Genomic DNA, 112,945 nt, shown 5'->3' on the forward strand with positions numbered 1-112,945 from the left:
CGCCGCGTGGCGTGAGCTCGTCCGGGCCCAGTTGCGGCACGCCGGTGGGCTGCGGATCGACCACATCCTCGGCATGTTCCGGCTCTGGTGGGTGACCTCGGAGGAGAGCCCGACGCAGGGCACGTACGTGCGCTACGACCACGAGGCACTGATCGGCATCCTGGTCCTGGAGGCCGCACGGGCCGGTGTGATCGTCGTGGGGGAGGACCTCGGCACGGTCGAGCCGTGGGTCCGCGACTACCTCACCGAGCGCGGCGTACTCGGTACGTCGGTGCTCTGGTTCGAGCGGGACGCCGACGGCAAGCCGCTGGCCCCGGAGCGGTGGCGGGAGCTGTGCCTGGCCACGGTGACGACGCACGACCTCCCGCCCACGGCCGGCTACCTCGCTGGTGACCACGTCGAGCTGCGGGACCGGCTGGGCCTGCTGACGCGGCCGGTGGCCGAGGAGCTCGCTGTCGACGAGGCGGACCGCGACGCCTGGCTCGCAGCACTCCGCGACCGGCACCTGCTGTCCGGCCACGAGGGCGAGGTGGAGCGGATCGTCGAGGCGCTGCACCGGTACGTCGCACACACCCCGGCCAAGCTGATCGGGGTCGCCCTGGCCGACGCGGTCGGAGAGCGCAGGACCCAGAACCAGCCGGGCACCACCGACGAGTACCCGAACTGGCGGGTCCCGCTGGGTGGGCCGGACGGGTTGCCGGTGCTGATCGAGGACCTGCCCAACAACACCCGGCTGCGCCGCTTGGTCGGCGTACTGCGATAACTATCTGTCAGCTGACGCTCACGAGCTGTTGACAATAGATTTGAACGGTTGTTATCTATTGCCCACAAAGGCGCCTTCCTTTTTCCGTACCGCCCCCCTCTGAACGGAAACCCGAAGGAGTGTCCGCATGATGCGAGCACGCAAGAAGACCCTGGCCGGGATCGCCATCGGTGCGCTGGCGATGACCGGCCTGACCGCGATCCCCACGGCGTACGGCCACGGCTACACCACGTCCCCGACCAGCCGGGCCAAGCACTGCGCGGCCGGCACGGTCCAGAACTGCGGCAACATCCAGTGGGAGCCGCAGAGCACCGAAGGCCCCAAGGGCTTCCCGAACGGCGGGCCCGCCGACGGCAAGCTCTGCTCGGCCGGGATCGGCGCGTTCGACCAGCTGAACGACCAGCGGGGCGGGGCGTGGCCGACCACCCAGCTCAACTCCGGTTCGTTCTACACCTTCAACTGGACGCTGACCGCGGCCCACGCGACGACGGACTTCAAGTACTACATCACCAAGCAGGGCTGGAACCAGAACGCTCCGCTGACCCGGTCGGCGCTGGAGCTGGCGCCGTTCCTGACCGTCCCGTTCAACGGCGCCCGGCCGGGCTTCCAGGTCTCGCACTCCGGCCAGCTGCCGAACCGGACCGGACGGCACATGATCCTCGCCGTCTGGACCATCGCCGACACGGCCAACGCGTTCTACCAGTGCTCCGACGTCCGCTTCTGACGCACGGCGTTTGGTAACTAACTTTCCTGGGCAAGGCACTCCTTGAAACTGACCGCCCCACTGTTTCAAGGAGTGTCCCCATGAAAACGTCCGTACGCCGTGCGCTGGTGACCGCGGTCGCCCTCGTCGCCGGGCTCACGCCCGGTGTCGTCGCCGTCCAGCAGGCCGCCGCGGTCACCAAGCTCACCCACAGCCAGGCCACCAGCCGGTTCAGCGCGGCCGGTGTCACCTGGTCGTCCAGCGGCGGCTGCTCCAGCCGTACCAACCCGACCTGTACGTCGTTCGACCAGATCAACCTGGCGACCGTCCAGGGCACGATCACCCTCAAGCAGGCCAGCGGCTGCGCGGTCCGCGTCACCGGTGGCACCGAGACCGGCCACGCCAGCGGGACCTACAGCCACTGGAACGGCTACAAGGTCGACGTGGCGGTCAGCGGCTGCGTCGACGGCTACGTCAAGGGCACCTTCACCCGGATCGCCAACCGCGGCGACGGTGCTCCGCAGTGGCAGTCCGGCGCCGGCAACGTCTACGCCAACGAGGGCAACCACTGGGACATCACCTACCACAACTGCGGCGGCTGCTGACCCCCTGAACCCGGCTCCGGCTGTATTGCGTGCAGCCGGAGCCGGTCACCGCCTGACGAGGGTGATGGCCTAGGCTTCGAACCGTGACTCCTTTGCTCTCCGGCCACACCCTGCTGGTGTTCGTCGGCATCCCGGCGCTGGTGATCGCGGTGATCGCGCTGCTGGTCTTCGCGTCCTCGATCGCGCAGGGCCCGCGGTACCGCCCGGGCCTGTCCTGGTGGGCTCCGCCGGTGTGGATCAACGGCCCGGTGACGACCAAGCCGGACCCGGCCAACCTGCCCGAGCTCCCCGTCGGCAGCACCCCGACCGCGACCGCCCCGACCGGCGTCGCCCGTTCGACCGGAGGCGCAAGTGCCAGCTGGTGACGCTTTCACCCACGACCAGCTGCTCGACCTCGAGCGCGCCGTCCGGCACGCCGAGGCGGCGTCCGGCCTGCATTTCTCGGTGTACGTCGGCGGCGCCGACTCCGAGACCCGGCCGTTCGCCCTCGAGCTGCTGAACGAGCTGCCCGACCCGGACCGCACCGTGCTGGTGTACGTCGACCCGGCCGGTCGCCGGCTGGAGATCGTCACCGGCGCGACCGCGAAGCGGCAGCTGTCGGACCACTCGGCCGGACTGGCCGCGCTGACCATGCAGACGTCGTTCGCCACCGGCGACCTGACCGGCGGCCTGGTCACCGGCGTACAGCAGCTCGGTGACCACGCGCACCAGGCGCCGCTGCTGCACGCCAACGAGCCGCACCAGCAGTAATTCGGCTGCTGCCGGGGTCATGCTCCGGTAGAAAGATGTGGTGAGTTCTACGCGTCTCGAGCCGACCGAGATCCAGGCCGGCGACCTCCTGCTGCGACCGTTCAGGCTGTCCGACGAGCCGGGGGTCGCTGTCGCGCTGGCCGACCCGGGCATCCTGCGGTGGACGGCCGGCAACGCCGTCATCGCACTCCCGGCGGCCCAGCGCGCCAAGGCGTGGCTGGAGCCGCGGGTGCGGGCGTGGACGCTCGGCAACGCGGTCTTCGCCGTCGCCGACCTCGCGAGCGGCGAGCTGGTGGGCTCGGTGACGCTGCGGGACGTGCACCGGATCCCCGACCAGGCGCTGGCGGCGTACTGGGTGACACCGGCGGCTCGTGGGCGCCGGGTGGGCGCGCGGGCGCTGGACGCGGCGAGCCGGTGGGGGTTCGCGGGCGGCCTTGGACTGCACCGGATCTCGCTGGACCACGCTCTGGTCAACGAAGGCTCATGCCGCGTTGCCACGGCTGCCGGGTTCCAGCTGGAAGGCGTGATGCGGGACTACTACGTCGAGCCGTCCGGGCGACGCCACGACTCACACCTGCACGCCCGGCTCGCGACCGACCCGGGCCTGCAGGCTTAGTCCAGTGCTGCCGCCGGCTCGTACGTCGGGCAGGCGTTGTTCGGGTAGATCTTCTGGACCTTCGGGGAGATGCACGCGTTCATCGCGTTGACCGACGAGGTCGCCGGGCCCACGTACACGATCCAGGTGGCCGTGGTCGGCTGGCCGCCGTCCACGATGCCCGGGTACTGCCCGTCGGCCAGCATGGCCCGTGCCGGTACGCCGCCGGCGATCAGCCGGCCCGCCATGGTCTTGGCAGCCTGGTCGGCGGCCATGCCCGCGTCGGTCGGGTAGGTGTCGAGCACGGCGATCCACTGGCCCTTGTGGAACTTCGGTGACTCCGAACCGGTGTTCGGGGTCTTGCTGGCGGCCGTCGTCTTCACTGTCGCCGGCTTGGGAGCGGCCGGTTTGCGGTCCGCCTTCGCCGTACCGGGTGCGGCTGGGGCCGGCGGGTTCGACGGCTTGGCGGACGCGACGGTGGTGGTGTCCCGTCCGGTGTCGGTGCTGCCGCCGGCCTGGGGGTCCGGCGAGCCGCCGTTGCTGAGGATGAACGCGAACGCGCCGACCATCGCAGCACCGGCGACGACGGCCGCGCCGATGGCAGCGTGCGAGCGCTTCGGGCGACCGCCCTTGCCGCCGGTGGGCCGACGGCCCTTGCCGTTGTTGCCGCGGTCCCCGGACGAGCCGGTCGCGGTGGCGGGCGTGTGGTCCCGCGCGGCAGCCGCCGTACGGCGGTCGGCGGCGGGGCCGACCCGGGTGTCCCGGTTCGCCCGGCCGTGGGCGCTGTGGGCGCCGTCGGTCGGCGGGTAGTACGCGTAGTCGTCGGGAAGGTGCTCAACCCCGTACGACGTCGCGTGCGCCGCGGCGACGTGCCGCGACGGCTCGGTGTCGATCAGCTCGTCGAACGGCGCCGGAGCGATCCGGTCCGTCGGCGGCTGGGGTCGGTGCGGTGCTTCGGAGTGGGCGGGTTCGACAGCTTCTGCGGGCGTGAACGACGCACCCGCGGCAGCGGCCAGATCGGCAGCCGGACCCGACCAGAGGTCGGTGGGCGGATTCCGGTGGTCCAGTGATGTCACGGCAAAGGTCCTCCCCAAGTCCTTTCCGTCGGATTTTCCGGTTCAGCTTAAGCCTGAACCCACCGGTAAGTGAGTACTCCTCAGGTGCCAGAAATCTCCTTTCCTGCAAGGCGATCGCAGTCCGGAAGCACATCACTACGGTCCGCCGAGAATCAACCGTTTGAAAATCGTTTGAGTGGTTGGGGTGCTACTTTCCGGATTTCTCTCAGGTGCCGGAAGGAATGCCGTCGAGCTTCGGGGCCGGGCGGGTGTCGAGGGCGTCGTCGAGCCAGGCTTCGATGTCGACCTCGGCGTTGAGGATGTGGTGGACGTACGACGAGCGCTCGTGGGTGAGGACCTCGAGCTCCCAGACCGTCGGCGCGACGCCGGTCGGGGCCGGGCGGAGGTCGTCGACGGCGAGGCCGCTGAAGAGGCTGAGGCGGGAGCGGAAGTCCTTCGCCCAGGTCTGCACGACCAGCGAGATGCCTTCGTCGAACAGGTGCAGGACGGCGACGCCGAGGCCCAGGCCACCCATCGCGTCGTCGAACTCGAGCTGCCGGGTCGCGGTGGAGCGGGCGGCGGCGACCATCTCGTCGTCCCAGGAACGGCCGCGGGACGTCACGACGTACGGCTTGACCAGACGGTGCGGGTAGCGCCAGGGCATCAGCGGGGTGACCGGTCGCGGGCGGTACGCCTCGGCCAGTCCGGTCAGAGCAACTGCAGCTGCACCAGCAAGGGCGGGATCAGGGGAAGCCACCGAGACAGTCTCCTGCATCCGGCAGAAACGATCGACCCCGCCGACCAAACAGGCCGGCGGGGTCGTCGTGATAACTGAGGACTCAGCCCTCGGCGTCGCGGCGCTGGGCCGCCAGCGCGCGGACCAGGTCCGCCCGGGCCTCGCCGACGTAGCGCAGGGTCGGCGCGTCGATCGCCTCCGCCTCGCTGTCCAGCCAGCCCGTCAGCGCGTCCAGCGTCGACGACTCCGCCAGGTGGCGCGGCGACAGGTAGACCAGGACGTTCTCACCCATCGAGGAGCCGAGGCGCGTGTAGACGTCCTTGGCCGCAGACAGGTACTTGCCGACGTACGGCCGCAGCAGGTCCTCCTGCCCCGGCTGCTGGAAGCCGAGGATGGTCCGGAACTGCGTCTCGTTCGGGGTGTCCTCGGACTCCACAGCGATCTGCCAGGCCGCTTCCTTGGCCTCGGCGGTCGGCCGGGCGGCCCGGGCCTGCGCGGCCCGCTCCTGCCCGGTGATGGTGCTGTCGCGGGTCAGCTCGTCGTCGATCGCGTCGCCGTCGAGCCGGCCCAGCCGGGCCAGCGCGATGATCAGCGTCCACCGCAGGTCGGTGTCGACGACCAGTCCGTCCGGCAGGTCGTTGCCGTCGAGCCAGCCGGCCAGCCGGTCCGCGCCTTCGCCGGAGAAGACTCCGCCGATGTAGGCCCGGGCAAACGCCAGCTGGTGGTCGCTACCGGCACCAGCGTCGGCCAGCAGCTCGGCCAGCGCCTCCTCGTACTGCGCCCGCAGGGCAGCCCGGTTCTCCGGTACGGCGTAGTTGTTGATCGCCGTGGTCGCCTGCCCGAGCAGAGACCGTACGCCGGTCAGGTCCGTCTCGGCGCGGATCCCCTTGAGCACGATCCCGACGTACTGCGAGGCCGGCATCTCGGCGTCCCGCGTCATGTCCCAGGTGGCACCCCAGGCCAGCGCCCGCGGCAGCGACTCGGACAGCTGGTCGATCGACTCGACCAGGGTTGCCCGGGAGCGCTCGTCGAGCCGGATCTTGGCGTAGGTCAGGTCGTCGTCGTTCAGCAGCACGAGGTCCGGCTGCGTCGCGCCGACCAGCTCGGCCAGCTCGGTGCGCGCGCCGTCGATGTCGACCTCGAACCGCTCGGTGCGGACCAGCCCGGCGTCCGTACGGCGGTAGAGCCCGACCGCGAGCCGGTGCGGCCGAAGGACCGGGAAGTCCGCGGCGGCGGTCTGCTCGATCGCGAACGACGTGAACGCGCCGTTGCCGTCGACGGTGAAGTCCGCGCGCAGCGTGTTCACCCCGGCGGTCCGCAGCCAGCGCTCGGTCCAGTCGTCCAGGTCGCGCCCGGACGCCTTCTCCAGCGGCTTCAGCAGGTCGGCCAGCTCGGTGTTGCCGAAGGCGTGGTCGGCGAAGTACTCCTTGAGCGCCGCGATGAAGGTGTCCTCACCGACGAACGCGACCAGCTGCCGCAGCGTCGAGGCGCCCTTGGCGTAGGTGATGCCGTCGAAGTTCACCTCGACCGCGTGGAAGTCGACCATGTCGGCGGCGATCGGGTGCGTCGAGGGCAGCTGGTCCTGCCGGTACGCCCAGGTCTTGCGGGCGTTGCAGAACGTCGTCCACGCGTCGGCGTACTTGGTGGTCGCGGTCGCCTGCGCCCAGTGGCTGGCCCACTCGGCGAACGACTCGTTCAGCCACAGGTCGTCCCACCAGGTCATCGTGACCAGGTCGCCGAACCACATGTGCGCGAGCTCGTGCAGCACGGTGTTCGCGCGGCTCTCCAGCTCGGCGTGGGTGGTCCGGCTGCGGTAGATGTACTCGTCGCGGATGGTCACGCAGCCCGCGTTCTCCATCGCGCCCATGTTGTACTCCGGCACGAACGCCTGGTCGTACTTGCCGAACGGGTACGGCGTACCGAACGCGCGCTCGAACAGCTCGAAGCCCTGCTTGGTCACCTCGAACAGGTCCTCGGTGTCCAGGTGGTCGGCCAGCGACGGCCGGCACAGCAGCGACAGCGGGTACGTCCCGTTCGGGCCCTCGTAGGCGTCGGTGACGACGTGGTACGGACCGGCGACGACCGCCGTGATGTACGTCGACATCGGAACGGTCGGGGCGAACTCCCAGCGGGCCAGCTCCTCGCCGTTCTCACCCGTGTACGGCGTGGGCTCGGGGGTGGCCGCGTTGGAGATGACGACCCAGCGGGCCGGCGCGGAGACGGTGAAGGTGAACGGGGCCTTGAGGTCGGGCTGCTCGAACGTGGTGAAGACCCGGCGCGCGTCCGGGACCTCGAACTGGGTGTAGAGGTAGGTCTCCTTGTCGGCCGGGTCGACCGAGCGGTGCAGCCCTTCACCGGTGCGCGAGTAGATGCAGTCGGCGACCACGCGCAGCTCGTTGCGTTCCTGCAGCCCGTCCAGCTGGAGCCGGGCACCGTCGTACACGCTGCCCGGGTCGAGCGACCGGCCGTTCAGGGTGACCTCGTGCACGGCCGCCGCGATCAGGTCGGCGAACGTGCTGGCGCCGTCCTCGGCGCCGAAGGTGAGCGTCGTGATCGACTCGAAGGTCGGTGCGCCGTGCGCGGCCGTGCTCAGGTCGAGCTCGATCGCGTAGCTCACGTCACGGACCAGGCCGGCGCGGGTGCGCGCTTCGTCGCGCGTCAGGTTGGTTCCAGGCATATCGGCATCCTATGCACCTGACTGCGTGCGGCGGTGCGGGTTTCCCCGCGATCTGGGTAGGTTGAAACCACAGCGGTATGCAATTTCGTTCAATTTTGTATTATTGAGGCATGACTGCCCCCGCTGAATTCTGGTTCGACCCGGCCTGCCCGTGGGCCTGGATGACGTCTCGCTGGATGCTCGAGGTCGAGCAGGCCCGCGACGTGAAGACGACCTGGCACGTGATGAGCCTGTCCGTCCTGAACGAAGATCGCCAGGAGCACGACGCCGGCTGGCACCGCCGGCTCGGCATCGTCCGCGTCCTGATCGCCGCCGAGCAGGCCCACGGCAACGAGGTCCTCCTGCCGCTGTACACCGCGCTCGGTGAGCGGATCCACGTCCAGGGGCGCGGCACCACCGGCTCCGACGGCGACATCCTCGCCGAGGCGCTGGCCGAGGTCGGACTGCCGGCCACGCTGCTGGAGGCCGCCGACAGCGACAAGTACGACGACGCGCTGCGCAAGTCCCACAACGCCGGCATGGAACTGGTCGGCATGGAGGTCGGTACGCCGGTCATCGCCGTCGAGGGCGTCGCCTTCTTCGGCCCGGTCGTCACCCCCGCCCCGAAGGGCGAGGCGGCCGGCAAGCTCTGGGACGGCGTCCGCCTGGTCGCCGGCACCGACGGCTTCTTCGAGCTGAAGCGCACCCGCGACCGCAACCCGTCCTTCGAGTAATTCGGTTTCTCGTACAAGGGTTGAACGTTCGACTTCTGCGCGCGAAGGTTACCCACCAAGCATCTGTTGTCGATGGTTAGTGGGTTCCCTGTGCCTCCTCTGCGTGGTGAGCTGTCCGCGGTCCTGACGACGAGCTCGGTGGTGCCGACCGTTGGTGTCACCGTGCTCGACCGTGACACCGGGCAGGTCACCGAGCAGCTGAATCCGGACGCGCGGTTCCGGTCCGCCTCGGTGGTGAAGCTGCTGATCGTGCTCGACCTCCTGTGGGACCGCGGCCCGGCGTACGAGATCCCTGCCGAGGACAGCGCTCGGCTGGAGGTCATGCTGCGCAGCAGCGACGACGACGCGGCCAGCTACTACTGGGACGAGCTCGGCGGCGGCGCCATCGTCGACCGGATGGCCGAGCGGCTCGGTCTGACTCACACGACTCGGCCGCCGGCCACGCACCCGGGCTTCTGGGGGTACGTCGCGATCACGGCGGCCGACACCGTCCGGGTCTACCAGTACCTGCTGGACCAGGCCCCGGCGCCGGTCCGCGAGCTCGTGATGGGCCACCTGCACCAGCCGACCCGGTACGGGACCGACGGGTTCGACCAGTACTTCGGGATCGCGTCGGCCTTCACCGGCGACTTCAGCATCAAGCAGGGCTGGTCCGGCTTCCAGGGCTCGGGCCGTTCGCGTGAGACCAAGGCCGACCTCGACCTGACCAGCGAAGCGCTGCACACCACCGGCACGGTCGGACCGGGGGACCGGGTGATCGTTGCCGTCTACACGCTGCACCCGGTCGGTACGCCGTACGAGCAGGCCTACACGACCGTGACCGAGCTGGTCCGGGCGCTGGACATCCCCGGCGTCCCGGGCGACGAGTAGAGCTGCGAGACTCATGGCCATGCGAGTGCACATCGGCTCTGACCACGCCGGCTTCGAACTGAAGAACCACCTGGTGCAGCACCTGACGGCTGCTGGGCACGACGTCGTCGACCACGGCCCTGCCGTGTACGACGCGGTCGACGACTACCCGCCGTACTGTCTGCGGACGGCTGAGGCGGTGGTCCAGGACGACGGCAGCCTGGGCATCGTGATCGGTGGCTCCGGCAACGGCGAGCAGATCGCCGCGAACAAGGTGAAGGGGGTCCGGGCCGCGCTGGCCTGGAGCACCGAGACCGCCAAGCTCGGCCGCGAGCACAACAACGCGAACGTGATCAGCGTCGGCGCCCGGATGCACAGCACCGAGGAGTCGACCGGGTTCGTCGACACGTTCCTGGCCACCGACTACTCCGGCGAGCAGCGGCACACCCGCCGGATCGAGATGCTGGCCGGCTACGAGGAGACCGGCGAGCTGCCGCCGCTGCCGGAATCCTCCTGACCCTCGGTCCGTTGTTCCTGATGCGGCCGGTCCTCGCGCGGCCGGGACACGTCCCGGGCGCGCATCGACCGGCCGATCCCGATCACGGTAGGAGTCGGAGCACTCCGGCCCTTGCCCGAACCACCTGCTGACGTCGTCCCCATACGAGGAATCATGCCCGAAGGTCACACCCTGCACCGGCTGGCGAACGACGTCTGGGACGCGTTCGGCGGCCGGGTCGTCCGTGCGTCCAGCCCGCAGGGCCGGTTCGTCGACGGAGCCGCGCTGCTCGACGGACGGGTGCTGCGGCACACCGAAGCCCACGGCAAGCACTTCCTCGCCGAGTTCGACGGCGGCGGCTGGCTGCACATCCACCTCGGGCTGATCGGCAAGGTCGACTTCGGGACGGCGCCGATCCCAGAGCCGGTCGGTCAGGTCCGGCTGCGGCTGCAGAACGACGCGGCGTACGCCGACCTGCGCGGCGCGACGGTCTGCGAGGTGATGACGGACGGCGAACGCGAGGCGCTGATCGGGCGACTCGGCCCCGATCCGCTGCGCGACGACGCGGACCCCGACCTGGCCTGGAAGCGGATCCAGCGCAGCAAGCTGCCGATCGGCCAGCTGCTGATGGACCAGGAAGTGCTGAGCGGGGTCGGCAACGTCTACCGCGCCGAGGTGCTGTTCCGCGCCAAGCTGCACCCGATGACGCCGGGCCACCTGGTGAAGAAGCGCGAGTGGCAGGGCATGTGGTCCGACCTGCTCGAGCTGATGAAGTACGGCGTGGAGACGGGCCGCATCGACACCGTCGCCGAGGACCACACCCCGGAGGCGATGGGCCGTGACCCGCGCCAGGACGACCACGGCGGCGAGGTCTACGTGTACCGGCGTCAGGGGCAGCACTGCCACGTGTGCGACTCGGTGATCCGGACCGAACTCCTGGCCGGACGCAACCTCTTCTGGTGCCCCAAGTGTCAGCGCACGGGACTGACCCGGAAGCCACCCGTGCAGGCGCCGAAGAAGCCCAAGGTCAAGAAGCGGTGACGATCTGATGCGCGGACCGGTCGGTGCCGTTATCTTCGTTTCACCATGAGCGGTGGCGGTGGTTTCGCTGGCTTGCGTCGGGCCGGCCTGAGGGCTGCCCGGACGCTGGTCCGGCGCGCCCGGAAGTCCCATCCGCTGACCCTGATCCTGCTGCTCGGCGTCACGGTCGCGGTCAGCGCGCTGTCGCTGTTCCTGCCGTCATTGATACCCACCGCGGCGCTGACTATTCCTCTGCTGCTCGGCGGGTTGCTGCTGCGTTTCAAACCCCTGGTCGTGCTGACCTTCATCGCGTTGGTGCTCGGCTCGTACGTGATGTCCGAGCGCGCGGCCGGGCTGCCGAAGATCGGGTTCGTGGTGACGCTCGGCGTGGTCGGCTGGATCGTGCTGACCGGCGCGAAGGTGCGCAGCCGGCTCGGTGTCCAGGGCAGCCGGGGCGAGTCGATGCTGATCGAGCTGCGCGACATCCTGACCGCCCAGGGCGTGCTGCCGCGACTGCCGTCCGGGTGGCTGGCCGACGCGGCGATCCGGTCGGCCGGCGGGCAGTCGTTCTCGGGCGACTTCGTCGTCGCGGCGATGCGCGGCGACGATCACCTCGAGGTCGCGCTGGTCGATGTCTCCGGCAAGGGGATCGACGCCGGGACGCGGGCGCTGCTGCTGTCCGGTGCCTTCGGTGGCCTGCTCGGCGTCGTACCGGTCGAGGAGTTCCTTCCGGCCGCGAACCACTACGCGCGCCGGCAGAACTGGGACGACGACTTCGCGACCGTCGTGCACGTGGCGATCAACCTGGGCACCGGCGAGTTCGAGGTCCGTACGGCGGGGCATCCTCCGGCCATCCAGTTCGACGCGTGGTCCGGCCGCTGGACGACGAGGGATGCCGACGGGCCGTTGCTCGGCCTGGTCGAGACGCCGGAGTTCGTGGTGAACAAGGGCCAGCTGAAGCTCGGCGACGCGCTCTTCCTCTACAGCGACGGCATGGTCGAGACCCCGCGCCGCGACATCGGCCTCGGGACGGATCGCCTCGCCGGCCACGCCGAACGCCTGGTCGCGAAGGGCTTCGAGGGTGCCGCCGAGGAGCTGGTCGTCGAGATCGGCGGACCGGGTGACGACTCCGCGATCGTCGTGATCCACCGGCAGACCCACCCCTCCGAGGCCGTCGCCGAGAGCTGCCCGGGGGCCGGGCGCAACCAGTCCACGACACGTCGTCGTACGGCGATGCTCCGCACCCGGGCGATCTGAGTCCTTCGCCGTGTAGCGTGCTCCAGCGTGACGATTGAACCGACCTTGGACGGCATGAGCGCGTCGGACGTGACGTTCGAGGAACTGGTCGCGACGATGCCGGACTCCGTGCGGGAGGTCTTCCCGCCGGCGCGCTGGAAGCTCGGCAAGCTGTGGGCGCTGGAGCTGCGGACCGAGCCGGTCGAGGTCGCGGACCTGGTCTGGATCTTCGACCTGCCGCTGTGGCAGCTGAACGGCGAACGCTTCAAGGTCACCCCGCACCAGGTCGCCGAGACACCGATGAACTACCGCGACCACTACCAGCGGGTGATGGACGCCGACCTGGACTTCCCGATCCACCTGGTCGCGTACCGCGGGCGGCTCGTCGTACTGGACGGGATGCACCGGTTGCTGAAAGCCCACTTCCTGCGCCGCCGCTGGATCGAGGGCAAGATCCTGACCGCCGCGCAGCTGCAGGAGTGCGTCGGTCCTTAGTTCGCGGCCTTGATCACTCGGGTCAGATTGCTGTGCAGCGACTCGAGCTCTTTCAGTGTCATGCCGAGGCGGTCGATGATCGCCGGCGGGATCTTGAGCGCCTCCTCGCGCAGCGCACGACCGGTCGCGGTCAGCTCGACGGCGAGTGAGCGCTCGTCGCGCGGATCGCGGCCGCGGGTCAGGTAGCCCGCCGCCTCCAGCCGCTTGAGCAGCGGCGACAGCGTGCCGGGGTCGAGCTGCAGCAGGTTGCTGAGCTGCTTCACCGACAGCGGCGACTCCTCCCAGAGCGCGAGCATCACCAGGTACTGCGGGTGGGTGAGGCCCATCGGGTCCAGCAGCGGGCGGTACAGGGCGATCACGCTCCGGGACGCCACGGCGAGCGCGAAACAGACCTGACGGTCCAGCTGCAGCAGGTCGGCCTCTTCGGTCTGCGACACGGGTTTTCTCCTTCTTGCGGTCTGGTCTACACTAACACTTGGTACACAAACTATTGCCACACCAAGCATCAGGGAGTCTGTGATGAGCGCGAAGAACGAAGGGCTCAGCGTGTTCTACCGGATCCGGTGGCGGCTGACCTGGCTGCTGCTGCACGTGGCCGGCCCGGCGACCCTGCCGGACTCGCAGGATCCGCGCCGCCACATGGAGCGCCAGCGCGCCGCCAAGGTCGCCGCTGCCCGGAGGGCGCGTGAGACGAACGTCCGCTGACCTGGTCCGTGTGGTTGGCTGGGTGACATGTCATCCGAGAAGGAATACGCCCCCAGCGCGGCCGAGTGGGTCCGCAACGCCGTCGAGAAGATCGACGAGACCGGCTCGACCGAGGCGGCCGGCTTCAACGGCCTGAGCGTGGTGCTCATGACCATGATTGGCAACAAGTCCGGCAAGCTCCGCAAGGTTCCCGTGATGCGGGTCGAGCACGACGGCGTGTACGCCGCGGTCGCCTCGCTCGGCGGCGCCCCGAAGAACCCGGTCTGGTACTACAACCTCGAGGCCGACCCGAACGTCCAGGTCCAGGACGGCACCGAGACCGGGGAGTACGTCGCGCGCGAGATCGACGGCGAGGAGTACGACCTGTGGTGGAAGCGCTCGGTGGAGGCGTTCCCGACGTATGCCGAGTACCAGTTGAAGACCACCCGGAAGATCCCGGTCTTCCTCCTGGAGCCGAAGAACTAGTAGCTGAGCCAGACCATGCTGGACCCGGCGGCGATCTTCAGGACGCCGTCGGTGATCCAGAGGGTGCGGTAGGGGATCCCCGGGACGAGCAGTCCGAGTCCGGCGTTCAGGATGCAGAGCAGGCCGAGCAGCCCGCAGATCGGTCCGTGCGAGAACGCCAGGATCAGGAAGTGCACGCCGACCACCAGCAGGATCCACAGCCAGAACTCGCGTGAGGTCCGGTCCGGCACCTTGGCGACCACCAGGTTGACCAGGCCGACCTCGGCGACGACGCCGATGCCGAACGCGACGTACTGGTAGATCGCCGGGTAGCCGAGGCCCTCGAAGATCGTCTTGGTGATGCCGCCGATCATCATCACCAGTACGGCGAGAGCGGCGCCGGTGATCAGACCGGGCAGGAACCATCGCCGGCCGCCGATCCCACCGACCACCAGGCCGAGCCCGACCAGCACGAGCAGTGCCCCGCCACCCCGCATCAAGGGGAACGTCTTCGCCATCCCGGTAAAGTCCGTGATCAGATCCACCGCCGAAGGGTATGCGGTGAACGGTCTAGAGCCCCGCCTGTGAGACGCTGAAGCAGATTGTCCGACGCGTGGCGTCGACCGAGTTCTGGGAGTTCTGCTGACCACACACGACGCGGTGCGCGAACCTTTCGTCGGATCGACGCGGCTGCGGCTGGCAGGCCTGGCCTTGCACGCCTACACCGCGAGCGGCACCGTGCTGGCGCTGCTGATCGTGATCGCCGCCATCGACGGTGACGCCGTCCGGGCGCTGTGGCTGATGCTGGCCGCGCTGGTGATCGACGGGACCGACGGGATGCTGGCCCGGCGGCTGCGGGTCAAGGAGACCATCCCGTGGTTCGACGGCGCGATGCTGGACAACATCGTCGACTACCTGACCTACGCCTTCGCCCCGATCGTGCTGCTGTGGACCGGTGGGTACCTGCCGTCCGGCTCCTGGGGCGCGGTGCTCGCGGCACTGCCGTTGCTTGCGTCGAGCTACCAGTTCTGCCGCGTCGACGCGAAGACCGACGACCACTTCTTCCTCGGCTTCCCCAGCTACTGGAACGTCGTCGCCTTCTACGTGGTGATCCTCGGACTGACCCCGTTCGCGACCGGCGTGATCCTGGTGACGTGCTCGATCCTGGTCTTCGTCCCGGTGAAGTACGTCTACCCGTCGCGCACCAAGGTGTTCCGGTCGATGAACCTGCTGACCACCGCGATCTGGCTCGGTTCGTACGCCGTACTGCTGGCGCAGATGCCCGACCCGAACCCGGCCGTCGTCGCCCTGTCGCTGGCGTACCTGGTCTACTACGGCGGACTGAGTCTCTACCTGACCTTCTGGGCGCCGCGGCGCAAGGCAGCCTGAGTAGTGCTGCTCGGTCTGGGAGCCGCACTCGGGGCGGCCGTTCTGTTCGGCGTCGCCGCGATCCTGCAGGCGGTCGGCTCCCGCAAGGTGCCGACCGAGTCCGAGTTGGATCCGCGGCGGCTGGGCGCGTTCGTCGCCGCCTTGCTGCACCAGGGCCCGTTCCTGGCCGCGCTGGTGCTCAATCTGGCCGGCTTCGGGCTGCACTTCGTGGCCCTTCGGCTGCTGCCGCTCTACCTGGCCCAGGCGGGGATCGCGGCGAGCTTGGTCGTCACCGCCCTGCTCGCCACCCGCTGGATGGGCGACAAGCTGTCGGCGGTCGAGTGGGGCGCGGTGATCGCGGTCTGCGTCGGCCTCGGCGTCCTGGCCGTGTCGGCCGGTCATGCGGGGGAGAGCGCTCGGCATCACGGACTGACGATCGGCGTACTGGTCGGGCTGATCGTGATCATCGTGCTGGGCGCGGTCGCGAGCCGATCCGAGCATGCCAGTGCGACAGCGCTGCTGGGACTGCTCGCGGGGCTCGGGTACGCCGGGGTGGCGATCTCGGCCCGCCTGCTGGAGGACGGCTCGATCAGCGAACTGCTGCAGGGCTTCACGACGTACACGCTGCCGTTGAGTGGTGCGCTCGCGTTCATCCTGTACTCGCTGGCGCTGCAGCGCGGATCGGTGACGCTGGCGACGACGCCGATGATCGCGTTGCAGACGATCACACCGGCTGCTGTTGGCGTCTTCGTGCTAGATGACGCCGTACGGGCTGGGTGGGGCGTCGCTGCGGTTGGTGGGTTCGTCCTGACGGCGATCGGCGCGCTGGTCCTGGTCCGCTTCGAGTCGGTGAAGGACGCTAGCGAGACGGCCACTTCCACGGAGGCTCGTCCAGCAGGCCCTGACCCGCGATAGCGGTCTGGCCGAAGTCCTTCACGAGCTCGATCGTGCGGACGTCCTGGCCGCTGGCTTGAAGCGCGGCGAGGAACGGACGGGAGTGCGTCACCAGGATCACCTGGGTCTCCTTCGCCGCCGTGATGACGAGATTCGCCAACGCCGGCAGGAGATCCGGGTGCAGGCTGGTCTCGGGCTCGTTGAGGACGAGCAGTTCGGGCGGACGCGGAGTGAGCAGGGCTGCGACCCATAGCAGGTAGCGCAGGGTGCCGTCGGACAGCTCGGCGGCAGCTAGCGGCCTGAGGAGTCCGTGCTGCCGGAAGACAATCTCGAACCGGCCGGACCTGTTGCCGACCGCCACCGTGCTGCCGGGGAAGGCCTGCTCGATCGCTTGATTGAGCGCGTCCCGATCGCCGATCTGGTTGATCGTCTCCAGCGCTGCCGCAAGATCGGCGCCCTCGGCGTCGAGCACCGGCGTCCGCGTCCCGATCCGCGCCTGCCGCGCGGGCGCGTCGGTGTCGGTCCGCAGGTGGTCGTAGAACCGCCAGCCCCGGATGCGCTCCCGGACCGCCATCAGTTCCGGCGCGCGGTGCGGGTCGGCGTACTCGCTCAGCATGCTGTCGAACGACTGCAGCTGGTACCCGCCGTCGATCCACCCGCCGTTCTCGTCCCGGATTCGCACGCCGGCGTTCTTGCGGTCCACCAGCAACGACGCCGGCCGGAAGAACGGCCCCGCCCACAAGGCCTCCCGCTTGATCTCGGGATCCTGCCCGAACGGCCCACCCATCGTCGGCAGCCCGAAGTCCACGGCATACCCGTAGTCCTCCGACGCGAACCCCATCCGCAAACTCACCGGCCCGCCGCCCACCGTCCCCTGCACGGGATACTCACCCCGCCGTACGGCCTTCCCCAGTACATCCGGCCCGGCCCAGAGCGTGCTCTGCAGCCCGCCCTCCCGCGCCAATGCCGCCACCGCCCCATTCCGCGAAGCATCCGCCAGCAACCTGAGCGCGCGGTACAGGCTGGACTTCCCACTCCCGTTGGCCCCCGTCACCACATTCACCCGCCCCAACGGCACCACCACCCGCCGCAAGGACCGATAACTCTCCACCGCCAACGTCGTGAGCATGCCGCCACGCTACAAACGACCACCGACAAGCCTCTTCCCGTACGGCGTAAGGACGATGCCGTCATCGAAGGACTCCGCCGGCATCCGCACGTTCCGCACCAACTCCTGCGGCCTCGGTTGCCCCGCTTGCAGCGCCTTTTGGTAGTCGACGTACAGCCACCCGTCCGCAGACACGTAACACCCGACCCGCCCGTCCACCACCAGACTCGGCCGTCCGTAGGTTGCTTCGACCTCCTCGCGGCTCAGATCGCCCAGCCCCGCGCGAGCCGCGCCGGCGAGCGGCCGCCAGTCCACCGGCTCGACCTCCAGGTACCCGAGCCGGTGGAGGTAGTCGGCATACACCGAAGCCACTTCGGCGCCGTACCGCCCATCCCTCCCGAACAGCCGCCAGAACGGGCCAGGCACGCCCTCCGATCCGTAGCGCTGGCGATCTTCGTCGAGCATCGGCTGCGGATCACGCTCGTCCAGGAAACAAAGGTCTTCAACCAGCCGCCGAAGCAGCGTCTCGGCCTCCCCGCCCGAGCCGACCCACATCCCGGTGCGTTCGAGCATCAGCGGGATCTCGGCGAGCCACTTGTTCTTCAGGTCTGCTGCTGTGCGCATGTCAATGGCCCATCTGAGTCAGGTCGTGGAAGAGGCCAGACGGCCGACCACCAGTGCTGGCCGGGCGGGCTGGTGTGGTGGGCTGGCGCCTGCAGCCCACCGAGCGCGCCGCACGTGGGGGCCCTGAGCCGGGCCGGGCTGCGGTGCGCCGGATCGGGAGGACGCCGCCGGACAGGCTAGTCGGCAGGCGTCGGCGTGCGCATGCCAGGCGACCGCGTCGCCAGCCGAGAGAGCACGGCGTGGGAGACACGGCAACGCGCTCGTACGGCGAAGCCGATGGCCGAACAGGTGCCGGGCATCGACGCCGTCCTGGTCGGCCACGGGCACGAGGAGATCGCCGCTGCCGTCCGCGCCCCCAGCCCAGCACCGACCAGCCCGATCGTCGGCTCGTCGCGCGGCGACAGATCGGGGAGGCTCCGTTCAAGGCCGCGCTGGACGAGCGCCGGATCAACTCGGCGCTTAGCTTCCTGGAGTTCGCCGAGTTGGCAGATGGCCAACCGTGGCGTGGATCGCGCCGGTGGTCTCCGGGGCGATGTCGTCGACCAGGCGTTCGGCAGCGGCCTCGTTGAGACACGGCAGGATCAGATCGACATCGGCAGCGGACCCGAACGTCGTCTCGGCGTAGTTGACCAGCTGGGCTGGCCGACGCCCACCACTGATTAGGCCCCCAGTTGGCGGCGGCTCTGAGCGTGGTGGGTCAGTCATGTGCCCGGCTCGGGGAGGTTGGTCAGTGGCAGGCGTCGGCGTACGCATGTCAGCGGGCTGCTTGGGCGAGGTGGGTTAATCATGTGCCCGATCCCGGGGGAGGTTGGTCAGTGGTGGGTGTCGGCCTACGCATGTCAGCGGGCTGCCTGGGTGAGGTGGGTGAGGGTGGTTTGGAGGAGGGGTGAGTTCTGGGCGCCTTCGCGGACTGCGGCGAACAGGTGGCGCTGGGGGTGCGGCGGTCGGGTGGGGCGGATGACGACGGTGGGTGGGAGGTCCTGCTGGGCGAGCCGGGGGAACAGGGCTACGGCGTGGGTGCGCGCGACCAACTGGGTGACGGCGTGCCAGTCGTCGACTCGGTGGGTGATGCGGGGAGTGAACCCGGCGGCAGCGCAGGCGGTGGAGGTGATGGCGGCGCAGCAGCCGTTCGGCGTACCGGTGATCCAGAGGTCGTCGTCGAGCGCGCGGAGGTCGATCGACGATTCGCCGGCCAGCGGATGATCGGCCGGCAGGGCGACGTCGAGGATGTCGGGGCCGAGGTCGACGCGGTGATACCGCGGGTCGCGCGTCGCAGGCGAACCGTCGAAGCTGACAGCGAGCGCGAGGTCCACCCGCCCGGCATCGAGGAGATCGAACAGATCCGGCGGATCGAGCTGCCGCAGCGAGACCTGCAGATCGGGATAGTCGGCCCGCAGTGACGTCAGTACCGCGGGCAGCAGCCCGGCGCACGCAGTGGAGAACGCGCCGATCGTGAGCTCGCCGCGCAGCGTCTCGTCCCAGGTCTCCAGATCATGCCGAGCCTGCTCGAGCCGAGCGAACACGGCATCGGCGTGCTTCAGCAGCGCAGCCCCGCGATCGGTGAGCACGATCCGCCGCCCATCCCGCCGCGTCACCGGGAACCCGACGTCCTGCGCCAGCCCTGCAAGCTGCTGCGAGACCGCGGACGGCGTCAGGTGCAGCGCATCGGCGGTCGCCGTCACAGTCCCGCGCTCACGGAACTCCCGCAGTACGCGCAACCGCCGCAGATCGTCGATGAAGTCGGCCCTTAACGGTTTCATTCGCCAAGAGTAGATGGACTGAAAGGTCGATCGCCCTGCAGACTCGATCCGTGACCACACCACCAGTACGCCTCGGCATCATCGGCCTCGGCGCGATGGGCGCCCGAGTCCTCCAGATCGCCACCACCCACCCCGAGTACACCGTGGTCGCCGCCGCCGACCTCGACGCGTCGACCGTCAGCCGGTACGCCGAGCAACACCCGTCGATCCACTTCGCCACCACCCCCGCCGAGGTGATCGCGGCCGACGTCGACGCCGTCTACATCGCCACCCCACCCGCCACTCACGCCGCCTTGACCGAAGCAGCCTTCACCGCCGGCCACGCAGTCTTCTGCGAAAAGCCGTTGTCCATCAGCCTGGCCGACGGCCAACGCATGCTCGACGCGGCCACCACCTCAGGCAAGGCAGCAGCAGTCAACTTCGCCCTCTCCGACCGCCGCGCCACTTTGTACTTGGAGCACCTCCTACACCCCGACCGTGCGGACCGCCCCGCGCAAGCCGAAGAAGCCGGGCAAGCCGAAGGTGCCGCGCAGGCCGAGGATGCCGGGTACGCCGGAGATGCAGGGCAGACCGGAGGAGCCGGGCAAGCCGGAGGAGCAGGCGATGCGGCGGCTGCCACGCGGGTGGGGACCGCGTCGGCGTCGGCGACTGCCGACGGAGCCAGGCAGGCTGAGGATGCCGGGTCTGCTGCGGAAGCAGGGCGGGCGGGGCAGGGCGGCGGGCTTGGGGTGGGGGAGGTTCGGGCGGTGGAGATTCGGTTGGCGTTTCCTCAGTGGCCTCGGGCGTTTCAGGTGGGGGCTGGGTGGTTGGGGGAGCGGGCTCAGGGTGGGTTTGTTCGGGAGGTGTTCTCGCACTTCGCGTACCTGACTGATCGGCTGATCGGGCCGTTGACTCCGGTGGACCTTCACCTCGAGCATCGCGGACCGGGGAGTGAGGTTGCGGCGTTCGGGTTGTATCGGGCGGGCAACGTGCCGGTGCAGGTGAGCGGTGTGGTCGCGGGACCTACGGCGTACGAATGGATCGTGCGTGGGTCGGAGCGCTCGTACATGCTGCGCGACTGGCAGCATCTGTTTGTTGCTGAAGGCAATGAGTGGGAGCCGGTCGAGCTACCCGGCGAACGAGGCGGCGAGGAGACACGACTGTCGCTCTTCGCCGAGGCGGTGCGCGGGCATCACCCGGCCAACCTCGCCGACTTCGCGACGGCGTACCGCGTGCAGCAGGCAGTCGAGGCCTGGCACACCGCATGAGAGCCGTCGAGGTCAGCCGGTACGGCGGCCCCGAGGTCCTGCAGGTGGTCGACAAACCCGCGCCGACACTGCAGGAAGGTCAGGTCCGAGTCGCCGTCAAGGCGATCGGCGTCAATTACCTCGACGTCCAGGAGCGCACCGGCGCGTACCCGCGCGCCCTCCCGTACATCCCCGGCGACGAAGGCAGCGGCACGATCGTCGAGGTCGGCCCGGGAGCCGACCGGTCGATCGGCGAACGCGTCTGCTGGCAAGGCATCACGGGCTCGTACGCCGAGGAGCTCGCGATCCCCGCCGACCGGCTGATCGCCGTACCGGACCGCATCTCCGACGACCTCGCCGCGACCCTCCCGACCCAAGGACTCACTGCGCACTACCTCGCCACCGACGCGTACCAGATCGCCCCTGACGACGTGGTGGTGATCCTCGCAGGCGCCGGCGGAGTGGGCCTCCTCCTGACCCAGATCGCCAAACTCCAAGGCGCCCACGTCATCACCGCCGTCTCGACCCCCGAGAAGGCGCAGCTTTCCCAGAAGGCCGGCGCCGACCAGGTCGTCACCTACTCCGATCTCGCCGAGGCCGTCCACGACGAGACCGGCGCGGGACCTGCGGGCGCCGACGTGGTCTATGACAGCGTCGGGGCCTCCACCTTTGAGGACTCGCTGGCCTGTCTGGGTCGGCGCGGGACACTCGTGCTGTACGGGCAGTCGAGTGGGCCGGTACCGGCGTTCGATCTGATGAGGTTGCGGCACGGCTCCTTGACGGTGATCCGGCCGACTCTGCGCGACTACGTGGTTGGTGATGAACTGCAGAAGCGGGCAGCTGATCTGTTCGCGTGGGTCGACCACGGGCACGTCACGCCGCATCTCGGCGCGATCTACCCGTTCGACGAAGCAGTTCAGGCGCATGCCGATCTGGAGGCCCGCCGTACGACCGGCAAGCTACTACTCGTTCCCTGAAGGAACAGGGCCCCTCCCGCGAACGGAAGGGGCCCTGAGCAACAATCACTCGGTGCATCAGAAGATCAACGAGTTCTCCCAGGCCATCAGGCCGGGAAGTCCTCCCAGACCGTCAGGCCAGCGAGTCCTCCCAGGCCTGGTGCAGTCCGGCGTAGTGACCGCCGTGGGTGATCAGTGAGTCCGGCGTGCCGTCCTCGATGATCCTGCCGTGCTCGAGCACGATCACCCGGTCCGCGGTCTCCACCGTGGACAACCGGTGGGCGATCACGATCGCGGTGCGGTCGGCGAGGATCGTGCGCAGCGCGCGCTGGATCAGCCGCTCGCTGGGGATGTCGAGGCTGGAGGTCGCCTCGTCCAGGATCAGCACCGCGGGGTCGGCGAGGAACGCCCGGGCGAAGGCGACCAGCTGACGCTGACCGGCCGACAACCGGGAACCGCGCTTCTCCACCGCGGTCTCGTACCCGTTCGGCAGCCGCACGATGAAGTCGTGCGCGCCGATCACCTTGGCGGCTTCGACGATCTCGTCCATCGTCGCGTCCGGCTTGCCGAACCGGATGTTGTCGGCGACCGTGCCGGTGAACAGGAAGTTCTCCTGCGTCACCATCACCACCCGCTCGCGCAGGTCGTCCTCGGTGAGCTTGCGCAGGTCGAGCCCGTCGAGCAGCACCTGACCGCCGGTCGGGTCGTAGAAGCGCGCGACCAGCTTGGCGATCGTCGTCTTGCCCGCGCCCGTCGTACCGACCAGGGCAAGGGTCTGCCCGGCCGGGACATCGAGTTCGAGCCCGGGCAGCACGGCCACCCCGTCGACGTACGAGAACTTCACGTCCCGCAGCTCCAGGTGTCCCCGCGCCTTCTGGCCCGGCTTGGCCGGCTCCTTCGGCTCGGGCACGTCAGGAGTTTCGTTGAGTACGCCGGACAGCTTCTCCAGCGCCGCGCTCGCGGAAAGGAACGTGTTGTAGAACTGCGAGATGTCCTGCAGCGGCTCGAAGAACTGCCGCAGGTAGAGCAGGAACGCGGTCAGCACACCGACGGTGACGTGCCCGTGGTAGGCCTGCCAGCCGCCGTACGCGAGGATCGCGACGATGGTGATGTTGCCGACGCCCTTGATCGACGGCATGAAGATCGCGTTGATCCGGAACGACTCCAGGTTCGCCTCCCGGTAGCGGTCGTTCACCCCGTGGAAGATCTCCTCGTTGCGCGATTCGCGGCGGAACGCCTGGACCGCGCGGATCCCGGTCATCGACTCGACGAAGTGCACGATGACGAGCGCGACCGCTTCCCGGCTGCGCCGGTAGACCAGCTGCGACCGGCGCCGGAACCAGGTGGTGAGGAAGAACAGCACCGGGAACGACAGCAGCGCGAGCAGGCCGAGCTTGACGTCCAGCGTGAGCAGCAGGATCGCCGTACCGACCAGGGTCAGCAGTGCCGTCACCAGACCGTCGAACCCGGTCTCGAGCATCTCGTCGATGACGTCCACGTCGGACGTCAGTCGCGAGATCACCCGGCCCGAGGTGTACCGGTCGTGGAACGACGGGCTGAGCCGCTGGAAGTGGTCGAACACCCGCCGGCGCAGCCCGAGCAGGATGGTCTGGCCGAGCCGGCCGGATCGCATCAGGAACACCTGCCGGGCGAACGCCTGGATCAGCGCCGACGCCAGGACGGCGAACACGACCGTGAGCAGGGTCTGGTTGCCCTCGCCCGCCAGGATCGGCGGGATGCCCTTGTCGATGCCGAGGTGGACCAGGTACGGGACGGCGAGCCGCGCGGCGTTCTCCACCACGACGATCGCGACCAGGATCCAGATCAGCTTCTTGTACGGGCGGAGCAGCTCGCCGAGCAGCTTGCGGGACTGCTCCTTGAGGCGCACGGTCGTGGCCCGCGACAGCTCGTCGTCGCCCTGCTCGGCGTACCCGCGCCAGGACGCCTCCCGGTCGATGATCTGCTCCGGGCTCCGGTTCTCCTCCGGATCGGGGCGAGGCTGAGGTGGTTGCTGGGTCGTTGTCATGCGTGCACCTCCTCCTCTTCGGCCGCGAGCAGCTGCCGGTACGCCGGAACGGTGGCGAGCAGCTCGTGGTGAGTACCGACGTGGGTGATCGTGCCGTTCTCCAGCAGCGCGACCTGATCGGCGAGCATCACCGTCGACGCCCGGTGTGCCACCACGATGCCGGTGGTCGCGGAGAGCACGTTGCGCAGCGCTTCCTCGACCAGGGCCTCGGTGTGCACATCCAGCGCGGACAGCGTGTCGTCGAGCACCAGTACGGCGGGCTTGGCGAGCACCGCGCGCGCCAGGGCCAGTCGTTGCCGCTGACCACCGGACAGCGACATGCCCTGCTCGCCGACCCGGGTGTCGAGACCCCAGGGCAGGTCGTTGGCGAAGGTCGCCTGGGCGATCTCCAGGGCCTGCTGGACGTCGGCGTCCGTGGCGTCCGGGCGGCCGAGCGTGATGTTCTCGCGGACCGACATCGAGAACAGCGTCGGGTCGTCGAACGCCGACGCGACCGCGCTGCGCAGGGACTTCAGGTCGAGGTCCCTGACGTCGTGGCCGTCGATGGTGATCCGGCCGCCGGTCACGTCGTACAGCCGGGGAACCAGCGCGGTGAGCGTGGTCTTGCCCGACCCGGTGGCGCCGACCAGGGCCAGCGTCGTCCCGGGGGTGAGGTCGAGGTTGATGTCGTGCAGGACGTCGTCGGAGTCCGGCGAGAACCGGAAGCTGACGTTCTCGAACCGCAGGTGGCCCTGCGGGTTGTCGAGTTGTTCAGGCCCGGACTCGATCGTCGACTTGGTGTCGAGAATCTCGCTGATCCGGTCCGCCGACGTCATCGCTTCCTGCGCCATCGCGAGGATGGTGCCGAGCGACTCGACCGGCCAGATCAGCGACAGCATCAGCGTGATGAAGGCGACCAGCGTGCCCAGCGTGATCGCGTCCCGGCCGACCGCGAGCGCGCCGAGCAGCAGCACGATCACGAGGGTCAGGTTCGGGATCACTTCCAGGAAGGTCCAGAACCGCGACGCCAGCCGGACCTTCTCCACCGAGGTGCCGTAGAGCTTGACCGCGCCGTTGTCGAACTGGGCCTTGACGTGCTCGCGCCGGCCGAAGGCCTTGATCACCCGGAAGCCGAGGGCTGACTCCTCGATGCTGGTGGCCAGGTCGCCCTGCTGGTCCTGCACCCGGCGGGAGATCGCCAGGTACTTCTTCTCGAACTTCAGCGACACCACGATGATCGGTACGGCGGCGACGACGACCACGACGCCGAGCGGCCAGTACAGCCGCAGCAGCAGGATGGTGACGACGATCAGTTGCAGGATGTTGATCACCAGGAACAGCAGGCCGAAGCCCATGAACCGGCGGATCGTCGACAGGTCGACGGTCACCCGGGACAGCAGCTGACCGCTTTGCCAGCGGTTGTGGAACTCCATCGGCAGCGTCTGCAGCCGGACGTACAGGTCGTGCCGCAGGGTTGCCTCGAGGTCGCTGACGGCCCGGGACTGTGCCCAGCGGCGTGCCCAGACCAGCAGGACCTCGCTGATGCTGAGCCCGAGGGCGAGGAAGGCGAGCGGGAACAGCAGGTCGAGCTCGCGGCGGGTGACCGGACCGTCGATGATGGCCCGGGTGACGAGGGGAACGCTGAGGCTGACGCCGACACCGAGAACGGCCGTGGAGAACATGATCGCCAGGCGGTGCCGGTGGGGTCGGAGGTAGGGCCGTAACCGCCACAGGTTTCGGCTGCGGGCGGGGGCTCGGGTGGTAGGGGCTGCGATCGACGGCGCTTGGGCAGGGTGCTCTGAGGGCATCTGGAGGGGCGCACTTCCCAACATGCTCGGCCTGTGAATGGGATTGCTACCGGAAAACGGCGCGATTTCCAGTATCTCTCAGGGGTCAGCGCTTGTCCTCAGAATTCCATTCCCCGGTGATGTAACTGCTGCTACCTGCAATGACCGGGGCCCGGCACCGCGCGGTGACGGGGCTCACAGTCATTACGCTTCGTTATGGATTCGACCGGAGAAATGCGATCCCGTCGACGGCTGCCGGGGCTGTTGAGGTCGACACAACCCGCACTTCGCCGGTCCGGTACGCGGTGACCGGCAGGTAGGTGACCTTGCGGGTCTGCGTGGTCGCGGCGAGCGAGACCGAGGCGATCTTGACGCCCGCGTGGAACACGTCGACCGAGCCCTGACCTGGCCCGTTCAGCGTGATCAGGGCGATCCGAACACCCGACTCGCTGGTCTTGGTGAGCGCCGCGCCCTTGGCGTTGAGCGTCGACGTGGTGCCGAGGAACCCGAGCGTGCTGCTGCCGCGGGTGACCGAGCCGACCGAGGTCAGTGCCCGGTCGTCCTGCGGGTAGACCGAGCAGGTCTGCGGCGACCAGCCCGACATGTTCCCGATGACGTCCCGGGCCCGGACCTGGAAGCAGCGCTCGGAGCCGGCGTTCGCACCCCAGGCGACCGAGGTGTCCTGCAGGGTCGTCCAGGCCGCCGGGTAGACCCAGGCTCCGAGGGGCTGACCGGGCGCGGCGCCGCGGTAGGCGACGTCGTACGCGACCGGGTCGAGGTTGTCGGTGAACGAGTAGCTGTACGTCTGCGCCGGCGTCAGGATCACGCGATCGCCGGGCCGGCTGCTCACGTACGTCGGGGCGGTGCCGTCGGTCTCGCTGCAGTACGACGCGCTCCACGCGCTCAGGTTGAGCGCCTTGTCCCGGGAGCGGACCTGCCAGCAGGTGTCGATGCCCGGGTTCGCGGTCAGGCTGACCTCGGTGATCTTGATGCCCTGCCAGCCGGCGACCTCCCGCCAGGCCCCGTACGGCGAGGTCGGCGTCGGGCGCTGCTGGATCCGGACGTCGTAGCTCTCGACGCCGGTGGCCGGTTCGTGCGGGTCGTCGGCGGGGTCGGTGAAGGACCAGATGAAGGTTGCCGTCGTGAAGTCGCGGATCCGGTCGCCGGCGCTCGCCGTGGTGAGGACCGGGGGAGTCTGGTCGGTCCGCTGCTGCGGGTCGGGCTTCAGCCAGCCCAGCGTGATCACCCGCGGCCGGGCGGTCGGGTCGGCGTACGCGATCTTGGGCTGGCCGGCGCCGTCGGCGCGGAACGTTGCCTGCTGCAAGCGGCCCAGGACCGGGCCGTAGCGGCGCTGGCCGAGGGCGGCGTCGTTCAGGTCGGTGACCAGGAGTTCCTTGGCGGGTAGACCGTTCGCGTCCTCACCGTTCGCGAGCTGGGCGACGAAGCCGTTGCCGAGCTGGGCGTCGGCGGGGACGGTCAGGTTGCGCGGCGGCTCGGGGCCGGTGACGTCGATGACCTGGTTGCCGCCGGCGCAGCCTGTGAGCAGCGCCCAGCGGCCGTTGACGGCGTTCGGGCCGATCGTGCAGCCGCTGGCGACGGTGATGGTTTTGGTCGTGCCGGCGGTGACGTCCTGGCCTTGCAGGACGCCGGGCTCAGTGACCTTCCAGGCAGTGCTGCCCGCAAGCGCGAACGGTGCCGCGAGGTCGAGACGCTTGGCCTTGCTGGCGACGTCGTAGATCTCGCCGTTGTGGGCGACTAGTTTGCCGCCTTTACCAAGCAGGACGTCGTCAGCGGCGGGGAAGGTCAGCTCGCCGACCCGGGCTGTCGTGGCGTCGAAGGAGAGCAGAGACGTTCCTTCGAGCTGGAACGGTTTGCCGGTGTTGCTGCCGCCGGTCGCTGTCCAGGCCGTGCCGTTGTTGCTCGTCTCGTAGAGCGTGTGGGCGGGCTGTTGGTCGGAGGTGATCAGGCGAGCGCCCGACAGGCCGAGGTACTGGACCTGGGCGTTGAAGGCCGGCGTCGCCTTGACGGTCTGCAGCACTCCGTCAGTGCCGACCGACGCGACCTTGCTCTGAGCACTGACCAGTAACCGGCCGGTGGTCAGATCGGCCGCGTCGTGCACACCGGTGACGAACGGTCTGGTGACAGTGCTGGTTCCGCTGACCTTGATGAGCTCGCTGCCCAGGCGCACCGCGATGTCGTCGCCGAGCGGCAGGATCGGCTCGCCGTACGGGATCTGGATCGTGCCTGTCGTTGTTGTGGTGCGTTGCTTCCAGGCGAGGGAGCGGGTCGTCTCGGTGGCGGCGGTCTGCCAGATGACGCGGTTCGGGGTCAGTGCTGCCCAAGCTGGGTTGGCGGCGAGTGTGGTGACCGCGGTCGCCGCACCGGTCGCGACGTCGACGATCGCGACGCGTCCGGACATGCCGAGCAGGAGCGACGAGTCGTTGCTGTCCAGGATCGTTGGATCGCCGGCGGCGCCGGTGACGGTCTTCTCCGTGTTGTTCAGGGCTCTGAGCGAGATCGTGGATCCACGGCGGAGCAGCACGCCGCCGGCGTAGGTCCCCTCGTACACGGCATCTGCCGGGACGCTGACCTGGCTGCTCGCATCGGTCGCGAGATCGCGGAACGTCACCACGCCTGAGCCCACCTGGACGGCGTACTTGCCCAGCAACGCGGGCGCCTGGTCGGGTTGCTCGGGCGATCTGTCGATCGTCCGCGCGGTCGCGCCGTTGGTCGTGCTCTGGACCTCCCACGGCTCTGGGGCGAGATCGTTGGGCTGCGCGTACGACGTCACGTAGTACTGGCTCGTCACCGCGCGGAGCCTGTACGGCGGGTCGCTCACTGTGCGATTGCCGACGGCTTGGCCCTCGCCGAGGTGTGGCGGTGGCTCCGCGGCCATTACCCGGCCGGCACCCATCGGCAACAAGATCAGTGCGACCCCAGCCGCGACCAGTCGATGCTTTCTCACTCCAGGCCCCCTTACGAAGTTCGGCACGTTAATCGCTTTCTGCTGACAACGGAAGGATGCCGTGGGAACGATGCCATGCTCGGTGCCTGATTCTGCGCTGTGGAAAACCCGGTGACAGCACGGTCCGCACTGCGGGACCCTCGAGACTCCGAACCGCGCGAAAGGATCCGATGCAGGCTGCCGTCACCGTGACGCCGAAGCAGTTGCCCGAGGTGTTGCTGCACGTCGCTGTCGTCCGCCCGGTCTTCCTCTGGGGAGCACCCGGGATCGGCAAGTCCAGCCTGGTGCGCGCGTTCGCCGACTCGCTCGGACTCGAGTGCGTGACACTGCTCGGAACGCAGCTCGCGCCGGAGGACCTGATCGGCGTACCGCAGATCGTCGACGGCCGCAGCCGCTTCGCTCCGCCGATGAGCATCGCGCGGGACACGCCGTACTGCCTGTTCCTGGACGAGCTCAACGCGTCCTCGCCGGAGGTGCAGAAGGCGTTCTACTCGCTGATCCTGGACCGGCGGATCGGGGAGTACGAGCTGCCCGAAGGATCTGTCGTGATCGGCGCGGGGAACCGCGCGACCGACAACGCCCTGGCCCGGCCGATGGCGTCCGCGCTGCTGAACCGGCTCGTCCACGTCCACCTGCGGGCGTCCGCGAGCGACTGGCTGGCCTGGGCCGGCGGCGCGGGGATTCACCCGTGGGTGCTCGACTACCTGCGGAACCGGCCGGACCACCTGTGGACCGCGCCGCCGAAGACGGAGGAGCCGTTCTCCTCGCCGCGCAGTTGGCACATGCTGTCCGACGCGCTGCACTCGTACGGCGACGACATCGGCGACGAGATGCTGCGCGTGCTTGCCTTCGGCACCGTGACGGCGGCGCACGCGTCGGGGTTCCGGGCGTTCGTGAAGACGGTGCGGAACGCGTTCGGGCTGGAGGCGGTGCTCAAGGGCGAGGTCGGTTGGCCCAGTGCTCCTAGCGATCGCGACCTGCTCTACTTCCTGGCTGAGACCTTCCGTGCTCGGCTGGTGAAGGAGCTGCCGGCCGACAAGACGTCGGGAAGCGCTGCGTCGCGGCAGCTCGCCCATCGCGGCAAGGCGTTGCTGGTGGAGCTGGCGGAGATCTCGCTGGAGATCGCGCAGGTCGTGATCGCGTCGGACGACGACGGTCGTGCGGTGCTGCCCACGTGGTTCCTGGTCGAGGTCACCCGCGACCTTCCACGGCTCGTTGCGGCGCGGAACTGAGCCATGCCTCGGCGTCCCGCTCGGAAGGATCCCGCGCTCGAGGCCATCCTGGAGGGGTGGCAGCGGGTGTCCGCGCATCCGCTGTTCGCTGCGCTGGCCGGTGACACCCCGCGTCGCAGCGACACTGTTGCGGCCGACGGCTGGGCCACGGTCGGTACGTCGCGGGAGATCCTCGTTCACCGGACCCGACGGGCGACCGCGGACGAGTGGGCCTGGGTGTTCGCGCATCTGCTGATCCACCTAGGGCTGGATCATGCCTCGCCGAAGCGGCCGGCTCCTGATCACGCCGCCTCCGCGGCGTACGACGTGGCTGTGAACCGGTTCCTCCAGGCGCTGAAGCTCGGCCGCCCTGTCGTCGACCTGCCGGTGGTCCTGCCCGGGACGGACGAGGACGCGCTGGCCCGGCTGTGGCGTGCGAACGGCGTACCGGACGAGCACACGCGGTGCGGCGTCAACGGCAACCAGCCTGATGTGACGACCGCGCCCTGGACCGGTTGGGGGAAACCGCCTGACTGGCCTGAGCGCTTCGCTGTGGGGCTGTCTGCGGCTGCGACAGCGGCGGTGGATGTGGCGGGCGGCGTGCGCTCGACGCTGTCCGATTCGCGTGGGCGGGTGGACGACTGGACCGCCGCGCTGGGGTGGTTCGTTTCGTCGTACCCGCTGATGGGTGCGCTGGCCGCTTCGATGACGGTGGTCGCCGAAGTGGAGCTTGCGCGCAACTGGGACATCCGGGTGGCCGCGGTGAGTGCTGTGGCGGGGGAGATCTACGTGAACCCGCTGGCCGGGCTGACGCCAGGGGAGTGGCGGTTCGTGATGGCGCACGAGATGCTGCACGCCGCACTGCGCCACGGGGAACGCGTCGGCGGTCGCGATCCGTACCTGTGGAACGTCGCGGCCGACCTGGTCATCAACGGCTGGCTGCTGGAAATGGGTGTCGGCACGATGCCGGAGGGCGCGCTGTACGACGCCGAGCTCAAGGGACTGTCGGCGGAGGAGGTCTACGACCGCATCGCGCGCGACCTGCGCCGCTACCGCAAGCTGGCGACGCTCCGCGGCGTCGGGCTGGGCGACGTACTCGGTCAGCCGCTGCCGCATCCCGGTGAAGGCCGCCGCGCGGCTGGTCTGGACGACATCTACCGGCGGGCTCTGAGTACCGGGCTGGCGTACCACGACGAGTCGCGTGGGCTGCTGCCTGCTGGGCTGGTCGAGGAGATCCGCGCGCTGGAGCACCCGCCGCTGGAGTGGGACGCTCAGCTCGCGCGCTGGTTCGAGGAGCACGTCCCGTCCGCGCAGCCCACTCGCTCGTACGCCCGGGCGTCTCGGCGCCAGGCCAGTACGCCGGACATCCCGCGGCCCGGCTGGGTCCGTCCTGAGCGCCCGGAGCTGCTGCCGACGTACGGCGTGGTGCTGGACACCTCGGCGTCCATGGACACCCGGCTGCTCGGCAAGGCGCTGGGGGCCATCGCCTCCTACTCCCACGCCCGCGACGTGCCTGCTGCCCGGGTCGTCTACTGCGACGCGGCTCCGTACGACGCCGGCTACGTCCCCGTCGACGAGATCGCCGGGCGGGTCCAGCTTCGCGGTCGGGGCGGCACGGTTCTGCAGCCCGCGCTCAACCTGCTGGACCACGCGGACGACTTCCCGCGGGAGGCGCCCGTCCTGATCATCACCGACGCCGACTGCGACACGCTGCGGGTCCGGCGTACGCACGCGTACCTGATCCCGCCGGGGGCCACGCTGCCGTTCACTCCACGGGGTCCGGTCTTCCGGGTTCAGTAGCTGGTGCTCGTTGCTGCCAGCAACGAGCAGTTGCATCAATTGACATGGTCCGCTGGTCGTTCGACCGGCTGCTGCCGACGTACGCTCGCCGGATGCAGCAGTACGTCGGTGTCGTCGTCCGGTACGGCGACCGGATCGCTCTCGTCCGCGAGCAGTACGACACCTGGGACCGTGAGCACTGGAACCTGCCCAGCGGAGCCGTCGAGCCCGGTGAAGCGCCTCTCGCGGGCGCCGTACGGGAGCTCCGCGAGGAGACCGGCCTCCAGCTCCCGCCGTCCGCGTTCACCCAGGTCTGGACCACCACCGTCCACCACGACGACCAGCCGGTGAGTCAGGCCTTCAACTACGCGGCCACGACCGCTGAGTGGGCCTTCGCACCAGACGACCCGGACAACTCGGTCCTGGAAGCCCGCTGGTTCCCCATCGCGGATGCCATCACCCACCTGACGGCCCTCCCGTACCCGCCACTCAGCGTTCCCGCGGTCGCCTACCTGACCGATTCCACGCCGGCGGACTGGACCTTCACCCTCACCAACAACGCGTGGACGTATTAGTCGAGCCGGCGCCATCACCACCTGAGCGAAGGCGGACTCCGCGATGCCCGACAAGTTGCTCTGGTCAGGGGTTCTGCCTGATCTCGATCTGGCTCATCGCAGTGAGCTCTTCGCGTCGGGTGAGCTGCCGCCGTACGAGCTGGTCAGTACGGCGTTCGTGCTGCTGTTCGACAGCTCGTCGCGCGTGCTGCTCCGGTACGCCGATTTGCCGGCTCGTGGCGGGTGGGATTTGCCTGGCGGGCACATCTCGCCTGGCGAGACCCCGCACGAGGCCGCTGTCCGGGAGCTCCGCGAGGAGACAGGCTGGCGGCTCGACGAGTCCGCCCTCACGGTGCTCGGCTGGAACCGACTGCAGCTCCACGGGCCCAAGCCCGACGGCTTTCGGTACCCTCACCCGACTGGCTACATGGCCTACTTCAGCACCCGCCTCACCGAGCCTGGCCGTCCAACTACCCCCGAGCCCGACTCCGAATGCTCCGAAGCAGCCTGGCTGACCTCGGCCGAGATTCGCGTCCATTGCCGAGACCGCCGCTGGCTCCCGCTGCTGGACGTCGCAGAATGGCCGGCATGAGCCAGAGCGCCTCGCAAGCTGCGGCCTTCTTCGTCGAGGTCACTCGCACCGGGCGCCTCTGGACCGTCCGGGACGCCGGCGGCTACCCGGCGCCGATGGACGCTGAGGGTCGCCGGTCGGCACCGTTCTGGTCGAGTGAGGCCCGCGTACGCCGGGTGATCGCCAATGTCCCGGCGTACGCCTCCTTCGTCCCCGACGAGCTCACCCCACCGCCTGGCGCACCCGCTGGCTCCCCGGTCTTCAACGCGACGGCCTCCTCGTGGGCGTCAACTGGACCGGCCCACGCGCGACTGGCTACGACCTGACCCCGGACGAGGTATTCGCCCGTCTGGCAGCCGCAGGGTGACGAGTGCTGCGAGCCCTGCCGAGCAGCTCGGTGTTGACGCGATCTGGCGGCAGCACGGCGGGCTGTCCTGGTGCAGAAAGACCTAAGCGCTTGCCGACGCTCAGGGTCCCGGACTTCGTCCTGCGACCACCAGGCACGTTCGGCGTTACCTGCGAGGTAATCGACGATCCGCTAGTGCTCGGGCAGATTGGGACTATGACGATCTCGACCGAGGATGCCACTCGTGCTGCTGCCCAGAAGTTCCTCGAGTTGCGTCTTGCCGGTGACACCGAAGGGCTGACGGCGCTCTTCGCTGAGGACGTCGACTGGATGCTCGCCGACAACCCTGGGGTCCCGTGGATCAGGCCTCGCTCCACCGCTGCCGAGTGCGCTGCCCAGTCCCCCGAGCTGACCGAGCACACCGTGCCCGAGGACGCCCGTGCGTCGATCGACGCCTTACTTGTCGACGGCACCGACGCCGTCGTGACAGGCCATCTGTCCGGGACCGTCCGAGCCACGGGGAAGTCCTTCGCAGGCCCGTTCGCCCTCCGGCTGACCGTCGAGAACGGCCGGATCACCCGCCACCACCTGTACGAGAACAGCCTGTCGATTGCCGAAGCTTGCACTCCATGAATCCAGTCGGCCGAGCATCAAACCCGATCGCCCTCAGCCTTCTCGAATGCCACGATTGCCGCATGGACCCGAGGCCGCTGACAACCCGTGAGCGCGACGTACTGGCAGCGCTTCTCGCAGCCGACTTCCCCAGCGCTGCCCACCTCCGCAAGCAGGCCGCCGAGGTGCTCGTCGTCGGCGTGTGTGGCTGCGGTTGCCCGTCCATCGACTTCAACGCCGGCGGCGGCCTAGGGATGACCGTCCGCGTGAACGCCGGAGTGGCCGACTCGTACGACGGCCTGTTCCTCTACACCTTCCAGTACGCCGACCACGAGCTCCTCGGCGGCATCGAATGGGTCAGCGGAACCGACACCGATCCAGCCGAACTCCCGCACCCCTCCGCCCTGACCATCGAACCCGCCTGACCCGACATGGAGGCGGACGAAACGCATCGAGGAATCTCTCGCGAGAGCACGGAGCACCGGTGAACCCCACCCGGCACTTCGGTGTCTATGCGGTCTGGCGGCAGGAGGGGCGCGTCGTTCTGGTGCGGAAGACTCGCGGCCCGTACGACGGACTGCTGGATCTACCTGGTGGTTCCCCTGAGTCGGGGGAGACCGAGCTGGAAACGCTCGAGCGGGAGCTGCGTGAGGAGTGCGGAGTCGAACTGACCCGCGTGCTCGACAGCGTCGCGTTCGAGTTCCACGTGGGCCGCGACTCCTCCGGTCGGGCCGTCGACTTCACCCACACCGGTGTCATCTCGCGGGTGGAAGTGGCGGGCCCCGTCGTCCAGGACCTCGTCGCCGAGGACGTCCGCGGGGTCGTTCTCGTGGATGCGGACGACCCGCGCGACCAGGACGCGTTCTCACCGCTCGTCGTCGAAGCGCTCCGGCTCTTTCCCGAGCGCGCGTGAGCGTCGTACCGGCCATGCGAAAAGGCCCAGGTCAACCGACCTGGGCCTTTCCTTTGAGCGGGTGACGAGAATCGAACTCGCGTAGTCAGTTTGGAAGACTGGGGCTCTACCATTGAGCTACACCCGCGTGCACCCGGTCTCCCGGGTACGGACGTCATGATTTCACATCCGGGGGCGAGGCTCAAAACGGGTTGTCGGGAGCGGGTTGAACGACCCCGTTAGGCTCCAGAACAGGGGTGGGGGCGCGAGCATGCCTCCGCGTCCACTAGACTCGTTCGGTCACTGCGGGGCGTAGCGTAGTGGCTAGCGCGCCTGCTTTGGGAGCAGGAGACCGCAGGTTCGAGTCCTGTCGCCCCGACAAACCCCTGCAGCACCAGCGGTACGGCCTGTCCGGGCGTGCTGTGATCGTCATCGACCAAGGAGAACCGCCACCGTGAAGAGCACCGTCGAGTCCTTGAGCCCGACCAAGGTCAAGCTCATCGTCGAGGTGCCGTTCGAGGAGCTCAAGCCGAGCCTCGACGCGGCGTACAGGAGCATTGGCAGCCAGATCGTCGTCCCGGGCTTCCGCAAGGGCAAGATCCCGCCGCAGGTGATCGACCAGCGCGTGGGCCGCGGTCCGGTCCTCGAAGAGGCGATCAACGACGCGCTGCCGAAGCTGTACTCGCAGGCCGTCCAGGACAACCAGGTCAAGGCGATCGGTCGTCCCGAGGTCGACGTGACCGAGTTCAACGACAAGGAGAGCCTGCAGTTCTCCGCCGAGGTCGAGGTCCGTCCGGAGATCGAGCTGCCGGAGCTGACCGGTCTCGAGGCCTCCGTCGAGGACATCGCGATCTCCGACGAGGAGATCGACGAGCAGATCGAGTCGCTGCGTCAGCGGTTCGGTTCGCTGAACCCGGTCGAGCGCGCGGTCGCCGACAACGACTACATCACCCTCGACCTGTCGGCCACCAAGGACGGCGAGAAGATCGAGGAGGCGCAGGCCACCGGCCTGTCGTACCAGGTCGGTAGCGGTCAGCTGCTCGACGGCCTGGACGACGCGGTGCTCGGCCTGAGCGCCGGCGAGTCCAAGAGCTTCGTCACCCAGCTGGTCGGCGGCGCGCTCAAGGGCGAGGACGTCGACGTCGCCGTGACCGTCACCGCGGTCAAGGAGCAGGAGCTGCCGGAGTTCGACGACGACTTCGCCCAGACCGCGTCGGAGTTCGACACGGCCGACGAGCTGAAGGCCGACGTCCGGACCCGTCTGGAGAAGGGCAAGCGCCTCGAGCAGGCCGGCGACGCGCGCGACGCCGTACTCGAGAAGATCCTGACCCTCGTCGAGGTGCCGGTGCCGGACGGTCTGCTGACCGACGAGGTCGCCGCCCGCCGCGAGAACCTGGACCAGCAGCTCGGCTACTCCGGGATGACCTTCGAGCAGTTCCTCGAGGGCGAGGAGCAGACGTCGGAGGAGTTCGACGAGGACCTGAAGAAGCGCTCCGAGGACGCCATCAAGGCGCAGTTCGTCCTGGACCTGGTCGCCGAGCAGCAGGAGCTGAGCGTCAACGACCAGGAGCTGACCGAGCACATCGTCCGGCACGCGCAGCGTTCCGGCGTCAGCCCGGACCAGTTCGCCCAGCACGCCGTCGAGAACAACCTGGTCCCGAGCCTGGTGTCCGAGGTCGTCCGCGGCAAGGCGCTGGCCTACCTGGTCGAGAACGCCAAGGTCACCGACGCCTCCGGCAACGAGGTCGAGCTGAAGACGCTGCTCCCGGACGGCTCGTACGCCGACCCGGAGGCCGCTGAGGCTGACGTCACCGAGGCCGCCGCCGAGGAGACCCCGGCCGAGGAGCCTGCCAAGGCCTGAGTACGCCGCTGAGAACGCCCCGGATCCCGCTGAGGGTCCGGGGCGTTCTCGCGTTTAGAGGTCCAGCCGGTACTCCAGCATCAGCGGTTGCGGCGCGTACGCCGAGCGCTTGCTGCTCCCGGTCTCGAACCAGCCGTGCTTGGCGTAGAAGCGCCGAGCCCGATGGTTCTCCTCGAACACGTGCAGGTGTGCGCCCGGCCAGTCACCCCGCAGCGTGCCGATCACCGCGTCGTGCAGCTCCGACGCCAGCCCGGAGCCCCAGCTCGACACCGCGGTCCCGAAGTGCAGCAGTTCGTCGTACCGCGTCGCCGCGAACCCAGCCAGCCGGCCGTCCACGACCGCGACCCAGGCCTGGATCGCCGGATCCGCGATCTCCACAGCCCAGCGATCCCTGATCGACTCCCGCGGAAACGGGTACTCGGCCTGCGGAAAGACGGCCCCCAGCCCAAGGACCGCGCCCTCCTCTTGAACCACGAGCAGCTCGTCCAGATCGGATGCATCCATCGCTCGTAGCAGCATCCGCCCATGCTCTCCCAGCCCCAGGGGCACCATTCGCTCAGAGCAGACACGGTGCGCCGTGAGCGAACACCTGGCCACCGGCCTTAGCTCTGTCGCCCTCGCCCAGTAATGTCGGCTTCGTGAACGAGACATTTGCAGCCAGCCCCACCGCCGCGGGCGGCACCGGATCCGGCGGACTCGACGACCACATCTACCAGCGCCTGCTGAGCAACCGGATCATCTTCTTGGGGTCCGAGGTTCGCGACGACAACGCGAACGCGATCTGCGCTCAGATGCTGCTCCTCAACGCCGAGGACCCCAACAAGGACATCTGGCTGTACATCAACTCCCCCGGTGGTTCGGTGGACTCCGGCATGGCGATCTACGACACCATGCAGTGGATCTCCAACGACGTCGCCACCGTCGGGATGGGCCTGGCGGCCTCGATGGGCCAGTTCCTGCTCTGCGCCGGCGCGAAGGACAAGCGCTTCGCCCTGCCGCACGCGCGGATCATGATGCACCAGCCCTCCGGCGGTATGGGCGGAACGGCGTCCGACATCAAGATCCAGGCGCAGCAGTCGCTGCACATCAAGGCCCAGCTGTTCAAGCTGATCGCCGAGCACACCGGTCAGCCGCTGGAGCAGGTCGAGACCGACGCCGACCGCGACCGCTGGTTCACCGCGGACCAGGCGAAGGACTACGGCTTCATCGACCACGTCGTGGCCAGCGCTGCCCAGCTCACCAGCGGCAGCCCGAACTCCTGATCTCCCACTTCGTTCGTTAGGACTGGACACAGCATGAATTACTTCATCCCGCAGTGGGAGGAGCGCACGTCGTACGGCATGCGCCGGGTCGACCCCTACACCAAGCTGTTCGAGGAGCGCACGATCTTCCTCGGCACGCCGATCACCGACGAGATCGCGAACGCCGTGATGGCGCAGCTGCTGTGCCTGGAGTCGATGGACGCCGACCGCGACATCAGCATCTACATCAACTCCCCGGGCGGCTCGTTCACGGCGCTGACCGCGATCTACGACACCATCCGCTACATCAAGTCCGACGTCCAGACGGTCTGCCTCGGGCAGGCGGCCTCGGCCGCCGCCGTGCTGCTGGCCGCCGGTACGCCGGGCAAGCGGATGGCCCTGCCGAACAGCCGGATCATCATCCACCAGCCGGCCACCGAGGGCACCTACGGGCAGTCCAGCGACATCGAGATCCAGGCGAACGAGATCCTGCGCCTGCGCTCGCTGCTGGAGAAGATGCTCGCCGACGCCAGCGGCAAGGACATCGAGGAGGTGTCCCGCGACATCGAGCGGGACAAGTTCCTCACCGCCGCGCAGGCGGTGGAGTACGGCCTGATCGACTCCGTCCTGGAGTCGCGCAAGGCCCCGGTGCCGGTCGGCGCCTGATCAACCCTCGGCCCGCTGCCGATCCCGGTGCACCGCACGGGGATCGCGGCGGGCCTGCGGGTTCCGCCCGGCCGACGGCCGGAGGGACCCTAGAATCCGCCGGACGTCCCGTCAAGGGCCTCCCGTTCGCCACAGGCGTACTCGCGACGCTGTGGACAGGGCGGCGTAAGGGCCCGGGGCGGGGTACCGTCGGATCAAGGTCCGAGACGGCAACATCGCTCGGCCGGCCTCAGCTAGTGAGAGAAGGGATCTGTCCCGGTGGCACGCATAGGTGACGGCGGCGACCTGCTCAAGTGCTCGTTCTGCGGGAAGAGCCAGAAGCAGGTCAAGAAGCTCATCGCCGGTCCCGGCGTCTACATCTGCGACGAATGCATTGATCTCTGCAACGAGATCATCGAGGAGGAGCTGAACGAAGGCTCCGAGGTCGGTCTGACGGAGCTGCCCAAGCCCCGTGAGATCTACGACTTCCTCAACGCGTACGTCGTCGGACAGGACGTGGCGAAGAAGGCGCTCGCGGTAGCGGTGTACAACCACTACAAGCGGGTCCGTGACGGTCAGGGCGCCTCGAGCGCCGGCCGGCACGCCAAGGACGAGGCGGTCGAACTGGCCAAGTCCAACATCCTCCTGATCGGCCCGACCGGCTGCGGCAAGACCTACCTCGCGCAGACGCTCGCCCGGATGCTGAACGTCCCGTTCGCGATCGCGGACGCGACGGCGCTCACCGAGGCCGGGTACGTCGGCGAAGACGTCGAGAACATCCTGCTGAAGCTGATCCAGGCGGCCGACTACGACGTCAAGAAGGCCGAGACCGGGATCATCTACATCGACGAGGTCGACAAGATCGCTCGCAAGAGCGAGAACCCGTCGATCACGCGCGACGTCTCCGGTGAGGGCGTCCAGCAGGCGCTGCTGAAGATCCTGGAAGGCACCACCGCGAGTGTGCCGCCGCAGGGCGGACGCAAGCACCCGCACCAGGAGTTCATCCAGATCGACACCACCAACGTGCTGTTCATCGTCGGTGGGGCGTTCGCCGGCCTGGAGCACATGGTCGAGGCGCGGGTCGGCAAGAAGACCCTCGGCTTCAGCATGAGCAACGAGGTCGAGGCGCCGCGCGAAGCCGGTGGCTACGCCGACGTGATGCCCGAGGACCTGCTGAAGTTCGGCCTGATCCCCGAGTTCATCGGCCGGCTCCCGGTGATCACCACCGTGTCGCCGCTGGACCGCGACGCGCTGATCAAGATCCTGTCCGAGCCGAAGAACGCGCTGGTCAAGCAGTACCGGCGGCTGTTCGAGATCGACAACGTCGAGCTGGAGTTCAGCGAGGACGCGGTCGAGGCGATCGCCGACCAGGCCCTGCTGCGCGGTACTGGCGCTCGTGGTCTGCGCGCGATCATGGAAGAGGTCCTGCTCAACGTGATGTACGAGGTGCCGAGCCGCGAGGACGTCGCCAAGGTCGTCGTCACCGGCGAGGTCGTCCTGGAGAACGTCAACCCGACGCTGATCCCGCGCGACCAGATCGAGCGCAAGCGCGAGCGTCGCGAGAAGACCGCCTGAGTTTCTGTACTTCGGTGAGGAAGCCGGCCATCCGCTGACAGGCGGAGGGCCGGCTTCCTTCCGTTGGGGGACGCGTTCGGACGATGTCGGTTCCTAGCGTGGGCGGAGAACCGACCGTCGACCTGCTGGGGAGCTCCGATGCGCGCGACCGTGCGAAAACGCCCGACTGTCCGAAGCCTCGCCGCCGTCGCGGCGGCGACGGCGCTCGCCGTACCGGCGGGGGCGACGGCGCTTGCCGTACCAGCGGGGGCCGCCGTGGGGCCGAGTGCCGCAGGTGCTGCCCGCGCGGAGGCCGCCCGCCCCGGCGTACCGGCGATTGCGTGGGGGAGCTGTGGGGCCGATCCCGCGCTGGTGAAGTTCCAGTGTGCTTCGGTCGAGGTGCCGACGGACTACGACCGGCCGCGGGGCGCGACGACGACGATCGCGTTGACGCGGCTGCCCGCGTCCGGGGAGCGGATCGGATCGCTGTTCACGAACCCGGGCGGGCCTGGTGGGCCTGGGGTTTCGTTCGTGCAGCGGAACGCGCTGTCGACGTACTCGGCGGAGGTGCGCGCGAAGTTCGACATCATCGGGTTCGATCCGCGCGGGGTCGGGCAGTCGGATCCGGTGACGTGCTTCCCGACGGCGGCTGAGGAGAACGCCGCGGCGGCGGACGTGATCGCGTTCCCGATGAACCGTGCCGAGGTCCGGCAGCTGACGGCGGTCAACGCAAAGATCGGGCGCAGCTGCACGAAGACCTCGCCGGAGCGGTTCGCGCACTACTCGACGGCGAACGTTGCCCGCGACATGGATCTGCTCCGGCAGGCGGTCGGCGACGCGAAGCTGAACTACATCGGCTACTCGTACGGCTCGTACCTCGGGGCGACGTACGCGAAGCTGTTCCCCGACAACATCCGCGCGCTCGCGATCGACGGCGCATGGAACCCGTCGTCGTACTCAGGTTCGGTGCTGAACGACGCTCCGCTCGGCGTTCGGCTCGGACAGGCCAAGGGGGCCGCGGAGGTCTTCGCGCAGTTCAAGGCCGAGTGCCGTGCCGCTGGACCTGCGCAGTGTGCGCTGGCGAAGCTCGGTGATCCTGGCGTCGCCGCCGAGCGGGTGCTCGAGCGGTTGAAGACGAAGCCGGGCGAGCTGACGCTGCCGGACGGGACCAAGGTGACGATCACCTACCCGATGATGGTCGGCATCATCTTCAGCGGGCTGTACGAGCCGGCCGGTTGGCCTGACCTCGCGGCGATGCTGGCTCAGCTCGGTGGTGGTCAGAGAACGAGTGCATCCACCGCGAAACTCCTTGCGGACAAGGAAGAGTACGCCTCGATCGGCAGCAGCCTGCAGCCGTGCGTCGAGGCGCAGCAGACCGGGCGGCCGTTCGCGTACGAGGCGATGGCTGATGCCGCCGACAAGAAGTACCCGCACTTCGGCCGGCTGCGGACGTGGGTCAGTCAGACCTGCGAGTTCATTCCGATCCGGGACGCCGACGCCTTCCGCGGTCCGTGGACCAAGCTGAGGACGGACGCGCCGGTGCTGGTCATCGGGACCCGGCACGACCCGGCGACGCCGTACGAGGGCACACGCCCGTACGCCGACCTCTACCGCGACGCGCACCTGCTGACGATCAACGGTTGGGGCCACACCACGATCGGCAAGAGCGCGTGCGCCGACGCGGCGATCACGCAGTACCTGGTGAAGTTGCAGCGGCCGGCCGATGGCGCGACCTGTGTGCAGAACCGACGGCCGTTCGACATCCGCTAGGTGGATGCGGGTCTAAGCCTTTGGGGGGACGCGTGCGGACGGCTCCGTTGCCTAGCGTCGTGGCACGGGTGCCGCTCGCACCCGTCCACGAGTGAGGGAGAACCGTGCGAAGAACCACGAGGACCACTCTGACCCTGGCCGTCGTCGCCGCTGTGGCCGTGCCGGCGGCGCTCGCGCCCGCCGTTGCGGCACCCGCCTTCACTGGGGCTCCTGCCTCGGCCGGTGCGTCGGCGGTGGCGTCGGGCTCGGGAGCCGATGCGGAGCTCGTACGGCGTGAGGCGGCGAAGGCCGCGCGCGTCGCCGTACCGAAGATCGCGTGGAAGAGCTGCGGCACCGATCCGGCGCTGGCCAAGTTCCAGTGCGCGTCGGTCGAGGTGCCGACCGACTACGACCAGCCGCGCGGTGCGACGACCACGATCGCGTTGACCCGGCTCCCCGCGTCCGGCCAGAAGGTCGGGACGCTGTTCACCAACCCGGGTGGACCTGGCGGACCCGGCATCGGCTTCGTGCAGCAGGCGGCCGAGATCGCTTACACGCCGGAGGTCCGGGCGAAGTTCGACATCCTCGGCTTCGACCCGCGCGGGGTCGGCCAGTCCGACCCGGTCACCTGCTTCCCGACGGCCGCCGAGGAGAACGCCGCGTTCACCGGCATCGAGCCGTTCCCTGTTGGTGCTGCTCAGACCAAGGCCTACACGCGGGTGATGCTGCGCGCAGCTGTCGGCTGCCTGACCACGTCGCCGGACCGGCTGACGCATTACTCGACCGCGAACGTTGCCCGTGACATGGATCTGCTGCGGCGCGCGGTCGGCGACAGCAAGCTGAGCTACGCGGGGTACTCGTACGGGACGTACCTCGGCGCGACGTACGCCAAGCTCTTCCCGGGCAACGTGCGCGCGCTGGTACTCGACGGGACGCTCTCGCCTGAGTGGTACACCGGTTCCGATGGTGACCGGCGGCCGCTCGGCGTACGACTTCGGCAGGGTGAGGGATCAGCGGACACGTACAAGCAGTTCCTTGCCGAGTGCAAGAAGGCAGGTGCCGAGCGGTGCGCGCTGGCGGCATTGGGTGATCCGGCAACGGTTGCGGAGAAGCTGCTGCAGCGGCTGAAGACGGACCCGGCCGAGGTGCCGCTGCCGGACGGTACGACGATGACCGTCAGCTACCAGACCGCTCTGTTCCTGATCTTCCAGAACCTGTACTCGCCGGTGGTCTGGACGGACCTGGCTGCGACGCTGGCCGAGCTCGCCGCGCCTGCTCCTGCTGCTCGCTCTGCTGCGGCCGCATCCGTTGCTGGGGAGGTACTTGGTGAGTGGAACCGGCGGCAGGAGGAGTACAGCGGCCTCGGCGCCGGCCTCCAGCCGTGCATCGAGGCGCACCAGTCCGGGCGTCCGCTCGCATACTCGCAGTTCGCTGCCGACGCGAACCGTCGTGCCCCGCACTTCGGCGCCCTGCGCGCCTGGGTCGGCCTGGCCTGCGAGTTCATGCCGGTCCGCGACACGGACGCGTTCCTCGGCCCGTGGAACCTCTCGGTCAAGTCGCCGGTCCTGGTCTTCGGCACGCGCCACGACCCGGCGACGCCGTACCAGGCCACGCGGCCGTACGCCGACCTGTACCCGGACGCGCGGATGGTCACCGTCGAGGGCTACGGCCACGGGACGATCGGGATCAGCGCGTGCGCTGACCAGAAGATCACCGACTACCTGGTGCGCTTGAAGGCACCGGCGGACAACTCGACCTGCACGCAGGACTACAAGCCGTTCACTCCGCTCGCGAAGTCGCGCACAGGCGCTGCTGATGCGGCGCTGCAATTGGCGGCGTTCGGCTCTTAGCCCTCGCCTAGTGGAAAGCCGCCGGCCCCCAACTTGCGCGGGGACCGGCGGCTTTCTCGTTGTTTTCTTTACTTCATGGACGTGAAGGCTTCGTCGGACACCGGGCCGACGTCGTCGACACTCGCACCGTCGTTCGCTGCCTGCACGATCACGGTCAACGTGTTCGAGCCGCGGTAGCACTGCGTCGGCAACGTGTCGGTCGACGCGACGCACGTCGAAGCCCCGACCTGCTTCACCTGATCCGGCTTCGCGCCCGAGTCGCTGATCGTCTTGTCGATGTCCACTTTCCCGCGCAACGCGATCACGACGTACATCCGCTCGCCGTCCAGATCGCCGTACGCCTCGACGGTCGCCTGCTTCCCGTCGTTGATCCGGCTCAACGCCTCCCGCGTCTGATCCAGCTTCAACTGATCCCGCAGTTCCGGATCGGTAATCCGATCCAGCCCCGCCAGGGCGGTCGGGGGCGTGATGCCGCGCGCAGTGTTCAGTCGACTCATCGGGCCGAGCCCGCCGATGTACCCGAACAAGGCGAGTATCAGCAGGACGACCACGACCCCGCCAACAGTCACCCAGGGATTCCGCCGCCAAGACCGCTTAGGCCTGCCGCCAGGAGGCGTTTTCCCACCCCCCGGCCGCGGGTCAGGCCCACTGTCAACAACCTTCCCACCGGAGGCCGCGCCCGGACGAGCGTCAGCCTTCCCTGCGGAGGTCGCGCCCGGACCAGCAGCAGCCTTCGCTGCACCCGCCTTGCCGGTCGCCGCGCCTGCCCCGCCGGTCGTCGCCGCAGACTCCCGGCCCGCAGCCCTCGCCGCAGGCGCACCGTCAGCAGCCTTCGCGCTACCTGCGCCAGCAGCACCTGCCGCGGTACCTGCGCCTGCAGCACCTGCCGCGCTGCCTGCGCCAGCTACACCTGCCGCGCTGCCTGCGCCAGCTACACCTGCCGCGCTGCCTGCGCCAGCTACACCTGCCGCGCTACCCGCGCCAGCTACACCTGCCGCGCTACCCGCGCCAGCTACACCTGCCGCGCTACCTGCGCCAGCAGAACCTGCCGAGCCTCCTGCAGCACTGCCTGGACCGGTCGGGCCCGCTGTCCTGCCCGCGCCAGTGCCAGCCGCCGTACCAGCTGCACCTGCTGCGCTGCTCACACCAGTGCCAGTCGCCGTACTGGCTGCGCCCGCTGCACTGCGCGCGCCTGCCGCGGCGCCTGTGCCTGAAGCGCCAGCTGGGATGCCCGTACTGCCCGCGCCTGCCGTGCCGCCTGTACCAGCGGCACCCGCAGCGCTGCCAGAGCCGGCCGCGCCCGCTCCAACCCCGCCCGCCGCGCGGTCTGACCGAGCTGGCGTACCAGCGGCACCTACCGCGCTGCTCGTACCGCCTGCTCCAACCCCGCCCGCCGCGCGGTCTGATCGAGCTGGCGTACCAGCGGCTCCTGCCGCGGTGCTCGCAGCGCCGGCGCTTGCCGCGCTGCCCGTACCAGTGCCTGTCGCGCTGTCTGTACCGGCGGCGCCCGTCGTGCTGCTCGTACTAGGCGCGCCCGATCCAATGCCCGCGCCAGTGGTGCCTGCAGGGGTGCCCTTGCCGCCCGTGCCTGCCGCGCTGCCTCTATCAGCGGAGCCCGCCGCCGTGCCTGCACCAGCAGAGCTGGCCGCCGTGCCTGCACCAGCAGAGCTGGCCGCGGTGCCTGTGCCGGCGGACCTGGCCGCGGTGCCTACACCGGCGGAGCCGGCTGCCGTGCCTGCACCAGCCGTGCCTGCGGCGCCCGCGCCGGCTGCGCTACCCGTGCCGGCTGCGCTACCCGTGCGGGCCGCGCCTGTCGCGCTGTCTGTGCCAGCCGTGCGTCCGCCTGTGTCAGGCGTCGCAGCACTCGCCGTGGCGCTCGCGCCAGCCGTAGCTGCACCGGGTGCGCCCGGCTTCGCGCCTCCGTCGGCCGGAGGCGTTGCGCCGGGTCCACCGGCGAGCGTCGTGCCTGTGGAGTCCGTCGGCCCGGGGGAGGGTCGCGTCGTACGAGCATCCTGGGCGGAGGTCCTAGGAGCCGGTGCTGCCACGGGTGGTCGCCGTACGGCATCTGATGAGCCCGTAGGCGGCGTCGCCGCAGGTCCACCCGCAAGCGTCGTGCCGGCCGAACCAGCTGTCCCCGGCGTGCCCGGCGAAGCTGCATCAGGCGACGGCGCACCCTGCGAGGAGGCATCCCGCGACGGCGCACTTTGCGAGGACGCATCCCGCGACGGCGTATCCGTCGGAGACGTAGGAGCGGTCGGGGTCTCCGCAGCGGACCTGCTCGTCGCCGGGGCGGCCACAGGTGGGCGTCTGATGGCTGCTGTGTCGGAAGCACCTGCGGGTGGTGTTGCGCCGGGGCCGCCGGCGAGTGTCGTGCCCGGTGCACTCGCAGGAGGAGGCGCCGTGGGGGCGCCGGAGTCTGCGGGTGGTGTACGTGGGGTCGCGCCTGCACCAGCGGCCGAACTGCTGGGGCTTGCGGGAGGTGTGGCGGGTGTTCCGCTCGTACTAGCAATAGAACTTGCTGCGGGGCTGGTGGGGGGCTTGCTGGATGCCGCACTGGTCGAGCTCGACGCCGCCGACTGCCCGCCCGCGGCGGCAGAGGTGGAACTGCCGGCAGACGAGGTGTCCTTGGCGGAGGGAGCCGGCTGCTCAGCAGGCTTCGCGGCCTGCGGGCGGAGGGGAGTCTGCGCGGGCATCGGCGTCTGAGCAGGCATAGGGGTCTGCGCCGGCATGGGAGTCTGCCCGGCCCGCGAGCCAACAGACTTGCTCGCCGGAGTAGCCGGGCTCGCAGGGCCGGCGGGTGCCGACGGGGTCGCGGAGGAGCCGGCAGCCGACGTGGTCGCCGAGGAGTCCGTGGTGGGAGAGGGTGGAGTCGAGGCGGTGGGAGGGGCCGGTGCTGCGGCAACGCCGGAGGTGGCGCCGGTCGACGGGGTCGAAGGCGCAGAGGCGGGGGAGTCCGTGGACGGTGTCGCGCTGGACGACTGTGCGGGGGCCGCTGCAGGCGACGGCTTCGTGGAGTCTGTCGCGGAGGGCGCGGAGGGCGCGGAGGGCGCGGAGGGCGCGGAGGAGGTCGAGGACGCCGCTGCCTTGCGGGCGGCTGTGCTTCGACCTGAGGCGGTCTTGCGAGTCGTCGCGGGCTTCGCAGGCGCGGATTCCGCGGCGGGCGGCTTCGCAGTGGACTCCGCGGCAGACGGCTTGGCCGTCGCCCCCTTCGCGGGACCGTCGAACGGCAGCTCGGGCGACTCCGGCGCGGCCTTCTTCGCAGCCCTGGGCGTGGCCTTCGTCGCGCGCCGGCGGGGTGTCTTCTTCGGGGGCTGGTCCGCAGGGCCTGAGGCAGCCGGGGTGGGGGGCTGGTTCTCGTCGCTCACGGGTTGCTCCTTCGGACTGGCCTGGGGTCGGGCCGATGGTTCCACATCTGGGTGACTGGCTTCGCAGCGTAGTCGTTGGGGTGAAAGACGTGACGCCCGCCTCCGGGTGGGGAAGCGGGCGTCAGCGGCGTACGGGAACCTCTCAGAGCGTGGCGACGACCGTGACGGAGTCGGCGGTGTCCTCGGGGCTCCAGAGGATCTCGCCGGTGATCCGGCCGGCGGCGCGCAGGTCGTTCTCGGCGCGTTCGGCGAGGGTGAGGCGGGCGGCGGGGCCGGTGACCTCGGCCTTGGAGACCTCGGTCTTCATCGAGACCTGGGCCGTGGACTTGGCGCCGCGGATCCCGGCCAGGACCTCGGCGACCGCGTCCAGGACGGCCGGGTCCTGGTCGGCGACCGCGATGTCGACGTCGGCGACCGGCCAGCTCGACAGGTGGATCGAGCCCTCCTGCCACCAGGACCAGACCTCTTCGGTCGCGAACGGCAGGTACGGCGCGAGCAGGCGCAGCTGGACCGACAGGGCGACCGCGAGGGCCGCCTTGGCGGAGGCTGCCGGCGCTTCGCCCTGGCCGCCGTACGCGCGCTCCTTGACCAGCTCGACGTAGTCGTCGCAGAAGGTCCAGAAGAAGCGCTCGGTGACCTCGAGCGCGCCGGTGTAGTCGTACCGGTCGAAGGCGGCGGTCGCCTCGGCGACGGTCTGGCGCAGCTTGTGCAGCATCGCCAGGTCGACCGGCTCGGTGACGGCGGCGGCGTCGGCGGACGTCGCCCCGAAGCCGAGCACGAACTTCGACGCGTTCAGGACCTTGATCGCCAGCCGGCGGCCGACCTTCATCTGCGACTCGTCGAACGGCGAGTCCAGGCCCGGCCGGGCCATCGCCGCGCGCCAGCGGACGGCGTCGGAGCCGAACTTGTTCAGGATGTCGTCGGGCAGTGCCGCGTTGCCCTTGGACTTGCTGAACTTCTTGCGGTCCGGGTCGACGACGAAGCCGGAGATCATCGAGCGCTTCCACGGCAGGGTGCCGTTCTCGAACTGCGCGCGGACGACCCGGGAGAACAGCCAGGTCCGGATGATGTCGTGGGCGTGCGTGTTCAGGTCCATCGGGAAGGTGCGCGCGAACAGGTCCGCGTCGCGCTCCCAGCCGCAGACGATCTGCGGGGTCAGCGACGACGTCGCCCAGGTGTCCATCACGTCGGGGTCGGCCTGGAAGCCGCCCGGCTTGCCACGCTGGGACTCGTCGTACCCGGACGGGACCTGCGAGGTCGGGTCGATCGGCAACTGCTCCTCGCGGGGCAGCAGCGGGTGGTCGTAGTCCGGCTCGCCGTCCTGACCGATCGGGTACCAGACCGGGAACGGGACGCCGAAGAAGCGCTGACGGGAGATCAGCCAGTCGCCGTTCAGGCCCTCGACCCAGTTCTGGTAGCGGTGCCGCATGTGCTCCGGGACCCACTCCTCTTCCTTGCCGAGGTCGACGAACTCCTGCCGCAGGTCCTCGCTGCGGCCGCCGTTCGCGATGTACCACTGGCGGGTGGAGACGATCTCGAGCGGCTTGTCGCCCTTCTCGAAGAAGTTCGCCATCCGCTCAGTCTTCTTCGGCTCGCCGTCCAGATCGCCGCTGTCGCGCAGCTTCTGGACGATCAGCTCCCGCGCGCTAAAGGTGGTCTTGCCGGCCAGCTCCTCGTACACCGCGGAGCCGGTCAGCCACTCCGGGGTGTCGCGCAGGATGCGCCCGTCTCGGCCGATGACTGTGCGGACCGGAAGCTGCAGCTCACGCCACCACGTGATGTCGGTCTGGTCGCCGAACGTGCAGCACATCGCGATACCGGCGCCCTTGTCCATCTCGGCGTCCGGGTGCGCCAGGACCGGGATCTCGACATCGAACAGCGGCGAGCGAACCGTCGTACCGAACAGATTCTTGTAGCGGTCGTCGTCCGGGTGCGCAATCAGCGCGACACACGCCGGCAGCAGCTCCGGTCGCGTGGTCTCGATGTAGACCGGGCCATCAGCACCGTGGAACGAGATGCGGTGGTAGGCACCCGGATACGGCCGCGCTTCGAGCTCGGCCTGGGCGACCGCGGTCTGGAACGTGACGTCCCACAGCGTCGGCGCCTCGGACAGGTAGGCCTCGCCGCGCGCGTAGTTGCGCAGGAAGGCCCGCTGCGAGGTCCGGCGGGAGTCGTCGGAGATCGTGGTGTAGAGGTACGACCAGTCGACGCTCAGGCCGACCTGGCGCCACATCGCCTCGAATGCCTGCTCGTCGATGTGCGTCAGCTCGCCGCACAGCTCGACGAAGTTCTGCCGGCTGACCGGGATCTGCTTCTTCGGGTCCGGCTTCTCCGGCGGCTCGAAGGACGCGTCGTACGGCAGCGTCGGGTCGCAGCGGACGCCGTAGTAGTTCTGGACGCGACGCTCGGTCGGCAGGCCGTTGTCGTCCCAGCCGATCGGGTAGAAGACCTTCTTGCCGCGCATCCGCTGGAAGCGCGCGATCAGGTCGGTGTGGGTGTAGCTGAAGATGTGACCGACGTGCAGCTTGCCGGAGACGGTCGGCGGCGGGGTGTCGATGGAGTAGACGTCGGCCCGCTCGGCCGTCCGGTCGAACGCGTAGGTCTCCTGGTCGCGCCATACAGCGGCCCACTTCTCCTCGAGGCCTTCGAGGGTGGGCTTGTCGGGAACGCGGGAGATCTCGGTCATGCGCACAATCGTAGTGGTTGTCAAGGGATGCTCCGACCGGATATCCACAGCGCCCTAGACTGGGCTCCTGATGAGCGACCTCACGTACGCCGAAGTGTCGGCGAAACTCCAGGCCCGTTGGCCGGAGACCAAGATGGATCCCACGCTGGAGCGCGTCCAGCGGCTGACCGAGCTGCTCGGCGACCCGCAGAAGACCTACCCGGTCGTGCACCTGACCGGGACCAACGGCAAGACCTCGACCGCGCGGATGATCGACTCCCTGCTCCGCGAGGCGGGGCTGCGGACCGGCCGGTTCACCAGCCCGCACCTGGAGTCGGTCCGCGAGCGGATCACGCTGAACGGCGAGCCGATCAGCGAGCAGCAGTTCGTCGAGGCCTACACCGAGATCGCGCCGTACCTGGACGTGGTGGACTCCGAGCAGGAGCACCCGCTGTCGTTCTTCGAGGTGATCACCGCGATGGGGTTCGCGGTCTTCGCCGACGCTCCCGTCGACGTCGCGATCATCGAGGTCGGTCTGGGCGGCACGTGGGACGCGACCAACGTCGCCGACGGTGTCGTCTCGGTGATCACCCCGATCGCGGTCGACCACGCGCACATCCTCGGCACGGACCCGGTCACGATCGCCGGTGAGAAGTCCGGGATCATCAAGCCGGGCGGCACGGCGGTGATCGCGCAGCAGAGCCTCGACGTACTGGAGGTCCTGCAGCGCCGCGCCAACCAGGTCGGTGCGCAGGTCGCGCGCGAGGGCCTGGAGTTCGGCGTCACCAGCCGCACGGTCGCGGTCGGCGGGCAGCTGATCTCGATCAAGGGCCTGGCCGCGGAGTACGAGGAGATCTTCCTGCCGCTGCACGGCGAGTACCAGGCGCACAACGCCGCGACCGCGCTGGCCGCCGTCGAGGCGCTGCTGGGCGCGACCGAGCAGACCGAGGGCCGCGTCACCACCGAGGTGGTCCAGGCCGGTTTCGCCGAGACCACCTCGCCGGGCCGGATGGAGGTCGTCCGGACCGGGCCGACCGTCATCGTCGACGCCGCGCACAACCCGCACGGCGCCGAGGCGACCGCGGCGACGGTGTCCGAGGCGTTCGCCTTCAACCCGCTGATCGGCGTGATCGGCGTGATGAAGGACAAGGACGTGTACGGCGTGCTCGAGGCCTACGAGCCGATCATGGAGACGGTCGTCGTGACCCGGAACTCCTTCGACCGGTCGATGCCGGCCGAGGAGCTCGGGGAGATCGCCGCCGAGGTGTTCGGCGAGGACCGGGTCGTCGTCAAGCCGCGCCTGCTCGACGCGATCGACGAGGCGCTGCGGCTGGCCGAGCAGAACGCGATCGCCTTCGGCAGCGGCGGCGTCCTGATCACCGGCTCGGTGATCACCGCCGGTGAGGCCCGGACGCTGCTGGTCCGCAAGCCGAAGGAAGCCAACCGATGAGGTCGCTGGCGTCGATCGTGCTCGGCTTCGAGTCGATCGTGCTCGCGCTGGCGACGATCGTGATGATCTCGGTCGCCGACGTCGGCGCCGGTACGGCGCTGCCGCTGTGCCTGGGACTCGCGGTCCTGGCGATCGTCGCGGCCGGCCTGCTGCGCAACCGGGTCGGCTACGTGCTCGGCTGGGCGGTCCAGGTCGGTGCGGTCGGCCTCGGTTTCGTCGTACCGGTGATGTTCGTGCTCGGCCTGGCCTTCGCGGGCTTCTGGGTGATGGCGATCGTGCTCGGCCGCCGGATCGAAGAGGCCAAGGCCGCGCAGGCCCGGGCCGCCGGTTAGGCTCGGCGACCCGAGACTTTCGTAGCAGCCTTCGAGAAAGAGAAGAGTGACATGTCGCAGCGCACCCTCGTCCTGCTGAAGCCCGACACCGTACGCCGCGGCCTGGTCGGGGAGATCCTCGGCCGGTTCGAGGCCAAGGGGCTGTCGATCGTGGCGATGGAGCTGCGCACGATCGACGGCGAGACGGCCGACCAGCACTACGCCGAGCACGTCGAGCGGGACTTCTACCCGCCGCTGCGCACCTTCGTCACCAGCGGCCCGCTGGTCGCGCTGGTGCTCGAGGGCGACGAGGCGATCGAGGTCGTCCGCGCGCTGAACGGTGCCACCGACGGCCGCAAGGCCAACCCGGGCACGATCCGCGGCGACCACTCGCTGTCCAACCGCGAGAACCTGGTGCACGGCTCGGACTCCCCGGAGTCGGCCGAGCGCGAGATCAAGATCTGGTTCCCCGACCTGCCGTGAGCTAGCCCGTACGCCGGCCCGGCCCGGTGCGACCGCCCTCGTGGTCCGCACCGGGCCGGAGTCTTTCAGCGCAGCGCCGCCGCGACCTTGTCCCGGAAGGCCTTCGTCGCGAACGCGTGCCCCGGCGTGATCGACCGCTGCACGATCTGGAGCACCACCGTGTCGGCGCCCTTGATCGCCGCGATCAGTTCGGCCTCGCTGACGTGCCCGGTCCACAGGAACGTCCCGTCGGCGAACAGCGGTCGCAGGTTGCCCAGCGCGAAGTAGCTGAACGAGTCGCCGATGATCACCGACTTCCCGCCGACCAGTCCGGTCGCCGGCGTGGTCTTCCACCGCTCGACGCCGTACAGCACCTTTGTCGGGTCGTACGCCGCGAAGCCCGGCTGCGGCGTCACCGTCGTACCGGTCGACACCTGCAGCGACGGCGGCGTCTCGGTCCCGGTCAGCCCCAGCAGGACGTTCAGGTCGGCCGTCTTGGTCACCTGGTCCGGTGTGGTCCGCACCGGCGCGGTCACGCCCAGCTTCTTCGCCAGCTCCTGCGCGAACACCGCCGCACCCGCGCCTGACCAGTGCGAGTCGGTCTTCCAGTAGGTCTGGGACTTCGTCAGCTTCTCCCGAAGCCCCAGCCAGGCCGGATGCTCGAACGCATCAAGCGTCGCGTTCTGCGAGGCGATGCCGTCCAGCGCACACTGCCCTTCCGGTACGACAGCCGGCGGCTCCACCACCGACGACTTGTTCGGCCCAGCCGTGATGACGACCTTCCGCCCCGACCGCTCGATCACGTCGGCCAGCGCGGCCAGCCCGTCAAGGCCCTGCCGGAAGCCCGGCGTCTGCTTGCAGGCCTTGGTGAAGTCCTCACCGAGGAAGAGATAACCGTTAGGCCCCCGAACGACCTTCCCCGAAGCCGGCAGCTCTTGCAGGACGTGGAAATCGAACCACGACTTCCCCCGTACGGCGGTCGACCGCCCCGCCAGCCGGTCCGAGGCCCACGGCCCGACCGCGTCGAACGCGTCCCACCCGGCCGACGCCGCGGGCGGCGGCGCGATCGCGCGGTTGTCCACCGGCGCCTGCCGGAACCCCACGACGTACCCGAAGGCCGGTCCGAACACGAACACCAGCGCGACGACCCCTGCGACCACCTGACCTCGTCTCACCACATCCCCCTGTCAGAACTGGAAGTACAAGAACGGGCTGAACGTCCCGGCCACCGCCACGATCCCGGCGTACGGCGTGAGTACCAGCGCGACGGCCTTGATCGACCGGCGAGCCCAGACCGGCGCCTCCTGCAGCCCGTCGATCACCCGGCCGGTCACCCACGTTGCCGGGAGCAACACCGTCGCGAGCACCAGCACGAGCAGCGCGATCCGGTGCCCGGACAGCAGGACGGCGACGTCGGGCGCGAGCGTCCAATTCGTGGGGGTGACCATTGCCTGCAGCATCTTTCCGGCCGCCGGCAACGACTCGGCCCGGAACAGCACCCAGCCGAAAACGACCAGCAGGAAGGTGATCGCACGCCGTGGCGCGGCCCAGCGCTCGGACCGGCCGAGCCCGGTGGCCCGTTCGACGATCAGCAGCAGCCCGTGGAACGCGCCCCAGACCACGAACGTCCAGGCCGCGCCGTGCCACAGACCCGTGACCAGGAAGACGATGCTGAGATTGCGGTACGTGCGGAACGTCCCGCCGCGGTTGCCACCGAGCGGCACGTACAGGTAGTCGCGGAACCAGCGCGACAGCGACTGGTGCCAGCGGCGCCAGAAGTCGGTCACCGAGATCGCGGAGTACGGCCGGGCGAAGTTCTCCGGCAGTCGCAGGCCGAACATCATGCCGAGTCCGATCGCCATGTCGGAGTACCCGGAGAAGTCGAAGTAGATCTGGCCGGTGTACGCGAGCGCACCGATCCAGGCCGTCGCCGTCGACGGATCGCTGGTGGCGAAGGCCGCATCCGCCAGTGGTGCCAGGGAATCCGCGATCACGACCTTCTTGAACAGGCCCCAGGCGAACCGCGGGAATCCCTCGGCGAAATCGGCGAACCGGTCGCGCTGGGAGTTCCGGAGCTGGTCCGCGATCTCGTGGTAGCGCACGATCGGCCCGGCCACGAGCTGCGGGAACATCGCGATGTAGGTGACGAAGGTCAGCGGGTTGCGCATCGGCAGCCGGACGCCGCGGTAGACGTCGACGACGTACGACAGGTGGTGGAAGGTGAAGAAGCTGATCCCGATCGGCAGCGCCAGGCTGATGATCCGGGTGTCGCCGAGGCCGAGCCCCTGCGCGATCGAGTGTGCCGCGGTCGACGCGAATCCGGCGTACTTCCAGACGGCCAGTACGGCGAGGTCGGCGGCGACCGTCGCGACGACGACGGTCTTCCTGCGCCGCAGCGGCAGTGCCCCGATCGCCAACCCCGCGGTGTAGTTGACCGCGATCAGCGCGAGCAGGAGCAGCACGAACTCCTTCCCGCCGACCGCGTAGAAGCCGAGCGAGAAGACCGCGAGCACGCCGTTGCGGGCCCGGTGCGGCAGGATCCAGCTCGCCAGCAGCACCGCTGGCAGGAAGTACCAGAGGAAGAGTGGCGCGGCGAAGGACATGGCTGATCTCCCCCCAGGTCGGCAGCAGCTGCGGCACCGATAGATACGGGCGAGAGCTGCCGGAAGACGCCCTTACCTCCTAGATGCCTGGGGAGGGCGATTGGTTGTGCGCCTGGTTACGAGCTCAGCCTGGCGTGCAGGTCGTCGGCCGTGGGGTGGTCCAGGTCGGTCAGCAGCGTCAGGGCCGACTGCCACGAGCTGCGGGCGGCGGACCGGTCGCCGAGCTCCTGGTGGACGTCGCCGAGGTTCTGCAGCATGAGCGCCTGGTAGTAGAGGTCGTTCAGCTCGCGGTAGAGCGACAGGGCCTTGCGGTAGCAGGCGATGGCTTCGCCGTACGCCGTCTGGCAGCGGTAGGTGTAGCCGAGGTGGTCCCACGTGGCGGCCTCGCCGAGCTTGTGGTCGACCTGCTGGTAGAGCCTCTGGGCCTGGAGGCAGTACTGCAGCGCCAGCTCGTACTCGCCGAAGGTGTTGGCGTGCAGGAGACCCAGCGAGTTCAGCGCGAGCGCCTGGCCGGTCCGGTGACCGGCTGTCTTGAACAGATCGGACGCGACGAGGTCGTGCTCGTAGGACTCCTTCAGGCGGTCCTGCTGGGCCAGTACGAAGGCCAGCATGCGTTCGCACCACGCCTGGGCGACCGGATCGCCCTTGGCCAGGTCCAGTGCGCGCTCGGCCTCGGACTGCGCTTCGGGGAGTCGCTGCTGGCGAGCCAGGGCGTGGGCACGGTAGCGCCGGGCCATTACCTGGGCTGCCGCGTCGCCGGACCGCTCGCAGGCGTAGACCGCCGTACCCATCACGTCGACCCAGGTGCTCCACAGACCCCGGCGCTCCAGATAGCCGGTCATGGTCCTTGCCAGATGGGTGGCGTGCCCGTCGTAGCCACGGCGTACGGCGTGCTCCACAAGGGCGACGAGGTTCGGGCACTCCTGCTCGAACCAGTCGAACGCCTCCTGATAGCCGCCGAAGCTCAGCGCGTACGGCGTACCGGCGGGCTCCGGCAGCTCGTCGGGGTCGCGATGCGGGCGGAGCCACTGGTCGCCGGCGTCCGCCGTACGGAGGTAGTGGTCGAGCAGCCGGCGCAGTGGGGCGCGTTCCTCGGCGGCGAGCTCGGTCGCGTACGTGCGGAGCAGGTCGTGGGCCGAGTAGCGGCCGGGGGAGTGCTGGGTGAGGAGGTGGGCTCGCTCCAGCTCGTCCAGGGCAGGGGCGACGCGGTCGGGCGTCGTACCGGCTAGTGCGGCTGCGGCGTCGACGGAGAGGTCTGGGCCGGGATGGGCGCCGTAGAGCTTGAACACGTGCGCTGAGGTCGCCTTGACGAGCTGGTACGACCAGGAGAAGACCGCGCGGAGGTCCGTCGCCTCGTCCTCCCCGGCGAAGGCATCCAGTCCTTGCCTGGTACGCCGTAGGTCGGTGGCGACCGCTCCGAGCGACCAGGTCGGATGAGCGGCAGCGTGGGCCGCGACGAGCGACAGGGCGAGCGGGAGCCGGGCAGCCAGGTCGATGAGCTCCTCCACGGCTTCCGGCTCGGCCTGCAGACGGTCGCTGCCGACTGCGCCTTCCAGGAGGGCCGCGGCCTGGTCCCAGCCCATCAGGTCGAGGTTGACCGGTGCAGCGCCTTCCGTGGCGAGCAGACCGGGGAGGGCGTCACGGCTGGTCACTAGGACTCGGCAGGTGTTGCCGCCTGGCAGCAGCGGGCGGACCTGCGCGGCGCTGCGGGCGTTGTCGAGCACGATCAGCATCCGGCGGTCTTTGAGGAGAGTCCGGTAGAGCGCGGACTGGGCAGCCTCGCCGGCGGGGATGCGGCCGGGCATTGACTGCAGGGCGTCAAGGAAGCCGCGGATAGCGTCAGCAGGGTCGACCAGCTCGCCGGAGGGGTCGAAGCCGCGCAGGTTCACGTAGAGCTGGCCGTCCGGGAAGTCGGCGCGCTCGGCCCACTGGACGGCCAGGGCGGTTTTGCCGACCCCGGCTGTGCCCGAGATGACCGCGATCGAGCCGGTCGGGCTCAGCAGCACCCGGTCGAGCTGCTCCAGCTCCTGCTCGCGGCCGATGAAGGTGCGACCGACGGCTGGGAGCTGGCGTGGGACTGCCTGGTGGGTCGTGCGCGCCGCGGTGGCTCGGGCGTCTGTTGCGAGGACCGCCTGGTGGAGGCGGCGCAGCGCTGGACCCGGGTCGAGTCCAAGCTCGTCGGCCAGGTGTCTGGAGGCTTCGCTGTAGGTGGCCAGGGCGTCCGCCGGCTGGCCCGCCCGGATCTGGCTCTGCATGAGCAGGGCCCACAGGGACTCGCGCAGCGGGTAGCGCCGGGTCAGGCCGCGCAGCTCAGCGCCGACCTGATCCCCCTGCTCGAGCCGAGCGGCCAGGAGGAGCTCGGTCGCGTGCAGGCGCTCCTCGGTGAGGGCTGGGACGGCGTCACGGATCAGGGCACCCGCTGCCAGGCCCGCGAGCGGCTCACCACGCCACAGCTCGAGCGACTCGGTCAGGAGCCGCATCCGCTCGTCGGGGTCGGCAGTGCTCGTACTGGCCTCGACCAGGTCGCGGAAGCGGGTCAGGTCGATCTCGGCCGGGTCGACGGTGATCACATAGCCGGCTGCCTCGGTCCGGATGAGCGGGCGACCCAGCAGGGTCCGCAGGCGGGACATGTAGGTCTGCAGGGCCGCGCGCGGCCGGGCGGGGAGGTCCTCCTCCCACAGGGTGTCCATCAGCTCCTGGCCGGCGACCACCCGGTTGGGCTGCAGGAGCAGGGTCGCCAGCAGCACGCGGAGGCGGTTCGCGGCCAGCTCGATCCGCCGGCCGGAGTCGTCGAGGACCTCCACCGGACCGAGCAGCCGGAATTCCATTGCGCCATTGTGACCCCCGCACGGGCGTGAAAGCGCGAAGAAAGCGTCATGAATGCGCCAACCGGCATGCTCGCCGGGCGAGGAGTCTTCGGGACCCGGCCCGCGTGGCCGCCGTCGGAGCGCCTCGCCGCGCCTGTAGGGAGGAGCGCTCGCCCGTCAGGGGAGGGGCGAGATCTGGGGGCGCGTGGTGCCGCCGGTCGTTGCCGGCGGCACCACCCGGGCCCGCCGCGCGACGGGGCTTCGGGCCGCCGCACGGCGGGTGCCAGGACCGGCGTACCGGCGGGGTGTGCGTCGTTGTCCACAGGTGCGCCCCGCGTGCTGGCCAAGAGTGAGAGTGCGGATACCATGCGTGCTGGGCGGACGGAGTCGTGTCGGTCCCTGGGTGGCGCTTGGTCCGCGCTTAGCCTGAGAACCCGGGACCCGAGCGGCGGGAGGGGGCCTGCATGGCGAACAGCATGCTCGGCCGAGACATGGCGGTCGACCTCGGTACGGCGAACACCCTGGTGTACGTGCGGGGTCGTGGCGTCGTGCTGAACGAGCCGTCCGTGGTCGCGACCCGGACCGACGAACCGCGCGAGGCGGTCGCGTTCGGGCACGAGGCGAAGAAGATGATCGGCCGTACACCGGGCAACATCACCGCGATCCGGCCGCTCAAGGACGGCGTGATCGCCGACTTCGACGCCGCCGAGCAGATGCTGCGCTACTTCATCCAGCGCGTGCACCGCCGTCGGTACTTCGCCAAGCCGCGGATCGTGGTCTGCGTGCCGTCCGGGATCACCGCGGTCGAGCAGCGCGCCGTCCGCGACGCCGGCTACATGGCCGGTGCCCGCAAGGTCTACATCATCGAGGAGCCGATGGCCGCCGCGCTCGGCTCGAACCTCGAGGTCCGCGACGCCACCGGCAACATGGTGGTCGACATCGGCGGCGGCACCACGGAGGTCGCGGTCATCTCCTTCGGTGGCATCGTCACCAGCCAGTCGATCCGGGTGGCCGGCGACGCCATCGACAAGGCGGTCGTGAACTACTGCAAGAAGGAGTACTCGCTGATGCTCGGCGAGGCCACCTCCGAGCAGATCAAGATGACCATCGGTTCGGCCTTCCCGACCGCCGACGGCCCCGACTCCGAGATCCGCGGCCGGGACATGGTCTCCGGCCTGCCGCGCACGGTGAAGGTCTCCTCGGCCAGCATCCGGCAGGCGATCGAGGAGCCGATCACCGCGATCGTCGACGCGGTCAAGGCGACCCTGGACAAGACCCCGCCCGAGCTGGCCGGCGACATCGTCGACCGCGGCATCGTGCTGACCGGCGGCGGCGCGCTGCTCAAGGGCATGGACGAGCGGCTGCGGCACGAGACCGGCATCCCGATCCACGTCGCGGAGAACCCGCTGGACGCCGTCGTACTCGGCGCCGGCAAGTGCGTGGACAACATCGAGACCCTGAACCGCATCCTCGTCACCGACAACCGCCGCTGATCCTGGACCCATGCTCAAAGACCTCGGCACCCCCGCGAGAGGCCTGGTCCGTGCGGCCGGGCTGCCCCGCGAGATCCGCCGTCGCCGGACCGTGCTGGTCCTGGTGATCCTGGCCTCGCTGACCCTGATCGTGCTCGACGCGCGCCGATCGGCCGGTTCACCGGTCGATCCGCTGCGGCACGCCGCCGCGGCGGTGTTCGGCCCGCTCGAGTCCGGCGCGACGTCGGCCCGGCAGCCTGTGGACAACCTGCGCGACCGGTTCGCCGAAGTGGATACCTTGAAAGCAGAGAACGACAAACTCCAAGCGGAGAACGAGAAACTCACCGAGGAGCTGCGCACCACCGACTACGCCCGCAACCGCGCCGCCGAGCTGGACCGCCTGCTGAAGGTGGCCCCGAAGTACACGGTGACGCCGGCCAGGGTGATCGGGATCGGCAGTGCGCAGAGCTTCAACCACACAGTGACCATCGATGCCGGAACGGCGGACGGAGTGCGGCCGGACATGACAGTACTGAACGGGGACGGGCTGGTGGGCCGCGTCGTGCGGGCGACCGACGCGACCGCCACGGTGCTGCTCATCGGCGACCGCAACTCGACCGTCGGCGGCCGGCTGAACTCGACGCTCGCGCTGGGCTTCCTGTCCGGCCGGGGCGAGACGTCCGGCACGATGGACTACAAGCTGGTCGACCTGCGGGCCCGGCCGAAGGTCGGCGACCGGATCGTCACCTGGGGCTCGAAGGGCAACGCGCCGTACGTGCCGGGCGTCCCGATCGGCACGGTCACGACCGTCACGCCGAACCAGGGCACCCTCGGATCGACCGCGACGGTGAAGCCGTTCGTCGACCCGACCCGGATCGACACCGTCGGCGTGGTCACCGGTCCGCCGGCCCGGCCGCCGCGCGGCGCGGTCACGCCCGAGCAGGGGCGCTGACATGATTCCGCTCCGGATCGCGGTCGCCGCGCTGTTCCTGATGGTCGCCGTCACCGTGCAGACCTCGCTGCTGCCGCACATCGCGGTCGCCGGCGTCACCTGCGACCTGGTGATGATCGTCGTGGTCGGTCTCGCGCTCGCCCGCGGGCCGGAGTGGGGTGCGATCACCGGGTTCGCCGGTGGATTGATGCTCGACGTCGTCCCGCCCGCCGACCACACCGCCGGACGCTGGGCGCTCGCCCTCGCGGTCAGCGGGTACGTCGCAGGCCTGATCCGCCGCGAGACCTCGGCCGGACCGGTCGGTCCGGTCGGCGTCGCCGGGACGGTCGTGCTCGGCGCTGCGCTGTCGCTCCTGCTGTACTGCGCGACCGGTTCGCTGCTGCACGACCCGGCCGTCGACTGGAACGAGTTCGGCGTCCGCCTCGGCATCGCCGCCGGCTACGACGTGGTCGGCGCGATCGTCGTGATCCCCATAGTGCTGTGGGTGATGCGCCGGGTGCTGCCCGCGCGTGAACGCCGACGGGTCATGCCATGAGTTTCGACAGCTTCAACCCGGCGCCGCTCAAGGCGCGGATGCGTCTGTTCGTGATCGGCGTCCTGGTTTTCTCCTTGTTCTGCACGCTGTTCGGCCGCCTGTGGTACTTGCAGGTCATGGTCGGCGACAGCTACGCGAACGCCGCCGACAACAACCGCACCCGCGACGTGCTCACCCCGGCGCCGCGCGGCACGATCGTCGACGCCGCCGGCCGGACCCTGGTCGGCAATCGGGTCTCCCTGGTGATCTCGGTCGACCGGTCGGTGCTGGCGAAGCTGACCGAGAAGCAGCAGGAAAGCGTGCTCGGCCGGCTCGCGAAGGTGCTCGGCCAGAAGCAGGCCGACCTGACCGCCCGGACGAAGCTCTGTGGCGAGCCGGGCGCGTCCAAGCCGCCGGCCTGCTGGAACGGTTCGCCGTACCAGCCGATCCCAGTGGCGAAGGACGTCAGCGAGCAGGTCGCGATCGAGGTGATGGAGCGCCGCGAGGACTTCCCCGGCGTCGCCGCCGAGACGGCCGCGCTGCGCGCCTACCCGGCGCCGTACGGGGTGAACGCTGCACACATCCTCGGGTACCTGTCGCCGATCACCACCGAGGAGCTCGACAAGATCGACGCCGCCGGGCAGGACCCGGTGCCGCACCGGTCCGACCTGGTCGGCCGGGCCGGCGTCGAACGCACGTACGACGCGATGCTGCGCGGAGCGCCCGGGCTGAAGACGGTCAGCGTCGACGCCGTCGGGTACACGACCGGCACGGTGAAGCAGACCGCGCCCGTGCCCGGCTCGACGCTGGTGACGAGCATCGACGCGCGCGTCCAGGCCTCGGTCGAGAAGGAGCTGCGCGGCGCGATCATGACCGCGCGCAAGCAGTACGACAAGATCACCAAGCGGAACTACGTCGCCGACTCGGGCGCGGCCGTCGTGATGGACACCAAGACCGGTCACATCGTCGGCATGGCCAGCTACCCGTCGTACGACCCGGGCGTCTGGGTCGGCGGGATCTCGCAGCGCGAGCTCGACGCGCTGTACTCGCCGCAGTCCGGGACGCCGCTGCTGTCGCGGGCGCTGCAGGGTCAGCTCGCACCGGGGTCGACGTTCAAGCCGATCACGACGGCGGCCGCGCTGGGTGCCGGGTACAGCCAGAAGACCCGGCTGGACTGCTCGTCGTTCTTCGAGGTGGGCAACCGCCGGTTCAAGAACTACGAGTCCGCGTCGTACGGGATGATCGGCTTCGACCAGGCGCTCGCGCTGTCCTGCGACACCTTCTTCTACCGGATCGCCTACGCCCTGTGGCTCAAGGAGGGCGGCAACTCCGGCGACATCAACGCGCTCGACCCGCTGGTCGAGATGGCGAAGAAGTTCGGCCTCGGCAAGGCGACCGGGATCGACCTGCCCGGCGAGGCGTCCGGGCGGATCGCGGACCGCAAGTGGAAGAAGTCGTACTACGACGCGCAGAAGGACTACTACTGCAAGCTCGCCGATGCACCTCCCGCGGGGACCTCGTCGTTCCTCAAGCAGTTCTCCCGCGAGTTCTGCGCCGACGGGTACCGGTACCGCGCCGGTGACGCGGTGAACTTCGCGATCGGCCAGGGCGACACCACGCTGACGCCGATCCAGCTCGCGACGGTCTACTCGGCGCTGTCGAACGGCGGCATCCTCTGGGAGCCGCGGGTCGCGGCGAAGGTGATCGGCCCGAACGGCAAGGCCAAGGCGATCCCGAGCACGATCGCCGCCCGGCTGCCGGTCCCGGCCGCCAACCTGCGGTACATCGACAAGTCGCTGAAGGAGACCGTGCGCTCCGGGACGGCGGCCTGGAAGTTCAACGGCTTCCCGCTCGACCAGATCCCGGTCCGCGCCAAGACGGGTACGGCCGAGGTCTACGGCAAGCAGACGACCTCGTGGCTCGCGTCGTACACCGATCGGTACGCCGTGGTGATGATGATCAGCCAGGCCGGTACGGGCTCGGGCGCCTCCGGCGAGGCGGTCCGCCACATCTACGAAACGCTCTACAACATCAAGCCGGCCGCGCCGCCCGCTGCGAAGAAGACGCCATGAGCCTGCTGACGATGCGACCGGTCCGGTCGCGAGTGGACCGGCGGTCGGCGCTGTGGCAGGCCGACTGGGTGCTGGTGCTCGGCGTTCTCGCGCTCGCGTTCCTCGGCGGACTGCTCGTCTGGTCGGCTACGTACCAGCGGACCTCGTTGACCGACGGCCACCCGCAGGCCTATCTCTTCCGCCACGCCCTCAACTTTGCGATCGGCGCGGTCCTCGCCGTCGGTGCCGCGGTCACCGATCACCGCCGCCTGCGCATCCTCGCGCCACTGCTGTACGTCGCGTCGCTGCTCGGGCTGATCCTCGTGCTCGTGCCGGGCGTCGGTGCGGTGATCAACGGGTCGCGCTCGTGGATCGAGCTGCCGTGGATGTCGGTCCAGCCCAGCGAGTTCGCCAAGCTCGCGGTGATCGTCGGCATGGCGCTGCTGATCGCCGAGAAGGGCGAGACCAACCACCGCGAGAACGCCCGCACCATCGACGTCGCCCAGGCGATCGCGGTCGCCGCGATCCCGGTCCTCCTGGTCATGCTCCAGCCGGACCTGGGCACGGTCATGGTCCTCGGCTCCATCGTCTTCGGCATCATCGCCGTCTCAGGAGTCCCCAAGCGCTGGATGCTGGGCCTCGTCAGCGCCGCAGTCCTCATCGCGACCCTGGCCATTCAGTTCAACGTGCTGAAGGACTACCAGCTAGCCCGCTTCACCGCCTTCGCGGACCCCTCGCAGGACCCCCAAGGCATCGGCTACAACGTCAACCAGGCCCGCATCGCGATCGGCAACGGCGGCGTCTTCGGCCAAGGCCTGTTCCACGGTTCCCAGACCCAGAACGCCTTCGTCCCCGAACAACACACCGACTTCGTCTTCACCGTCGCCGGCGAAGAACTAGGTCTGATCGGCGCCGGCGCCATCATCGCCCTGTTCGCCCTCATCCTCTGGCGAGGCCTCCGCATCGCCGTCAACGCCCGCGACGCCTTCGACCGCCTCGTCGCCACCGGCATCGTCTGCTGGTTCGCCTTCCAGGCCTTCGAAAACATCGGCATGACCCTAGGCATCATGCCCGTCACCGGCCTCCCGCTGCCCTTCGTCTCCTACGGCGGCTCCTCAATGTTCGCCGGCCTGCTAGCCATCGGCCTCCTCCAGAACATCCACCTCCGCACCCACGAGGTCTGAGCCCGGCGTACCGACGCTGCGGACTGTGTGGGTTCCTTGCACGTTCCGTCGCCGTGGTGCCACTACCAGGTAGATCATCCGGACGTGTCCTCACACGCCCGGCGGCTACCGTGGTGGAAAGGCTCGAAAATGTCCAAGAAAACAACGGTGAGCGAGCGAGAACGCGAGAACTCGCCGAGGTTCGAAACGACTGTCAAAGGGGCAGTCACGCTGTTCGGAAGCATCACCGGCGGCGTCACTGCCGTCTACTTGGTGACGCTGTCGCTGGGGATCACCATTCTGGCGGTCGTCGCGGCGATTCTGGTTCTCTTGGTCCTTCGGCTGTTCCGGTAACCGCACAACGGTAGGGGCGCCCGGCCCGGACGATCACGCTCGAACAGCCGCCCCGCGGCCGCTGAAAGTAGGGGCCGCGGGGCGGCTGCCGTTGATCTACCCGGCGAGCGCAGCTCGTCGTGGATCACCCGCACCCGGCGGAAGGGCCGAGACGGTCTCGTCGAGCGCCAGCAGGCCGGCGCCGATCCAGCCCGCGTCGTTCCCCTGCCGAGACGCGACGATCTCCGGAACCGAACGGTGCTCCGACGCGAACAGGTGACGGGCGAAACTCGCCCTGGCCGGGTCCAGCAGAAGGTCACCCGCCTCGGCGACACCGCCACCGACGACGATCAGCTCGAAGTCGTACAGATTGACCAGCGACGCGATGCCGACTCCCAGCCATCCACCGATTCGCTGGAAGAGACCCAACGCGGTGGGATCACCTTGCCGCGCGGCGGCCAGCACCGTTTCGCCGGTCACCTGCTGAGGACCACCCGCGAGTGTGGCGAGTAGTCCGCTCGGTGAGTCTTCGGCGGCCTGCCTGCCGTAGCGTCCGAGCGCCGTACCGGAAGCCAGTGCTTCCAGGCAGCCGATGTTGCCGCAGCCGCACCGGTGGTCGCCCGCTGGATCGACCACCAGATGGCCTACCTCGGCGCCGATCCCGGTCTTGCCGCGATACAGCCGCCCGTCGAGAACGAATCCACCGCCGATCCCTGTCCCGACCGTGAGGAAGGCCATGTACGACGCGTTGCCGCCGAGCCGGGCCTCGGCCCAGGCCGCGGTGTTGGCGTCGTTGTCGATGGTGGTGGGCAGGCCGGTCGCAGCCGTGAGCAGGTCGCGGAGCGGGAGATCCCGGTACGCGTTGTTCGGAGCCCAGCGGATGTGGCCCGACGGCCAGTCGATCATGCCGGCCGCTCCGACACCGACGGCCGCGACGTCGGGATGCCGGGAACGCAGGTCCGCCACCGCCGCGACCAGAGCCGAAGCGGTGCCGTCGCGCTCGTTCGCGAGGCTGGCCACCGGACCCAAACGTTCCAGGACGTTGCCGTCGGCATCGATCACTCCGCCGGCGATCTTGGTTCCGCCGACATCGAGGCCGATGGCCTTCGGGGGCGCTGAGGGAATCTTGTGTGGATCGATCACGGGACAGGCTCCAACGTCGGTTCGAGCGGCACGGAGAAGTGCCGATGAAGGGCGGCCAACGCGACGCCGACGGCGCCACGATCGAACTCGATGGGCGCGGTGGTGATCGCGCATCCCCGAAGATGGTCGAAGGTGTAGTCGGGAAAGGTGCGGACTTCTTTCATGAACGCGAGCGCGGCCGGACCGGACTCCTCGATCACCATCGACTCGGGCCCGTAGATCACGACGTGGGTCGAGCCGAAGATCGTGAGCACCGAGGCCATCGCGCGGGCCACCGCGCCGCCCGCCTCGGAGAACGCCTCCAGCGCCTCGGGGACGTTCTGGTTCGCCAAGCCGACGGCCCACTCGAACGACGGAGCTTTGTCCCGCCCCAGCTTCTCCGCGACCACCGCCGGGATGGCCCGTCGGCCGGCTCTGCTCTCGACGTGTGATCCCCGGCCGCAGTCGCACTGGCGTCCGTCGGGACCGACAGTCAGGTGACCGATCTCGGCGGGGATCGGCAGCAGCTCGTTGTTCACCACCACGCCCGCCCCGATCCCGTGCCGGATCAGCATCAGGGCGAACGAGGCCGAGGTCTGCCCCACGCCGAGCTTCTGCTCGTACACGGCATGGGCGTGGGCGTCGTTCTCGAGCACGGTGATGCAGCCGGTGGCCTGCTGGATCAGGTCCGCCAGCGGAACCTCGTCCCACTCGTACGGCGGTTTGCGTTCGCCGTGGTCGTGCGGACTGTTGACGTAGTAGCGAACGACACCGAGCTCCGAGTCCACCGGACCGCCGAGCTCGACCCCGAGACACAGTCTCGGGTTGAGCAGATCGAAGTCCAGGGCTCCGGACACCATGTCCTTGGCCAGACTCGCGATCCCGGCGACGACGTCCTCGGGTTCCATGCCGAGCAGGTCCTTGCGGGCGGCGGCGATCTTCGTCCCCTCCTGATCGACGATGACACCGATCAGTTCGTGCGGGAGGATCTCGATCCCGATCCCGAAGAGCCCGAGATCGAGACGTTCGGCGCGCCGGTGGATCTGTTCGAGGACCTCGGCGGAAGCCTTGGCGACCGGCACCGGCCAGCGCCGGTCGTCCAGGCCGTTCACCTCTGGTCCGCTTCCCGGGGGCCGGCAGCCAACGTGAGCACCCGTCGGGTCAGCGTCAGCACCTCGTCGACATCCTCGGCGGCGACCTCACCGTGCAGCACGCCGGCCGCCTGTGGCGACGTCACGGCGTACCGGAGACGTTCGACCAGGGTGGTCCCGATGTCGTCCGACAACAGGTCCACGAGCTCGTCGCTCTCCAGAGTTCCCGCTCGCAGCCTCCAGCTTCGGTAGGCGTGCGGAAGGGACGCGACACACTGCAGCAGGAAGGCGGTGGTCCAGTCGTCGTGGACCGCCGGCTCGTCACAGACCCGGTTCACCGCGCTCGCGACGGTCTCCTGCGCGACCTCGTCCACGTCCTGGACCGTCAGCCCGAGCCCGGTGGCGTCGACGGCGACGACGAGCAGCAGCCACAGCCGGATCAGGCCGTACCCGTTGGCGGCGAGCTCGTTGATCGAACCGCCGTCGGCAGAGTCTGCCGACCACCGGTCGATCCGTCGGTGCACCTGCTTGAGCCGAACCCTCACCTCGTCGTCCTCCAGCTTGCCCTCCAGCTCGCGGTCGACCGAGGCCCGGAAGCTGTCGATCGATGCGGTGACCATCGCGCTCTGCGCGGCGGTCAGTTCGACGTCGTTCGGCTGGATCGGGTCCGCGGAGCCGGGAGCCTCACGCTCGTCCGACCGGTCGGCACCAGCGCCGACGAACTTGCTCTCCTTAGACATTCCAACCACCTTTCTCGAGACCGGCAGCCATTGCCTGCCGCGCTGTTCGGAGATTGCTGCGTACTGTCGCCGCCGGCTTGCTCAGGATCTCGGCGATCTCGGCGTTCGAATGACCGTCGATGCTGAGCGCCATGATCGTGCGCTGGACCCTGGGGAGCCGCTGCAGACAGCCACGGACCGCCTCGGTCAGCTCGCCGGCGTCGGGCGGCTGAACGGTCCGTTGCCGGGATGCCTGCTCCTCCCGCTGGGAGATCTTCCCGGCGCGGAGGCGCTTGCGGGTGTAGATCCGGATGGCGACCCGGCGCACCCAGGGAGCCGGCGTCCTCAACCTCTCGTAGTTGTGAGCCGCCAGGACCATCGCGTCCTGAACGGCGTCGCAGGCTTCCTCGTAGCGTGCGCCGGCCAGCATGACCGCGCGCACGCTCCGCTTGAAGTAGTCGACGAAGAAGTCGTCGAAGTCCTGCCGGTGTTCGTTGCCGACGCTGGGCGTCCCAGGGCTGGGGTCGTCGACGGAGGTCGCGGGATCGGCTTTCGGCTGCGCCACTCGTCAGGCTCCTTTGCACTTGTAGCGGCTCCCCAGGCACCTGGTAGAGGGCCGGAGAGCGCACAGCGTGCAAAGGCGGAACGAGAAACTTTCGGGATGGACCTGAGATCAGTCCAGTGACTCGGCGTCAGAGGGATGCAGGACGGGCACGGAATGCACTTCGATGGTGACGGTTCGTGAGCTTCAAGCCCAGACCTCAGCCGTACGGAAGGCGATCAGTGCCGGGGCGACTGCGTCCTGTTGGCCGGTGGTCAGTGGCGGCTGAACCACTTGCGGCGGGGTTGGGCGAAGGTGATGTCCAGTGAGCCGGTGAGGAAGGCGGTTGTGGTGACGACGGTGCCGGGGAGGGGGACGGGGGTGGTGGCAGGGAGGCAGAGGTCGGCTTGGAAGCCGGCGGTTTGGAGTCGGGCTACTACGAAGTCTTGGCCGGTGAGCATCGTGGTGCGGCGTTCGGCGTAGCGGACGGTGCCGTTGAGGAGGGCCAGGGGTTGTACGTCGTCGGTGGAGAGGCGGCTGGCGTCCGAGGTGGCGAAGGCTTCGGGGTTGGGGAAGAACTGGGCATCGGGGGCCAGGGCGACGATGTTGGCGGCGCCGGCGTGCTTGGCGTCGCCGAGGAGGGGGAGTTCCTCTAGTTCGATGGCCAGGCGGGTGACTGTGTCGCCGTTCTCCAGTACGTCGGCGACTGCGGCCTCGTCGCTCTCGCGGTGGATGTCGCTGAGCTGGACCACGCGCTCCCCGGCGTACGAGGGAGTGACTCGGGTGATGCCGCGTTTGCCGCGGGTCAGGAGTAGGCGCGCGCCGGACGGGTCTTGCCAGCGGAGGAGTTCGACGTCGTCGGGCCCCGCCCCGACCACAACAGCGTGCGGGCCGATTCGTTCGACCAGGTCGGCGAACGCTTCTGGGGAGTCCACGCCGAGTCCGAGGCAATCCAAGTTCGAAGCCATGGCGACGAGCCTCTCAGGCCGGATGCGACCGGGCCAGGACATTTGCTGCCGTCGCCCCGACCTTGCACGAACTGTCACACCGGCCGTCTGTTTCAGGCGTCGAAGGTCCGCCGGGAGGACTCGATGTGGGCGAGGTAGCGGTGCGTCCAGTCGCACATTCCGCTGACGATCTCGTGCAGCGCCTGGCCGGCTGGCGTCAGGGTGTACTCGACGCGGGGTGGAACGGTCGGGTACACGGTCCGCTCGACCAGGCCGTAGCGCTCGAGCATGCGCAGGTTCTGGGTGAGCATTTTGTGGCTGATGCCCTCGATCTCGTTGCGCAGCTCGCTGAAGCGCAGCGTGCGGTCGGCGAGCAGCTCGATGATCAGGAACGCCCACTTGTTCGCGATGTCGGAGAAGATCTCCCGCGCCAGCGAGTCCGCGCGGGTGAGATCCGCGTCCTCGGGCGAGCCGCTGTACTGCTTGGTCACCATCTGGTTCCCCGGTCACTCAAAAGTGCGTTCTTCCCTGGCCGTCCATACTCTCCTACGGTTTCTCAGTAACCACAAGAGACCACGAGAGGCGCGACCGATGACCGTCACCCTGATCAACCCTGCCGAACTGCCGCAGATCGACCTGTACCGGCAGGTGTCGGTCGCGACCGGCTCGAAGCTGGTGTTCGTCGCCGGCCAGGTCGCGTGGGGCGCTGACGGCGCCACGGTCGGCCAAGGTGACCTGGCCGCCCAGGTCGAGCAGGTCTACCTGAACCTCGCCAAAGCCCTCGCAGCCGCCGGCGCCACCTTCGACAACGTCGCGAAGCTGACCGCCTACCTGGTCGACTGGACGCCGGACAAGATGCCGGCGTTCCTCGAAGGCGCCGGCCGGGCTTTCGCGCGGCTCGGGGTCGACCCGGTCCCGCCGTTCACCGGCATCGGCGTCGCCGCCCTGGCCGCACCGGACCTGCTGGTCGAGATCGAAGCCGTCGCCGTCCTCGACTGAGCGGGTCAGCTCCGCGGCCGGTACGTCGCTCACGCCGTACGACGTCGGCGCCGCCGCCCGATCACGTGACGGCGACCACTTCTTCCCAGACCTGTCACGTCCGCAGGCACCTTCCTGTCTAACCAGGTGTACGCCGAACCCCCTTCCCGGCGTACACACAGGTACGTCGGTCCCCTCTGGCGTACCGTCCGCCGCCGGAGCTCGGCGGGCCGGGGCTCTGCCGGGGCGGCGGCGGTCCCGGTTCGACCGGTGGCGTGAGCGGTGGTGCCTCTCCTCAGCGTTGGGGGAGGGGCATCACCGTCGTCCGGCGGTGGTGCTCGAAGACGACCGAGCTGCGGATGTCGCCGATCTCCTGGCGCTTGGCCAGTTGCAGGACGAGGTCGCGGAGCGCCTGGGTGTCCTTCACCGCGACGTGGGCGAGGAAGTCCGAGGCGCCCGAGACCATGAACAGCTCCAGCGTCTGCGGCAGGCTCTGCACGTAGTCCTGGAACGCGGTCGCGACGGCCATCGCCTGCGGGCGGAGCTTGATCGAGATGATCGCCTGGGTCGACCGGTCGATCGCGTGCAGGTCGACCGCCGCGTGGTAGCCGCTGATCACCCCGCGGTCGCGCAGGCCGCGGATCCGCTCGAGGCAGGTCGACGGCGCGATGCCGAGCTCGGCGGCCATGTCGCGGTTGGTCCGGCGTGCGTCGTTCTGCAGGATCCGCAGCAGCGCCGTATCAAGTTCGTCCATGCCGACCAGTTTGCCCGAAGAGCCGAATTTCGTTCGGTTGGCCAGCGCGTACGGCGTACGGATGGCTAGCGTGCAGGCGGATCTGTTGAGCACGTGGAAGGAGCTCGCCCGATGCTGGCGAACAAAATGGTCGTGGTGATCGCCGCCGAGGCGCCGGTCGGCGTCGCGCTGAACACGGCAGCGTTGCTCGGAGTCGCGCTCGGGCACCACCACGAGGATGTCGTCGGGGCGCCGGTCGACGACGCGTCGGGAGCCGTGCACGAGGGGATGTGCGCGTACCCGATCCCGGTGCTGCGGGCGACGGGCGAGCAGTTGCGCGAGCTCCGCGACCAGGCGGCCGGGCGGGACGGCGTCACCGTGCACGACATGAACCAGGTCGCGCAGCGGTCGCGGACGTACGAGCAGTACACCGCGACGATCGGTGGGACGAAGGCGGAGGATCTGGAGTACTACGGCCTCGGTCTGTACGGCCAGCGCGCGGCAGTCGACTCGCTGACCGGCGCGCTGGGGCTCTACCGCTAGATCGAGGGGACGATCTCTCCGACGGGCACTCCACCGCCAAGGACGGGAACGTGGCGGAGGGCTGCAGCAGCACTAACATCGGCGCCGCACTTCTCCAGCAGGGTCAGCGCCAGCGCGGTGGTGGCGCGCGGGTTGCCGTCGATGACCTTGACCGCGACGGCGTGGCCGTCCGGGGTGGCCATGGCGATGACGCCTTCCGCGCCGCCCTTGGCCAGTACGCCGGGCAGCAGCTGCATCGTGTCGGAGTTGAGATGCCCATGCCCGCCGACGTACTCGGGGTACTCGCGCATCGCCTTGGCGACCTGGTGCTCCGCGGTCCCCGGAGCGGCGGTCGCGAGCAGGCTGAAGGAACGGGCGAGGCCGGACAACGGCATGCCGAGCAGGGGAGCGCCGCAGCCGTCGACGGTGACGATGCCGGTGGTTGCTCCGGTCAACCGTTCGATCTCGGCCTGGATGGTCTGCTGCACGGGGGAGGAAGGATCGAGGTACTTCTTCGGCTCGTCTGCCGCCATCAGCATGGCGGCGTGCTTGCCGGAGCAGTTCATCCGGACGGGCTCGGGGTCGATGCCTTCGGCAATCAAGCGGAAGCGGGTGGGCTCGTCCTCGGGGTGGTCGGGTGGGCACTGGAGGGCAGATCGGTCGAGGCCAGCGGCAGCGAGCATCTTGTCGACGAGTGCGACGTGCCGGTCTTCGCCGGTGTGGCTGCCTGCGGCGATGGCCGTCCCAGGACCGTCCAGTACGGCGCCCGCGACCAGCGTGCCGACCGCCTGCAGCGGCTTGGCCGTCGAGCGGGGCAGGATCACCGCATCGACATCGCCCGCGGCGAAGATCGGCGAACCCGACGGCGAGACCGCGACAGCCATCCCGAAGTGCCGGCTCTCGACGAAACCGCTGCGGACCACTGTGGCGAGCTCGACGACGCCATCCAACCCTGGAACACCCTTCGACATGTCGCGAAAGCTAGCACCGGCCCTAAGGTGACGAGCATGCGGCTCAACCACCAGACGACCGGCCCCGACGACGCGCCCGTAGTACTGCTGGCCTCGTCGCTCGGCACCAACCACGCGATGTGGGCGCCTCAGCTCGACGCCCTGTCCAAGAGTTTCCGGGTGGTCGCGTTCGACCACCGCGGCCACGGCGCGTCGGAGGCGCCGCCCGGCCCGTACACGATCGAGGACCTCGGCAGCGACGTCCTCGAGCTGCTCGACACGATCGGCGCCGAGCAGGCGTCGTACGTCGGTATCTCGCTCGGCGGCGCCGTCGGCCTCTGGCTCGCGCAGAACGCGCCCGACCGTTTCCACCGCTTCGCCCTGCTCTGCCCGCCGGTCAACCCTGCCGCGAACGCCCAGACCTGGACCGACCGCGCCGCGCAGGTCCGCAAGGAGGGCACCCAGGCGATCACCGAGGCGACCCTCGGCCGCTGGTTCCTCCCGCCGTACGCCGAAGCGCACGCCGAGGAGGTCGAGGTCGTCCGCCAGCAGCTCCTCAGTACGCCGGACGAGGGCTACGCCGCCTGCTGCGAAGCCCTCAGCACCCTCGACCTCACCCCGGGCCTCGCCGACATCACCGCCCCGGTCCTGATCATCACCGCTGAGCAGGACACCTCCATCCCACCGGAAACCGTCATCCCCCTCGCCCAGACCATCCCCGGCGCCCACCTGGAAATCCTCGACAACGCCGCCCACCTGGTCACCTACACCGACGCCGACCGCATCAACCCCCTCCTCCTCACCCACCTCAGTTGATCCGCTGCCTCCGGGCCGAGCGGGCCGGAGCCGGTGGATGCGGGTCCAGGGAGCACGCGGCGTTAGGCTGGTAGGCGCCCTGTCCTCGTACGGAAGTGTCCTGATGACTGTCGAGTCGTTGTTCCCCCGCCTGGAGCCGGTGTTGCCGGGTGTGCAGAAGCCGATCCAGTACGTCGGTGGTGAGCTGAACTCGGTCAGCAAGGACTGGGACGCCGTGACTGTGCGCTGGGCGCTGATGTACCCCGACGCCTACGAGGTCGCGCTGCCCAACCAAGGCGTGCAGATCCTGTACGAGGTGCTGAACGAGCGCGAGCACATCCTGGCGGAGCGGACCTACTCGGTCTGGCCGGACATGGAGGCCGTGATGCGGGAGCACCAGATCCCGCAGTTCACGCTCGACAGCCACCGGCCGGTGAAGGCGTTCGACGTGTTCGGGCTGTCGTTCTCGACCGAGCTCGGGTACACGAACATGCTGACCGCGCTCGACCTGGCCGGGATCCCGCTGTACGCCGTGGACCGGACCGAGGACGACCCGATCGTGCTGGCCGGCGGCCACGCCGCGTTCAACCCCGAACCGATCGCGGACTTCATCGACGCGGCGGTGCTCGGTGACGGCGAGGAGATCGTGCTCGCGATCTCCGAGGTGATCCGGGAGTGGAAGGACGAGGGCAAGCCCGGCGGCCGCGACGAGGTGCTGCTGCGGCTGGCGAAGTCCGGCGGCGTCTACATCCCCAAGTTCTTCACCGTCGAGTACCTGGCCGACGGCCGGATCCAGCGCGTCGCGCCGAACAAGCCAGGCGTTCCGTGGCGTACGGCGAAGCACACCGTGATGGACCTCGACGCCTGGCCGTACCCGAAGAAGCCGCTGGTCCCGCTGGCCGAGACCGTGCACGAGCGCTACTCCGTCGAGATCTTCCGCGGCTGCACGCGCGGCTGCCGGTTCTGCCAGGCCGGCATGATCACCCGCCCGGTCCGCGAGCGCAGCATCACCACGATCGGCGCCATGGTCGAGAACGGACTGAAGCAGTCCGGGTTCGAGGAGGTCGGGCTGCTCAGCCTGAGCTCGGCCGACCACAGTGAGATCGCCGAGGTGGCCAAGGGACTGGGCGACCAGTACGAGGGCAGCAACGTCTCGTTGTCGTTGCCTTCGACAAGGGTCGACGCGTTCAACATCACGCTGGCCAACGAGTTCTCCCGCAACGGCCGGCGCAGCGGTCTGACGTTCGCCCCCGAGGGCGGCTCGGACCGGATGCGCAAGGTCATCAACAAGATGGTCAGCGAGGAGGACCTGATCCGCACGGTTGCCGCGGCGTACAGCCACGGCTGGCGGCAGGTGAAGCTGTACTTCATGTGCGGTCTGCCGACCGAGACCGACGAGGACGTCCTGGCGATCGCGGACCTGGCCAAGCGCGTGATCGCGACCGGCCGCGAGGTCTCCGGGCGCAACGACATCCGCTGCACCGTCTCGATCGGCGGGTTCGTGCCGAAGCCGCACACCCCGTTCCAGTGGGCGTCGCAGCTCGGCGTCGAGGAGACCGACGCGCGGCTGGCGAAGCTCGGTGCCGCGATCCGGTCCGACCGCAAGTACGCGAAGGCGATCGGCTTCCGGTACCACGACGGCAAGCCCGGCATCATCGAAGGCCTGCTGTCCCGCGGCGACCGCCGCGTCGGCCGCATCATCGAGGCGGTCTGGCGCGACGGCGGCCGCTTCGACGGCTGGAGCGAGCACTTCTCGTACGAGCGCTGGCTGGACTGCGCCGACAAGGCGCTGGCCGACGAGCCGGTCGACCTGGCCTGGTTCACCACCCGCGAGCGCGAGTACGCCGAGGTGCTGCCCTGGGACCACCTGGACTCCGGTCTGGACCGCGACTGGCTCTGGGAGGACTGGCAGGACGCCCTCGAGGAGGACGGCGCGATCGAGGTCGAGGACTGCCGCTGGACCCCGTGCTTCGACTGCGGCGTCTGCCCGCAGATGGGCACCGAGATCCAGATCGGCCCCACGGGCAAGAAGCTCCTCCCGCTGTCAGTCGTCTGAACGGACCTTCACGTCCCCCTACGCCTTTCAAGTACCAACCCTCGATCGATGGTCGGTACTTGAAAGCTTGGCCGGGTCGCCGCCGTGAGCGCCTGTACGCCGTCAGCCGGCTGAGCCGACGGCGTACAGCGTTTCGCTGAGCGACTGCCCGGCGGCGCTGGCCAGGACGAGGCCGTCCATGGTCGTCGGATCGACGTACGGGTTGGGAATCCCCACGGTCTGCATCCCCGCAGCCGCCGCGGCGACGATGCCGTGCGGCGTGTCCTCGACAGCCAACGCCGCCTGCCCCGGCAGGCCAAGCCGCGACAGCGCGAGGTTGTAGACCGCCGGATCCGGCTTGTGCTCCTCGACCTCGTCACCAGTCGTCACGACGTCGAACAGCTCCAGCGCACCGACGCGTTCCAGATGCCCGACCACCCACGCCCGGGGCGAGCTGCTCGCAATCGCGACGCGAAGCCCCAACTCACTGGCCTCCAGCAACCAGTCGCGGATCCCCGGCCGGAAGTCCATCTCCGCGTGCATCCGATCGCGATGCGCCGTCCGCCGGGCATGGCTCGCGTCGCGATCGAAGTCGGGGACGAGCGCGGCCAGCCGCGCGTACCGGACCGTGCTGGTGTCCCCACCGTGCCCCGGCCAGAAGTCGTCCGCGAGGTCGAGCTCCAACCCGTGGTGCGCCCACTCGGCGACCCAGCTCTCGACCATCGTCGTCTCGGTGTCCATCAGCAGCCCGTCGAAGTCGAACACCACGGCCTCGACCTCGACACCGCCGAGCAGCCGCAGCCCGAGCCGGTGGATCTCGCGCGGAGTCAGCCCGCACGACGCGAGATAAGCCCGTACGCCGCCGTACCGCTGATCCACGTGGTCGAGCGCCGCGAGGATCGTCTCCGGCAGGGACCTCCACAAGACGCCTGCCGTCTCGCGCTCTCCATCGGGCAAAGAAGCAACCCGCTCCAGGATCCCCAGGTTCGCCTCGCTGACAGCGAAGTCCTCAGCGATCGTCTCCCGCGGCACGCCGGCCAGCTCCTGCAGCAACGCGACGAGCAGCCCGGTGCGGTCCTTGCCCGACTTGCAGTGCACCACCACGGCCGTGTCCAGCGGTACCGCGGCGATCGCGCGGTACGCCTGGAGGATCTGGCCGGTGTTCCGATCGAGGCTGCCGCGGTAGATGTCGGCCATCAGCGGCTCGTCCTCGGCGACCCGGCGCTTGTCCGCGACCGGGTCGATCCACGGGATCCGCTGGTACGACGGGTCGCCGTCGAGCGGGTGCGGCTCGATCATCTCCCAGTCCGAGCGCAGGTCGAGCACGAGACCCGCTTTCACCGCGTGGAACGCGGCCCAGCCCTCGTCGTCGAGCTGGTGCAGGGAGTCGGTCCGGACCAGCCCGGCGCGCGTCGTACCGCCGTACCGGGTGGGTAGGCCGGCCAGGTCGCGGGTGTTGAGGCATCCGTTCCAGCTAAGGTCCGTCACCCCGATTAGCTTATGACACCGCCTAGGGACTCGTACTCGCGCCAGCTGGTGCCGTCCCATGCCTTGTGATGCATCGCACGATCGGTCCCCACGACGAACACGTCGAGCAGACCGGGCCCGCGGGAGACCACCGAACCAGCTGGTCTCGGCCGCACGGCGATCGCCTCGATCTCGACCAGCCAACCCGCGAGCGCCGCGGCGTTCATCCGCAGGATCTCCTCGGCGAGCGGCCAGTTCAGCGTGCTCAACGTGTCGTTGGCCGAGTGGATGTTGCCGTTGGCGCTGTCCGCGCCCTCGATCGTCAGCAGCGCCGGCATCCCTCCGTTGATGAACGGGACGTGGTCGCTGGCGAACGGGTTGAACGAGGTTTCCACCTTCAGGCTCGTGTACGTCGCCGCGGCCGCGGTCAGATCGCTCATCTGCGTTGACGAGACGGCTGCGCCTTCGAGCAGGACGGTCGGCGTGGAGGTGTTCTTCGACGCGATCATGTCCATGTTGAGCACCGCCCGGACCCGCGCCCGCTCGGCAGGCGGCAGCGTGGCGACGTACTGCTTGCTGCCGTGCAGGCCCTGCTCCTCGCCGCCGAACAGGATCAGCCGTACGTCGTGTTGCCAGGTCCGCTTCGCTAGTACTCGCCCGAGCTCCAGTACGCCGGCTGAACCGCTGCCGTTGTCGTCGGCACCGGGTGCGGAGGACGCCGGGCCGCCGGCGTGGTTGATCGAGTCGAGGTGTGCGGTGATCAGCACGAGCCCGCGTGGGCCTGAGCCGGCGCCTTGTCGGTCGCCGATGAGGTTCTCCGAGTGGCCGGCACCAACGGTGATCGGCATCCGCGTCGTTGTGTAGCCGTGGGCAACCATCTTGGCGGCGGCGAAGTCGACCGCCTGGGTGAACGTGGCGCTGAGCGAGTGCCGGGTCGGCAGGTTCGCGAGCCAGGTGAGGTCGGCCTGGTACGCCGCGGGGGAGAGGTCGGCGAGCAGGTCGGCCGTGGTCCGCTCAACCCGTTGCGCCCCGAGGGGAGGGACGTCAACGACGACCCCGGGACGCAACGGTTCGACTCGCCAGTGGTGGTTGCTCCGCCGCCGAGGCTTGTCGGCAGCGGAGATCACCAACTGACGGCCGTGGTCGAGCAGGGGAACCACGTCCGGGTAGTCGTCCTGGAACGACCGCCCGACCTGCGTGACGAGCAGCAGCCCCGGCACGGTCCGCGAAGCCCGCCCGAGCCGCTGCGCGGCGGCACACCACAAGATCGTCCGATCACCGAACTGAGCCGCCCGCTGAGCATCCGCAGCTTCCACCGCCGGTACGACGAGATAACGCACGGGTGAGGTCGTCATGGTTCTCCTGCCGAGTCGATCCCGCCCGACGTGAACCGGGCGGGGTGGATGGGGGGAGGGGGAGGGTTGGCCGCCCCGAACGCCTGGCGCCTCCGGCGCCGGCGGAGCCCGTCCGGCTTACTGCCAAGCGAGTTCGAGGCGGTCGGCGGTTACGGTGACGACCAGGGCCGAGCCGGTGGCGCCGCGGGCTATGACGCCGGACGGTTCCCACTGGCCGAGGTGTTCCTCGGGGGCGTCGCCGCGGCCGATCAGGCGTTCGACGAAAGTGCCGTCGGGGCGGAACTCCACCCCCCGCCGGCCTCGGGCCGGCGGGAAGGCGAAGTCGTCGCGGCGGTAGACGGTGATCCCGTCGTGGTCCTCCTCGTAGGAGTGCGTCCACCGCCCGACCACGAGCTCGGGACTCAGGTCGGCACCACCTCTCCGATGGTTGCCTTGGGCATCATCGCCGGTGCGGCGCCCGGTGACGGCGCCGGCAGCGTGACCTTGAAGTCGCTGATGATCCCGCCGAGTGCCTCGTACCCGGTGGCCGACGGTCCCCAGGCGGTTCCGTCCCACCACTTGTGATAGAGCCCGCCGTCGGTCCCGACCACGAACACGTCCAGCCGGTCGCTGTCCCACGCCGTGACCCGCGGCTCGTCGACGCAGATCCCGCCGAGGTACTCGAAGCCCGACCACGTCGTACCGTCGTACCACTGGTGGTACAACGCCGAGTCGGTCCCGAGCACGAACACATCCAGCCGGTCCGGACCCCACGAGACCGCCGTCGGGGCGCTCGCGCAGATCCCGCCCAGCGACGCCCAGCCCGACCACGCCGTACCGTTCCAGGACTGGTGGTAGAGCGCCGAGTCGGTGCCGAGCACGAACAGGTCGAGCCGGTCCGGGCCCGACGAGACCACGGTCGGCGGGCTGGTGCAGATGCCGCCGAGGGACTCGAAGCCCGACCAGGCCGAGCCGTCCCACCACTTGTGCCAGACCGCGTTGTCGGTGCCGAGCACGAAGAGGTCGAGCCGGTCAGAACCCCACGAGACCACCTGCGGCGGGCTCATGCAGACGCCGCCGAGGTACTCGTAGCCGTTCCACGCCGAGCCGTCCCACCACTTGTGGTAGATCGCGCGGTCCGTGCCGAGCACGAACAGGTCGAGCCGGTCCGGTCCCCAGGTCGCGACTCGCGGCGGGCTCATGCAGATCCCACCGAGCGCCTCGTAGCCCGTGGCCGACGGCTGCCAGTTCGAGCCGTCCCACGCCTTGTGGTAGACGCCGTGGTCCGTTCCGAGGACGAACGCGTCCAGCCGGTCCGGTCCCCAGGACGCCACTTCCGGAGCACTCATGCAGACACCACCCATGTACTCGTACCCGCCGACCGACGGTCCCCAGGCCGATCCGTCCCACCACTTGTGGTACATCGCGCGGTCCGTGCCGAGCACGAACGCGTCCAGCCGGTCGCTGCTCCACGACACGACCGGTCCGGCCGGGACCGGTACACCGGACTCCTCCGACGTCGAGAAGAGGTCGGTCCGGACGGTGTCGAGACAGGCCTCCATCCGGGAGGCCTGGTCGTTGGTGAACATCACCATGCCGCGGTCGTCGGTGTAGTCCATGTAGTTCACCCACAGGTCGCCGTTCGGCCCGTTGCTGCAGGACAGCTTCGGGAACGCCGGTACGCCGAAGTTCGGGCCTCCCTGGTTCGGGGTGTCGGCGACCTCGTCGCTGCCGGAGCAGCCCGAGCCGTCGTCGCCCCAGATGTGGAACAGGTTCAGGTAGTGGCCGATCTCGTGCGTGGTGGTCCGGCCCAGGTCGAACGGCGCGGCCGCCGTACCGGTGGTGCCGAACCCGCTGTGCAGGATGACGACGCCGTCGGTCTCGGCCGGTCCGCCCGGGAACTGGGCGTAGCCGAGCAGGCCGCCGCCGAGCTGCGCGACCCAGACGTTCAGGTAGCGGTCGGTCGGCCACGGGTCGACGCCGCCGGTCGCGGAGGACTTGATCTGGTCGTCGTGCGTGAACGAGGTCTTGCTCGTCTGGGTCCGGGTGACGCCGGTGGTCGCGTTGCCGTCCGGGTCCTCGGTGGCGAGGAAGAACTCGATCCGCGAGTCGGCGACCAGCCCGGTGAACGGCGCCGGGACGACCGCGAGATCGGTATTGGCGGCGCGGAAGTCGCGGTTCAGTACGTCGATCTGGCTGTCGATCTGCGCCTGCGAGACGTTCTGCACGGCCGTGTTCCACACGACGTGGACGACGACCGGGATCTTCGCGACGCCGGCAAAACGGTGCTGGCGGGCCACGTACTGCGTCGTCGCGTTCTCCAGAGCCGACCGTGCGGCGGCGTACGCCGGGTCGCTGGACAGCAGCCGCCGGTGGACGTCCATCACCCCACAGTTGCGCCTGGCCGGCCGCTCGACGTCACCCCCGGAGCCGTTGGTGTCTCCGCCCGCTCCGGACGGTCCACCGGACATCCCACCCGGCATCCCGCCTCCGCCAGGCGCTCCCGCACTACCCGGGCCGGAGGCCCCAGGCATGCCGGAGCCGCTGCCGCCCGATCCGCCCGGCATCCCGCCCGCGCCGGAGGCGCTGGGCGTGGCGGGCGCGCCCATCCCACCCGATCCACTCGCGCCGGGCATGCTGATCCGCGGCGCCTCGGTGGTTCCGTTCGACTGTGGTTCGCCGGGCATGCCCGGCATCCCGTCGGGATCCGTACCGTGGATCTTGTCCGCTCTCCCGTTGGCCTTTCTCGGCATTGCTCCCCCTAGGTGCACAGGGGCGACGAGCAGGACGGAACCCGCGGCGACGCACCCCGAGTACGCACCGAACGGTCCCGGACCGAGACGCTTCCCAGATCCCCCAGACCCACGTTTCAGCTGAAGACGGACTCTTCCCGTCTTCCCCCACGAACAGGCTGCCCCCAAGCGACTGCTCGTTCTCACCATGCGACGGTACGTCCGTACAGTGCAAGACCTCAGCCCCTGGCAACCAGATTCACCGAAAACCCAGCAAACGTTGGAGAATTGCTTGAAACCTCAAGGGGGAGGCTCGATGCGCCGAGAACTGTCCGTCCCGTTCGAGACCCGCGGCGAACGCGGCCTGGCCAACGTCCGCGTGCTCGCCAACGACGACCCGTGGGCGTCGGGCCACCAGCTGATCGTGCCCGACCTCGACGCCGAGACGTTCCGCGGCTTCCCGATCTGTACGGCGACCTTGCGCTACCACGGCCAGGGCCTGAACGCGGTCATGGGCTGGATCCAGGTGGTCGCCCGCAGCTTCGACGGCTACACCACGGTCGACGTCCTGCCGTACTTCGCCGGCGCCGCGCCGTTCTCGTCGTACGGGCATCTGCCGACGTTCTTCGACGCTCCCGCCAACCCGGACCACCCGGACGGTGTCTGGACCGCGACCACGTTCCTGACCGTCGTCCCCGATGTGATCCGCACGCGTGAGGTCGTTCCGATCGCTGCCTTCACCTGGGGCTATCGGCTGGTCGGCGGTCATCCGTCGACCCTCGATCCGGAACGCCGGGACCACACGAACTGGTCCGGCCACCGCGCCGTGCTGGAACGCGACTACCCGGCGTGGACCTTCAGCTGAGCCGGTGGCAGGACAGGGAGAGGTTGGAGGGAGGAAGACTTGGAGTGACGGGGAGAAGTGGGCGGGGCTAGAGCTCCAACTCCAGGGCGACCCGGTGGTCGCTGGCGCGGAAGCCGAGCTTGGCGTTGACCGCGATCATCGGTGCGTTCTCCGGCGCGTTCCAGGTGTGCAGCACCGCCGGGTGATCCAGCTCCGCCTGCAGCGACCGCAGGTTCGGGATCTTCACCGCGATCCCCAGTCCCCGCCCCCGATGCTCCGGCCGGACGAACGTGTCGTACTGGTACAGCCGCTCCGGCACCGCCCGGTTCCCACCCATCTGCGTGTACGCCGCCAAGCGCCCGTCGGCATCGACCGCGACCGTCGTGTGGGTGAACCGCCCCTGCTCGACCCGTCGCGTCTCCCGCGCGATCAACCGCTCAGGCGTCCACACCTGGAGCTCCACCGATCGATCCCCGTGCGGCACGTCCCGGCTCATCACGGTGTACGCGTCGGCGAACTCGCCCAGCCACTCGTCCGGCGTCCGATCTCCCCACTGCACCAGCTCGTACCCCGGCACGACGCGATCGAGCGCGTCGACCACCGTGTCGTCCATCGGCAGCTCGATCACCTGGTGCAGCTCGGTGTGCTTCTGCACGAACCCGCGCGCCTCGGCGAACGCCGTACCGGAGCTGGTCCCGTCCGGCGAAGCGATCACCGAAGTGGTCAGCAGCGTCCGGCCGTCGGCCTTCGCCCGCGCCGCGACCTCGTCGAGCAACCGCGTCGCGACCCCCTGGCGACGAAACCGCGGATCGACCGCGATCTCGACGTCGATCGCGTGGGTGTTCTCGGTCAGCCACCAGTCCAGCCAGGCCATGCCGAGCCACGTGTCCCCGTCGACCAGGCCGAGCCCGTTCGAGCGTTCGTCGGGATCGTTGCCGGTGAACAGGCCGCGCGTCTCCTCCTGCCCGAGCCCGACCGGGAACTCCTGCTCGGCCCGGCGGACGTCGTCGCGGACCTTGAAGAACTTCTCGAACTCGACCGGGTCGTGCCCGTCCACCTCGACGATCTGCATGCCCAGACCCTAGGGCCCGTACGCCGTCGCCCGCGCGGCAATTTCCACCGGCCGCGAAACGTTCGCCGCCCGAGCCGGACATGTAGGGGGTGAAGCCCGACGACGAAGGAGCAGCGCGTGCGCAAACGACGATGGACGACCACCTTGCTGGCCACGGCTCTGGTGCTGACCCTGGTGCCGATCAGCCAGGCCTCCGCCGAGCAGCTCGACGAGACCGGCGCGAAGGACCGGACCGTCACCTTGATCACCGGCGACAAGGTCGTCCTCAAGGGCGGTGACCAGCTCTCCGTCGTACGGACCACCGGTCGCGAGAAGGTCGGCTTCGAGGTCCGCAAGACCGCCGACGAGTGGACCGTCATCCCGTCGGACGTCCGCGCCGCCGTCGAGTCCGGCAAGCTCGATCGCCGGCTGTTCGACCTCGCCCTGCTCCTGCGTGACGGGTACGACGACAACGCGCGCGCCGACATCCCGCTGATCGTCACCGGCGGCGCCGTGCAGTCCCGGCAGGCGACCAAAGCCCTGAAGTCCGGTACGGCGCTGTCGGTGCCGAAGGAAACCGCGGCGGCCCTCTTTCAACAACTCAGCCTCAAGGATCTCGGCCGCCAAAGCACCCGGAGCACCAGCACCAAGGTCTGGCTCGACGGCAAGCTGCGCCCGTCGCTCGACCACAGCGTCCCGCAGATCGGCGCCCCGGCCGCCTGGCAGGCCGGCTACACCGGCAAGGGCGTCACCGTCGCCGTACTCGACAGCGGCATCGACGCGACCCACCCGGACCTGACCGGTCAGGTCGTCGCGACCAAGAACTTCACCGCTGACCCGGCCGCCGACGCGGTCGGCCACGGTACGCACGTCGCCTCGACGATCGCGGGCAAGGGCGCCGACGGTTACAAGGGCGTCGCGCCGGACGCCAAGCTGCTCGACGGCAAGGTCTGCGACGACTTCGGCGGTTGCGCCGAGTCCGACGTCATGGCCGGCATCGACTGGGCCGTCGGGCAGAAGGCGAAGGTCGTCAACCTCAGCCTCGGCGGTTCGAGCGCTGAAGGTGGACCGCTCGACCAGGCCGTCGACCGCTGGTCCCGCGAGACCGGCACGCTCTTCGTCGTTGCTGCAGGCAACAATGGTCGCGAGGTCGAGTCACCCGGTACGGCGGCGTCGGCGCTGACCGTCGGCGCGGTCGACCGCGACGAGAACCTGGCGGACTTCTCCGCGCCCGGCCCGGTCAGCGGCGGCGCGATCAAGCCGGACGTGACCGCTCCCGGTGTCGGCATCGTCGCCGCGAAGTCCTCGGCGTCGCACCCGGAGGAGCCGGTCGGCGACAAGTACGCGCGGATGTCCGGTACGTCGATGGCGACCCCGCACGTGGCCGGAGCCGCGGCGCTGCTCGCGCAGCAGCACGCCGGCTGGAAGGCGGCCGAGCTGAAGGCCGCGCTCACGTCGACCGCGAAGGCGAATCCCGCGCTCACGCCGTACCAGCAAGGCTCTGGGCGCGTGGATGTCGCGCGGGCGGTCCAGCAGACGGTGGTCGCGACGACGTCGAGCGTTTCGTTCGGCACGGCGCAGTGGCCGCATGCGGACGACAAGCCGGTGAGCAAGGAGGTCGGCTTCAAGAACTTCGGCAGCGCGGCGGTCACTCTGGATCTCAAGGGCTCGCTGAAGAAGGGCGATGCAGCGGGCGTGCTGAAGCTGAGCGCCGATCGGCTGACCGTGCCGGCAGGTGGGACTGCGTCGGTGCAGGTCACGTCCGACACCACGCACACCGGTCCGGACGGGCTCTACACCGGCCAACTGACGGCGACCGTCGGGAGTCAGCAGGTTGCGGTCCCGCTGGTCGCCGACAAGGAGGTCGAGAGCTACGACGTCGCCGTCACCGTGCTCGGCGCGGACGGCAAGCCGGCGCCGGCCGATCGGACCTACGTCGGGTTCACGAACCTGGACACGCTCGAGTCCAGCGATCCCGGGCGCGTTGCCAAGGGCAAGTACGGCCTCGACGTCACGGCGTTCGGGCCGAACGGTGAGCACTACCGGATGATCCAGCCCGAGGTCACGATCAGCCGCGACGCCAAGCTGACCGTCGACCTGCGCAAGGCGAAGCCGGTCAAGCTCACCGTGCCGAGAGCCGATGCGGGCACGTTCGTCGTCTTCTTCGGGTACGAGCTGACGAACAAGGCGGGCGACAAGGCGCTGACGTTCAACTTCCAGCCCGAGGGCGAGAAGCTCTTCCTCGGCCGGATGGGCCGCCCGGCCTCCGGTGACCGGTTCCAGAGCTTCGTCGCGTCGTACGTCGGCAAGCTCGCCGCGGACGGCACGCTGACGGACACGCCGTACGTCTACGGGCTGGTCGACGTACGCCGCGGCCAGTTCTTCGACGGACTCCAGCGCCGGATCTTCACCGACCGCCAACTCGCCCACGTCGTTGCCCAGTACAAGGGTTCGGGGGAGTCGGACTGGGCGCTCGTCGGCCGTCGACCCGGCGTCGAGACCTTCCCGATCGCCGCGTCGATCAAGCTCCCGGGCAAGGTCGACCAGTACCTGGAGCCCCGGACCGACTGGCAGCAGATGCTCGGCGAGGTCCAGAACAAGCCCCGCCAGTACAAGGCCGGTACGACGACGTACGAGACCCTCACCACCCCACCTCACTCCCGCTGACCCCATTTGATGGGTTAACCCACGAGGTGCACCGTTGGACCATCGAAATTCAGTGGTCCAACGGTGCATTTGAGGGGTTAACCCATCAAATGCACTCGGGCCGGGGGAGGGGAGGGGGTTGTTGCTAGTGGTGAGGTCGCAGGGCCCGGTTGGCGGCGGGTTCTGCGATCTGGGCGCGGAAGGGGTGGGCGGGGTAGACGCCGAGCAGGCGGACCTCGACCGAGAAGAAGGCGAGCTCCTCCAGGGCGAGGGCGAGGTTCGGGTCCTCGGGGTGGCCCTCGACGTCGGCGTAGAACTGGGTGGCGAAGAACGTGCCGCCGAGCTGGTAGCTCTCCAGCTTGGTCATGTTGACGCCGTTGGTGGCGAACCCGCCGAGCGCCTTGTACAGCGCGGCCGACACGTTGCGGACCCGGTAGATGAAGCTGGTGATCACCGGGCCGGAGCCGACCGGCGGGACCTCCGGCTCGCGGGACAGGACCAGGAAGCGGGTCGTGTTGTGGTGCTCGTCCTCGACGTCCGAGGCGAGCACGTCCAGCCGGTACAGGCCGGCCGCGGCCCGCGGCGACAGCGCGGCGACGGTCGGGTCACCGAGCTCGGCGACCTCACGAGCGGCGCCCGCGGTGTCGTCGGCGACGACCGTCGACCAGCCGTGCTCGCGGATGATCTTGCGGCACTGCCCGAGCGCGTGGACGTGGCTGCGCACGGTGGTGATCGAGTCCAGCGTCGCGCCGGGCGCGGCCATCAGCTGGAAGTGGATCGGCAGGAAGTGCTCGCCGATGATGTGCAGCCCGGACTCCGGCAGCAGGTGGTGGATGTCGGCCACCCGCCCGGCGATCGAGTTGTCCACCGGGATCATCGCCAGCCCGGCACGCCCGGTGCTGACCGCCTCCAGCGCGTCCTCGAACGTGGTGCAGGGCAACTGCTCGCGCTCGGGGAACATCTCGGTGCACGCCATCGCCGAGTTGGCGCCTGGCTCACCCTGATAAGCGATCGGTCCGTCCACGATGTCCCAGGCTACGCCTAGCACATCTCAGTCTGCGGATCAGGTGTCCGACTTGCGGACCTTCTTCGGTGCGCCGGTGGTCGCCCGGCCCTCGAGCGTCTTGGCCTTGGTGGCGTACATGTCGACGTACTCCTGGCCGGACAGCTCCATGATCTTGTACATGATCTCGTCGGTGACCGCGCGCAGGATCAGCCGGTCGCCCTCCATCCCGTCGTACCGGGAGAAGTCCAGCGGTTCGCCGAACTTGACCGTCGGGGGCGCCAGGGACGCGACCACCTTGCCGGGCGGCGCGACCACGTCGGTGCCGATCACGCCGACCGGGATCACCGGGACCTTGGCCTCCAGAGCCAGCCGGGCGACGCCGGTGCGGCCCTTGTAGAGGCGGCCGTCGTGCGACCGGGTGCCCTCGGGGTAGATGCCGAACAGCTCGCCGCGCTCCAGCACCTTCATGCCGGCCCGGATCGCGCCTTCGGAGGCCGAGCCCCCGGAGCGGTCGATCGGGACCTGACCGGTGCCCTTGAAGAAGCCGCGCTGGAACCGGCCCTTGATCCCGGCGCCGGTGAAGTAGTCGGACTTCGCCACGAACGTGATCCGGCGGCGGACCGCCAGCGGCATGAAGATCCAGTCCGCGTACGACAGGTGGTTGCTGGCGATGATCGCCGCGCCCAGGTCCGGGATGTTCTCGGCGCCCTCGATCTTGGGCCGGAAGATCCGCTTGACCGGAGGACCGAGCACGACGTTCTTCAGGACCCAGTAGATGCCCTTGCCGTCACCGTCGCCAGTGTCGTCGACCTGCTGGTCGCGGTCCGGTTCGGGCCGCGGCGACTGTGCCGGTTGTGTCATCGATGTCCTCTCCTCACGATCCCCGAGCCCTCATGATGCCGTACGCCGAGTAAAGATGCGGTACGGCGGCGGCGCGCGGCAAACCGCTGACAAGAAGCCCCCATCGTTCGTAGGCTTCTCACGGCGGGCTCCGGACGAGCCGCACGGGGACGCCCAAGCAGGAGGGCCGCAGTTGTGAGGACTGGATTCAGGGCGCGCCGGCTGACGGCGGTGGTCGGGGTTGCCGCGGCGGTCTTCGCCGGCCTGCCACTCGCCGCCGCCGCGTCGGCCGAGGACAAGACCGACCTGGGCGTGCAGGCCGCGCCCGAGGCCAAGGTGGTGCCGCTCCAGGTCACCGGGCCCGCCGCGTCCCGCTTCAACCTGGTCGTGATGGGCGACGGCTACACCGCCGCCGAGCTGCCGAAGTTCCGGGAGCAGGTCGACAAGCACCTGAACATCCTGTGGAGCATCGAGCCGTTCAAGTCGTACCGGAACTACCTGAACGTCTACGCGATCGAGATCCCGTCGCCGCAGAGCGGCGTCGACTGCGATCCCGACCTGACCTCGCCGAAGGTCGACACCCCGCTGCAGATGGGCTTCTGGGGCGGCTGCAACGCGGCCAGCGTCCAGCGCCTGCTGACGGTCAGCTCGAGCGCCGCCGCGTCGTACGCGGACCTGGTCGGTGGGACCACCTCGACCAACCGGCAGATCCTTGCCATCGGCAACAGCGACACGTACGGCGGCGCCGGCGGCAGCTACGCGACCGCGTCCGGCGGCAACGCGCTGTCCGCGCTGATCACCCCGCACGAGCTCGGCCACTCGCTCGGCGGGCTGCAGGACGAGTACGACTACTACGCCCGCGGCGACCGCGGCGAGCCGTACGTCGGCCCGGAGCCCAGCTCGATCCACCACACGCTGCTGACCGAGCAGCAGATGCTGGCCGAGCAGAAGAAGTGGTGGCGCTGGCTCGGCGACGACAGCCTGAGCGGCGGCAAGATCGGGCGCTTCGAGGCCGGCCAGTACGCCGGGTCGGGGATCTGGCGGCCGAGCAAGCACTCGATGATGAAGGTGCTCGGGTACTACTTCGACCAGGTCTCCCGGGAGCGGATGACGCAGCGGATCTCGTCCCGCGCGACGCTCTTCCAGGCCAGTACGCCGGCCGGCACGGTCGCCGGCGACCAGGTCGTCTGGCTGCAGACCCTGCACCCGGCCAGCCACGAGCTCGACGTCACGTGGACGCTCGACGGCATCGAACTGGAGACCGACAACGCGCGGTTCCTGGATCTGGCGAACCTGGATCTCGCGGACGGCGCGCACACGCTGACCGCGAAGATCGTCGACCCGACCGACTTCGTGCGGGACCCCGCCGTACGGGCGTCGTCCGCGCTGACTGCGACGCGCACGTGGACGGTCGACACCACCAAATCTGTCGTTGGCTCCTCCGGTGATCACACTTTTACGACCTCTACTGCCACGGATCACCCGGTCAACGCCGACGAGGTCGTGTACGTCGAGACCACCCAGTCCGACACCGACCAGCCCGGCGTCAGCTGGCAGTTCGACGGCGAAGACGTGCCGAATCCGGGCAACGACCGCGACTTCGACCTGTCCGCGCTGCACCTGACCGGCCGGCACACGCTGACCGCGACCGTCGGCACGTCCACGCTGAGCTGGACCGTCGACGGCGTCCAGGCCGAGGTCGCCTCGACGCTGTCGAAGCCGCTGCTCACCGTGCAGAAGCCGACCGGCCCGGAGTACGTCTACAACGACGCGTTCACGATGAAGCTCGCCGCGACCGACGACAGCCCCGGGTACGTCGTGCCGGAGTTCCGCGTCGACGGCGACGGTTGGTACAACTACTACGGCTGGCCGACCGACGCGAACGCGCCGTTCAAGTTCACCGCCGAGGGCACCGAGATCGACCAGCTGGTCTACGGCAAGCTCGGCGTACCGCGGGTGGTGCCGTGGGACGACGTCCCGTCCGGCTACGGGCGGCACCAGGTCGAGTACCGCGCGATCGATGCCTCCGGCAACATCGGGATCGCGCAACGGTTTGCCGTCACGTTGTTGCGGCCGGCCCCTGCGTGCACGAGCACCATCACCGGCGTACGCAACGGCCCGCTGACGGTGTCGAGCGGCGTGACCTGCTTGAAGGGGGCAACGATCAACGGCCCGGTCAGCATCGGGGCCGGGGCCTCGTTGGTTGCCACGGACACCAAGATCTCGGGCCCGGTCCGCGGAGCTCGGGCAGCTCAGATCCACCTGCTCCGTACGACGGTCAACGGCCCGGTCTCGCTGGAGGCGATCACCGGCGCCGCGGTCGTCGTTGGCAGCACCGTCAGCGGTCCGGTCTCCGTGACGGGCGCGCGGACCGCTGAGCCCGTCGTACTGGCCGGCAACACGGTCAACGGTCCGCTCGCCTGCTCCGGCAACGCGGCGGCGCCGAGCAACCTGCAGGCGCCGAACAAGGTCGCCGGCCCACGCTCGGGGCAGTGCGCGACGCTCTGACGGAGTCGATCGCGTGGTCGGCCGGACCGTCGCGTTCGCCTCACGGCGAGCCCGCGCGGCCGGCCACATGACAGGTCCGTGGCAGCCCCGCACCGGTACGTTGCCGGTGCGGGGCTGACTGTCGGGCTTGGGAGGGCTGGATGAACGGACTACGGGTGGCATCGCTGATGGCGGCCACCATCACCACCGGGCTGGTCGCGGGCGTGTTCGGGATCTACGCGAACGCGATCATGCCGGGCCTGGCGACGACCGACGACAAAACCTTCGTCGGCGCCTTCCAGGCGATGGACCGGGCGATCATCAACCCGATCTTCCTTGGGCTCGGCTTCGTCGGGGCGCTGCTGCTCACGCTGCTGACCGGCGTACTGCACCTGAAGGAGAAGGCGTTCCCGTGGATCGCCGTCGCCTTCGTGCTCTACCTGATCACCGTCGTCGTCACGATCGCCGTGAACGTCCCGATGAACGACGCCCTCAAGGCTGCCGGCGACCCGAACACCATCGACGTCGCCGCCGCCCGGGCCGCCTTCGACGAGGCCCGCTGGCGCTCGTTCAACCTGCTCCGCGTCGCGCTCAACACCGTGGCCTTCGGCCTGCTCGCCTGGGCCCTCTACCTGAGCGGCCGGTCCGCGGCCCAGCCTTAACTGGAACGCACGTTCCAGATGGCCTAGGCTGGCCTGCATGGCGCGAGTCCGGGAGTTCGACACCACGGCCGCGGTGGAGGCGGCGATGGCCGCTTTCCGCCGGACCGGGTTCGCCGGGACCTCGATCCAGGACCTGGTCGACGCCACCGGCGTCGGGCGGGGTTCCCTGTACGCCGCCTTCGGCAGCAAGGAAGGGCTGTACCTGGCCGCCGTCGACCTCTACCGCGAGCAGTACGCCGTACCGCTGGCCGCACTGCTCGCCAGTGGCGCTCCGCCGCGCGAGCTGATCCGCGAGGTGATGATCGACGTGATCGACCACGTCCTCGGCGACGGTCAGCGGGAGGCCTGCCTGATCGTCAGCGGCGCGAGCGAGCGGGCGCGCCACGACCCGGCCGTCGCGGACCGGCTCAAGGAGACCATCCAGTCGCTGGAGAACGCGTTCTTCGAGCTGATCGTCCACGCACGGTCCTCCGGGGACCTCCCGGACGGGCGGCCGGCCCTGGATGTCGCCCGCTTCCTGGTGCTGACGCTGCAGGGCCTGCGGGTCGTCGGCGCGGTGACGCCGGACCGGGCCTCACTGACCGCGTCGGTCGAGCTGGCGCTCGGCGTACTGGACTGAACTTCTCGACATCCATTCCGTGGGTGACGAGTGCGCTGAATCTGGAATGAACGTTCAAGATAAGGATGAGTGGATGAGTCGAATCGGTGTCGGTGTGATCGGTGCGAGCCTGCGCGGCTGGGCGGCAATGAGCCATCTGCCCGCGCTGCGAGCGCTGGACAGCTACGAGCTCCGCGCGGTGAGTACGACGCGGCTGGAGTCCGCCGAAGCGACCGCGCGGGAGTACGGCGTACCGGCGGCGTACGACAACTACCAGGAGCTGATCGACGATCCCGGTGTGGAGCTGGTCGTGGTGACGGTCAAGGTGCCTGATCACCGGGAGCCGGCCGAGGCGGCGCTGGACGCGGGCAAGGCGCTGTTCGTCGAGTGGCCGCTCGGGGTGGATCTCGCGGAAGCCGAAGGACTCGCCAAGCTGGCCGAGGCCGCCGGCGTGCGGACGGTCATCGGTCTGCAGGGGCGTTGGGCGCCGGAGATCGCGTACCTGCGCGACCTCGTCAGTGACGGGTACGTCGGTCGAGTGCTCGGTACTTCACTGGTCGGATCGGCCGCCTTCTGGACGCCGGAATTCCAACAGGAGCAGGGATATCTCTTCGACAAGGCCAACGGCGCGACGCTGTTGACGGTGACCGGGCTGCACGCGCTCGACCTGCTGGAGCACACGCTCGGCGAGCTGACCGAGGTGTTCGCGCAGACGACCATCAATCACGGCGACCTCCGGCTGGCCGACGGTACGGCGGTCACGGCGCCCGACCAGGTCGCGCTGATCGGGAGGCTGGCGGGCGGCGCTCCCGTGTCGGTCTTCTACCGGGGTGGGATCTCCCGCGGCGACAACCTGCGCTGGGAGATCAACGGGACGGACGGGGACCTGGTGGTGACCGCGGCGCACGGCAATCTCCAGACCGCCGATCTCGTGCTGGAAGGAGCTCGCGGCGCCGACTCCGCGGTGAAGCGGCTCGAGGTGCCTGATCGCTACCTGCTGCCTGGTGCGCCGGCTGGTCCTGCGGGCAATCTCGTCCACCTCTACGCCGCTGTGGCGGAGGACATCAGGGCCGGGGTCGCGACCGTGCCCGGTCTCGGGCACGCCGTACGGCGTCACCGGCTGATCGAGGCGCTCGAAACGGCCGACCGGACCGGCGTACGGCAGCTTCTGGGGTGACCGCTGAGCGGTGAAATGTGAGCGGCGGGGCTCGGACTGCCAGAATGCGCGTGTGGCACCTGTTCAAGCTCCGCCGTCCCAGCAGCTCCCCGCGGTCCAGAAGTTGCGCGTGCGCTTCGCCAAGCGCGGACGCCTGCGCTTCACCTCGCACCGCGACTTCCAGCGCGCCTTCGAGCGGGCGGTCCGGCGCGCGGAGCTCCCGGTGGCGTTCTCGCACGGCTTCAGCCCGCACCCGAAGATCTCGTACGCCGGCGCCGCGCCGACCGGCGCGGCCTCCGAGGCGGAGTACTTGGAGATCTCGCTCACACACGAGCGCGAGCCGGACGTCGTACGGGCTGCCCTGGACGAGGCGCTCCCGACGGGGCTGGACGTGCTGGACGTGGTGACTGCCGCGGGTGGGTCGCTGGCCGAGCAGCTGGAGGCCAGCGAGTGGGAGATCGCGTTGCCGGGGGTGGATCCGGCCGACGCGACCGGCGCGGTGGAGGCGTTCCTCGCGCGCGAGGAAATTCTGGTCGAGCGCATGACCAAACGGGGACTTCGCTCGTTCGACTGTCGGGAGGCCGTTCTCCGACTCACCGTCGGTAGTGGAACGGCTTCGGTTGAGACGTGTGCGATACTGCAAGTGGTGTTACGGCACGGAACCCCGGCCGTGAGACCCGACGACGTTCTCGCCGGCGTGCTCGAAGTAGCGACGCTTCCGGTGACGGGCCCGGCTCTTCTGACCAGGCTCGCCCAGGGCCCGCTCATCGCGGCCTCCGGCACAGTGGACGATCCGCTCGCTCGTGACCGCGACGCCAACCAGGCGACCGCGACCGGCCAGGCGGTAGACCATGAGACGCACCACGCGGAGGGCGACGTCGCCGCTCCGACTGCGCCCTGAAGCGCGGGGGAGCGGGACCCAGCAGGCTTCCGCCGTGCCGGCCACCCGCCGGAAACGGCGAGACCGTGACCGCCCCCTGGGCGCGCCGGACCCGTGACAGGGGTCGCAGGATGCGCCGGAGGGCCTGAGGAGACCCGCACTGCATGCTCGACAACGAGCCCAACACCACTGAGGCCGACGACTCGGCCCCCACCCAGTCGGCCCGCAAGGCCGCCGCGAAGAAGACCGCCGCCAAGAAGGCGACGGCCAAGACCGCCACCACCCGCAAGCGCACGGTCAAGAAGACCGCCGCGCCCGCCGAGGTGAGCACCCAGTCCGACGCCGAGAGCGCCGACCCGGCCCCGGCTCCGGTGAAGAAGGCCGCCGCCCGCAAGACCGCCGCCAAGGCCCCCGCCAAGAAGGCGGCCGCCAAGCGCACGGTCAAGAAGGCCGCGGCAGCCCCCGCCGAGGACACCAGCACGTCCGACGCCGGCCCGGTCGTCGAAACCCCGGCCCCGGCGAAGAAGACCACCCGCCGCCGCACCACGAAGAAGGCCGCGGCCCCCCAGCCCGACCTCCTCACCCCCGACTCCCCGCTGACCGATGGCCCCGTAGCCGACGCGGTGGAAGAGGACGAGGAAGCCCTGGCTCTGGCCGAGGCCGAGGCTGCCCAGGCAGCCGCCGGCACCACCCAGGCCGGGTCCACCCAGGCCGGGTCCACCCAGGCCGGCACCACCCAGGCCGGGTCCACCCAGGCCGGGACCGGCCGCCGCGGCCGGTCCGCCCGCTCGGGCGAGACCACCTCTGCCCGATCGGGCAATGCTGCTTCGGGCACAACTGGCGCCGCAGCGGCCTCAGCCACAGGCGACGCTTCCGGCGCCGGCCAGGCCTCCCGCACCACCGCCGAGACGGCACCCAAGTCGGTCACCACCACCGGCACGTCTTACGTGACCGTCGGCGGCGGCACCCCCGCGGCGGCTGAAGAGCCTGCCGCCGAGGAAGCCCCCCAGCGCCGCAGCCGCCGTCGCGCTCCCGTCGCAGCCCCCCTGTTCCAGGCGCCCGTCGAGGTCGCCCCCCAGGCCGCCGCGACCAGCCCGGTCGAGGCCACGCCGGAGACGACCGAGACGACGACCCCGCGCAAGCGGACGCGTAGCCGCCGGGGTGCGGCTGCTGAGGTCGACGTACAGAACGGCGAGCAGCAGACCGACGTACCGGAGACCACGAACGAGACCGAGGAGCAGCCGACCACGCGTCGCCGTCGCTCCCGTCGTGGCGCGGCCGCCGAGGAGATCGCCGAGGCGACGACCGAGGCGACCGAGGACGTTGTCGACGATTCGGCCGATGACGATGGTGAAGAGGACGGCGAGGGCACCCGTCGTCGCCGTCGCCGCCGTGGAGGCCGTCGTCGCCGCAAGTCGGGCGAGGGCGCGGACGACAACGCCGACGACTCCTCCGACGAGGACGAGAACGACGACGAGCAGTCCGCCGAGGCCGACGCCGAGGACGACGGCGAGCAGTCCGACGACGAGGGCTCCGGCAGCTCGTCGCGCCGTCGCCGTCGCCGTCGTCGCCGCAAGGGCGAAGAGGGCGCCGGTGCGGCCGACGACCCGGACGAGACCGTCGTACGGGTTCGTGAGCCGCGCAGCAAGAACACCTCGAACGAGATCACCGCGGTCGAGGGCTCGACCCGCCTGGAGGCGAAGAAGCAGCGCCGCCGTGAGGGTCGCGCCGCCGGCCGTCGCCGCGCGCCGATCGTCAGCGAGGCCGAGTTCCTGGCCCGTCGCGAGTCGGTCGAGCGGGCGATGGTGATCCGTGCCCGCGGTGACCTGACCCAGATCGCGGTCTCCGAGGACAACGTCCTGGTCGAGCACTACGTCGCCCAGGAGGAGCAGGTCTCCCTGATCGGCAACGTGTACCTCGGCCGGGTGCAGAACGTGCTGCCCAGCATGGAGGCCGCGTTCATCGACATCGGCAAGGGCCGCAACGCGGTCCTGTACGCCGGTGAGGTCGACTGGGCCACGCTCGGCGGCGGCAACGGCCCGCGCAAGATCGAGTCGGTGCTGAAGTCCGGCCAGGCCGTCCTGGTCCAGGTGACCAAGGACCCGATCGGTCACAAGGGCGCCCGGCTCACCAACCAGATCAGCCTGCCCGGCCGGTACGTCGTGTACGTGCCGCGCGGCGGCAACGGCGGGATCAGCCGCAAGCTGCCCGACACCGAGCGCAACCGGCTCAAGACCATCCTCAAGGACATCGTCCCGGACGAGGCGGGCGTCATCGTCCGTACGGCGGCCGAGGGCGCGACCGAGGAGGAGCTGACCGCCGACGTCAGCCGCCTGCAGGCGTACTGGACCGAGATCGACAAGCTGTCGAAGTCGGGCCAGGCACCGCAGCTGCTGCACGGCGAGCCGGACCTGCTGATCCGCGTCGTCCGCGACCTGTTCACCGAGGACTTCACCAAGCTGGTGATCTCCGGTGACGACGCCTTCGACCAGGTCAGCGAGTACGTCTCGTCGGTCGCGCCGCACCTGGCCGACCGGGTCGAGAAGTGGACCGGCGACAACGACGTGTTCGCGAACTTCCGGATCGACGAGCAGATCAAGAAGGCGCTGGATCGCAAGGTCTGGCTGCCGTCGGGCGGCTCGCTGATCATCGACCGGACCGAGGCGATGACCGTCGTCGACGTCAACACCGGCAAGTTCACCGGCTCCGGGGGCAACCTCGAGGAGACGGTCACCAAGAACAACCTGGAAGCGGCCGAGGAGATCGTCCGCCAGCTGCGGCTGCGCGACATCGGCGGCATCATCGTGATCGACTTCATCGACATGGTGCTGGAGTCCAACCGCGACCTCGTACTGCGCCGGCTGGTGGAGTGCCTGGGCCGCGACCGGACCAAGCACCAGGTCGCCGAGGTGACCTCGCTGGGCCTGGTCCAGATGACCCGCAAGCGGATCGGTACCGGGCTGCTCGAGGCGTTCAGCGAGAACTGCGACCACTGCGGTGGACGCGGCCTGATCCTGCACGACGAGCCGAAGGAGTCCCGCCGCGGCGGGGGTCGCGGCCAGCAGCAGCCGGAGCAGAAGAACGGTCACGACCACGCGAAGGCGTCCGCTCCGGAAGGCGAGGGCCGCAAGAGCTCACGCCGCAACCGGGGCAAGGGCCGGCGCGACGACGAGCAGACCGAGACCGCCGAGGCGCCGCACAACGGCGACGCCGCGCAGCGCCTGGCCCAGATCGCCGCCGCCTCCGCAGCGTCGAACGGGCACGGGGACGAGGCTCCGGCCTCGGACGTCGAGGAGCGTCAGAGCGACGTACAGGATGCTGCTTCGGAGGCTCCGGCCGCCGAGGAGAACGGTTCCACGCGGACCCGTCGTCGCCGCAGCAGCCGGAGCCGGTCGAAGACGGCCGATTCCGACGCGGACAGCGCTCCGGAGCTCGTGACGACCGCTCCCTAGGCCGTTTTGAAGTTTGCGACGCTCGCGTAGTAAACTTCCCATTCGGTGCGCATCCTGCGTGCCTCCTTTGTGTGGGCCCCGGTGTGTTGGTTGTTGATGCAGCTCCGCCGGGGGCCCGGTAAGTCTTCCGAACAAACAGAGAGTGAGATCCACGGTGTACGCGATCGTGCGCAGTGGCGGCACCCAGCAGAAGGTCGCCGTCGGCGATGTCATCGAGATCGACAGCCTGACGGACCAGGTCGGCGACACGGTGTCGCTGCCCGCAGTCCTCGTCGTCGATGGCGACACCGTGACGACCGATGCCGCCGCTTTGTCCAAGGTGGCCGTGTCGGCCGAGGTCCTCGGCCGGAGCAAGGGCCCGAAGATCACCATCCTCAAGTACAAGAACAAGACCGGTTACCGCAAGCGCCAGGGGCACCGTCAGCACTACACCCAGGTCAAGGTCACCGCGATCGACGCGAAGAAGAAGTGAGCTGATCTAGACATGGCACACAAGAAGGGCGCGGCGTCCACCCGTAACGGGCGCGACTCGAACGCGCAGCGGCTCGGCGTGAAGCGGTTCGGCGGCCAGCTGGTCAACGCCGGCGAGATCATCGTCCGGCAGCGCGGCACGCACTTCCACCCGGGCTCGCTGGTCGGCCGGGGTGGCGACGACACGCTGTTCGCGCTGGCCGAGGGGCGGGTCGAGTTCGGCACCCGTCGCGGCCGTCGCGTCGTCAACATCGTCCCGGCCCCGGCGGAGTAACACCGCCACCCGGCACGTTTGCAAGCTCTGAGAAGGGCGGGTCGCGGAATACCGCGGCCCGTCCTTCTCGCTGTTCCAGGAGAACCCTCTCCGCACCCTGCAGGAAGTAGAGAACACCGATGGCGATTCCCAGCTTTGTCGACCGGGTCACGGTGCACGTCACCGGTGGCAACGGCGGAAACGGCTGCGCCTCGGTGCACCGGGAGAAGTTCAAGCCCCTCGGCGGCCCGGACGGCGGCAACGGCGGTGACGGCGGCAGCATCATCCTGCGCGTCGACCCCGACCAGACCACGCTGGTCGACTACCACCGCTCCAGCCACCGCTCGGCGACGAACGGTGCCCAGGGCAAGGGTGACCACCAGGCCGGCAGCAAGGGCGGCGACGTCGTCCTGCCGGTCCCGGACGGCACAGTGATCAGTACGCCGGAAGGCGAGATCCTCGCCGACCTGGTCGGCCCCGGCGCGGAGTTCGTCGCGGCCGCCGGCGGCAAGGGCGGCCTGGGCAACGCGGCGCTGGCCAGCTCGGCCCGCAAGGCTCCCGGTTTCGCACTGCTCGGTGAGGACGGCGAGGAGCGCACCGTCGTCCTCGAGCTCAAGGTCGTCGCCGACGTCGGCCTGGTCGGCTTCCCGAGCGCGGGCAAGTCGTCGCTGGTCGCCTCGATCAGCCGCGCCCGGCCGAAGATCGCCGACTACCCGTTCACCACCCTGATCCCGAACCTCGGCGTCGTCGTCGCGGGCGAGACCACGTTCACCGTGGCCGACGTACCCGGCCTGATCGAGGGCGCCAGCGAGGGCCGCGGGCTCGGGCACGACTTCCTGCGCCACGTCGAGCGCTGCGCCGCGCTGATCCACGTGATCGACTGCGCGACGTACGAGCCTGGCCGGGACCCGCTGAGCGATCTCGACACGATCGAGGCCGAGCTGACCGCGCACGGCGGTCTCGAGGACCGGCCGCGGCTGATCGCGCTGAACAAGGTCGACGTTCCGGACGCGCGCGAGATCGCGGAGATGGTGACCGCGGAGCTCGAAGAGCGCGGCATGAAGGTGTTCTCGATCTCGACCGCCAGCCACGAGGGCCTGGACGCGCTGAAGTTCGCGATGGCCGAGATCGTGACGAAGCGACGGGCGGAGACGGCGAAGCCTGACACCACCCGGATCATCATCCGGCCGCAGGCGACCGGCGGCATCGAGTTCAAGGTGAAGAAGACCCCCGACGGCACCTGGCTGGTGCAGGGCGACAAGCCCGAGCGCTGGGTTCGGCAGACCGATTTCACCAACGCCGAGGCCACCGGGTACTTGGCCGACCGGCTGAACCGGCTCGGCGTCGAGAAGGAACTGCTCGAGCGCGGCGCGATGGCCGGCGACGGCGTGATGATCGGCGACGGCCCGAACGCGGTCGTGTTCGACTTCGCTCCCGACGTACAGGCCGGTGCCGAGCTGCTGTCGCGACGCGGTGAGGACCACCGCCTCGAGGAGGACCGTCCGGCCGCGCAGCGCAAGAAGGCCAAGGACGAGATGTACCACGCTCGCCGTTCCGGCGAGATCGAGCCGTCGCCGGACCTGTCGGAGTACGGCGCGGGCTGGACCGCGGACGAGGTCGACCTGTCCCCGGCCGAGTCGAAGGCGGCCCAGAAGGCTGCCGAGCGCCTCGCCCGCAAGCAGGCCCGCGAGCTGGAGGCCGAGCAGGAACTGCAGGCCGAGCTCGCGTACGCCGCCGGTCAGGACATCGACATCGAGGCGGAAGACCGCAAGTAGGTGCCTTGGGCCCGCAATGATGGGGGCCTAAGGCAACTGCATCCCTGGTGGGAGAACTGATGAAACGCCGCGCGGAGGTCGTTCAGGCCGCCCGAATCGTCGTGAAGGTCGGGTCGTCGTCACTGACCCAGCGGGGCCGGATCGATCTCGACCGGCTCCGCCTGCTCGTCGACGCCCTCGCCGCCCGGCGGGTCGAGGGCACCGAAGTCGTGCTGGTCTCGTCCGGCGCGATCGCCGCCGGACTGGCGCCGATGGGGCTGCGCTCGCGACCGCGTGATCTGGCGACCCAGCAGGCCGCCGCGTCGGTCGGGCAGGGCCTGCTGATGGCGCGCTACAGCGACGCCTTCGCCGCACACGGCCTGCGGGTTGGGCAGGTCCTGTTGACGGTCGACGACGTCACCCGCCGCTCGCACTACCGCAACGCGTACCGCACCTTCGCGAGGTTGCTGGAGCTCGGCGTGGTCCCGATCGTCAACGAGAACGACACGGTCGCCACCACCGAGATCCGCTTCGGCGACAACGACCGCCTGGCCGCTTTGACGAGCCACTTGGTCCACACGGACCTTTTGGTCCTGCTGTCCGACGTAGACGGCCTCTACAACGGCGACCCCCGCAAGCCCGGCACGACGATGATCCCCGAGGTCCGAGGCCCCGAGGACCTGAAGTCGCTGCAGATCGGCCGCACCGGTTCCTCAGGTGTCGGCACCGGCGGCATGCAAACAAAGGTCGAAGCCGCCGCAATCGCCACCGCAGCAGGCATCCCCGTCGTACTGACCTCCGCCGGCCGAGTAGGCGAGGCCCTCCGAGGCGACCCGGTAGGCACCCTCTTCCACCCCACCGGCCGCCGAGCCAAGACCCGCCTCCTCTGGCTCCAACACGCCACCTCCGGCCAGGGTCGCCTCCAGCTGGACGAGGGCGCAGTCCGAGCAGTCACCGAACGCCGCACCTCACTGCTCCCGGCCGGAATCCTCACAGTAGAAGGCAATTTCTCCGCCGGCGACCCCGTCGACCTCGTCTCACCCGCCGGCCTGGTGATCGCCCGAGGCCTGGTCAACTACGACGCCACAGAACTCCCCGACCTCCTCGGCCGCTCCACCCGAGACCTGGCGAAGGAACTCGGCGCGGCGTACGAACGAGAAGTAGTCCACAGAGACGACCTTGTCCTGCTCTGAGAACAAGAGCGACAAGAGCTGAAGAGCAAAGAAGAAGACTTTTGAGTATTGGCTGAGGTTGCGGGTCCGCTGAGGCCGGCGGTGGGCTGAGGTGGGCGACGAACCGCTGGGCCAAGGCGGCAGCTCTGCACCCCGGAGCTGGTCGGTTGGAAGGCAGGTCCGACGCGGATGCAGGGATCCAGGTCGGTGGGTGACACTGGGGAACGTGAGCTTCGGCAGTCGCCTCAAGGAGTATCGCGAGCACCGGGGATGGTCGCTGGCGGATTTGGCGCGGGCTACTCACTACAGCCGGGGCTACTTGTCGAATGTGGAGAACGGGCGGAAGGCTGCGAACGAGGACCTGGCTCGCGTCTGCGACGAGGCTTTGCGGGCGAAAGGTGAGCTGATCGCGGCCGCCAAGGCTGACACCGTTGGACGACTCGACGAGATTCCTTGGCAGACAGCTGAGTTGGTTCAGCGGCTACAGGCCAGCGACGCTACTTCGCAGACGTTGGAGTCGCTCCGGGCGACGGTCGAGGAATTGTGCTGCCAGTACAACCGGCGGGATGCGCTCGAGTTGCGGCAAGAGGCTCATGCGTGGCTGCAGCACGTTGACAGTCTGCTGCGTCGGCCGGTCGGGTTGAAGGCTCACCAGGACTTGCTGGTCGCAGGGGGTTGGCTCGCGCTGCTCGCGGGGTGCGTCGAGTACGACCTGGGGATGCGCTCGGCGGCTGAGTCGACCCGTACGGCGGCCATGCAGCTCGGACTTGAGGCGGGTCATCCGGAGATTGCCGGCTGGGGTCACGAGATGACGGCGTGGTTCGCACTGACGCAGGGGCGGTACCGCCAAGCGGCGGAGGCTGCCAGGAGCGGGCAGGCTGTCGCGCAGGGCAGCAGCGTGCATGTCCAGCTGATCGCGCAAGAGGCGAAAGCGCGGGCGCGGATGGGGGAGAGCGGTCTGCACAATCTGCTTGAGGTCGGCCGTGAGTTGCTCGACCACCTGCCGTACCCGGACCGGCCGGACAACCACTTCAAGATCGACCCGGCCAAGTGGGACTACTACGCGATGGACGTTCATCGGATGGCCGGCGACAACGACTTGGCGAAGGAGTACGCCGACGCCGTCATTCGCGACAACGTGACACCTGGCGGAACCGAGTTGAGCCCGATGCGGGTTTCCGAGTGCCGGCTGACGCTCGGGTTTCTGGCGGGGCGCGAGGGGGATCTGGAGCAGGCCGTCGAATGGGGCAAGACCGGTTTGAGGGTTGGGCGGCAGAGTCGCCTTCACCTGCAGATGATTGCGGGGGAGTTGGGGCGGGAATTGCGGCAGGACTATCCCAGGGAAGGGTTGGTTGGGGAGTTCGAGGATGTGCTGCAGGCCTTCTAACCGGCTGTGTAGAACTTGGTGGTGGCGGCTACCCATTGGGTGACTTGGGTGGCTGGGATGCCGGTGATTGCGGCGGTTTCGCCCCAGGCGGTGGAGCTGTGGGTGGCGGCTTGTTTGGCTTCGGGGGTGGACTCCCACGTGGTCGGGTCGATGGCGTGGTCGTTGAGGTGGTGGTTGAGGGCCAGGAGTGCCAGGTCCCAGCCGACGCCGGTGGCGCCGGGGCCGTACTGGGTCCAGGATTCGTCCGCTACGACGGCGGCGTGGGTGAGGGTGAGGCGGGTGCGGGGGCCTTCGGGGGCGAGGCGGGCTTCGACCTCGCTGATGTCCTGGGCGGTGGCGTCTTCGCCGTACAGCCAGGTGATGCGGAGGAGGCGCGGCGGTTCGCAGGCGAGGATGTCGCCGCGGGTGCTGTCGGTCAGGCGGTAGTTGCCTCCGACGCGCAGGTCGCCCTCGACCGGGAGGAACCAGCGGGCGAGGCGGTCGGTGGTGGTGAGCGCGTCCCAGACGTCCTCGATCTCCGCGGCGTACGTGCGAGACAGTACGACGGTGCGCGCGTCGCCGGCTGGGATCTTCGTCAGGCCCAGCGATCGGGTCACCGCGTTGAGCTGGTCGATGAGGTCACTCATCTGTCTCGTCCTTGTCTGCTGTCGGCTCCGGCTCGGCGGTCTCGCGTCGGCCGCGCTCCAGTTCGATGCCCAGCGCCTCCAGGCGCCGGGCCCAGAACCTGCGCAGCTGTTCCATCGGGAACCTCGCCGTCATGCTCGCAGAGTAGCAGTCGTCGCTTATATAGGCGATGGGGTATGTGTCTAGGATGTTCTGCGTGAAAGGGATTGCGTGGGGACTGCTGGCGGCGTGGGTGCTGCACGACGCCGAGGAGCTTGCGACGATGGCCGGCTGGTCGCGGGAGGCGCCGGATCAGGTGCGGGCGGTGCTGCCCGGCGTACCGGATCGGGTGGTGGATCAGTTGCCGATGTCCGGTCGGGAGGCCGCGACGGCGATCGGGCTGACCGGGGTGGTGATGGCGGCCGCGTCGCTTGCCGGGGCTCGGACTGGTGGGCGGAGTGCGTTCTTCCAGGCGGCGCTGACTGGGTTCGGCGCGCACGGCGTGACGCATCTGGCGCAGTCGGCCGCGCTCCGGCGGTACACGCCGGGGCTGGTGACGACGCCGTTGATCGTGCTCCCATTCAGCTTGTGGGCCTGGCGGCGTCTTCGCGCGTACGACGTACCGGCCGCCGCGCCGGATCGTCGCCTCGCTCTGGCGCTGGCCGCGGTCGTGCCGCTGTCTCACGCCATCGCCCGACTGCCCCGCTTACGGCGTACGCGTTGAAGCTGTGAGACGGCTGCGCATCGTGCTGGCTCGGCGGCCTACGATGAAGGGATGAGTGAGATCATCCAGCTGTGCCGGCAGGCGCGGGAGGCTTCGTACTCGTTGGCGGCGGCTTCGCGGGCGACGAAGGACGCGGCGTTGCACACGATGGCCGCGGCGTTGCGGGCGAACACCGAGCGGATCGTGACGGCCAACGCGAAGGATGTCGCGGCGGCACGCGAGGCCGGTACGGCGGAGTCGACGGTTGACCGCCTGGCGCTCGACCCGGGACGCGTGGACGCGATGGCCGCGGGGCTGGAGCAGTTGGCGGGGCTGGTGGATCCGGTGGGCGAGGTCGTCCGCGGGTACAACCTGCCGAACGGGCTGGAGCTCAAGCAGGTTCGCGTGCCGTTCGGCGTCGTCGGGATCATCTACGAGGCGCGCCCGAACGTGACCGCCGACGCGGCGGGGATCTGCCTCAAGTCGGGGAACGCGGTGCTGCTGCGCGGGTCCTCCTCGGCGGCGTCGTCGAACGAGGAGATCATCGCCGTACTGCGGGATGCCGTGGTCGAGGCCGGCCTGCCGGCGGACGTGATCCAGGGCGTGCCGGGGGACCGGGCCGCGGTCAAGGAGCTGATGCAGGCGCGCGGGCTGGTCGACGTACTGATTCCGCGCGGTGGTGCGGGACTGATCCAGACTGTGGTCACCGAGTCGACCGTGCCGGTGATCGAGACCGGCGTCGGTAACTGTCACGTGTACGTCGACGCGGACGCGGACCTGGACCTCGCGCTGACGATCCTGATGAACTCCAAGATCCAGCGGCCGAGTGTGTGCAACGCGGCGGAATCGCTGCTGGTGCACGCGTCGGTGGCGGACGAGTTCCTGGCGAAGGCGCTGCCGGCGCTGGCCGAGGCGGGTGTCACGGTGCACGGCGACCCGAAGGTGGTTGCTGCAGGCAAGGATATCCAGCCGGCCACGGACGAGGACTACGCGGCGGAGTACCACGGCCTGGAGCTGTCGGCCGCTGTCGTCGACTCGCTGGAGGCGGCGGTCGAGCACATCCGCAAGTACAGCTCCAGCCACACCGACGCGATCATCACCAAGTCGCAGGCGGCGTCGCGCCGGTTCGTCCAGGCGGTCGACTCGGCGGCAGTGGTCGTCAACGCCAGCACGCGGTTCACCGACGGTGGTGAGTACGGCTTCGGCGCGGAGATCGGGATCTCGACCCAGAAGCTGCACGCGCGCGGTCCGATGGGACTGCCGGAGATGACGTCGACGAAGTACGTGGTGATCGGCGAGGGGCAGATCAGGACCTGAGCAGGTCGGCGGGCCGAGCGGTCCGCTGGAGCAGGTGATCGCTGCGGCTCCAGGGGCGGTGGATCCGGCGCAGGGTTGGCCGGCGCGGGCAGCGCATGTTGCCTGGCCGGGCTCGGGCGTGGCTGTGGGGCCATGCCACCGACGCCCACCACTGACTAACCCTGCCTGAGCGGGTGCGGCTGAGCGTGGAGTGTGCCCTGACGACGGGGTTGATCAGTGGTGGGCGTTGGCCTGCCGACGGTCGCGCGGGTTTGGCCACTGAAGCCCGACCGAACGCCCGGCGGGCACCTGCCTCCCGCCGGGGGCAGTCGGCCCGGCGCGGGAGCGTCCGTCGGCGCGGGCGGATGGTCGTCGGCTGGCCCGGGAGCTTGGGGAGTCGCGATGCCGACGGCCACCACCGTCCAAGCCGCTCCGGTGGGTGGGGCTGAACGTGGAGTGTGGACTGGCGGCGGGGTTGAACGGTGGTGGGCGTCGGTCCACTGGACTGGCGATGGGGCTCATCTTGGGCGGGAGGGGTCGCGCCGTATCTCCACCACGCAGCAACCCGGCTTCGGTGGGAGTGGGGTGCACGGCGCAAGCGTGGTTGGTGAGTGGTGGGAGGCCGCGTACTGCTGTGGATCAAGCGGTGAGCAGTTCGGCTGCGTCCTGGAGGCTGACCTCGATCGGGTCAGCCGTGAGCGCGGCGAGGGCGGCCCGGTGATCAGGGGCTGAGGCGACGTCGATCAGCTGGATCGGGCCGGTGTGGTCCGGCCAACTCACGACCGCGGCGGGCTGGTCGGGAGGGCTGACGACCAGCTTGGTGAGGTCGGCTCGGATGCCGTCGCCGGTGGCCTTGATCGCGGCTTCCTTGCGTGTCCAGTACGTCGTGAAGGCGGCTGCGCGTTCAGCGGGCGGGCGGCGTACGAGGTCATCGGTCTCCGCCGGAGCGAGGCTCACCCGGGCCAGCGCGATGGCATCCACCGCGGGGTTGACGAGCTCGACGTCGAGGCCGATCGGCGTACTGGGATGAAAGGCCACGCCGACCAGATCGCCGGAGTGGGTGATCGAGAGTTCAGCGCCCCCGGCCCGGACCTTGCCGTGTGGCCGGCCGCAGTCGGGGCAGCGCCGATCCAGGCGGATACTTGCTGAGGGCAACTGTTGGCGCCGGGCGAGCAGGCGACGGACGATCGTGCAGCCGAGCAGGAAGCGGTCCCGGTCCTCCTGACGCTTGTACGCGGCCAGCCGCTCGCGCTCCGACGGGTCGAGATCGGCGATCCAGCCGCGATCGATGCGTTGGGTGCTGAGCCGTGCCCACCAGATCTCGATCATGCGGTGCTCAACGCCCAGCTGACCGCGTCGGGGATGTCAGTGACCGGGTAGCGAACCGCGCGGATCTCGCGGTCCGCGCCGACGACGAGCACGAACCGCTTGAGGCGTTCCAGCCCGCCGGCGCGGAAGGTCGGCAGGCGCAGGGCCGCGGTCAGCGTGAGGTCGGTGTCGGAGAGCAGCGGCTGGGCGATCTGCTCCAGCTCGGCGAACGCGAGCTGCTCGTCGGGGCGTTGCGTGCTCACGCCGTGGACGGCGATGCCGGCGGCGCGGAATTCGTTGTACCGCTCGGTGAAGAGCTTGTTCTCCAGCGTGCATCCGCGGGTGCCGGCGATGGTCGACCACTCGTCGGGCAGCGGCGTCGGCCGGCCGGTCGCGGGAAAGCCGAACACCACCGTGGCCCGCGCGTCGTTGTCGACTACATCTTTCGGCGACCCGGTGGTTGCTGAAAGCAACAATCCTGTGGGGATCCGGCGGCCGACGAGCTCGTGCAAACGCTGAGCCGGTGCTTCGGTGGGCTCGTTGGTGCCGCTGAGCTCCCCGTCGCCGAGAAGCCAGCGGTCGCCCCAGTCCTGCAGTGCGACCAGCACCGGGAGCAGCGCCTGGCCGCGCGGAGTCAGCCGGTAGGTGTAGCGAGTCGGCCGTTCCTGGTACGCCGTACGCTCGACGACCCCGCTGTCCATGAGCCCGACCAGCCGCTCGGTCAGCACCTTGCGCGAGATGCGCAGCGAGTCGGCGAGCAGGTCGAAGCGGTCGAGCCCGCGGGCGAGGTCGCGCACGATCAGCAGCTCCCAGGGGTCGCCGACGACCGCGAGCGACTGCGCGACCGCACAGTCCGGCTCAGGTGAGAAACTGCTCCGCCGCACCTGTCGTCCTCCCTCACCGCAGTCGCTCGCCGGCCAACAGCCGACTCCGAATCCTGTTGCGCCCAACTTAGTCGGCCGAGTAGGTTCCCGCCAGGAACTCAGCGAACGTAAAGGGGAGAAGGATGAATTTCTGGCGCCGCATCGCCGATCTCCCCGGCTGGCTCAAAGCCGTGATGCTAGGCCAGCTGGTCAGCTCCGCCGGCGCGCTGGCCTGGATCTACCTCACCCTCTACCTCGTCGACGACCGCGGCCTGAGCGCCCAGCAGGCCGGGTTCGCCGCAGCGGCGTACGGCGTCGGCCTGCTCGGCGGCAACCTCGGCGGCGGCTGGGTCGGCGATCGGTTCGGACTCCGTACGGCGGCGATCGGCAGCCAGCTGACCTGGGCAGCGGCCTGCCTGGCGATGCCAGTCGTCCCCAACAGCGCCCTGGCCGTCACAGCCGTCATTGCCGGGCTCTGTGGTGGAGCGAGTCGCCCCAACCTCAGTGCGCTCGTCGCGACCGCCATGCCCGCCGACCGGCGACGAGAAGGGATCGCGCTGTCGCGGACCGCCAGCAACGCGGGCTTCACCATTGGCCCTCCGCTGGGCGGCCTGCTGGCGGCGTACAACTTCTCGCTGGTCTTCGTGGTCGACGCGGTGAGCAGTCTGGTCCTGGCGGTCGTGGTCTGGCGCTGGGTCCCACCAGCGGCACGTGTCGTGGCGCGGCAGGCCACCGGTGTCTGGCGGGCGCTGAGGCAGGACAGGCCAACCGTCGTACTGCTCGCTGCGATCGTCGTGGTCGACACGGCGTACCGGCAGCTCTTCGCGACAATGCCCCTGCTGCTGCGAGACACCGGCTCGCCAGCGGTCGCGTACGGCGTACTGATCGGGCTGAGCTCGGTAGTGATCGTCCTGCTCGAGGCGCCGCTGGCAGTGCGGCTGGCGGGCCACCAGGCTCGCCGGGTGATCGCAGTGGGCTTCCTGCTCGTCGGACTGGGCCTGGCGGTGCTGGGAGTGTGGCCGGCGCTCGTCGGCGCCGCTGTAGCGGTAGCGGTGATCACCGCGGGGGAGATGCTCTACAAACCGACTGCGACTGCTCACGTGGCCGACGCTGCGCCAGAGGGGATGGTCGGCCGCTACAGCAGCCTGTACGCCGCTGCGTCGATCAGCGGGATGTTCCTGGCGCCGGCACTCGGCGGTACGGCGTACGAGCACGTGCCGGCGCTCCTGTACCCAGCGGCCGCCGTACTGGCTCTGGCAGCGGCCGCAGCCGTCACTGCGGCAGGGGAGCGGGCCGTGCTTCCCAGCGGGTCGACAGGACGACAGTCGTCCGGGTCCTGACCACGCCGTTGACCCGGCGGAGCTGGCCGACGACCGCCTCCAGCTGGGTGACGTCGGCGACGCGCACCTTGACCACCAGTTCCTGGTCCCCGGCGACGAACCAGCAGTCCTCGACCGCCTCGATCTCGCGGACGCCGTCGACGATGTCGTCGGTCTCCACGTCGTCGCGCTGGAACAGCCCGATCAGCGCGCTCGTCCCGAGCCCGACCTGGTCCGGCGCGACCACCGCGCGGTAGCCGAGCAGGACGCCGCGCTCCTCGAGCCGCTTCACCCGCTCCTGGACGCTCGGGCCGGACAGCCCGACGACCCGGCCGAGCTCGGCCCAGCTGGACCGGCCGTTGGCCCGCAGGGCCTCGACCAGCTGTCGATCGATCACGTCCATGAATCCTCCCGTTAACCGCAGATTCGTAGGGAGATCGTCTGATCTGCCTTTAATTCGTTTGTGTTCGCCGAGTGTACGACGTACAATTTCAACTAGTCGGGGATGCCCCTCCGACTGCACAACAACCCTGTGAAGGAATCATGATCACCCCCGAAGTCGCCCGTGCCCACATCTACGAGCTCCGTCGCGTCGCCGAGCTGCACAACCGTGTCGCCTCGCGTCCGTCGGCTCTGCGCCGGCTGCTGACCCGCAAGCACTGACCCACCCGCGCGACCGGCAGGCCCTCGGGGGCCGACCGGTCGCGCTTCTTGGGGGTGGGGCGAGATAGGCTCTGCCCATGGCTCTTCAACTCCTGCCCCAGCTGGCGCCGCTGTCCGAAGCCGCCGGCGAGGCGTCGCACATCTCGCCGTGGTGGTACGGCGGGTTCGCCCTGTTCGTGCTGGTCGCCCTGCTGGCGCTGACCGTGATCATGGGCAAGGGCCGGCCGCACAGCTAGGCGGCGGATCGAGCTGACGTGAACTCCCCGGAGCGGGTCCGGCGCCTCGGCGTCATGGGCGGAACGTTCGACCCGATCCACCACGGCCACCTGGTGGCCGCGAGCGAGGTGCAGGCGTACTTCGACCTGGACGAGGTGATCTTCGTCCCGACCGGCCAGCCCTGGCAGAAGACCGACCGGGCCGTCTCGCCGCCCGAGGATCGGTACCTGATGACGGTCATCGCGACCGCCTCGAACCCACGGTTCTCGGTCAGCCGGGTCGACATCGACCGGCCGGGCCCGACGTACACGATCGACACGCTGCGCGACCTGTCCCGGCTCTACCCCGACGCCGAGCTGTTCTTCATCACCGGCGCCGACGCGCTGGCCCAGATCCTCACCTGGCGCGACGTCGACGAGATGTTCAAACTGGCCCAGTTCGTGGGCTGCACCCGGCCGGGGACCGAGGCGACCGAGCTCCCGCTCGACCGGCTCCCGATGGACCGGATCACTTTGCTCGAGGTGCCCGCGCTGGCCATCTCGTCGACCGAGTGCCGGGCCCGGGTCGCCAAGGGCAACCCGACCTGGTACCTGGTCCCGGACGGGATCGTCCAGTACATCGCCAAGCGCGACCTCTACACCAACCACTAGAAGGAATCTATGCCTGCCTCCGAACGTGCCGTCGAGCTGCTCACCGCGGCAGCCGAGGCAGCCCACGACAAGAAGGCCGAGAACGTGCTCGCGTTCGACGTCTCCGAGCAGCTCGCGATCACCGACGCGTTCCTGGTCGCCTCGGCGTCCAACGACCGCCAGGTCCGCGCGATCGTCGACGCGATCGAGGACAAGCTGCGCGAGGACTTCGACGCCAAGCCGGTCCGCCGCGAGGGCGCCCGCGAGGGCCGCTGGGTGCTGCTGGACTACCTGGAGATCGTCATCCACGTCCAGCACGACGAGGAGCGCAGCTTCTACTCGCTCGAGCGACTCTGGCGCGACTGCCCGATCATCCCCCTGCCGTCCCCGGTCCCGGGCGCTCCGACGGACTGACCTGCTGGTACGCCGTACGGTCGTTGTACGGCACCGACCTGTACGGCGGGCGGGTGCTCGTCGTACGGGATCGATCTGTCCGTCGGGTGGTTGCTCGACGTACAGGGTGAGCTTGTCGTACGGAGCTGAGCTGCGCGCCCGTCGGACGGAACCGAGCTGGACGACGGCGCGACCGTCGTCAGGGACCTGATGGCGGGCGCTCGCCCGTGCGGAACCGAGCTGGCTGCCCGCCGCTCGGGAGCGAAGCTGGACGGCAGCGCGACTATCGTCAGGGCTGATGGCGGGCGAGCGCTCGTCGTACGGACTGTTCATTTGATTCGGGGTCGGCCCGGTCGGCTCCGCTACCTCTGGGAGCACGCGACATGACTGCAGGACGCCTGATCGTCTGGCGCCACGGCCGCACCGAGTGGAACCTCCAGGACAAGGTCCAGGGCCAGGCCGACATCCCCCTGGACGAGGTCGGCGTCGAGCAGGCCCGAGCGGCCGCGGCCCGCCTCGCGTCCCTCGCCCCGACCCGCCTGATCGCCAGCGATCTCCAGCGAGCCGCCTCGACAGCAGCCGAACTGGCAGCGCTCACCGGCCTCACCGTCGAGTACGACAAGTCGCTCCGCGAGATCGACGTCGATGACTGGGCCGGCCTCACCATGGCCGAGCTCGCCGACATGAACCCCGAGGCCGCCGCCCGAATCCGCGCCGGCGAACCCCAACGCCGAGGCACAGCCGGCGAAACCGTCGAAGAGGTAGCAGCCCGCTTCGCCCCCGCCCTCCAGCGCGCCGTAGAAGACGCAGACCCCTCCGACACCGTCGTAGTAGCCACCCACGGCCTCGCAGCCCGAGTAGGCGTCTGCCTCTTCCTAGGCATCCCCCAGGCCCACTGGCCCGCCTTCGGCGGCCTCTCCAACTGCAACTGGATCTCCCTCCTCCCCAGCCGCAACAACAACTGGCGAATCGAAGAGTGGAACGCCGGCTCCCTCCCGGAGCCCGTCATGTCGGACGACCCCCAGCAGTAACCGAACGCCCTACCCGGGCGCCACCGACACCCACCACTGATCAACCCCCGCAAACCTCGCCGCTCCCCGCCTCTCCAAGCGCACCCGACGCCCCTTGATCAGTGGTGGGTGTCGGCGGACCCCACCACTCGGACAAGACCGCGCCCCAGGGTGCGGTCGAGTACGGCGACCACCACCTCGTACGGCGGGCACAGGCACCGCCTCCGCACTACCGCAACCACCTCTCCACTCTCTGCCACAACACCCGTGTCCCTCGTCACCTCCACCCCCACGGGAACCGATTTTTCTTTGAGGCCCCTCTTCCGCTAAGCTTTCGGAGTCGCAAGAACGCGGGGCTTTGGCGCAGTTGGTAGCGCGCTTCCATGGCATGGAAGAGGTCAGGGGTTCGAATCCCCTAAGCTCCACCAGCAGTAACAGCAGGTCAGGAGGCACTCTCGCCCCCTGGCCTGTTTTCGTTTGCGGGGCCAGTGGGAGAGATTTGGGAGAACCGCTCGCCTCCCACCAGTTTGGCCGCGAGGATCTCGGCATCCTGTTGAGCCTTCTCGACGGTGTCCTTGATCACCGGCAGCCAGTCGAGGAGCTTCTCCCGTTCGGTCTCATCGAGGGCCAGGACCGAGGACACGAAGCGCTCTTCCAGCACCTCCAGGATCTGCCGCTCCATCTCTGGCGTCACGTGGTCGTAGACACGACCCATGCCCTTCATCTTGTGTCCGAGTCGTGCCCTGCGGGCAACTTCAGAGATGCCGTTCTCGGTCAGCCAGGTGGCGTGGGTGTGCCGACCTTCGTGGAACCGAAAGCCGGGCAGGATCGCCGGGACATGGCGGTCCGACGAAGGCTTGTCCGCGTCGACTCCATCCCAGGTGGGTCGCCAGAACCGCTGCCGGAAGTTCGAGCGGTACCAGGGTTTCCCCTGAAGCGAGGTGAACACGAAGGAGTGACCACTTGGACGCGTGGCCAGATGCAGTTCGTAGATGGCGGCAATGGTCGGTGGCAGTTGCACCCAGCGCTCACCAGCGGCGGACTTTGTTCGGGCGTTGCGCTTTGCGCGTCGAGGGCGGCGACTGCCCACGGGCTCTACGGTTGACCGCTCGGTGACATCTGCTCCACCTTTGAGGAGTCTGCCGTCGACCTCTTTGAGTGGCTCGAAGACTGCAATGGCCTTCTTGACCTGGTCGTACTCAGGAGTCGTTTGGCCGGCCAACTCGCCCCAGCGTCCTCCTGTATAGGCGTCGAGGAGGCTCAGCAAGAAGCCGCTCAGTCCGAGCTCGTTTTCGTAGAGCCGCATGCTTGCTCGGAGCACCTGAAGGGGAGTAGCGACGTACTTCTCAGATTCCCAGTCTCCACCGGTTACCCGGATGCCAGAGCATGGGTTGGCGGGGATCACCTTGGCCTTGACCGCCGCGTTCATGATCGTGGAGAAGCAACCGAAGTAGGACGCGACCGAGGACTCTTCGTAGTCGCCGTGCAGTTGGGTCACCCATGTCTCAATGTCGAAGTGGCTGTTGAAGATCCCGATCATCGGCCAGTCGCCCCATTTGGGGATCAACTGCCTGTCGAGGTATCGCCGGTACTTGACCCGTGTGTTGTCACTGAGCCTGCCCGTAACGGCGGCATGCCACTGGTTCGCGAAGTCTTCGAAGCGCATCTCGGCAACTCGCGGATCGATCCACGTGTTGTGGCGAATACGGGACTCCTCATCGCTGGCCGCTTGGAGCGCAGCGCGCTTGGTGGTGAAGCCCGATGTTGAACCGTAGGTTCCATCAGGTCGTCGGTAGCGACCGCGCCAGCCTCTGCCGCGCCGTTCTGTGTACGCCATTGATGGGTCTCCTATGCGACTCGTGCAGACCGCGAGCGAGTTGATCGATTGATTGGCCTCTGTGCCGTCATTTGCAGGATCTCTTTCACGTCTTCAGCGTCGAACCGGTAGTGCTTCCCGAAACGGTGATGAGGCAACAAACCGGCTGCCAGCTGGTCTTTGATCGTCCGTGCCGGGATCTTGAGAACGACAGCCAGGTCATCAACCGTCAGCAACTCATCCGTGCCGATAGTTGCCTTGATCCCGAGCCGAGCGATTGCCTCAGCGAGCAGCCGCATCGAGTCGGACAAACCCGCGTCCTCTGGTGATGTCATCTGGACCTCCCTTCGTTGACAGTTACGTGTCAGGCTTCGTTGTTCTCGGCAATCAGTTCCTTGACGAGTCGCCGGTGTTCGCGGGCTTTGGCGGCGGCGGTGTTGGCTAGGAGCGCGTCGCCGATGGTTCGCCAGCCGGTGTTGGCGTAGGTGAAGTTGCCGACGATGAGGGTGGTTTCGACGTCGTGGGTGTGGTCGGCGGTGCGGTGGCGTTCTTGTCGCCAGTTCGCGCGTGCCTCGCGCAGGGCTTTGAGGGTGGTGGAGTACTGGCGGGACTTGGTGGAGAAGTGGCCGCCGAAGCCGAGCATGTGTGCCCACTTCTGGAGGCGCCGGTAGGACAGGCGTCCGGAGTTCTTGGCTGCCTCGTCTTCGTCCAGGTCGGAGCCGGGGCGCCCGAGCCGCCAGCAGGCGTCGACCAATCGGCCGGCGTGGGTGTCGAGGGTGGCGTAGCGGCGGACGGTGGAGTTGGTGAGCCTCGCGGATGAGTGGCCGGTTGCTTCGGCTGCCTTGGTGGCGTACTTGGCCAGGTATCCGGCGACGGCGGTTTCGGTGATGACTCCGTCGACGGTCTGCCGGACGGGGCGCAGGTCGAGTTGCTGGCCCCAGGCGATCTCCCAGCCGTAGGGGGCGTCGGGGTGGGGCAGGGACCTGAAGCGGGTGCCTTCGACGGCGCGGCGGATGGCGTAGGCCAGGAGTGCGAAGTCGGCGGAGGCGTGGGGTACGGCGATCTCGTGGGGCGCAATCGGGTTGATGCCATCGAGGCGGACGAGGGCGTGGAAATGGGCCACGCCTCGAGCCTGCATTTCTGCGACCTTGCCGAATGACAGCTTGACGGCGAGACCGTGCTGTTTGCCCCACCGCTGCAGGGTGTCCTTGACGCGCTCGGTGGTGCGTCGCCATAGTTCGCCGGACAACACGTTCCAGACGACCTGGTGGTCGTGGTCGTAGCAGTCCAGGCACAGCGGTTTGCCGAGGATCTTCTCCCCGTCGTGGTGGGTCTGGTGGCAGCGTTGATCGATGCCGTGGGGGCAGGGGTCGGGGTTGCGGCGTGGTCGGCAGACCTGGTTACGGAGTTGCCCGTCGCGGCCTCGGTGCTTGCGGGCGGAGTGGACAGCGCCGAACGAAGGTGCGGTGAAGGTGACGAACGCGCAAGGGTGCTGGGTGACCGATGCGGGGATGCCTTTGCCACCCTGGAGTCCGGCGAGGACGAGTTGGTAGGTGTCTCCGCGGTAGATCTCCGCGCAGGAGGGGCAGACGGCGGCGCGGCGGTTGCCGCAGGCTTTGTAGATGACGCCGTCGGGCATGTCATCGGTGTGACGGGTGGAGATGATCCGCCCGGTGCGGGTGGACACGACGTGGGCTTCACCGCGTAGCTGGATCGGCCGGACGCAGCCACCTGCGGAGGCGGTGTGGTCAAGCCATTCACCGTAGTTGGCGGTGGTCGCGGCGCGCTGGATGGCTTGTTCGAGCCCTGATGTGGGGTTGGCGGCGCGTCCGGGGTTGAGGGTGTGTTTGTGCTCGGAGATGATCTCGACGCTGCCCAGGAGGCCGTCCAGGACGTTCAGCGGGTCGTGGTCGGTGGTGGTCACTGTGGTTGGTCTCCTTCCTGGCGTGGGTT

The 112,945-nt window shown here is 69.3% G+C and carries 106 protein-coding genes, 3 tRNA genes and 1 pseudogene (1 of these 110 cut by a window edge); 69 read left to right on the forward strand and 41 right to left on the reverse strand.

Annotated elements, in window-relative coordinates:
• The 6 genes from malQ to ACYVIO_RS18055 all read left to right on the forward strand — a co-directional run.
• Window positions 1–763: the final stretch of a 4-alpha-glucanotransferase gene (gene malQ / locus ACYVIO_RS18030; protein ID WP_460651934.1), read on the forward strand. It extends 1,352 nt beyond the left edge of the window; only the last 763 of its 2,115 coding nucleotides appear in the window; its start codon lies beyond the left edge, outside the window; the stop codon is at window positions 761–763.
• Between the two features lie 127 nt (window positions 764–890).
• Window positions 891–1,487: a lytic polysaccharide monooxygenase auxiliary activity family 9 protein gene (locus ACYVIO_RS18035; protein WP_460651935.1), complete on the forward strand. Its 597-nt coding sequence runs from the start codon at window positions 891–893 to the stop codon at window positions 1,485–1,487.
• Window positions 1,488–1,567: 80 nt separating this feature from the next.
• Window positions 1,568–2,071: a hypothetical protein gene (locus tag ACYVIO_RS18040; protein ID WP_460651936.1), complete on the forward strand. Its 504-nt coding sequence runs from the start codon at window positions 1,568–1,570 to the stop codon at window positions 2,069–2,071.
• Window positions 2,072–2,154: 83 nt separating this feature from the next.
• A complete protein-coding gene (ctaJ, locus tag ACYVIO_RS18045; protein ID WP_460651937.1) occupies window positions 2,155–2,436 on the forward strand; it encodes an aa3-type cytochrome oxidase subunit CtaJ in 282 nt (93 codons plus the stop codon).
• Complete coding sequence (locus ACYVIO_RS18050; RefSeq protein WP_344167398.1) at window positions 2,423–2,821, forward strand: DUF5130 family protein; 399 nt, start codon at window positions 2,423–2,425, stop codon at window positions 2,819–2,821. The genes ctaJ and ACYVIO_RS18050 overlap by 14 nt, the downstream gene beginning before the upstream one ends.
• Window positions 2,822–2,861: 40 nt before the next feature.
• On the forward strand, window positions 2,862–3,437 hold the full coding sequence (locus ACYVIO_RS18055) for a GNAT family N-acetyltransferase (protein WP_460651938.1): 576 nt from the start codon (window positions 2,862–2,864) through the stop codon (window positions 3,435–3,437).
• Here the strand turns inward: ACYVIO_RS18055 and ACYVIO_RS18060 are convergent.
• The 3 genes from ACYVIO_RS18060 to pepN all read right to left on the reverse strand — a co-directional run bounded on the left by ACYVIO_RS18060 (window position 3,434) and on the right by pepN (window position 7,884).
• Entirely contained in the window at window positions 3,434–4,492 is a 1,059-nt protein-coding gene (locus tag ACYVIO_RS18060) for a hypothetical protein (protein WP_460651939.1), read from the reverse strand. The genes ACYVIO_RS18055 and ACYVIO_RS18060 overlap by 4 nt on opposite strands.
• A gap of 205 nt (window positions 4,493–4,697) precedes the next feature.
• Window positions 4,698–5,228 (reverse strand): hypothetical protein, encoded by a 531-nt coding sequence (locus tag ACYVIO_RS18065; RefSeq protein ID WP_460651940.1) that lies wholly within the window; start codon window positions 5,226–5,228, stop codon window positions 4,698–4,700.
• A gap of 82 nt (window positions 5,229–5,310) precedes the next feature.
• Window positions 5,311–7,884 carry an aminopeptidase N gene (gene pepN / locus ACYVIO_RS18070; protein ID WP_460651941.1) on the reverse strand — a complete coding sequence of 858 codons (2,574 nt, stop codon included), beginning with the start codon at window positions 7,882–7,884 and terminating at the stop codon, window positions 5,311–5,313.
• 110 nt (window positions 7,885–7,994) lie between these two features.
• Between pepN and ACYVIO_RS18075 the strand changes: the two genes are divergently transcribed.
• The 6 genes from ACYVIO_RS18075 (at window position 7,995) to ACYVIO_RS18100 (ending at window position 12,693) form a co-directional block, all read left to right on the forward strand.
• A complete protein-coding gene (locus ACYVIO_RS18075; RefSeq protein ID WP_460651942.1) occupies window positions 7,995–8,597 on the forward strand; it encodes a mycothiol-dependent nitroreductase Rv2466c family protein in 603 nt (200 codons plus the stop codon).
• Window positions 8,598–8,687: 90 nt separating this feature from the next.
• Window positions 8,688–9,467: a serine hydrolase gene (locus ACYVIO_RS18080; protein ID WP_460651943.1), complete on the forward strand. Its 780-nt coding sequence runs from the start codon at window positions 8,688–8,690 to the stop codon at window positions 9,465–9,467.
• 19 nt (window positions 9,468–9,486) lie between these two features.
• Complete coding sequence (locus ACYVIO_RS18085) at window positions 9,487–9,963, forward strand: ribose-5-phosphate isomerase (RefSeq protein ID WP_460651944.1); 477 nt, start codon at window positions 9,487–9,489, stop codon at window positions 9,961–9,963.
• A 153-nt stretch (window positions 9,964–10,116) separates the two neighbouring features.
• Entirely contained in the window at window positions 10,117–10,983 is an 867-nt protein-coding gene (locus ACYVIO_RS18090) for an Fpg/Nei family DNA glycosylase (protein ID WP_460651945.1), read from the forward strand.
• Window positions 10,984–11,055: 72 nt separating this feature from the next.
• Window positions 11,056–12,219, forward strand: coding sequence for a PP2C family protein-serine/threonine phosphatase (locus tag ACYVIO_RS18095; RefSeq protein ID WP_460651946.1), 1,164 nt, complete (start codon window positions 11,056–11,058; stop codon window positions 12,217–12,219).
• A gap of 27 nt (window positions 12,220–12,246) precedes the next feature.
• Window positions 12,247–12,693 carry a hypothetical protein gene (locus tag ACYVIO_RS18100; protein ID WP_460651947.1) on the forward strand — a complete coding sequence of 149 codons (447 nt, stop codon included), beginning with the start codon at window positions 12,247–12,249 and terminating at the stop codon, window positions 12,691–12,693.
• On the opposite strand, the gene ACYVIO_RS18105 is transcribed toward ACYVIO_RS18100, so the two are convergent.
• On the reverse strand, window positions 12,690–13,130 hold the full coding sequence (locus ACYVIO_RS18105; protein ID WP_460651948.1) for a MarR family winged helix-turn-helix transcriptional regulator: 441 nt from the start codon (window positions 13,128–13,130) through the stop codon (window positions 12,690–12,692). The two genes, ACYVIO_RS18100 and ACYVIO_RS18105, sit on opposite strands and share 4 nt — an antisense overlap.
• Before the next feature lie 82 nt (window positions 13,131–13,212).
• On the opposite strand from ACYVIO_RS18105, the gene ACYVIO_RS18110 reads away from it, so the two are divergent.
• Together ACYVIO_RS18110 and ACYVIO_RS18115 are read left to right on the forward strand one after the other, a co-directional pair.
• Window positions 13,213–13,398, forward strand: a complete 186-nt coding sequence (locus tag ACYVIO_RS18110) for a hypothetical protein (protein ID WP_460651949.1) — start codon at window positions 13,213–13,215, stop codon at window positions 13,396–13,398.
• Window positions 13,399–13,425: 27 nt separating this feature from the next.
• Complete coding sequence (locus tag ACYVIO_RS18115) at window positions 13,426–13,863, forward strand: nitroreductase family deazaflavin-dependent oxidoreductase (protein WP_460651950.1); 438 nt, start codon at window positions 13,426–13,428, stop codon at window positions 13,861–13,863.
• Here the strand turns inward: ACYVIO_RS18115 and ACYVIO_RS18120 are convergent.
• Complete coding sequence (locus ACYVIO_RS18120; RefSeq protein ID WP_460651951.1) at window positions 13,860–14,387, reverse strand: DUF6609 family protein; 528 nt, start codon at window positions 14,385–14,387, stop codon at window positions 13,860–13,862. The two genes, ACYVIO_RS18115 and ACYVIO_RS18120, sit on opposite strands and share 4 nt — an antisense overlap.
• A gap of 115 nt (window positions 14,388–14,502) precedes the next feature.
• On the opposite strand from ACYVIO_RS18120, the gene ACYVIO_RS18125 reads away from it, so the two are divergent.
• Complete coding sequence (locus ACYVIO_RS18125) at window positions 14,503–15,231, forward strand: CDP-alcohol phosphatidyltransferase family protein (RefSeq protein WP_344167445.1); 729 nt, start codon at window positions 14,503–14,505, stop codon at window positions 15,229–15,231.
• A gap of 3 nt (window positions 15,232–15,234) precedes the next feature.
• Complete coding sequence (locus tag ACYVIO_RS18130) at window positions 15,235–16,125, forward strand: hypothetical protein (RefSeq protein WP_460651952.1); 891 nt, start codon at window positions 15,235–15,237, stop codon at window positions 16,123–16,125.
• Here the strand turns inward: ACYVIO_RS18130 and ACYVIO_RS18135 are convergent.
• Together ACYVIO_RS18135 and ACYVIO_RS18140 are read right to left on the reverse strand one after the other, a co-directional pair.
• The gene (locus ACYVIO_RS18135; RefSeq protein ID WP_460651953.1) at window positions 16,070–17,233 is read right to left on the reverse strand and encodes an AAA family ATPase; all 1,164 of its coding nucleotides are present in this window, start codon (window positions 17,231–17,233) and stop codon (window positions 16,070–16,072) included. The two genes, ACYVIO_RS18130 and ACYVIO_RS18135, sit on opposite strands and share 56 nt — an antisense overlap.
• A 9-nt stretch (window positions 17,234–17,242) precedes the next feature.
• Window positions 17,243–17,836, reverse strand: a complete 594-nt coding sequence (locus tag ACYVIO_RS18140) for a hypothetical protein (protein ID WP_460651954.1) — start codon at window positions 17,834–17,836, stop codon at window positions 17,243–17,245.
• Between the two features lie 276 nt (window positions 17,837–18,112).
• Between ACYVIO_RS18140 and ACYVIO_RS18145 the strand changes: the two genes are divergently transcribed.
• On the forward strand, window positions 18,113–18,499 hold the full coding sequence (locus ACYVIO_RS18145; protein WP_460651955.1) for a hypothetical protein: 387 nt from the start codon (window positions 18,113–18,115) through the stop codon (window positions 18,497–18,499).
• Between the two features lie 176 nt (window positions 18,500–18,675).
• Here the strand turns inward: ACYVIO_RS18145 and ACYVIO_RS18150 are convergent, their stop codons facing one another.
• Entirely contained in the window at window positions 18,676–19,596 is a 921-nt protein-coding gene (locus ACYVIO_RS18150; RefSeq protein ID WP_460651956.1) for a LysR substrate-binding domain-containing protein, read from the reverse strand.
• Between the two features lie 50 nt (window positions 19,597–19,646).
• Between ACYVIO_RS18150 and ACYVIO_RS18155 the strand changes: the two genes are divergently transcribed.
• Window positions 19,647–20,843, forward strand: coding sequence for a Gfo/Idh/MocA family protein (locus ACYVIO_RS18155; protein WP_460651957.1), 1,197 nt, complete (start codon window positions 19,647–19,649; stop codon window positions 20,841–20,843).
• Window positions 20,840–21,799, forward strand: a complete 960-nt coding sequence (locus ACYVIO_RS18160) for a quinone oxidoreductase family protein (protein WP_460651958.1) — start codon at window positions 20,840–20,842, stop codon at window positions 21,797–21,799. The genes ACYVIO_RS18155 and ACYVIO_RS18160 overlap by 4 nt, the downstream gene beginning before the upstream one ends.
• Before the next feature lie 112 nt (window positions 21,800–21,911).
• Here the strand turns inward: ACYVIO_RS18160 and ACYVIO_RS18165 are convergent, their stop codons facing one another.
• The 3 genes from ACYVIO_RS18165 to ACYVIO_RS18175 all read right to left on the reverse strand — a co-directional run bounded on the left by ACYVIO_RS18165 (window position 21,912) and on the right by ACYVIO_RS18175 (window position 28,535).
• Window positions 21,912–23,804, reverse strand: a complete 1,893-nt coding sequence (locus ACYVIO_RS18165; protein WP_460651959.1) for an ABC transporter ATP-binding protein — start codon at window positions 23,802–23,804, stop codon at window positions 21,912–21,914.
• Window positions 23,801–25,465 carry an ABC transporter ATP-binding protein gene (locus tag ACYVIO_RS18170; protein WP_460651960.1) on the reverse strand — a complete coding sequence of 555 codons (1,665 nt, stop codon included), beginning with the start codon at window positions 25,463–25,465 and terminating at the stop codon, window positions 23,801–23,803. Before ACYVIO_RS18170 ends, ACYVIO_RS18165 begins: the two co-directional genes overlap by 4 nt.
• A gap of 319 nt (window positions 25,466–25,784) precedes the next feature.
• On the reverse strand, window positions 25,785–28,535 hold the full coding sequence (locus ACYVIO_RS18175; RefSeq protein WP_460651961.1) for a hypothetical protein: 2,751 nt from the start codon (window positions 28,533–28,535) through the stop codon (window positions 25,785–25,787).
• A 170-nt stretch (window positions 28,536–28,705) separates the two neighbouring features.
• Here ACYVIO_RS18175 and ACYVIO_RS18180 point away from each other — a divergent pair, with 170 nt between their 5' ends.
• The 8 genes and pseudogenes from ACYVIO_RS18180 (at window position 28,706) to ACYVIO_RS18215 (ending at window position 34,521) form a co-directional block, all read left to right on the forward strand.
• Complete coding sequence (locus ACYVIO_RS18180; RefSeq protein WP_460651962.1) at window positions 28,706–29,767, forward strand: AAA family ATPase; 1,062 nt, start codon at window positions 28,706–28,708, stop codon at window positions 29,765–29,767.
• A 3-nt stretch (window positions 29,768–29,770) separates the two neighbouring features.
• The gene (locus ACYVIO_RS18185; protein ID WP_460651963.1) at window positions 29,771–31,546 is read left to right on the forward strand and encodes a vWA domain-containing protein; all 1,776 of its coding nucleotides are present in this window, start codon (window positions 29,771–29,773) and stop codon (window positions 31,544–31,546) included.
• 44 nt (window positions 31,547–31,590) lie between these two features.
• On the forward strand, window positions 31,591–32,100 hold the full coding sequence (locus ACYVIO_RS18190; protein ID WP_460651964.1) for an NUDIX hydrolase: 510 nt from the start codon (window positions 31,591–31,593) through the stop codon (window positions 32,098–32,100).
• 43 nt (window positions 32,101–32,143) lie between these two features.
• The gene (locus tag ACYVIO_RS18195; protein ID WP_460651965.1) at window positions 32,144–32,671 is read left to right on the forward strand and encodes an NUDIX hydrolase; all 528 of its coding nucleotides are present in this window, start codon (window positions 32,144–32,146) and stop codon (window positions 32,669–32,671) included.
• A 256-nt stretch (window positions 32,672–32,927) separates the two neighbouring features.
• Window positions 32,928–33,017: pseudogene (locus tag ACYVIO_RS18200) on the forward strand (hypothetical protein); the annotation flags it as partial.
• A gap of 195 nt (window positions 33,018–33,212) precedes the next feature.
• The gene (locus ACYVIO_RS18205; protein WP_460651966.1) at window positions 33,213–33,629 is read left to right on the forward strand and encodes a nuclear transport factor 2 family protein; all 417 of its coding nucleotides are present in this window, start codon (window positions 33,213–33,215) and stop codon (window positions 33,627–33,629) included.
• A 62-nt stretch (window positions 33,630–33,691) separates the two neighbouring features.
• A complete protein-coding gene (locus ACYVIO_RS18210) occupies window positions 33,692–34,033 on the forward strand; it encodes a hypothetical protein (RefSeq protein WP_460651967.1) in 342 nt (113 codons plus the stop codon).
• Between the two features lie 59 nt (window positions 34,034–34,092).
• Window positions 34,093–34,521 carry an NUDIX domain-containing protein gene (locus ACYVIO_RS18215; protein ID WP_460651968.1) on the forward strand — a complete coding sequence of 143 codons (429 nt, stop codon included), beginning with the start codon at window positions 34,093–34,095 and terminating at the stop codon, window positions 34,519–34,521.
• Between the two features lie 56 nt (window positions 34,522–34,577).
• Here the strand turns inward: ACYVIO_RS18215 and ACYVIO_RS18220 are convergent.
• Window positions 34,578–34,648, reverse strand: a tRNA-Gly gene (locus ACYVIO_RS18220).
• A 158-nt stretch (window positions 34,649–34,806) separates the two neighbouring features.
• On the opposite strand from ACYVIO_RS18220, the gene ACYVIO_RS18225 reads away from it, so the two are divergent.
• Window positions 34,807–34,879: transfer RNA gene (locus tag ACYVIO_RS18225), tRNA-Pro, on the forward strand.
• A gap of 75 nt (window positions 34,880–34,954) precedes the next feature.
• The gene (tig, locus tag ACYVIO_RS18230; RefSeq protein WP_460651969.1) at window positions 34,955–36,361 is read left to right on the forward strand and encodes a trigger factor; all 1,407 of its coding nucleotides are present in this window, start codon (window positions 34,955–34,957) and stop codon (window positions 36,359–36,361) included.
• A gap of 54 nt (window positions 36,362–36,415) precedes the next feature.
• Here the strand turns inward: tig and ACYVIO_RS18235 are convergent, their stop codons facing one another.
• A complete protein-coding gene (locus ACYVIO_RS18235) occupies window positions 36,416–36,880 on the reverse strand; it encodes a GNAT family N-acetyltransferase (protein WP_460651970.1) in 465 nt (154 codons plus the stop codon).
• Window positions 36,881–36,999: 119 nt separating this feature from the next.
• Between ACYVIO_RS18235 and ACYVIO_RS18240 the strand changes: the two genes are divergently transcribed.
• The 5 genes from ACYVIO_RS18240 to ACYVIO_RS18260 all read left to right on the forward strand — a co-directional run bounded on the left by ACYVIO_RS18240 (window position 37,000) and on the right by ACYVIO_RS18260 (window position 43,400).
• On the forward strand, window positions 37,000–37,623 hold the full coding sequence (locus ACYVIO_RS18240) for an ATP-dependent Clp protease proteolytic subunit (RefSeq protein ID WP_425841139.1): 624 nt from the start codon (window positions 37,000–37,002) through the stop codon (window positions 37,621–37,623).
• Between the two features lie 33 nt (window positions 37,624–37,656).
• Window positions 37,657–38,268 carry an ATP-dependent Clp protease proteolytic subunit gene (locus ACYVIO_RS18245; protein ID WP_184793430.1) on the forward strand — a complete coding sequence of 204 codons (612 nt, stop codon included), beginning with the start codon at window positions 37,657–37,659 and terminating at the stop codon, window positions 38,266–38,268.
• 258 nt (window positions 38,269–38,526) lie between these two features.
• A complete protein-coding gene (clpX, locus tag ACYVIO_RS18250) occupies window positions 38,527–39,822 on the forward strand; it encodes an ATP-dependent Clp protease ATP-binding subunit ClpX (RefSeq protein ID WP_460651971.1) in 1,296 nt (431 codons plus the stop codon).
• A gap of 138 nt (window positions 39,823–39,960) precedes the next feature.
• The gene (locus ACYVIO_RS18255) at window positions 39,961–41,571 is read left to right on the forward strand and encodes an alpha/beta hydrolase (protein ID WP_460651972.1); all 1,611 of its coding nucleotides are present in this window, start codon (window positions 39,961–39,963) and stop codon (window positions 41,569–41,571) included.
• Between the two features lie 104 nt (window positions 41,572–41,675).
• A complete protein-coding gene (locus tag ACYVIO_RS18260; protein ID WP_460651973.1) occupies window positions 41,676–43,400 on the forward strand; it encodes an alpha/beta hydrolase in 1,725 nt (574 codons plus the stop codon).
• 68 nt (window positions 43,401–43,468) lie between these two features.
• On the opposite strand, the gene ACYVIO_RS18265 is transcribed toward ACYVIO_RS18260, so the two are convergent.
• On the reverse strand, window positions 43,469–43,969 hold the full coding sequence (locus ACYVIO_RS18265; protein WP_460651974.1) for a hypothetical protein: 501 nt from the start codon (window positions 43,967–43,969) through the stop codon (window positions 43,469–43,471).
• 2,263 nt (window positions 43,970–46,232) lie between these two features.
• On the opposite strand from ACYVIO_RS18265, the gene ACYVIO_RS18270 reads away from it, so the two are divergent.
• A complete protein-coding gene (locus tag ACYVIO_RS18270) occupies window positions 46,233–46,820 on the forward strand; it encodes a hypothetical protein (RefSeq protein ID WP_460651975.1) in 588 nt (195 codons plus the stop codon).
• A gap of 87 nt (window positions 46,821–46,907) precedes the next feature.
• Here the strand turns inward: ACYVIO_RS18270 and valS are convergent, their stop codons facing one another.
• Window positions 46,908–49,451, reverse strand: coding sequence for a valine--tRNA ligase (gene valS, locus ACYVIO_RS18275; protein ID WP_460651976.1), 2,544 nt, complete (start codon window positions 49,449–49,451; stop codon window positions 46,908–46,910).
• A gap of 70 nt (window positions 49,452–49,521) precedes the next feature.
• Between valS and ACYVIO_RS18280 the strand changes: the two genes are divergently transcribed.
• The 3 genes from ACYVIO_RS18280 to ndk are packed head-to-tail and all read left to right on the forward strand — an operon-like array spanning window position 49,522 to window position 51,674.
• Complete coding sequence (locus ACYVIO_RS18280) at window positions 49,522–50,880, forward strand: bifunctional folylpolyglutamate synthase/dihydrofolate synthase (protein WP_460651977.1); 1,359 nt, start codon at window positions 49,522–49,524, stop codon at window positions 50,878–50,880.
• Window positions 50,877–51,212, forward strand: a complete 336-nt coding sequence (locus ACYVIO_RS18285) for a DUF4233 domain-containing protein (RefSeq protein ID WP_460651978.1) — start codon at window positions 50,877–50,879, stop codon at window positions 51,210–51,212. The genes ACYVIO_RS18280 and ACYVIO_RS18285 overlap by 4 nt, the downstream gene beginning before the upstream one ends.
• Window positions 51,213–51,263: 51 nt before the next feature.
• Window positions 51,264–51,674 (forward strand): nucleoside-diphosphate kinase, encoded by a 411-nt coding sequence (gene ndk, locus ACYVIO_RS18290; RefSeq protein WP_460651979.1) that lies wholly within the window; start codon window positions 51,264–51,266, stop codon window positions 51,672–51,674.
• Window positions 51,675–51,739: 65 nt separating this feature from the next.
• Here ndk and ACYVIO_RS18295 read toward each other — a convergent pair whose 3' ends face one another.
• The 3 genes from ACYVIO_RS18295 to ACYVIO_RS18305 form a co-directional block, all read right to left on the reverse strand.
• A complete protein-coding gene (locus tag ACYVIO_RS18295) occupies window positions 51,740–52,828 on the reverse strand; it encodes an alginate O-acetyltransferase AlgX-related protein (RefSeq protein WP_460651980.1) in 1,089 nt (362 codons plus the stop codon).
• Window positions 52,829–52,840: 12 nt separating this feature from the next.
• Window positions 52,841–54,256, reverse strand: a complete 1,416-nt coding sequence (locus ACYVIO_RS18300) for an MBOAT family O-acyltransferase (RefSeq protein ID WP_460651981.1) — start codon at window positions 54,254–54,256, stop codon at window positions 52,841–52,843.
• A gap of 116 nt (window positions 54,257–54,372) precedes the next feature.
• On the reverse strand, window positions 54,373–57,084 hold the full coding sequence (locus tag ACYVIO_RS18305; protein ID WP_460651982.1) for an AfsR/SARP family transcriptional regulator: 2,712 nt from the start codon (window positions 57,082–57,084) through the stop codon (window positions 54,373–54,375).
• 443 nt (window positions 57,085–57,527) lie between these two features.
• Between ACYVIO_RS18305 and mreB the strand changes: the two genes are divergently transcribed.
• The 6 genes from mreB to ACYVIO_RS18335 all read left to right on the forward strand — a co-directional run bounded on the left by mreB (window position 57,528) and on the right by ACYVIO_RS18335 (window position 63,569).
• Window positions 57,528–58,556 carry a rod shape-determining protein gene (mreB, locus tag ACYVIO_RS18310; RefSeq protein WP_273481446.1) on the forward strand — a complete coding sequence of 343 codons (1,029 nt, stop codon included), beginning with the start codon at window positions 57,528–57,530 and terminating at the stop codon, window positions 58,554–58,556.
• A 10-nt stretch (window positions 58,557–58,566) separates the two neighbouring features.
• Window positions 58,567–59,487 (forward strand): rod shape-determining protein MreC, encoded by a 921-nt coding sequence (gene mreC, locus ACYVIO_RS18315; RefSeq protein WP_460651983.1) that lies wholly within the window; start codon window positions 58,567–58,569, stop codon window positions 59,485–59,487.
• 1 nt (window position 59,488) lies between these two features.
• Window positions 59,489–60,022, forward strand: coding sequence for a rod shape-determining protein MreD (gene mreD, locus ACYVIO_RS18320; RefSeq protein ID WP_344167553.1), 534 nt, complete (start codon window positions 59,489–59,491; stop codon window positions 60,020–60,022).
• Window positions 60,019–62,073: a penicillin-binding protein 2 gene (mrdA, locus tag ACYVIO_RS18325; RefSeq protein WP_460651984.1), complete on the forward strand. Its 2,055-nt coding sequence runs from the start codon at window positions 60,019–60,021 to the stop codon at window positions 62,071–62,073. Before mreD ends, mrdA begins: the two co-directional genes overlap by 4 nt.
• Window positions 62,070–63,236, forward strand: a complete 1,167-nt coding sequence (gene rodA, locus ACYVIO_RS18330) for a rod shape-determining protein RodA (RefSeq protein WP_460651985.1) — start codon at window positions 62,070–62,072, stop codon at window positions 63,234–63,236. Before mrdA ends, rodA begins: the two co-directional genes overlap by 4 nt.
• 147 nt (window positions 63,237–63,383) lie before the next feature.
• The gene (locus tag ACYVIO_RS18335; protein ID WP_460651986.1) at window positions 63,384–63,569 is read left to right on the forward strand and encodes a hypothetical protein; all 186 of its coding nucleotides are present in this window, start codon (window positions 63,384–63,386) and stop codon (window positions 63,567–63,569) included.
• Between the two features lie 96 nt (window positions 63,570–63,665).
• On the opposite strand, the gene ACYVIO_RS18340 is transcribed toward ACYVIO_RS18335, so the two are convergent.
• The 6 genes from ACYVIO_RS18340 to ACYVIO_RS18365 form a co-directional block, all read right to left on the reverse strand.
• A complete protein-coding gene (locus ACYVIO_RS18340; RefSeq protein WP_460651987.1) occupies window positions 63,666–64,691 on the reverse strand; it encodes an ROK family protein in 1,026 nt (341 codons plus the stop codon).
• Window positions 64,688–65,782 (reverse strand): ROK family protein, encoded by a 1,095-nt coding sequence (locus ACYVIO_RS18345; RefSeq protein WP_460651988.1) that lies wholly within the window; start codon window positions 65,780–65,782, stop codon window positions 64,688–64,690. The genes ACYVIO_RS18340 and ACYVIO_RS18345 overlap by 4 nt, the downstream gene beginning before the upstream one ends.
• Window positions 65,779–66,501 carry a hypothetical protein gene (locus ACYVIO_RS18350; RefSeq protein WP_460651989.1) on the reverse strand — a complete coding sequence of 241 codons (723 nt, stop codon included), beginning with the start codon at window positions 66,499–66,501 and terminating at the stop codon, window positions 65,779–65,781. The genes ACYVIO_RS18345 and ACYVIO_RS18350 overlap by 4 nt, the downstream gene beginning before the upstream one ends.
• Window positions 66,494–67,045: an RNA polymerase sigma factor gene (locus ACYVIO_RS18355; RefSeq protein WP_460651990.1), complete on the reverse strand. Its 552-nt coding sequence runs from the start codon at window positions 67,043–67,045 to the stop codon at window positions 66,494–66,496. The genes ACYVIO_RS18350 and ACYVIO_RS18355 overlap by 8 nt, the downstream gene beginning before the upstream one ends.
• A 251-nt stretch (window positions 67,046–67,296) precedes the next feature.
• Window positions 67,297–67,989 (reverse strand): hypothetical protein, encoded by a 693-nt coding sequence (locus ACYVIO_RS18360; protein WP_460651991.1) that lies wholly within the window; start codon window positions 67,987–67,989, stop codon window positions 67,297–67,299.
• A gap of 92 nt (window positions 67,990–68,081) precedes the next feature.
• On the reverse strand, window positions 68,082–68,462 hold the full coding sequence (locus tag ACYVIO_RS18365; RefSeq protein WP_460651992.1) for a winged helix-turn-helix transcriptional regulator: 381 nt from the start codon (window positions 68,460–68,462) through the stop codon (window positions 68,082–68,084).
• A gap of 97 nt (window positions 68,463–68,559) precedes the next feature.
• Between ACYVIO_RS18365 and ACYVIO_RS18370 the strand changes: the two genes are divergently transcribed.
• On the forward strand, window positions 68,560–68,967 hold the full coding sequence (locus tag ACYVIO_RS18370) for a RidA family protein (RefSeq protein WP_460651993.1): 408 nt from the start codon (window positions 68,560–68,562) through the stop codon (window positions 68,965–68,967).
• A 274-nt stretch (window positions 68,968–69,241) separates the two neighbouring features.
• On the opposite strand, the gene ACYVIO_RS18375 is transcribed toward ACYVIO_RS18370, so the two are convergent.
• Window positions 69,242–69,700, reverse strand: a complete 459-nt coding sequence (locus ACYVIO_RS18375) for an Lrp/AsnC family transcriptional regulator (protein WP_460651994.1) — start codon at window positions 69,698–69,700, stop codon at window positions 69,242–69,244.
• Window positions 69,701–69,811: 111 nt separating this feature from the next.
• On the opposite strand from ACYVIO_RS18375, the gene ACYVIO_RS18380 reads away from it, so the two are divergent.
• The gene (locus tag ACYVIO_RS18380; RefSeq protein WP_460651995.1) at window positions 69,812–70,222 is read left to right on the forward strand and encodes a DUF2000 domain-containing protein; all 411 of its coding nucleotides are present in this window, start codon (window positions 69,812–69,814) and stop codon (window positions 70,220–70,222) included.
• Here ACYVIO_RS18380 and ACYVIO_RS18385 read toward each other — a convergent pair.
• Entirely contained in the window at window positions 70,219–71,172 is a 954-nt protein-coding gene (locus tag ACYVIO_RS18385; RefSeq protein WP_460651996.1) for an asparaginase, read from the reverse strand. The two genes, ACYVIO_RS18380 and ACYVIO_RS18385, sit on opposite strands and share 4 nt — an antisense overlap.
• A 36-nt stretch (window positions 71,173–71,208) precedes the next feature.
• On the opposite strand from ACYVIO_RS18385, the gene pcaD reads away from it, so the two are divergent.
• Window positions 71,209–71,967, forward strand: a complete 759-nt coding sequence (pcaD, locus tag ACYVIO_RS18390; RefSeq protein ID WP_460651997.1) for a 3-oxoadipate enol-lactonase — start codon at window positions 71,209–71,211, stop codon at window positions 71,965–71,967.
• 103 nt (window positions 71,968–72,070) lie between these two features.
• Window positions 72,071–74,002 (forward strand): TIGR03960 family B12-binding radical SAM protein, encoded by a 1,932-nt coding sequence (locus tag ACYVIO_RS18395; RefSeq protein ID WP_460651998.1) that lies wholly within the window; start codon window positions 72,071–72,073, stop codon window positions 74,000–74,002.
• Between the two features lie 102 nt (window positions 74,003–74,104).
• Here the strand turns inward: ACYVIO_RS18395 and ACYVIO_RS18400 are convergent, their stop codons facing one another.
• The 4 genes from ACYVIO_RS18400 to ACYVIO_RS18415 form a co-directional block, all read right to left on the reverse strand.
• Window positions 74,105–75,469 (reverse strand): HAD-IA family hydrolase, encoded by a 1,365-nt coding sequence (locus ACYVIO_RS18400; RefSeq protein ID WP_460651999.1) that lies wholly within the window; start codon window positions 75,467–75,469, stop codon window positions 74,105–74,107.
• A gap of 5 nt (window positions 75,470–75,474) precedes the next feature.
• Window positions 75,475–76,803, reverse strand: a complete 1,329-nt coding sequence (locus ACYVIO_RS18405; RefSeq protein ID WP_460652000.1) for a M28 family metallopeptidase — start codon at window positions 76,801–76,803, stop codon at window positions 75,475–75,477.
• Between the two features lie 117 nt (window positions 76,804–76,920).
• Window positions 76,921–77,193 (reverse strand): hypothetical protein, encoded by a 273-nt coding sequence (locus ACYVIO_RS18410; RefSeq protein ID WP_460652001.1) that lies wholly within the window; start codon window positions 77,191–77,193, stop codon window positions 76,921–76,923.
• 11 nt (window positions 77,194–77,204) lie between these two features.
• The gene (locus tag ACYVIO_RS18415) at window positions 77,205–79,535 is read right to left on the reverse strand and encodes a M43 family zinc metalloprotease (RefSeq protein ID WP_460652002.1); all 2,331 of its coding nucleotides are present in this window, start codon (window positions 79,533–79,535) and stop codon (window positions 77,205–77,207) included.
• A gap of 295 nt (window positions 79,536–79,830) precedes the next feature.
• Between ACYVIO_RS18415 and ACYVIO_RS18420 the strand changes: the two genes are divergently transcribed.
• Entirely contained in the window at window positions 79,831–80,379 is a 549-nt protein-coding gene (locus ACYVIO_RS18420) for a hypothetical protein (protein ID WP_460652003.1), read from the forward strand.
• Between the two features lie 67 nt (window positions 80,380–80,446).
• On the opposite strand, the gene ACYVIO_RS18425 is transcribed toward ACYVIO_RS18420, so the two are convergent.
• A complete protein-coding gene (locus ACYVIO_RS18425; protein ID WP_460652004.1) occupies window positions 80,447–81,430 on the reverse strand; it encodes a GNAT family N-acetyltransferase in 984 nt (327 codons plus the stop codon).
• A 117-nt stretch (window positions 81,431–81,547) separates the two neighbouring features.
• On the opposite strand from ACYVIO_RS18425, the gene ACYVIO_RS18430 reads away from it, so the two are divergent.
• Window positions 81,548–84,076: a S8 family serine peptidase gene (locus ACYVIO_RS18430; protein WP_460652005.1), complete on the forward strand. Its 2,529-nt coding sequence runs from the start codon at window positions 81,548–81,550 to the stop codon at window positions 84,074–84,076.
• 124 nt (window positions 84,077–84,200) lie between these two features.
• On the opposite strand, the gene ACYVIO_RS18435 is transcribed toward ACYVIO_RS18430, so the two are convergent.
• The gene (locus ACYVIO_RS18435) at window positions 84,201–85,079 is read right to left on the reverse strand and encodes a prephenate dehydratase (protein ID WP_460652006.1); all 879 of its coding nucleotides are present in this window, start codon (window positions 85,077–85,079) and stop codon (window positions 84,201–84,203) included.
• A gap of 39 nt (window positions 85,080–85,118) precedes the next feature.
• A complete protein-coding gene (locus tag ACYVIO_RS18440) occupies window positions 85,119–85,922 on the reverse strand; it encodes a lysophospholipid acyltransferase family protein (RefSeq protein ID WP_460652007.1) in 804 nt (267 codons plus the stop codon).
• Between the two features lie 174 nt (window positions 85,923–86,096).
• Between ACYVIO_RS18440 and ACYVIO_RS18445 the strand changes: the two genes are divergently transcribed.
• The 11 genes from ACYVIO_RS18445 (at window position 86,097) to ACYVIO_RS18495 (ending at window position 100,173) form a co-directional block, all read left to right on the forward strand.
• Window positions 86,097–88,409, forward strand: coding sequence for a M64 family metallopeptidase (locus ACYVIO_RS18445; protein WP_460652008.1), 2,313 nt, complete (start codon window positions 86,097–86,099; stop codon window positions 88,407–88,409).
• Between the two features lie 140 nt (window positions 88,410–88,549).
• On the forward strand, window positions 88,550–89,050 hold the full coding sequence (locus tag ACYVIO_RS18450; protein WP_460652009.1) for an anthrone oxygenase family protein: 501 nt from the start codon (window positions 88,550–88,552) through the stop codon (window positions 89,048–89,050).
• 37 nt (window positions 89,051–89,087) lie between these two features.
• Window positions 89,088–89,669 (forward strand): TetR/AcrR family transcriptional regulator, encoded by a 582-nt coding sequence (locus ACYVIO_RS18455; RefSeq protein WP_460652010.1) that lies wholly within the window; start codon window positions 89,088–89,090, stop codon window positions 89,667–89,669.
• 73 nt (window positions 89,670–89,742) lie between these two features.
• The gene (locus ACYVIO_RS18460; protein WP_460652011.1) at window positions 89,743–90,825 is read left to right on the forward strand and encodes a Gfo/Idh/MocA family protein; all 1,083 of its coding nucleotides are present in this window, start codon (window positions 89,743–89,745) and stop codon (window positions 90,823–90,825) included.
• Between the two features lie 52 nt (window positions 90,826–90,877).
• The gene (locus tag ACYVIO_RS18465) at window positions 90,878–91,705 is read left to right on the forward strand and encodes a TIGR03936 family radical SAM-associated protein (RefSeq protein WP_460652012.1); all 828 of its coding nucleotides are present in this window, start codon (window positions 90,878–90,880) and stop codon (window positions 91,703–91,705) included.
• A gap of 143 nt (window positions 91,706–91,848) precedes the next feature.
• Window positions 91,849–95,136 carry an Rne/Rng family ribonuclease gene (locus ACYVIO_RS18470; protein ID WP_460652013.1) on the forward strand — a complete coding sequence of 1,096 codons (3,288 nt, stop codon included), beginning with the start codon at window positions 91,849–91,851 and terminating at the stop codon, window positions 95,134–95,136.
• A gap of 154 nt (window positions 95,137–95,290) precedes the next feature.
• The gene (gene rplU, locus ACYVIO_RS18475; protein WP_344173618.1) at window positions 95,291–95,608 is read left to right on the forward strand and encodes a 50S ribosomal protein L21; all 318 of its coding nucleotides are present in this window, start codon (window positions 95,291–95,293) and stop codon (window positions 95,606–95,608) included.
• Between the two features lie 12 nt (window positions 95,609–95,620).
• A complete protein-coding gene (gene rpmA / locus ACYVIO_RS18480) occupies window positions 95,621–95,881 on the forward strand; it encodes a 50S ribosomal protein L27 (RefSeq protein WP_184793470.1) in 261 nt (86 codons plus the stop codon).
• Between the two features lie 119 nt (window positions 95,882–96,000).
• A complete protein-coding gene (obgE, locus tag ACYVIO_RS18485; RefSeq protein WP_460652014.1) occupies window positions 96,001–97,635 on the forward strand; it encodes a GTPase ObgE in 1,635 nt (544 codons plus the stop codon).
• A gap of 59 nt (window positions 97,636–97,694) precedes the next feature.
• Window positions 97,695–98,807, forward strand: a complete 1,113-nt coding sequence (proB, locus tag ACYVIO_RS18490) for a glutamate 5-kinase (protein ID WP_460652015.1) — start codon at window positions 97,695–97,697, stop codon at window positions 98,805–98,807.
• Between the two features lie 205 nt (window positions 98,808–99,012).
• Entirely contained in the window at window positions 99,013–100,173 is a 1,161-nt protein-coding gene (locus ACYVIO_RS18495) for a helix-turn-helix domain-containing protein (protein ID WP_460652016.1), read from the forward strand.
• Here the strand turns inward: ACYVIO_RS18495 and ACYVIO_RS18500 are convergent.
• Entirely contained in the window at window positions 100,170–100,799 is a 630-nt protein-coding gene (locus ACYVIO_RS18500) for an SRPBCC family protein (protein ID WP_460652017.1), read from the reverse strand. The two genes, ACYVIO_RS18495 and ACYVIO_RS18500, sit on opposite strands and share 4 nt — an antisense overlap.
• Window positions 100,792–100,932 (reverse strand): hypothetical protein, encoded by a 141-nt coding sequence (locus ACYVIO_RS18505; protein WP_460652018.1) that lies wholly within the window; start codon window positions 100,930–100,932, stop codon window positions 100,792–100,794. The genes ACYVIO_RS18500 and ACYVIO_RS18505 overlap by 8 nt, the downstream gene beginning before the upstream one ends.
• 61 nt (window positions 100,933–100,993) lie before the next feature.
• Here ACYVIO_RS18505 and ACYVIO_RS18510 point away from each other — a divergent pair, with 61 nt between their 5' ends.
• Both ACYVIO_RS18510 and ACYVIO_RS18515 read left to right on the forward strand, forming a co-directional pair.
• Window positions 100,994–101,500 carry an HXXEE domain-containing protein gene (locus ACYVIO_RS18510; protein WP_460652019.1) on the forward strand — a complete coding sequence of 169 codons (507 nt, stop codon included), beginning with the start codon at window positions 100,994–100,996 and terminating at the stop codon, window positions 101,498–101,500.
• A gap of 51 nt (window positions 101,501–101,551) precedes the next feature.
• Window positions 101,552–102,796, forward strand: coding sequence for a glutamate-5-semialdehyde dehydrogenase (locus ACYVIO_RS18515; protein ID WP_460652020.1), 1,245 nt, complete (start codon window positions 101,552–101,554; stop codon window positions 102,794–102,796).
• Between the two features lie 618 nt (window positions 102,797–103,414).
• On the opposite strand, the gene ACYVIO_RS18520 is transcribed toward ACYVIO_RS18515, so the two are convergent.
• Entirely contained in the window at window positions 103,415–104,104 is a 690-nt protein-coding gene (locus ACYVIO_RS18520; RefSeq protein ID WP_460652021.1) for a 4'-phosphopantetheinyl transferase family protein, read from the reverse strand.
• Window positions 104,101–104,967 carry a winged helix-turn-helix transcriptional regulator gene (locus ACYVIO_RS18525; RefSeq protein ID WP_460652022.1) on the reverse strand — a complete coding sequence of 289 codons (867 nt, stop codon included), beginning with the start codon at window positions 104,965–104,967 and terminating at the stop codon, window positions 104,101–104,103. The genes ACYVIO_RS18520 and ACYVIO_RS18525 overlap by 4 nt, the downstream gene beginning before the upstream one ends.
• Before the next feature lie 122 nt (window positions 104,968–105,089).
• On the opposite strand from ACYVIO_RS18525, the gene ACYVIO_RS18530 reads away from it, so the two are divergent.
• A complete protein-coding gene (locus ACYVIO_RS18530; RefSeq protein ID WP_460652023.1) occupies window positions 105,090–106,286 on the forward strand; it encodes an MFS transporter in 1,197 nt (398 codons plus the stop codon).
• On the opposite strand, the gene ACYVIO_RS18535 is transcribed toward ACYVIO_RS18530, so the two are convergent.
• The gene (locus ACYVIO_RS18535; RefSeq protein ID WP_363676032.1) at window positions 106,219–106,668 is read right to left on the reverse strand and encodes an Lrp/AsnC family transcriptional regulator; all 450 of its coding nucleotides are present in this window, start codon (window positions 106,666–106,668) and stop codon (window positions 106,219–106,221) included. The genes ACYVIO_RS18530 and ACYVIO_RS18535 overlap by 68 nt on opposite strands.
• A gap of 337 nt (window positions 106,669–107,005) precedes the next feature.
• On the opposite strand from ACYVIO_RS18535, the gene ACYVIO_RS18540 reads away from it, so the two are divergent.
• From ACYVIO_RS18540 to ACYVIO_RS18560, 5 genes are all read left to right on the forward strand, one after another.
• The gene (locus tag ACYVIO_RS18540) at window positions 107,006–107,164 is read left to right on the forward strand and encodes a hypothetical protein (RefSeq protein WP_184793478.1); all 159 of its coding nucleotides are present in this window, start codon (window positions 107,006–107,008) and stop codon (window positions 107,162–107,164) included.
• 18 nt (window positions 107,165–107,182) lie between these two features.
• Window positions 107,183–107,794, forward strand: a complete 612-nt coding sequence (gene nadD, locus ACYVIO_RS18545) for a nicotinate-nucleotide adenylyltransferase (protein WP_184793479.1) — start codon at window positions 107,183–107,185, stop codon at window positions 107,792–107,794.
• 9 nt (window positions 107,795–107,803) lie between these two features.
• Window positions 107,804–108,187 carry a ribosome silencing factor gene (gene rsfS, locus ACYVIO_RS18550; protein ID WP_460652024.1) on the forward strand — a complete coding sequence of 128 codons (384 nt, stop codon included), beginning with the start codon at window positions 107,804–107,806 and terminating at the stop codon, window positions 108,185–108,187.
• Between the two features lie 362 nt (window positions 108,188–108,549).
• The gene (locus ACYVIO_RS18555) at window positions 108,550–109,197 is read left to right on the forward strand and encodes a histidine phosphatase family protein (protein WP_460652025.1); all 648 of its coding nucleotides are present in this window, start codon (window positions 108,550–108,552) and stop codon (window positions 109,195–109,197) included.
• 331 nt (window positions 109,198–109,528) lie between these two features.
• Window positions 109,529–109,604 (forward strand) — tRNA-Ala (locus tag ACYVIO_RS18560).
• A gap of 14 nt (window positions 109,605–109,618) precedes the next feature.
• Here ACYVIO_RS18560 and ACYVIO_RS18565 read toward each other — a convergent pair.
• Genes ACYVIO_RS18565 through ACYVIO_RS18575 form a run of 3 tightly spaced genes read right to left on the reverse strand, consistent with a single transcriptional unit; the run spans window position 109,619 to window position 112,916 of the window.
• Window positions 109,619–111,013 (reverse strand): tyrosine-type recombinase/integrase, encoded by a 1,395-nt coding sequence (locus tag ACYVIO_RS18565; protein WP_460652026.1) that lies wholly within the window; start codon window positions 111,011–111,013, stop codon window positions 109,619–109,621.
• 11 nt (window positions 111,014–111,024) lie between these two features.
• A complete protein-coding gene (locus tag ACYVIO_RS18570) occupies window positions 111,025–111,327 on the reverse strand; it encodes a helix-turn-helix domain-containing protein (RefSeq protein ID WP_460652027.1) in 303 nt (100 codons plus the stop codon).
• 29 nt (window positions 111,328–111,356) lie between these two features.
• A complete protein-coding gene (locus ACYVIO_RS18575) occupies window positions 111,357–112,916 on the reverse strand; it encodes a replication initiator (protein WP_460652028.1) in 1,560 nt (519 codons plus the stop codon).
• Window positions 112,917–112,945: the final 29 nt, after the last annotated feature.

The sequence above is a fragment of the Kribbella endophytica genome (assembly GCF_054781295.1).

Coding starts and splice junctions, on each gene's coding strand:
- ACYVIO_RS18035 (WP_460651935.1), top strand. CDS start 891: ATGATGCGAGCACGCAAGAAGACCCTGGCCGGGATCGCCATCGGTGCG.
- ACYVIO_RS18040 (WP_460651936.1), top strand. CDS start 1,568: ATGAAAACGTCCGTACGCCGTGCGCTGGTGACCGCGGTCGCCCTCGTC.
- pepN (WP_460651941.1), bottom strand. CDS start 7,884: ATGCCTGGAACCAACCTGACGCGCGACGAAGCGCGCACCCGCGCCGGC.
- ACYVIO_RS18075 (WP_460651942.1), top strand. CDS start 7,995: ATGACTGCCCCCGCTGAATTCTGGTTCGACCCGGCCTGCCCGTGGGCC.
- ACYVIO_RS18085 (WP_460651944.1), top strand. CDS start 9,487: ATGCGAGTGCACATCGGCTCTGACCACGCCGGCTTCGAACTGAAGAAC.
- ACYVIO_RS18090 (WP_460651945.1), top strand. CDS start 10,117: ATGCCCGAAGGTCACACCCTGCACCGGCTGGCGAACGACGTCTGGGAC.
- ACYVIO_RS18110 (WP_460651949.1), top strand. CDS start 13,213: ATGAGCGCGAAGAACGAAGGGCTCAGCGTGTTCTACCGGATCCGGTGG.
- ACYVIO_RS18115 (WP_460651950.1), top strand. CDS start 13,426: ATGTCATCCGAGAAGGAATACGCCCCCAGCGCGGCCGAGTGGGTCCGC.
- ACYVIO_RS18135 (WP_460651953.1), bottom strand. CDS start 17,233: ATGCTCACGACGTTGGCGGTGGAGAGTTATCGGTCCTTGCGGCGGGTG.
- ACYVIO_RS18140 (WP_460651954.1), bottom strand. CDS start 17,836: ATGCGCACAGCAGCAGACCTGAAGAACAAGTGGCTCGCCGAGATCCCG.
- ACYVIO_RS18145 (WP_460651955.1), top strand. CDS start 18,113: ATGGCCGAACAGGTGCCGGGCATCGACGCCGTCCTGGTCGGCCACGGG.
- ACYVIO_RS18150 (WP_460651956.1), bottom strand. CDS start 19,596: ATGAAACCGTTAAGGGCCGACTTCATCGACGATCTGCGGCGGTTGCGC.
- ACYVIO_RS18160 (WP_460651958.1), top strand. CDS start 20,840: ATGAGAGCCGTCGAGGTCAGCCGGTACGGCGGCCCCGAGGTCCTGCAG.
- ACYVIO_RS18165 (WP_460651959.1), bottom strand. CDS start 23,804: ATGACAACGACCCAGCAACCACCTCAGCCTCGCCCCGATCCGGAGGAG.
- ACYVIO_RS18170 (WP_460651960.1), bottom strand. CDS start 25,465: ATGTTCTCCACGGCCGTTCTCGGTGTCGGCGTCAGCCTCAGCGTTCCC.
- ACYVIO_RS18180 (WP_460651962.1), top strand. CDS start 28,706: ATGCAGGCTGCCGTCACCGTGACGCCGAAGCAGTTGCCCGAGGTGTTG.
- ACYVIO_RS18185 (WP_460651963.1), top strand. CDS start 29,771: ATGCCTCGGCGTCCCGCTCGGAAGGATCCCGCGCTCGAGGCCATCCTG.
- ACYVIO_RS18190 (WP_460651964.1), top strand. CDS start 31,591: ATGGTCCGCTGGTCGTTCGACCGGCTGCTGCCGACGTACGCTCGCCGG.
- ACYVIO_RS18195 (WP_460651965.1), top strand. CDS start 32,144: ATGCCCGACAAGTTGCTCTGGTCAGGGGTTCTGCCTGATCTCGATCTG.
- ACYVIO_RS18205 (WP_460651966.1), top strand. CDS start 33,213: ATGACGATCTCGACCGAGGATGCCACTCGTGCTGCTGCCCAGAAGTTC.
- ACYVIO_RS18210 (WP_460651967.1), top strand. CDS start 33,692: ATGGACCCGAGGCCGCTGACAACCCGTGAGCGCGACGTACTGGCAGCG.
- ACYVIO_RS18235 (WP_460651970.1), bottom strand. CDS start 36,880: ATGCTGCTACGAGCGATGGATGCATCCGATCTGGACGAGCTGCTCGTG.
- ACYVIO_RS18245 (WP_184793430.1), top strand. CDS start 37,657: ATGAATTACTTCATCCCGCAGTGGGAGGAGCGCACGTCGTACGGCATG.
- ACYVIO_RS18255 (WP_460651972.1), top strand. CDS start 39,961: ATGCGCGCGACCGTGCGAAAACGCCCGACTGTCCGAAGCCTCGCCGCC.
- valS (WP_460651976.1), bottom strand. CDS start 49,451: ATGACCGAGATCTCCCGCGTTCCCGACAAGCCCACCCTCGAAGGCCTC.
- ACYVIO_RS18280 (WP_460651977.1), top strand. CDS start 49,522: ATGAGCGACCTCACGTACGCCGAAGTGTCGGCGAAACTCCAGGCCCGT.
- ACYVIO_RS18285 (WP_460651978.1), top strand. CDS start 50,877: ATGAGGTCGCTGGCGTCGATCGTGCTCGGCTTCGAGTCGATCGTGCTC.
- ndk (WP_460651979.1), top strand. CDS start 51,264: ATGTCGCAGCGCACCCTCGTCCTGCTGAAGCCCGACACCGTACGCCGC.
- ACYVIO_RS18300 (WP_460651981.1), bottom strand. CDS start 54,256: ATGTCCTTCGCCGCGCCACTCTTCCTCTGGTACTTCCTGCCAGCGGTG.
- ACYVIO_RS18305 (WP_460651982.1), bottom strand. CDS start 57,084: ATGGAATTCCGGCTGCTCGGTCCGGTGGAGGTCCTCGACGACTCCGGC.
- mreB (WP_273481446.1), top strand. CDS start 57,528: ATGGCGAACAGCATGCTCGGCCGAGACATGGCGGTCGACCTCGGTACG.
- mreC (WP_460651983.1), top strand. CDS start 58,567: ATGCTCAAAGACCTCGGCACCCCCGCGAGAGGCCTGGTCCGTGCGGCC.
- mreD (WP_344167553.1), top strand. CDS start 59,489: ATGATTCCGCTCCGGATCGCGGTCGCCGCGCTGTTCCTGATGGTCGCC.
- mrdA (WP_460651984.1), top strand. CDS start 60,019: ATGAGTTTCGACAGCTTCAACCCGGCGCCGCTCAAGGCGCGGATGCGT.
- rodA (WP_460651985.1), top strand. CDS start 62,070: ATGAGCCTGCTGACGATGCGACCGGTCCGGTCGCGAGTGGACCGGCGG.
- ACYVIO_RS18350 (WP_460651989.1), bottom strand. CDS start 66,501: ATGTCTAAGGAGAGCAAGTTCGTCGGCGCTGGTGCCGACCGGTCGGAC.
- ACYVIO_RS18360 (WP_460651991.1), bottom strand. CDS start 67,989: ATGGCTTCGAACTTGGATTGCCTCGGACTCGGCGTGGACTCCCCAGAA.
- ACYVIO_RS18365 (WP_460651992.1), bottom strand. CDS start 68,462: ATGGTGACCAAGCAGTACAGCGGCTCGCCCGAGGACGCGGATCTCACC.
- ACYVIO_RS18370 (WP_460651993.1), top strand. CDS start 68,560: ATGACCGTCACCCTGATCAACCCTGCCGAACTGCCGCAGATCGACCTG.
- ACYVIO_RS18375 (WP_460651994.1), bottom strand. CDS start 69,700: ATGGACGAACTTGATACGGCGCTGCTGCGGATCCTGCAGAACGACGCA.
- ACYVIO_RS18380 (WP_460651995.1), top strand. CDS start 69,812: ATGCTGGCGAACAAAATGGTCGTGGTGATCGCCGCCGAGGCGCCGGTC.
- ACYVIO_RS18385 (WP_460651996.1), bottom strand. CDS start 71,172: ATGTCGAAGGGTGTTCCAGGGTTGGATGGCGTCGTCGAGCTCGCCACA.
- pcaD (WP_460651997.1), top strand. CDS start 71,209: ATGCGGCTCAACCACCAGACGACCGGCCCCGACGACGCGCCCGTAGTA.
- ACYVIO_RS18395 (WP_460651998.1), top strand. CDS start 72,071: ATGACTGTCGAGTCGTTGTTCCCCCGCCTGGAGCCGGTGTTGCCGGGT.
- ACYVIO_RS18405 (WP_460652000.1), bottom strand. CDS start 76,803: ATGACGACCTCACCCGTGCGTTATCTCGTCGTACCGGCGGTGGAAGCT.
- ACYVIO_RS18415 (WP_460652002.1), bottom strand. CDS start 79,535: ATGCCGAGAAAGGCCAACGGGAGAGCGGACAAGATCCACGGTACGGAT.
- ACYVIO_RS18420 (WP_460652003.1), top strand. CDS start 79,831: ATGCGCCGAGAACTGTCCGTCCCGTTCGAGACCCGCGGCGAACGCGGC.
- ACYVIO_RS18425 (WP_460652004.1), bottom strand. CDS start 81,430: ATGCAGATCGTCGAGGTGGACGGGCACGACCCGGTCGAGTTCGAGAAG.
- ACYVIO_RS18440 (WP_460652007.1), bottom strand. CDS start 85,922: ATGACACAACCGGCACAGTCGCCGCGGCCCGAACCGGACCGCGACCAG.
- ACYVIO_RS18450 (WP_460652009.1), top strand. CDS start 88,550: ATGAACGGACTACGGGTGGCATCGCTGATGGCGGCCACCATCACCACC.
- ACYVIO_RS18455 (WP_460652010.1), top strand. CDS start 89,088: ATGGCGCGAGTCCGGGAGTTCGACACCACGGCCGCGGTGGAGGCGGCG.
- ACYVIO_RS18460 (WP_460652011.1), top strand. CDS start 89,743: ATGAGTCGAATCGGTGTCGGTGTGATCGGTGCGAGCCTGCGCGGCTGG.
- ACYVIO_RS18470 (WP_460652013.1), top strand. CDS start 91,849: ATGCTCGACAACGAGCCCAACACCACTGAGGCCGACGACTCGGCCCCC.
- rpmA (WP_184793470.1), top strand. CDS start 95,621: ATGGCACACAAGAAGGGCGCGGCGTCCACCCGTAACGGGCGCGACTCG.
- obgE (WP_460652014.1), top strand. CDS start 96,001: ATGGCGATTCCCAGCTTTGTCGACCGGGTCACGGTGCACGTCACCGGT.
- proB (WP_460652015.1), top strand. CDS start 97,695: ATGAAACGCCGCGCGGAGGTCGTTCAGGCCGCCCGAATCGTCGTGAAG.
- ACYVIO_RS18500 (WP_460652017.1), bottom strand. CDS start 100,799: ATGAGTGACCTCATCGACCAGCTCAACGCGGTGACCCGATCGCTGGGC.
- ACYVIO_RS18505 (WP_460652018.1), bottom strand. CDS start 100,932: ATGACGGCGAGGTTCCCGATGGAACAGCTGCGCAGGTTCTGGGCCCGG.
- ACYVIO_RS18515 (WP_460652020.1), top strand. CDS start 101,552: ATGAGTGAGATCATCCAGCTGTGCCGGCAGGCGCGGGAGGCTTCGTAC.
- ACYVIO_RS18520 (WP_460652021.1), bottom strand. CDS start 104,104: ATGATCGAGATCTGGTGGGCACGGCTCAGCACCCAACGCATCGATCGC.
- ACYVIO_RS18530 (WP_460652023.1), top strand. CDS start 105,090: ATGAATTTCTGGCGCCGCATCGCCGATCTCCCCGGCTGGCTCAAAGCC.
- ACYVIO_RS18535 (WP_363676032.1), bottom strand. CDS start 106,668: ATGGACGTGATCGATCGACAGCTGGTCGAGGCCCTGCGGGCCAACGGC.
- ACYVIO_RS18540 (WP_184793478.1), top strand. CDS start 107,006: ATGGCTCTTCAACTCCTGCCCCAGCTGGCGCCGCTGTCCGAAGCCGCC.
- rsfS (WP_460652024.1), top strand. CDS start 107,804: ATGCCTGCCTCCGAACGTGCCGTCGAGCTGCTCACCGCGGCAGCCGAG.
- ACYVIO_RS18555 (WP_460652025.1), top strand. CDS start 108,550: ATGACTGCAGGACGCCTGATCGTCTGGCGCCACGGCCGCACCGAGTGG.
- ACYVIO_RS18565 (WP_460652026.1), bottom strand. CDS start 111,013: ATGGCGTACACAGAACGGCGCGGCAGAGGCTGGCGCGGTCGCTACCGA.
- ACYVIO_RS18570 (WP_460652027.1), bottom strand. CDS start 111,327: ATGACATCACCAGAGGACGCGGGTTTGTCCGACTCGATGCGGCTGCTC.